Source organism: Streptomyces sp. SS8 (assembly GCF_054072955.1).
Genome location: NZ_JBSVCZ010000006.1, coordinates 113541 through 227755, shown reverse-complemented (window position 1 = coordinate 227755; position 114215 = coordinate 113541). Strand labels below are relative to the sequence as shown.

General features: G+C 73.4%; 98 protein-coding genes, 2 tRNA genes, 5 pseudogenes and 1 riboswitch (2 of these 106 cut by a window edge). Of the genes and pseudogenes, 59 read left to right on the top strand and 46 right to left on the bottom strand.

Annotation, left to right across the window (positions count from 1 at the left end; genetic code table 11):
* Nucleotides 1-628, bottom strand: partial view of a DEAD/DEAH box helicase gene (locus tag ACW69E_RS08770; RefSeq protein ID WP_457497596.1) — the 5' end (the start) only. The gene continues 983 nt to the left of window position 1, outside the view; 628 of the gene's 1611 nt are visible here — the first part of the coding sequence; it begins with the start codon at nucleotides 626-628; its stop codon lies beyond the left edge, outside the window.
* A 581-nt stretch (nucleotides 629-1209) separates the two neighbouring features.
* On the opposite strand from ACW69E_RS08770, the gene ACW69E_RS08765 reads away from it, so the two are divergent.
* Nucleotides 1210-1983, top strand: coding sequence for a ferritin-like fold-containing protein (locus ACW69E_RS08765; RefSeq protein WP_457497595.1), 774 nt, complete (start codon nucleotides 1210-1212; stop codon nucleotides 1981-1983).
* A 48-nt stretch (nucleotides 1984-2031) separates the two neighbouring features.
* On the opposite strand, the gene ACW69E_RS08760 is transcribed toward ACW69E_RS08765, so the two are convergent.
* From ACW69E_RS08760 to ACW69E_RS08745, 4 genes are all read right to left on the bottom strand, one after another.
* Nucleotides 2032-2316 carry a hypothetical protein gene (locus ACW69E_RS08760; RefSeq protein ID WP_457497594.1) on the bottom strand — a complete coding sequence of 95 codons (285 nt, stop codon included), beginning with the start codon at nucleotides 2314-2316 and terminating at the stop codon, nucleotides 2032-2034.
* A gap of 175 nt (nucleotides 2317-2491) precedes the next feature.
* The gene (locus tag ACW69E_RS08755) at nucleotides 2492-2719 is read right to left on the bottom strand and encodes a DUF3107 domain-containing protein (protein ID WP_093661275.1); all 228 of its coding nucleotides are present in this window, start codon (nucleotides 2717-2719) and stop codon (nucleotides 2492-2494) included.
* A gap of 171 nt (nucleotides 2720-2890) precedes the next feature.
* Entirely contained in the window at nucleotides 2891-3517 is a 627-nt protein-coding gene (locus ACW69E_RS08750; protein ID WP_206348671.1) for a TetR/AcrR family transcriptional regulator, read from the bottom strand.
* Between the two features lie 207 nt (nucleotides 3518-3724).
* Entirely contained in the window at nucleotides 3725-3961 is a 237-nt protein-coding gene (locus ACW69E_RS08745) for a hypothetical protein (RefSeq protein WP_457497593.1), read from the bottom strand.
* Between the two features lie 122 nt (nucleotides 3962-4083).
* Between ACW69E_RS08745 and ACW69E_RS08740 the strand changes: the two genes are divergently transcribed.
* The 7 genes from ACW69E_RS08740 (at nucleotide 4084) to moeZ (ending at nucleotide 12730) form a co-directional block, all read left to right on the top strand.
* Nucleotides 4084-5049 (top strand): alpha/beta fold hydrolase, encoded by a 966-nt coding sequence (locus ACW69E_RS08740; RefSeq protein WP_457497592.1) that lies wholly within the window; start codon nucleotides 4084-4086, stop codon nucleotides 5047-5049.
* Nucleotides 5050-5106: 57 nt separating this feature from the next.
* The gene (locus ACW69E_RS08735; protein WP_457497637.1) at nucleotides 5107-6423 is read left to right on the top strand and encodes a DUF3152 domain-containing protein; all 1317 of its coding nucleotides are present in this window, start codon (nucleotides 5107-5109) and stop codon (nucleotides 6421-6423) included.
* Between the two features lie 185 nt (nucleotides 6424-6608).
* Entirely contained in the window at nucleotides 6609-8408 is a 1800-nt protein-coding gene (locus ACW69E_RS08730) for a DUF3492 domain-containing protein (protein ID WP_457497591.1), read from the top strand.
* Complete coding sequence (locus ACW69E_RS08725) at nucleotides 8405-9670, top strand: hypothetical protein (protein WP_457497590.1); 1266 nt, start codon at nucleotides 8405-8407, stop codon at nucleotides 9668-9670. The genes ACW69E_RS08730 and ACW69E_RS08725 overlap by 4 nt, the downstream gene beginning before the upstream one ends.
* 145 nt (nucleotides 9671-9815) lie before the next feature.
* The gene (locus ACW69E_RS08720; RefSeq protein WP_457497589.1) at nucleotides 9816-10736 is read left to right on the top strand and encodes an NAD-dependent epimerase/dehydratase family protein; all 921 of its coding nucleotides are present in this window, start codon (nucleotides 9816-9818) and stop codon (nucleotides 10734-10736) included.
* Entirely contained in the window at nucleotides 10724-11488 is a 765-nt protein-coding gene (locus tag ACW69E_RS08715) for a spherulation-specific family 4 protein (protein ID WP_457497588.1), read from the top strand. Before ACW69E_RS08720 ends, ACW69E_RS08715 begins: the two co-directional genes overlap by 13 nt.
* A 63-nt stretch (nucleotides 11489-11551) precedes the next feature.
* Nucleotides 11552-12730 (top strand): adenylyltransferase/sulfurtransferase MoeZ, encoded by a 1179-nt coding sequence (gene moeZ, locus ACW69E_RS08710; RefSeq protein ID WP_206348683.1) that lies wholly within the window; start codon nucleotides 11552-11554, stop codon nucleotides 12728-12730.
* A 98-nt stretch (nucleotides 12731-12828) separates the two neighbouring features.
* On the opposite strand, the pseudogene ACW69E_RS08705 reads toward moeZ, so the two are convergent.
* The 4 genes and pseudogenes from ACW69E_RS08705 to ACW69E_RS08690 all read right to left on the bottom strand — a co-directional run.
* Nucleotides 12829-13557, bottom strand: a pseudogene (locus ACW69E_RS08705) (ABC transporter permease); the annotation flags it as partial.
* A gap of 113 nt (nucleotides 13558-13670) precedes the next feature.
* Nucleotides 13671-14507: a molybdate ABC transporter substrate-binding protein gene (modA, locus tag ACW69E_RS08700; protein ID WP_457497587.1), complete on the bottom strand. Its 837-nt coding sequence runs from the start codon at nucleotides 14505-14507 to the stop codon at nucleotides 13671-13673.
* Nucleotides 14508-14518: 11 nt separating this feature from the next.
* Entirely contained in the window at nucleotides 14519-14917 is a 399-nt protein-coding gene (locus ACW69E_RS08695) for a TOBE domain-containing protein (protein WP_457497586.1), read from the bottom strand.
* A 105-nt stretch (nucleotides 14918-15022) separates the two neighbouring features.
* Nucleotides 15023-17533, bottom strand: a complete 2511-nt coding sequence (locus ACW69E_RS08690; RefSeq protein ID WP_457497636.1) for a lysylphosphatidylglycerol synthase domain-containing protein — start codon at nucleotides 17531-17533, stop codon at nucleotides 15023-15025.
* A 374-nt stretch (nucleotides 17534-17907) separates the two neighbouring features.
* Between ACW69E_RS08690 and ACW69E_RS08685 the strand changes: the two genes are divergently transcribed.
* From ACW69E_RS08685 to nudC, 5 genes and pseudogenes are all read left to right on the top strand, one after another.
* Entirely contained in the window at nucleotides 17908-18300 is a 393-nt protein-coding gene (locus ACW69E_RS08685) for an MGMT family protein (protein WP_457497585.1), read from the top strand.
* A gap of 254 nt (nucleotides 18301-18554) precedes the next feature.
* The gene (locus ACW69E_RS08680) at nucleotides 18555-21830 is read left to right on the top strand and encodes an ATP-dependent helicase (RefSeq protein WP_457497584.1); all 3276 of its coding nucleotides are present in this window, start codon (nucleotides 18555-18557) and stop codon (nucleotides 21828-21830) included.
* A 112-nt stretch (nucleotides 21831-21942) separates the two neighbouring features.
* Entirely contained in the window at nucleotides 21943-22821 is an 879-nt protein-coding gene (locus ACW69E_RS08675; protein WP_457497583.1) for a hypothetical protein, read from the top strand.
* A gap of 104 nt (nucleotides 22822-22925) precedes the next feature.
* Nucleotides 22926-26390 carry an ATP-dependent DNA helicase gene (locus ACW69E_RS08670; RefSeq protein WP_457497582.1) on the top strand — a complete coding sequence of 1155 codons (3465 nt, stop codon included), beginning with the start codon at nucleotides 22926-22928 and terminating at the stop codon, nucleotides 26388-26390.
* A gap of 260 nt (nucleotides 26391-26650) precedes the next feature.
* Nucleotides 26651-27586 (top strand): annotated as a pseudogene (gene nudC, locus ACW69E_RS08665) (NAD(+) diphosphatase); the annotation flags it as partial.
* Here nudC and ACW69E_RS08660 read toward each other — a convergent pair.
* On the bottom strand, nucleotides 27586-27828 hold the full coding sequence (locus ACW69E_RS08660) for a mycoredoxin (RefSeq protein ID WP_457497581.1): 243 nt from the start codon (nucleotides 27826-27828) through the stop codon (nucleotides 27586-27588). The pseudogene nudC and the gene ACW69E_RS08660 sit on opposite strands and share 1 nt — an antisense overlap.
* 200 nt (nucleotides 27829-28028) lie before the next feature.
* Between ACW69E_RS08660 and ACW69E_RS08655 the strand changes: the two genes are divergently transcribed.
* From ACW69E_RS08655 to ACW69E_RS08640, 4 genes are all read left to right on the top strand, one after another.
* Entirely contained in the window at nucleotides 28029-30245 is a 2217-nt protein-coding gene (locus tag ACW69E_RS08655; protein ID WP_457497580.1) for an ATP-dependent DNA helicase UvrD2, read from the top strand.
* Nucleotides 30246-30442: 197 nt separating this feature from the next.
* Nucleotides 30443-30760, top strand: a complete 318-nt coding sequence (locus tag ACW69E_RS08650; protein ID WP_457497579.1) for a hypothetical protein — start codon at nucleotides 30443-30445, stop codon at nucleotides 30758-30760.
* A gap of 132 nt (nucleotides 30761-30892) precedes the next feature.
* A complete protein-coding gene (locus ACW69E_RS08645) occupies nucleotides 30893-31255 on the top strand; it encodes a WhiB family transcriptional regulator (protein ID WP_093661313.1) in 363 nt (120 codons plus the stop codon).
* The gene (locus tag ACW69E_RS08640; protein ID WP_457497578.1) at nucleotides 31252-31575 is read left to right on the top strand and encodes a hypothetical protein; all 324 of its coding nucleotides are present in this window, start codon (nucleotides 31252-31254) and stop codon (nucleotides 31573-31575) included. Before ACW69E_RS08645 ends, ACW69E_RS08640 begins: the two co-directional genes overlap by 4 nt.
* A 270-nt stretch (nucleotides 31576-31845) precedes the next feature.
* Here ACW69E_RS08640 and ACW69E_RS08635 read toward each other — a convergent pair whose 3' ends face one another.
* The gene (locus tag ACW69E_RS08635; protein WP_457497577.1) at nucleotides 31846-33249 is read right to left on the bottom strand and encodes an ABC1 kinase family protein; all 1404 of its coding nucleotides are present in this window, start codon (nucleotides 33247-33249) and stop codon (nucleotides 31846-31848) included.
* 54 nt (nucleotides 33250-33303) lie between these two features.
* A complete protein-coding gene (locus ACW69E_RS08630) occupies nucleotides 33304-34410 on the bottom strand; it encodes a ThiF family adenylyltransferase (RefSeq protein ID WP_457497635.1) in 1107 nt (368 codons plus the stop codon).
* Between the two features lie 264 nt (nucleotides 34411-34674).
* Between ACW69E_RS08630 and ACW69E_RS08625 the strand changes: the two genes are divergently transcribed.
* From ACW69E_RS08625 to ACW69E_RS08610, 4 genes are all read left to right on the top strand, one after another.
* Nucleotides 34675-35277 (top strand): M48 metallopeptidase family protein, encoded by a 603-nt coding sequence (locus ACW69E_RS08625; RefSeq protein ID WP_457497576.1) that lies wholly within the window; start codon nucleotides 34675-34677, stop codon nucleotides 35275-35277.
* 69 nt (nucleotides 35278-35346) lie between these two features.
* Nucleotides 35347-36981 carry a TerD family protein gene (locus ACW69E_RS08620; RefSeq protein ID WP_457497575.1) on the top strand — a complete coding sequence of 545 codons (1635 nt, stop codon included), beginning with the start codon at nucleotides 35347-35349 and terminating at the stop codon, nucleotides 36979-36981.
* Between the two features lie 11 nt (nucleotides 36982-36992).
* Nucleotides 36993-37685 (top strand): AIM24 family protein, encoded by a 693-nt coding sequence (locus ACW69E_RS08615; RefSeq protein ID WP_457497574.1) that lies wholly within the window; start codon nucleotides 36993-36995, stop codon nucleotides 37683-37685.
* Nucleotides 37686-37701: 16 nt separating this feature from the next.
* Complete coding sequence (locus tag ACW69E_RS08610) at nucleotides 37702-38454, top strand: AIM24 family protein (RefSeq protein WP_457497573.1); 753 nt, start codon at nucleotides 37702-37704, stop codon at nucleotides 38452-38454.
* Nucleotides 38455-38516: 62 nt separating this feature from the next.
* Here ACW69E_RS08610 and ACW69E_RS08605 read toward each other — a convergent pair whose 3' ends face one another.
* Complete coding sequence (locus ACW69E_RS08605; protein WP_457497572.1) at nucleotides 38517-39044, bottom strand: NUDIX hydrolase; 528 nt, start codon at nucleotides 39042-39044, stop codon at nucleotides 38517-38519.
* Nucleotides 39041-40546 carry a zinc-dependent metalloprotease gene (locus ACW69E_RS08600; RefSeq protein WP_457497571.1) on the bottom strand — a complete coding sequence of 502 codons (1506 nt, stop codon included), beginning with the start codon at nucleotides 40544-40546 and terminating at the stop codon, nucleotides 39041-39043. Before ACW69E_RS08600 ends, ACW69E_RS08605 begins: the two co-directional genes overlap by 4 nt.
* Nucleotides 40547-40692: 146 nt before the next feature.
* Between ACW69E_RS08600 and ACW69E_RS08595 the strand changes: the two genes are divergently transcribed.
* The 4 genes and pseudogenes from ACW69E_RS08595 to ACW69E_RS08580 form a co-directional block, all read left to right on the top strand.
* Complete coding sequence (locus ACW69E_RS08595; protein WP_457497570.1) at nucleotides 40693-41802, top strand: SDR family oxidoreductase; 1110 nt, start codon at nucleotides 40693-40695, stop codon at nucleotides 41800-41802.
* A 94-nt stretch (nucleotides 41803-41896) separates the two neighbouring features.
* Nucleotides 41897-42355 carry a molybdenum cofactor biosynthesis protein MoaE gene (locus tag ACW69E_RS08590; protein ID WP_457497569.1) on the top strand — a complete coding sequence of 153 codons (459 nt, stop codon included), beginning with the start codon at nucleotides 41897-41899 and terminating at the stop codon, nucleotides 42353-42355.
* A 304-nt stretch (nucleotides 42356-42659) separates the two neighbouring features.
* A complete protein-coding gene (locus ACW69E_RS08585) occupies nucleotides 42660-42908 on the top strand; it encodes a hypothetical protein (protein ID WP_457497568.1) in 249 nt (82 codons plus the stop codon).
* Between the two features lie 25 nt (nucleotides 42909-42933).
* Nucleotides 42934-44007: pseudogene (locus ACW69E_RS08580) on the top strand (YlbL family protein); the annotation flags it as partial.
* Between the two features lie 18 nt (nucleotides 44008-44025).
* On the opposite strand, the gene ACW69E_RS08575 reads toward ACW69E_RS08580, so the two are convergent.
* Nucleotides 44026-44616, bottom strand: a complete 591-nt coding sequence (locus ACW69E_RS08575) for a PPA1309 family protein (protein WP_457497634.1) — start codon at nucleotides 44614-44616, stop codon at nucleotides 44026-44028.
* Nucleotides 44617-44750: 134 nt separating this feature from the next.
* Here ACW69E_RS08575 and ACW69E_RS08570 point away from each other — a divergent pair, with 134 nt between their 5' ends.
* From ACW69E_RS08570 to ACW69E_RS08555, 4 genes are all read left to right on the top strand, one after another.
* Nucleotides 44751-47705, top strand: coding sequence for a UPF0182 family membrane protein (locus ACW69E_RS08570; RefSeq protein WP_457497633.1), 2955 nt, complete (start codon nucleotides 44751-44753; stop codon nucleotides 47703-47705).
* Nucleotides 47706-47758: 53 nt separating this feature from the next.
* Nucleotides 47759-47832, top strand: a tRNA-Met gene (locus ACW69E_RS08565).
* A 221-nt stretch (nucleotides 47833-48053) separates the two neighbouring features.
* Nucleotides 48054-49727, top strand: coding sequence for a tetratricopeptide repeat protein (locus ACW69E_RS08560; RefSeq protein WP_457497632.1), 1674 nt, complete (start codon nucleotides 48054-48056; stop codon nucleotides 49725-49727).
* A gap of 76 nt (nucleotides 49728-49803) precedes the next feature.
* Nucleotides 49804-49877, top strand: a tRNA-Met gene (locus tag ACW69E_RS08555).
* Between the two features lie 127 nt (nucleotides 49878-50004).
* On the opposite strand, the gene ACW69E_RS08550 is transcribed toward ACW69E_RS08555, so the two are convergent.
* On the bottom strand, nucleotides 50005-50421 hold the full coding sequence (locus ACW69E_RS08550; protein ID WP_206350659.1) for a Fur family transcriptional regulator: 417 nt from the start codon (nucleotides 50419-50421) through the stop codon (nucleotides 50005-50007).
* A 133-nt stretch (nucleotides 50422-50554) separates the two neighbouring features.
* Here ACW69E_RS08550 and ACW69E_RS08545 point away from each other — a divergent pair, with 133 nt between their 5' ends.
* Nucleotides 50555-52021 carry a catalase gene (locus ACW69E_RS08545; RefSeq protein WP_457497567.1) on the top strand — a complete coding sequence of 489 codons (1467 nt, stop codon included), beginning with the start codon at nucleotides 50555-50557 and terminating at the stop codon, nucleotides 52019-52021.
* A gap of 105 nt (nucleotides 52022-52126) precedes the next feature.
* On the opposite strand, the gene ACW69E_RS08540 is transcribed toward ACW69E_RS08545, so the two are convergent.
* Nucleotides 52127-52540, bottom strand: a complete 414-nt coding sequence (locus ACW69E_RS08540) for a CBS domain-containing protein (protein ID WP_457497566.1) — start codon at nucleotides 52538-52540, stop codon at nucleotides 52127-52129.
* 145 nt (nucleotides 52541-52685) lie between these two features.
* Nucleotides 52686-53480: a histidinol-phosphatase gene (gene hisN, locus ACW69E_RS08535; protein ID WP_457497565.1), complete on the bottom strand. Its 795-nt coding sequence runs from the start codon at nucleotides 53478-53480 to the stop codon at nucleotides 52686-52688.
* 160 nt (nucleotides 53481-53640) lie between these two features.
* On the opposite strand from hisN, the gene ACW69E_RS08530 reads away from it, so the two are divergent.
* The gene (locus ACW69E_RS08530; RefSeq protein ID WP_457497564.1) at nucleotides 53641-54354 is read left to right on the top strand and encodes a TetR/AcrR family transcriptional regulator; all 714 of its coding nucleotides are present in this window, start codon (nucleotides 53641-53643) and stop codon (nucleotides 54352-54354) included.
* A gap of 40 nt (nucleotides 54355-54394) precedes the next feature.
* On the opposite strand, the gene rsgA is transcribed toward ACW69E_RS08530, so the two are convergent.
* From rsgA to ACW69E_RS08515, 3 genes are all read right to left on the bottom strand, one after another.
* A complete protein-coding gene (gene rsgA, locus ACW69E_RS08525) occupies nucleotides 54395-55429 on the bottom strand; it encodes a ribosome small subunit-dependent GTPase A (protein ID WP_457497563.1) in 1035 nt (344 codons plus the stop codon).
* A gap of 15 nt (nucleotides 55430-55444) precedes the next feature.
* Nucleotides 55445-56809, bottom strand: coding sequence for a 3-phosphoshikimate 1-carboxyvinyltransferase (gene aroA, locus ACW69E_RS08520; RefSeq protein WP_457497562.1), 1365 nt, complete (start codon nucleotides 56807-56809; stop codon nucleotides 55445-55447).
* 170 nt (nucleotides 56810-56979) lie between these two features.
* Nucleotides 56980-57693 (bottom strand): M50 family metallopeptidase, encoded by a 714-nt coding sequence (locus tag ACW69E_RS08515; protein WP_457497631.1) that lies wholly within the window; start codon nucleotides 57691-57693, stop codon nucleotides 56980-56982.
* 169 nt (nucleotides 57694-57862) lie between these two features.
* On the opposite strand from ACW69E_RS08515, the gene ACW69E_RS08510 reads away from it, so the two are divergent.
* From ACW69E_RS08510 to ACW69E_RS08480, 7 genes are all read left to right on the top strand, one after another.
* Complete coding sequence (locus ACW69E_RS08510; RefSeq protein ID WP_457497561.1) at nucleotides 57863-58678, top strand: SOS response-associated peptidase; 816 nt, start codon at nucleotides 57863-57865, stop codon at nucleotides 58676-58678.
* A 4-nt stretch (nucleotides 58679-58682) separates the two neighbouring features.
* The gene (locus ACW69E_RS08505; protein ID WP_457497560.1) at nucleotides 58683-59357 is read left to right on the top strand and encodes an alpha/beta hydrolase family protein; all 675 of its coding nucleotides are present in this window, start codon (nucleotides 58683-58685) and stop codon (nucleotides 59355-59357) included.
* 266 nt (nucleotides 59358-59623) lie between these two features.
* Entirely contained in the window at nucleotides 59624-60295 is a 672-nt protein-coding gene (locus tag ACW69E_RS08500; protein ID WP_165869470.1) for a sigma-70 family RNA polymerase sigma factor, read from the top strand.
* Nucleotides 60292-60654: a mycothiol system anti-sigma-R factor gene (rsrA, locus tag ACW69E_RS08495; RefSeq protein WP_457497559.1), complete on the top strand. Its 363-nt coding sequence runs from the start codon at nucleotides 60292-60294 to the stop codon at nucleotides 60652-60654. Before ACW69E_RS08500 ends, rsrA begins: the two co-directional genes overlap by 4 nt.
* 423 nt (nucleotides 60655-61077) lie before the next feature.
* Nucleotides 61078-62076 carry a tetratricopeptide repeat protein gene (locus ACW69E_RS08490; RefSeq protein ID WP_457497558.1) on the top strand — a complete coding sequence of 333 codons (999 nt, stop codon included), beginning with the start codon at nucleotides 61078-61080 and terminating at the stop codon, nucleotides 62074-62076.
* 85 nt (nucleotides 62077-62161) lie between these two features.
* Nucleotides 62162-62794 (top strand): peptide deformylase, encoded by a 633-nt coding sequence (def, locus tag ACW69E_RS08485; RefSeq protein ID WP_457497557.1) that lies wholly within the window; start codon nucleotides 62162-62164, stop codon nucleotides 62792-62794.
* A 188-nt stretch (nucleotides 62795-62982) separates the two neighbouring features.
* The gene (locus ACW69E_RS08480; RefSeq protein WP_457497556.1) at nucleotides 62983-63720 is read left to right on the top strand and encodes a D-Ala-D-Ala carboxypeptidase family metallohydrolase; all 738 of its coding nucleotides are present in this window, start codon (nucleotides 62983-62985) and stop codon (nucleotides 63718-63720) included.
* Between the two features lie 105 nt (nucleotides 63721-63825).
* Here ACW69E_RS08480 and ACW69E_RS08475 read toward each other — a convergent pair whose 3' ends face one another.
* The 5 genes from ACW69E_RS08475 to ACW69E_RS08455 all read right to left on the bottom strand — a co-directional run bounded on the left by ACW69E_RS08475 (nucleotide 63826) and on the right by ACW69E_RS08455 (nucleotide 69404).
* A complete protein-coding gene (locus tag ACW69E_RS08475) occupies nucleotides 63826-64878 on the bottom strand; it encodes a ribonucleotide-diphosphate reductase subunit beta (protein ID WP_457497555.1) in 1053 nt (350 codons plus the stop codon).
* Nucleotides 64869-67313 (bottom strand): ribonucleoside-diphosphate reductase subunit alpha, encoded by a 2445-nt coding sequence (locus ACW69E_RS08470; RefSeq protein ID WP_457497554.1) that lies wholly within the window; start codon nucleotides 67311-67313, stop codon nucleotides 64869-64871. Before ACW69E_RS08470 ends, ACW69E_RS08475 begins: the two co-directional genes overlap by 10 nt.
* A 121-nt stretch (nucleotides 67314-67434) precedes the next feature.
* Nucleotides 67435-67581, bottom strand: a riboswitch (cobalamin riboswitch).
* Between the two features lie 89 nt (nucleotides 67582-67670).
* A complete protein-coding gene (locus ACW69E_RS08465) occupies nucleotides 67671-68195 on the bottom strand; it encodes a GNAT family N-acetyltransferase (protein WP_457497630.1) in 525 nt (174 codons plus the stop codon).
* A 103-nt stretch (nucleotides 68196-68298) separates the two neighbouring features.
* Nucleotides 68299-68592, bottom strand: a complete 294-nt coding sequence (locus ACW69E_RS08460; RefSeq protein WP_457497553.1) for a DUF3311 domain-containing protein — start codon at nucleotides 68590-68592, stop codon at nucleotides 68299-68301.
* Nucleotides 68593-68615: 23 nt separating this feature from the next.
* Nucleotides 68616-69404 (bottom strand): GntR family transcriptional regulator, encoded by a 789-nt coding sequence (locus ACW69E_RS08455; protein WP_457497629.1) that lies wholly within the window; start codon nucleotides 69402-69404, stop codon nucleotides 68616-68618.
* A gap of 358 nt (nucleotides 69405-69762) precedes the next feature.
* Between ACW69E_RS08455 and ACW69E_RS08450 the strand changes: the two genes are divergently transcribed.
* The 5 genes from ACW69E_RS08450 (at nucleotide 69763) to ACW69E_RS08430 (ending at nucleotide 76649) form a co-directional block, all read left to right on the top strand.
* The gene (locus ACW69E_RS08450) at nucleotides 69763-71061 is read left to right on the top strand and encodes a sugar ABC transporter substrate-binding protein (protein WP_457497552.1); all 1299 of its coding nucleotides are present in this window, start codon (nucleotides 69763-69765) and stop codon (nucleotides 71059-71061) included.
* A gap of 121 nt (nucleotides 71062-71182) precedes the next feature.
* Entirely contained in the window at nucleotides 71183-72196 is a 1014-nt protein-coding gene (locus ACW69E_RS08445) for a carbohydrate ABC transporter permease (protein WP_457497551.1), read from the top strand.
* Between the two features lie 29 nt (nucleotides 72197-72225).
* Entirely contained in the window at nucleotides 72226-73104 is an 879-nt protein-coding gene (locus tag ACW69E_RS08440) for a carbohydrate ABC transporter permease (RefSeq protein ID WP_457497628.1), read from the top strand.
* A gap of 8 nt (nucleotides 73105-73112) precedes the next feature.
* A complete protein-coding gene (locus ACW69E_RS08435; protein ID WP_457497550.1) occupies nucleotides 73113-74657 on the top strand; it encodes a glycoside hydrolase family 3 protein in 1545 nt (514 codons plus the stop codon).
* A 507-nt stretch (nucleotides 74658-75164) separates the two neighbouring features.
* Nucleotides 75165-76649, top strand: coding sequence for a histidine kinase N-terminal domain-containing protein (locus ACW69E_RS08430; protein ID WP_457497549.1), 1485 nt, complete (start codon nucleotides 75165-75167; stop codon nucleotides 76647-76649).
* A gap of 120 nt (nucleotides 76650-76769) precedes the next feature.
* Here the strand turns inward: ACW69E_RS08430 and ACW69E_RS08425 are convergent, their stop codons facing one another.
* Together ACW69E_RS08425 and ACW69E_RS08420 are read right to left on the bottom strand one after the other, a co-directional pair.
* Nucleotides 76770-77027 (bottom strand): WhiB family transcriptional regulator, encoded by a 258-nt coding sequence (locus ACW69E_RS08425; protein ID WP_028427873.1) that lies wholly within the window; start codon nucleotides 77025-77027, stop codon nucleotides 76770-76772.
* 316 nt (nucleotides 77028-77343) lie between these two features.
* Nucleotides 77344-78312 (bottom strand): diacylglycerol/lipid kinase family protein, encoded by a 969-nt coding sequence (locus ACW69E_RS08420; RefSeq protein WP_457497548.1) that lies wholly within the window; start codon nucleotides 78310-78312, stop codon nucleotides 77344-77346.
* A gap of 134 nt (nucleotides 78313-78446) precedes the next feature.
* On the opposite strand from ACW69E_RS08420, the gene ACW69E_RS08415 reads away from it, so the two are divergent.
* Complete coding sequence (locus ACW69E_RS08415) at nucleotides 78447-78896, top strand: hypothetical protein (protein WP_457497547.1); 450 nt, start codon at nucleotides 78447-78449, stop codon at nucleotides 78894-78896.
* Nucleotides 78897-78953: 57 nt separating this feature from the next.
* Here ACW69E_RS08415 and ACW69E_RS08410 read toward each other — a convergent pair whose 3' ends face one another.
* The 3 genes from ACW69E_RS08410 to ACW69E_RS08400 form a co-directional block, all read right to left on the bottom strand.
* Nucleotides 78954-79919, bottom strand: a complete 966-nt coding sequence (locus tag ACW69E_RS08410; RefSeq protein ID WP_457497627.1) for an RNA polymerase sigma factor SigF — start codon at nucleotides 79917-79919, stop codon at nucleotides 78954-78956.
* Nucleotides 79920-79957: 38 nt separating this feature from the next.
* A complete protein-coding gene (locus tag ACW69E_RS08405) occupies nucleotides 79958-80371 on the bottom strand; it encodes an ATP-binding protein (protein WP_093847771.1) in 414 nt (137 codons plus the stop codon).
* 597 nt (nucleotides 80372-80968) lie between these two features.
* The gene (locus tag ACW69E_RS08400) at nucleotides 80969-81922 is read right to left on the bottom strand and encodes a 1-aminocyclopropane-1-carboxylate deaminase/D-cysteine desulfhydrase (protein ID WP_457497546.1); all 954 of its coding nucleotides are present in this window, start codon (nucleotides 81920-81922) and stop codon (nucleotides 80969-80971) included.
* Between the two features lie 794 nt (nucleotides 81923-82716).
* Between ACW69E_RS08400 and ACW69E_RS08395 the strand changes: the two genes are divergently transcribed.
* Complete coding sequence (locus tag ACW69E_RS08395; RefSeq protein WP_457497545.1) at nucleotides 82717-83127, top strand: DUF2267 domain-containing protein; 411 nt, start codon at nucleotides 82717-82719, stop codon at nucleotides 83125-83127.
* Here ACW69E_RS08395 and ACW69E_RS08390 read toward each other — a convergent pair.
* The 4 genes and pseudogenes from ACW69E_RS08390 to ACW69E_RS08375 form a co-directional block, all read right to left on the bottom strand.
* Nucleotides 83121-83864 (bottom strand): potassium channel family protein, encoded by a 744-nt coding sequence (locus ACW69E_RS08390; protein WP_457497544.1) that lies wholly within the window; start codon nucleotides 83862-83864, stop codon nucleotides 83121-83123. The genes ACW69E_RS08395 and ACW69E_RS08390 overlap by 7 nt on opposite strands.
* The gene (locus ACW69E_RS08385) at nucleotides 83857-84510 is read right to left on the bottom strand and encodes a potassium transporter TrkG (protein WP_457497543.1); all 654 of its coding nucleotides are present in this window, start codon (nucleotides 84508-84510) and stop codon (nucleotides 83857-83859) included. Before ACW69E_RS08385 ends, ACW69E_RS08390 begins: the two co-directional genes overlap by 8 nt.
* A gap of 18 nt (nucleotides 84511-84528) precedes the next feature.
* Nucleotides 84529-85212, bottom strand: coding sequence for a potassium transporter TrkG (locus ACW69E_RS08380; RefSeq protein ID WP_457497542.1), 684 nt, complete (start codon nucleotides 85210-85212; stop codon nucleotides 84529-84531).
* Between the two features lie 41 nt (nucleotides 85213-85253).
* A pseudogene (locus ACW69E_RS08375) lies at nucleotides 85254-85697 on the bottom strand (class I SAM-dependent methyltransferase); the annotation flags it as partial.
* A gap of 141 nt (nucleotides 85698-85838) precedes the next feature.
* Between ACW69E_RS08375 and ACW69E_RS08370 the strand changes: the two are divergent.
* Nucleotides 85839-86927 carry a cation diffusion facilitator family transporter gene (locus ACW69E_RS08370; RefSeq protein WP_457497541.1) on the top strand — a complete coding sequence of 363 codons (1089 nt, stop codon included), beginning with the start codon at nucleotides 85839-85841 and terminating at the stop codon, nucleotides 86925-86927.
* A gap of 92 nt (nucleotides 86928-87019) precedes the next feature.
* Nucleotides 87020-87463, top strand: a pseudogene (locus ACW69E_RS08365) (CYTH domain-containing protein); the annotation flags it as partial.
* Nucleotides 87464-87634: 171 nt separating this feature from the next.
* Here the strand turns inward: ACW69E_RS08365 and sodN are convergent.
* Entirely contained in the window at nucleotides 87635-88030 is a 396-nt protein-coding gene (sodN, locus tag ACW69E_RS08360) for a superoxide dismutase, Ni (protein ID WP_093661405.1), read from the bottom strand.
* 166 nt (nucleotides 88031-88196) lie between these two features.
* Between sodN and sodX the strand changes: the two genes are divergently transcribed.
* Complete coding sequence (gene sodX / locus ACW69E_RS08355; protein ID WP_457497540.1) at nucleotides 88197-88613, top strand: nickel-type superoxide dismutase maturation protease; 417 nt, start codon at nucleotides 88197-88199, stop codon at nucleotides 88611-88613.
* On the opposite strand, the gene ACW69E_RS08350 is transcribed toward sodX, so the two are convergent.
* The gene (locus ACW69E_RS08350; protein WP_457497539.1) at nucleotides 88532-89146 is read right to left on the bottom strand and encodes a CGNR zinc finger domain-containing protein; all 615 of its coding nucleotides are present in this window, start codon (nucleotides 89144-89146) and stop codon (nucleotides 88532-88534) included. The genes sodX and ACW69E_RS08350 overlap by 82 nt on opposite strands.
* A gap of 99 nt (nucleotides 89147-89245) precedes the next feature.
* Between ACW69E_RS08350 and ACW69E_RS08345 the strand changes: the two genes are divergently transcribed.
* A complete protein-coding gene (locus tag ACW69E_RS08345; protein ID WP_457497538.1) occupies nucleotides 89246-90064 on the top strand; it encodes a class I SAM-dependent methyltransferase in 819 nt (272 codons plus the stop codon).
* Between the two features lie 115 nt (nucleotides 90065-90179).
* Here the strand turns inward: ACW69E_RS08345 and ACW69E_RS08340 are convergent, their stop codons facing one another.
* Nucleotides 90180-91385, bottom strand: coding sequence for an NAD(P)-dependent malic enzyme (locus ACW69E_RS08340; protein WP_457497537.1), 1206 nt, complete (start codon nucleotides 91383-91385; stop codon nucleotides 90180-90182).
* Between the two features lie 560 nt (nucleotides 91386-91945).
* Here ACW69E_RS08340 and ACW69E_RS08335 point away from each other — a divergent pair.
* From ACW69E_RS08335 to ACW69E_RS08320, 4 genes are all read left to right on the top strand, one after another.
* Nucleotides 91946-92923 (top strand): ABC transporter substrate-binding protein, encoded by a 978-nt coding sequence (locus tag ACW69E_RS08335; protein ID WP_457497536.1) that lies wholly within the window; start codon nucleotides 91946-91948, stop codon nucleotides 92921-92923.
* A gap of 43 nt (nucleotides 92924-92966) precedes the next feature.
* Nucleotides 92967-93971 (top strand): amino acid ABC transporter permease, encoded by a 1005-nt coding sequence (locus tag ACW69E_RS08330; RefSeq protein ID WP_457497535.1) that lies wholly within the window; start codon nucleotides 92967-92969, stop codon nucleotides 93969-93971.
* The gene (locus ACW69E_RS08325) at nucleotides 93968-94741 is read left to right on the top strand and encodes an amino acid ABC transporter ATP-binding protein (protein ID WP_457497534.1); all 774 of its coding nucleotides are present in this window, start codon (nucleotides 93968-93970) and stop codon (nucleotides 94739-94741) included. The genes ACW69E_RS08330 and ACW69E_RS08325 overlap by 4 nt, the downstream gene beginning before the upstream one ends.
* Nucleotides 94742-94915: 174 nt before the next feature.
* The gene (locus ACW69E_RS08320; protein WP_457497533.1) at nucleotides 94916-95878 is read left to right on the top strand and encodes a zinc-binding dehydrogenase; all 963 of its coding nucleotides are present in this window, start codon (nucleotides 94916-94918) and stop codon (nucleotides 95876-95878) included.
* Between the two features lie 73 nt (nucleotides 95879-95951).
* Here the strand turns inward: ACW69E_RS08320 and ACW69E_RS08315 are convergent, their stop codons facing one another.
* The 7 genes from ACW69E_RS08315 to ACW69E_RS08285 all read right to left on the bottom strand — a co-directional run bounded on the left by ACW69E_RS08315 (nucleotide 95952) and on the right by ACW69E_RS08285 (nucleotide 105142).
* Nucleotides 95952-97076, bottom strand: a complete 1125-nt coding sequence (locus tag ACW69E_RS08315) for a PadR family transcriptional regulator (protein ID WP_457497532.1) — start codon at nucleotides 97074-97076, stop codon at nucleotides 95952-95954.
* 1 nt (nucleotide 97077) lies between these two features.
* The gene (locus ACW69E_RS08310; RefSeq protein WP_457497531.1) at nucleotides 97078-98016 is read right to left on the bottom strand and encodes a DUF4097 family beta strand repeat-containing protein; all 939 of its coding nucleotides are present in this window, start codon (nucleotides 98014-98016) and stop codon (nucleotides 97078-97080) included.
* Between the two features lie 90 nt (nucleotides 98017-98106).
* Nucleotides 98107-98283: a DUF6104 family protein gene (locus tag ACW69E_RS08305; protein ID WP_093847737.1), complete on the bottom strand. Its 177-nt coding sequence runs from the start codon at nucleotides 98281-98283 to the stop codon at nucleotides 98107-98109.
* A gap of 140 nt (nucleotides 98284-98423) precedes the next feature.
* Entirely contained in the window at nucleotides 98424-102218 is a 3795-nt protein-coding gene (locus ACW69E_RS08300) for a multifunctional oxoglutarate decarboxylase/oxoglutarate dehydrogenase thiamine pyrophosphate-binding subunit/dihydrolipoyllysine-residue succinyltransferase subunit (protein ID WP_457497530.1), read from the bottom strand.
* A 233-nt stretch (nucleotides 102219-102451) separates the two neighbouring features.
* Nucleotides 102452-103546 carry a HAMP domain-containing sensor histidine kinase gene (locus ACW69E_RS08295; RefSeq protein ID WP_457497529.1) on the bottom strand — a complete coding sequence of 365 codons (1095 nt, stop codon included), beginning with the start codon at nucleotides 103544-103546 and terminating at the stop codon, nucleotides 102452-102454.
* On the bottom strand, nucleotides 103543-104310 hold the full coding sequence (locus tag ACW69E_RS08290; protein WP_457497528.1) for a response regulator transcription factor: 768 nt from the start codon (nucleotides 104308-104310) through the stop codon (nucleotides 103543-103545). Before ACW69E_RS08290 ends, ACW69E_RS08295 begins: the two co-directional genes overlap by 4 nt.
* A 58-nt stretch (nucleotides 104311-104368) precedes the next feature.
* The gene (locus ACW69E_RS08285) at nucleotides 104369-105142 is read right to left on the bottom strand and encodes a spermidine synthase (RefSeq protein WP_457497527.1); all 774 of its coding nucleotides are present in this window, start codon (nucleotides 105140-105142) and stop codon (nucleotides 104369-104371) included.
* Nucleotides 105143-105291: 149 nt separating this feature from the next.
* On the opposite strand from ACW69E_RS08285, the gene lon reads away from it, so the two are divergent.
* A complete protein-coding gene (gene lon / locus ACW69E_RS08280) occupies nucleotides 105292-107739 on the top strand; it encodes an endopeptidase La (RefSeq protein ID WP_457497526.1) in 2448 nt (815 codons plus the stop codon).
* A gap of 80 nt (nucleotides 107740-107819) precedes the next feature.
* On the opposite strand, the gene ACW69E_RS08275 is transcribed toward lon, so the two are convergent.
* Complete coding sequence (locus ACW69E_RS08275) at nucleotides 107820-108617, bottom strand: hypothetical protein (protein WP_457497525.1); 798 nt, start codon at nucleotides 108615-108617, stop codon at nucleotides 107820-107822.
* Between the two features lie 428 nt (nucleotides 108618-109045).
* On the opposite strand from ACW69E_RS08275, the gene ACW69E_RS08270 reads away from it, so the two are divergent.
* From ACW69E_RS08270 to ACW69E_RS08250, 5 genes are all read left to right on the top strand, one after another.
* Nucleotides 109046-111880, top strand: a complete 2835-nt coding sequence (locus tag ACW69E_RS08270; RefSeq protein WP_457497524.1) for a nitrate- and nitrite sensing domain-containing protein — start codon at nucleotides 109046-109048, stop codon at nucleotides 111878-111880.
* The gene (locus ACW69E_RS08265; protein WP_457497523.1) at nucleotides 111877-112449 is read left to right on the top strand and encodes a roadblock/LC7 domain-containing protein; all 573 of its coding nucleotides are present in this window, start codon (nucleotides 111877-111879) and stop codon (nucleotides 112447-112449) included. The genes ACW69E_RS08270 and ACW69E_RS08265 overlap by 4 nt, the downstream gene beginning before the upstream one ends.
* On the top strand, nucleotides 112446-112835 hold the full coding sequence (locus ACW69E_RS08260; RefSeq protein WP_457497522.1) for a DUF742 domain-containing protein: 390 nt from the start codon (nucleotides 112446-112448) through the stop codon (nucleotides 112833-112835). The genes ACW69E_RS08265 and ACW69E_RS08260 overlap by 4 nt, the downstream gene beginning before the upstream one ends.
* A 104-nt stretch (nucleotides 112836-112939) precedes the next feature.
* Complete coding sequence (locus ACW69E_RS08255; protein WP_237883440.1) at nucleotides 112940-113557, top strand: GTP-binding protein; 618 nt, start codon at nucleotides 112940-112942, stop codon at nucleotides 113555-113557.
* 101 nt (nucleotides 113558-113658) lie between these two features.
* Nucleotides 113659-114215: the beginning of a styrene monooxygenase/indole monooxygenase family protein gene (locus ACW69E_RS08250; RefSeq protein ID WP_457497521.1), read on the top strand. Its footprint extends 682 nt past the window's final position; 557 of the gene's 1239 nt are visible here — the first part of the coding sequence; its start codon is at nucleotides 113659-113661; its stop codon lies off the right edge, out of view.

Below are 114215 nucleotides of genomic sequence, written 5' to 3'. Positions count from 1 at the left end.
AGTGAGCCCGGAAGACGTGCTGCGCGGTGTTGGCCACCGTCGCGCCCTCGTCGTCCGGCGCGGTGGCGCGGATGTGGGTGGGCTGCGACATGTAGCGCCGGGCCAGGGAGATGACCTGCCCCGGCATGGTCGCGGAGAACAGCATCGTCTGCCGCTTGACGGGCAGCTGCTGGATGATCTTCTCGACGTCCGGCAGGAAGCCGAGGTCGAGCATCTCGTCGGCCTCGTCCAGCACCAGCGTGCGGATGTGCGCCAGGCTCAGCTTGCGCTGGCCGGCCAGGTCGAGGAGGCGGCCGGGGGTGCCGACGACCACGTCGACGCCCTTCTTCAGCGCCTCGACCTGGGGCTCGTAGGCGCGGCCGCCGTAGATCGCCAGTACCCGGACGTTGCGGACCTTGCCCGCGGTCAGGAGGTCGTTGGTGACCTGCTGGCACAGCTCGCGGGTGGGGACGACCACGAGCGCCTGCGGGGCGTCGGTCAGCTGGTCCGGTGCGGCCCGGCCGGCGTCGACGTCGGCGGGGACGACGACGGACTCCAGGAGCGGCAGACCGAAGCCGAGGGTCTTGCCGGTGCCGGTCTTGGCCTGGCCGATGACGTCCGAGCCGGACAGTGCGACCGGGAGGGTCATCTCCTGGATGGGGAACGGGGACGTGATGCCGACGGCTTCCAGGGCCTCGGCGGTCTCGGGAAGGATCCCGAGCTCTCGGAATGTGGTGGTCAGGATGCTTGCCTCTTCCGTGAGACGCGGAACGGGGGAGCGAGGGCGCACCCCGGGGGAGCGGGGTGGGTCGTACCGCGCCGGACGCCGGCTGCCTGTCGGGCGGCCTCGCGGCGCGGGACCACGGGCTCTCGCTCAAGCGCTCGTACCGCGCGAGCGGGCCCCTCACCGCGGCCCGTACGGAACGCCCGGCTGCGTGCGTCCACAGCCGGCACTCCGCATACGGCCCACGTGGAGGGCGGTCGTGTCGGAGCCGATCGGGCCACCGACCGGGCATCCGTTACGGGCCCGGAGAACGTCCCCGGGGCCCGGATAACACAGTATGCGCAGAACCCGCCGTCAGGAAGCGGGCCCAATATCACTGTACCCCCTGATCCCGCATCCGCGCCCGGTCGATCTCCGGGAACGGGTCGCCGCCAAGGCGGCGCCGGACCGCGCCGGATGCCTCCCGGGCAGGTCGGACGGCCTGGCGGCGGGCTATTGTGCCCGGCATGGAGACGTCTGACACATCCCCCGCCGGCCCCGAGGGAACCGGAAGCGCCGAGAGGGCCGCAGGAACCGAGGACACCGAGGGGACCACCGTCCAGGACTGGACATCGGCCTCGGCCGACCCCCGGTACCGGGCGGCGGTCGTGGACCTGCTGGGCGCACTGGCCTACGGGGAGCTGGCCGCGTTCGAACGGCTCGCGGAGGACGCCAAGCTGGCCCCGACCCTCGTGGACAAGGCGGAGCTGGCCTCCATGGCGTCGGCGGAGTTCCAGCACTTCGAGCGGCTGCGCGGCCGGCTCGCGGAGATCGGCGAGGACCCCGCGGCGGCGATGGAGCCGTTCGCCGCCGCGCTGGACGAGTTCCATCGCCAGACCGCGCCGTCGGACTGGCTGGAGGGCCTGATCAAGGCGTACGTCGGCGACTCGATCGCCTCCGACTTCTACCGGGAGGTCGCCGCCCACCTCGACTCCGACACCCGGGCCCTGGTGCTGGGCGTGCTGGACGACACCGGGCACTCCGGTTTCGCGGTGGAGAAGGTGCGCGGGGCCATCGAGGCCGACCCCCGTGTCGGCGGCAGGCTCGCCCTGTGGGCCCGCCGTCTGATGGGCGAGGCGCTGTCGCAGGCCCAGCGGGTGGTCGCCGAGCGCGACGCGCTGTCGATGATGCTGGTCGGCGGGGTCACCGCGGGATTCGACCTGGCCGAGGTCGGCCGGATGTTCTCGCGGATCACCGAGGCGCACACCAAGCGCATGGCCGCGCTGGGGCTGGCGGCCTGACGTGTGCGCCCCGCCGGGTGCGGCGGGGCGCACACCGGCCGTGCCGCCTCAGACCGCGCCCACGTGGGGCCGGCCGGCCGTCGGACCGCCGTGGTGGCGGGGGCGGACCAGCAGGGACAGCAGGGCCACCGCGACCAGGGCGGCGACCACGAGGGTGGGAAGCGCGTATCCGGGGCCCAGCACCACGCGTGTGATCACGCCGCCGCAGAAGGCGGCCGCGGGCCCGGTGACCAGAACCAGCGACCTGTCGCGGAACAGGTCCGCGAAACGGCGGCCGGCGACGAGGGCGACGGCGAGACCGACGAGCGCCGAGCCGAGCACTTCCCAGAGCATTGGGTCCTCCTGCGGGCCGGTGGGTTGCGCATCGGGCTACCCGGTCCTACCCAGGACGCGCCGGGGACGAAACGGAAAGCGCGTGGAGGGCCGGGCGGAATCCCGCCCGGCCCTCCACGCGCTGCTCGCTGCGCCGCTCACCGCGCCGCTCGCGCCGGCCTCGCGGCCGGTCTCCTCACAGGGCCCCGAAGCCCACCTTGCGGCCGCTGGGCTCGCCGATGTCCACGTAGGCCAGCCGGTCGGCCGGGACGACCACCCGGCGACCGTGCTCGTCCACCAGGCTGAGCAGCTGCGACTTGCCGGTCAGCGCCTCGGCGACGGTGCGCTCGATCTCCTCGGCCGTCTGCCCGCTCTCCAGAACGATCTCGCGGGGCGCGTGCTGCACGCCGATCTTGACCTCCACGGCTATGTCCCTTCCGAACGGTTGGTGATTCTCCCTGGCTGAGCCGGGGCGGGGTGCGCGGGCGTGCCGCGCCGTCATGCCAGCAACATTAGCCCTCGCGGGGGCGGTGGGCCGCTCGCGACCGCACGCCGACAGCGAACACCGGGCGGCCGCACGCGTGGGCGGCGGGGCTCAGCCGTGCATCGGGAAGCCCGCGATGCCCCGCCAGGAGAGCGAGGAGATGAGTTTGGTGGCGGTGTCGCGCGGGACCTTCTGCCCGGCGCTCAGCCAGTACCGGGCGGTGATCTGCGCCATGCCGCACAGCCCGACGGCCAGCAGCATCGCCTGGTCCGGCGGCAGGTCGGTGTCCTCGGAGATCACCTCGCTGACCGCCTCGGCGCAGTCCAGGCTGACCTTGTCCACCCGGTTGCGAACCTCGGGCTCGTTGGTCAGGTCGGACTCGAAGACGAGGCGGAAGGCCCCGCCCTCGTCCTCCACGTACGCGAAGTAGGCGTCCATCGTCGCCGCGACCCGGTGCTTGTTGTCCGAGGTCGAGGCCAGCGCCGCGCGCACCGACTGGACCAGCGCCTCGCAGTGCTGGTCGAGCAGGGCCAGGTACAGGTCGAGCTTGCCGGGGAAGTGCTGGTACAGCACCGGCTTGCTGACACCCGCGCGCTCGGCGATGTCGTCCATGGCCGCGGCGTGGTAGCCCTGGGCGACGAACACCTCCTGCGCCGCACCGAGCAACTGGTTGCGTCGGGCCCGGCGTGGCAGCCGTGTGCCACGCGGGCGTGCCTCGGTCTGCTCGATGGCTGTCACGCTCGCCTCCTGGGGTCTCCCTGGAACGCCTCCCGGGCAGGGCCCGGACCGAGCCCCGAGGGGGTCCGGGGGCCCGGGAATCCGGAGAGAGGTCGTCGGTACTTCCGCGCGCGGGGGTGCGCTGCGCCCGCCATCGTACTTTTGGGTAAACCTTCTGTGCGTCCGGCGGGCACAGAAATCCGCGTCCCGAACGCGCGATGTCGTGGTTTAGCGGTAATCGTCCTCGTCGAGTTCGACGACACGCGCCTGCTCGGCGGCGTCCGCGGGGTTCACCTCCGGTGAGCCGGCGGCCGGCAGGCGCGTGTCCTCGCGGGGCAGGACCTCCGCGTGCTGTTCGGCCGCGTCCGCCTCGGGAGCCTCGACTCCGAACCGCTCGGCCGCGGGCCTGCCGTCCTCGTCGTCGAACCGGTCGAAGGTGTCGGGATCGGTGGGGTCAACAGACATGACGATCCTCTTTCCAGGCTGAAGGGGTCCCACACGAGCCTAGGAGAGGAGAATTCCGGAGGCCAGGAAGGTGTGACCCCGAACACGCGAGAGCGGCAGTGATCGTCTCGTAACATTGCCCCATGTCATCGACCGAGCAGCCGCGGGCGGCGGCCCCGTTGGAGGTCCCTCCCTCGGGCCGGTCGCGCGCCGGGGAGGGCGAGACGCACGGATCCGTGACACTGCCCGGCCTGACCCTGTCGGTGCGCGGGCGGCCGGGCCGGCGCCCGGGGCTGCCCGCCGCGCTGTACGTTCACGGTCTGGGCGGGTCCTCCCTGAACTGGTCCTCGCTGATGCGGGAACTGGCCGGCGAGGTCGACGGCGAGGCGGTCGACCTGCCGGGCTTCGGCCACTCGCCGCCGCCCGACGACGGCGACTACTCGGTCTCCGGGCACGCGCGCGCCGTCATCCGCTACCTCGACGTCTCCGGGCGCGGGCCGGTGCACCTGTTCGGCAACTCCCTGGGCGGCGCGGTCGCCACCCGGGTCGCGGCGGTCCGGCCCGATCTGGTGCGCACCCTCACCCTCGTCTCGCCCGCCCTGCCCGAACTGCGTCCGCAGCGCACCGCGGTGCCCACCGCCCTGCTGGCGATGCCCGGGGCCACCAGGCTCTTCGGGCGGATGACCCGCCACTGGACGGCCGAACGGCGTACCCGGGAGCTCCTGGCGCTGTGCTACGGCGATCCGGCGGCGGTGTCGCGGGAGGAGTTCGAGGCGGCCGTGGCGGAGTACGAGCGCCGCCTGGCGCTGCCGTACTTCTGGGACTCGCTCTCCCGGTCCGCGCGCGGCCTGGTGAACGCCTACACCCTCGGTGGCCAGCACGCGCTGTGGCGCCAGGCCGAGCGGGTGCTGGCGCCGACGCTGCTGGTCTACGGCGGGCGGGACCTGCTGGTCTCGTTCCGCATGGCGCGCAGGGCCGCCGCCGCGTTCCGCGAATCGCGGCTGCTGGCGCTTCCCGACGCCGGGCACGTCGCGATGATGGAATATCCGGAGGCGGTGGGGGACGCCTTCAGGGATCTGCTGGGAGAAACCGATACGGGCAGGGGTTGACGAGTCGTGGGACGTCACAGTCGCCGGGGCCGGCCGGGCAGCGGCAAGCCGACGGCCATGGTCACCGGGCAGCGGCCCGCGGCCCGGCCGGCGGTCCCGGAGGAGGCTCCGCGTCCCCGTTCGGCGCAGGCCCCGCAGCACCCCCCGTCCGAAGGGCGTACCGCGGACCGGCGCGGGGTGCCACCGGTCCGCGGCGGCCACCCCGAGCAGCGCGAACCGGGCGGCGGCTGGGGCCTGCCGCCGCGGCGGCCACCCGCCCCGGGCGCCGGGCACGGGCCCGCCGGACCGCCGCGGGAGACGGTGTACGGGACGGGGCGGATGCCGCGGCGCGAGTACGTCGAGGCGTTCGACGACGGTGTCTTCGGCTCGCCGGGCGTACCGGGCGCGGACGAGTCCGGGCCGGAGCCCGCGGCGGAGGCCGGCCGGCCGGGCGGTGCCCCCCGTGCGGAGGAGACGGACGGCGAGGACGGCGACGGCCGGGACGGACGCGGCGCGCACGGTGGCCGCGGCGGGCGCGGCCGGGCCTTCACCGGGGTCGCGGCGGCTGCCGTGACCACCGTGCTGGCCGTCGTGGTGGCCGGACAGGTCGCCGACGGCCGGAGCGGTATGGACCGGCAGTTGCGGGCCGGCGGCGAGGCCCAGCGCGAGGGCGCCCCGGACACCTCCCGGTTCGACACCCGCCCCACCCCCTCGGGCGGAGCGGACGAGGGGAGGGCCCCGTCCGGGACGCGTGCCTCCTACGGCGAGCGGATGGGGCGTCTGTACGACCTGGCCCCGGACTTCGAGGGCTCCGGGCGGCTCACCGCCGTCGCGGGACGGGACGAGGCGCCCGGCAAGGGGGAGGTCGTCCGCTACCGGGTCGATGTCGAGGACGGGCTGCCGCTGGACGGTGAGCTGTTCGCCGAGGCCGTCCACCGGACCCTCAACGACGAGCGGAGCTGGGGCCACGGGGGCACCCGTACCTTCGAGCGGGTCTCCGGCGGTCCGGGGGAGTCCGGGGGGCCGGGCAAGTCCGGGGGCGGCGCCCCGCTCTTCGTGATCACGCTCGCCTCTCCCTCCACCACCGCCAAGTGGTGCGCCAGATCGGGCCTGGACACCACGGTCGACAACGTCTCGTGCGACTCGGCCTCGACCGAGCGCGTCATGATCAACGCCTACCGGTGGGCGCGCGGCGCGGAGACCTTCGGGCCGGACCGGATCCGGGAGTACCGGGAGATGCTCATCAACCACGAGGTGGGCCACCGGCTCGGCAAGGGCCATGTGGACTGCCCGAAGGAAGGCGCCCTGGCGCCGGTGATGATGCAGCAGACGAAGTACCTGACGGTGGGCGGGGCGACCTGCCGGCCCAACGCCTGGCCGTTCCCCGACGCCTGACGGCCCTCCGGCTCCGGCCCGCGGTAGCCGACCGAACGTTCAATCGCTGTGAAAGTCACGGTAGTTCACCCCTTCCGGTGGTGTGGCGGACAACCGTCCGCCGTACCGCCCCACCTCGCGCATAACGTCTTCCCGCGACGCCACGGCGACGGCCGGTGGCCCAGAGGAGGAACGGGGGTGGACAGGTGCGCATCGCACTGCTCACGGAGGGTGGTTATCCCCATCCGGGCGGTGACTCGTACGCGTGGTGCGACCGGCTGGTGCGCGGCCTGGACGGCCACGACTTCGAGATCCACGCGCTCGGCCGCGACGAGTGGCACAGGGAGGGCGCCTGGCCCGCGCTGCCGGAGAACGTCCGGAGGGTGCGCACCGCCCCGCTGTGGGGCCCCGCTCCCGGGGGCGGCGGGCGCCGGAGCGGATACGGGCGGCGCCTCGGGCGCCGCTTCGGTGAGCACTTCGCGGATCTGGCCCGCGCGGTCTGCGCCGGTGCGTACGGCGCGGGAGCGGAAGGCACCGAGGGCGGGGGCGGTGGGGCCGCCGCCGAGGCGGACCGTTTCGCCGCCGGCCTCCACGGGCTGGCCGACCTGGCCCGGGAGCACGGCGGACTCGCCGCGGCCCTCCGCTCCGAGCGGGCGGTCCGGCTGCTGGAGGGCGCGTGCCGCGCCCCCGGCGCGCTGCGGGCCGCGCGCGCCGCGACACCGGCCGACCTGCTCACGGTCGCCGAGCAGTTGGAGAGGGCGCTGCGGCCCCTGTCGCTGGACTGGTACGGGGCCGGGGAGACCGGCGGGCTCGCGGCCGCGGACGTCTGCCACGCGGTGGGCGCCGGCCCCGCCGCGCTCCCCGGTCTGCTGGCCCGGCGCCTCTTCGGCACCCCCCTGCTGGTGACCGAGTACGGAGTGCGGCTGCGCGAGCACTACCTCGCCAGCGCCGCGCACGCCGTCGCGCCGGACGCCGTGAGCGCGCCGGTGCGCGCCCTGCTCGCCTCCCTCCACGGGAACCTGGCGCGCGAGGCGTACCGCCGCGCCGAGATCGTCACCTCCGGAAACCTCCACGCCCGGCGCTGGCAGGAGAGGTGCGGCGCGGAGCGCGGGAGGCTGCGCACGGTCTACCCGGGTAGGGACGCGTCGGAACTGGCCGGGATCGAGGAGGACGCGGGGCGCTCCCGGCCGGACCCGGTGCTGGTGTGGGTCGGGCGGACCGGCCCCGCCAGGGATCTGGTCGGCCTGCTGCACGCCTTCGCCGAGGTCCGCAGGGCGGTGCCCGGCGCCCGGCTGCTGATCGCCGAACGGCCCGGCGGCCCGGTTCCGGAGGAGGATCCGGAGTCGGCCCGGTACCCGGCGCACTGCCGGGCGCTGGCCGCACAGCTCTTCCCCGACGAGGCCGCAGGCCCCCTCAGCGTCGGGGAGAACCCGGTCTGCTTCGCGAGGATCGGCGATTCCGCGCTTCCCCGCCTCGCCGACGCCTACGCCGCCGCCGACGTCGTGGTGCTCTCCAGCGTGGTGGAGGGCTTCCCGGTCTCCCTGGTCGAGGCGATGCTCGCCGGCCGCGCCACGGTCTCCACGGACGTCGGCGCGGTGTGCGAGGTCATCGGCGGCACGGGGCTCGTGGTGCCGCCGCGCAACCCCCGCGCCCTGGCGGACGCCTGTACGGCCCTGCTGCGCGACCCGGCCCGCCGCGCCCGGCTGGGCGCGGCGGCACGGGCCCGGGCGCAGGAGCTGTTCACCGCCGAGCAGAACGTCGCGGCGTTCCGCGGCCTCTATCTGGAGCTGCTCTCACAGCGCCCGCTGCCCGCCGGTCCGGCCGTCGCCGCGCTGCCGTTCGCCCGGCCGCCCGAGGCCAGTCTCCCCGGCCGCTGGACCGCCTCCGCCACCCCCGCCGCCCCTGCGGCGGCCGCCCGCTCCGCCGGACGCCCGGCCCGCGCCCCGAGCTGGGCCCGTACGGCCGCGGCGGGCGTGCCCGCCGGGCAGAGCAGGGGGAGCCGGTGAGCGCCCCGCCGTACCCGCACCGGCCCGCCGACCCCGTGCGCTCGCTGCTGCACCGCCACCAGGAGCTGTGCGCGCGGGCCGTGGACCCGCTGGAGATCGCCGCGGCCCTGGAGGCGCACGGGATCACCGACCGAACCGCGGCGCGCTACCGGCACCGGGACGTGTTCTCGCTCTCCGAGGAGCTGTACGCCCGCACCCCCCGCTCGGACGGGTCCGGCGAGTCCCGCGAGGCCGGCGGAGCACGTGAAAGCGGCGGACCCCGCGGCGCGGGCGGAGCGGACACGGCCCTGCAGACGTACGGACCCGGTACCGGGCGGCCCGGGGACGAGGCGCCCGCCGCCCGGTCCTCCCGGCGCGGCCGGGCAACCGGACGGGCATGCCCGGCGGGAACCGCGCTGCTCCCCCTGCTGCCCGGCGGGCTGTGCGCGGCGGCACCGGCCGCACACGCCCTCACCACCGGCCTCCCGGCGCCCGCCCGTGCCGCCGCCGGCGCGGCCGGAGTCCTGCTCGTCCTGCTGTCCGTGCGGCTGTGCCTGCGCGGTACGGGTCTGAACCGGACCGCCGTGCTGGGCGGCTGCCTGCTGGCCGGACACGCGCTGGCCGGCGGTCTTCCCCTGACCTGGGCGCTGGACGGCCGCCCGCCCGCGGCGGACCCCTACCCGGGCGAGTGGTGCGTGCCGCTGGGCCTGGCGCTGGCCGTCGCGCCCGCCGTGTGGTGCGCGCGCTGGTTCGCCGCGCGGGCGAGGCGGCGGCTGGGCACCAGCCGCGGCCTGGAGGAGTTCGCGGCCCGGACGCGTCCGCTGCTCGCCGCCGCCGTCGCGCTGTTCGCGGTCGCCCAGCTCACGGTACTGGCCGTCGCGCACGCGGCCCTGGACGGCGGTCTCACCGGCGGCCCGTCCGGTGGTGCGGCCGGCGCCGTGAGCGCCGCCGTGACCGGGCCGGAAGGTGCGCGGATCGCCGAGGCGGCCGCGCTGGGCACCCTGCTGTTCACCGCCCTGCTGCTGTCCGCCCACGGCTTCCCGGCCGCCGCCGCGGGGGGCGTCGTCGCGGCCTGCGCGCTGGAGGCCGCCGCGCTCGCCGCCGCTGTGGCCTCCGGGCACCTGGGCCCGGCGCTCCCGGGCCGCCCCGTGGAGGCGCTGGCCACAGCCTGGGGGCCGGCGGCCGTACCCGCCGCGGTCTGTGCCTGCGCGGCCCTGACCCTGTCGGCGTTCGCCGCCTCCCGCCTCACCGGGGCGTCCGCCCACCACCGGGAGGAGCCGTGACCCGGCCCCCGGCCCCTCCCGCACCCCTCGACCCTTTCCGCCGGCGCACACACCCTCGCGCGCCGCGCACCACCGAACAAGGAGCACATCTGATGACCGTTCCGCGCACCACCGGCGTCACCGTGGCAGCACGGGAGGACGCCCGATGAGAGTGCTGTTGATCGGCGCGAACGGATACCTCGGCCGCCATGTGGCCGACCGCCTGCTCGCCGACCCCGCCGTCCAGCTCACCGCGCTGGGCCGGGGAGACGACGCGGACGTCCGCTTCGACCTGTCCACCGGCAGTCCCGGAGCGCTCACCCGCTTCCTGGACGCCGTCCACCCCGGAGTCGTCGTCAACTGCGCCGGCGCCACCCGCGGCGGCGCACGCGACCTGATCCGGCACAACACCGTGGCCACCGCCACCGTCTGCGAGTCGCTGCGCCGCAGCGGCTGCGGGGCGCGGCTTGTCCATCTGGGCTGCGCCGCCGAGTACGGGCCCTCCCCGGCCGGCTCCTCCACCGGGGAGGACGCGGTGCCGCGGCCCGGCAGCCCGTACGGCGTCAGCAAGCTCGCCGCCAGCGAGCTGGTGCTGGGCTCCGGGCTGGACGCCATCGTGCTGCGCGTCTTCTCCCCGGTGGGCCCCGGCACCCCCACCGGTTCGCCGCTGGGGCGGCTGGCGGAGGCGATGCGCCGGGTGATGCAGCAGGGCGAGGGTGAACTCAGGCTGGCCGGGCTGGCCGTCCAGCGCGACTTCGTGGACGTGCGGGACGTGGCCAGGGCGGTGCACGCCGCCGCCCTTTCGGCCGCCCAGGGCGTGGTCAACATCGGCTCCGGCCGCGCGGTGCGGCTGCGCGAGGTGGTCTCCGTGCTGGGCCGGGTGGCCGGCCACACCGGCGCGGTGCACGAGCTGGACGAGCAGCACCCGCCCGGTGGCGGCCCGCAGGTGCCCCCGTACCCCGACGGCTGCGGCCCCTGGCAGCAGGCGGACGTGCGCAGTGCGCGCGACCGGCTCGGGTGGCGGCCCCGGATCGGCCTGGAGGAGTCGCTCGCGGACATCTGGATGGAGGCGGCATGCCGTATCTGACCAGTTCCGGCCGGCACAGACCGGCCGCCGGAGTGGCCGGCCGCCTCGGCGTCGGGGTGCCCGGCTACGCGCACCCGATGGTGGCGCCCGTGGAGTGGGCCGAGCTGACCCGGCCCGGCGCACCGGTGCACTGGGCGGTGCTCGACGTGGCGCGTGGGCCGGGGGAGCGCTCCGACCCGTACTGCGCGGCCGCGGCCGCCGGGCTGCGGGAGGCCGGGGTGCGGGTGCTGGGCCGTCTGGACCTGCGGCACGGCACCCGCGACTTCGGCCCGCTGGTCCGCGACGCGCACCGCTTCCTGGACTGGTACGGAGTGGACGGCTTCTACCTCGGCCGCTGCCCGGGCGACCGCGCCGCCCTGCCGGAGGTGAGCCGGGTGACGACCGCGCTGCGTGCCCTGGGCGGGGGCGCCCACATCGTCCTCGGACACGGCACCCACCCCTTCCCCGGCTACGCGGAGGCGGGCGACCAGCTCGTGACGTTCTCCGGGTCGTGGGCGGACTACCGCTGGTCGCAGGTGGCCGAGTGGACGGCGGACCACTCGCCGGAACGCTTCTGCCATCTGGTGCACGGGGTGCCGCGCACCCATCTGGAGGAGGCCGTGCGCATCGCGCGCTGGCAGGGGGCGGGCACCGTCTGGTTCACCGACCGCACCCGCCGCGGGCGCCGGGGCGAGGCCGTGGACCCCTGGGAGGCCATGCCCGGTTACTGGGACGAAATCGTCTCGCGTCTCGGACCGGGTGTCTCGGAATGAGATCGGGCGTGGCAGTGTTACGGAAGGAACAACCGTCCACCGACCAACCCTGTTGAGGTCTCCGTGTCGCTGCCACCCCTGGTCGAACCGGCCTCCGAGCTCACTGTCGACGAGGTCCGCAGATACTCCCGCCACCTGATCATCCCGGATGTCGGGATGGACGGGCAGAAGCGTCTGAAGAACGCCAAGGTGCTCTGCGTGGGCGCGGGCGGCCTCGGCTCGCCGACCCTGATGTACCTGGCCGCCGCGGGCGTGGGCACGCTCGGCATCATCGAGTTCGACGAGGTCGACGAGTCCAACCTCCAGCGCCAGGTCATCCACAGCCAGGCGGACATCGGCCGCCCCAAGGCCGAGTCCGCGCGGGACACGGTGCTCGGGATCAACCCGTACGTGAAGGTCAACCTCCACACCGAGCGGCTGGACTCCTCCAATGTGATGGAGATCTTCGCCGACTACGACCTGATCGTGGACGGCACCGACAACTTCGCCACCCGCTACCTGGTCAACGACGCCTGCGTGCTGCTGAAGAAGCCGTACGTGTGGGGCTCGATCTACCGCTTCGACGGCCAGGCGTCGGTCTTCTGGGCCGAGCACGGCCCGTGCTACCGCTGCCTGTACCCCGAGCCCCCGCCGCCGGGCATGGTCCCCAGCTGCGCCGAGGGCGGCGTGCTGGGCGTGCTGTGCGCGTCCGTCGGCTCGGTCCAGACCACCGAGGCGATCAAGCTCCTGGCGGGCATCGGCGAGCCGCTGCTCGGCCGTCTGATGATCTACGACGCCCTGGAGATGAGCTACCGCCAGGTCAAGGTCCGCAAGGACCCCGAGTGCGCGGTGTGCGGCAAGAACCCGACGGTCACCGAGCTGATCGACTACGAGGCGTTCTGCGGTGTGGTCTCCGACGAGGCCCAGCAGGCCGCGATGGGCTCGACCATCACCCCGCAGCAGCTCAAGGAGTGGATCGACGAGGGCGAGAACATCGACATCATCGATGTCCGCGAACCCAACGAGTACGAGATCGTCTCCATCCCGGGCGCGCGCCTGATCCCGAAGAACGAGTTCCTGATGGGCAACGCGCTGGGCGAGCTGTCCCAGGACAAGCGGATCGTCCTGCACTGCAAGACGGGTGTCCGCAGTGCGGAAGTCCTCGCGGTCCTGAAGAACGCGGGCTTCTCCGACGCCGTCCACGTCGGCGGCGGCGTCGTCGGCTGGGTCACCCAGATCGAGCCGGAGAAGCCGGTCTACTGACGGCCCGCGGGCGGGCGCCGGACGAGCGCGGAACGAGCATGGGGGCGGCCCCGGGGACGACAACGTCCCCGGGGCCGCCTCGCGTGTCAGCGCGAGTGGCCCAGCCAGCGTCCGCGCAGCGCGATCAGGACGGCCGCCGCCACCGCGAGCAGCAGCAGCGAGACCGAGGTCGCGGCCGCGGGATCCTGCTGGAGGAGCAGATAGACCTGGAGCGGCAGGGTCTGGGTGACCCCCGGCAGATTGCCCGCGAAGGTGATCGTCGCGCCGAACTCGCCCAGCGCCCGCGCCCAGCACAGCGCGGCGCCCGCCGCCAGGGAGGGTGCCACCATCGGCAGGGTCACGTGGCGCAGGGTCTGGGGGAGGGTCGCGCCCATGGTGGCGGCGGCCTCCTCGTAGCGCGGGTCGATCCCGGCCAGCGCCCCCTCCAGGCCGATGACCAGGAACGGCATCGCCACGAAGGCCGCGGCGACCACCGCGCCCGCGGTGGAGAACGGCAGCGTCACCCCCACCGCCTCCAGTGGTCCGCCCAGCAGGCCGCCGCGGCCGAAGCCACGAAGCAGGGCGACGCCCGCCACGGTCGGCGGCAGCACCATCGGCAGCAGTACCAGGCTGCGCACCAGGGCCTTGCCGGGGAAGTCGGCGCGGGCCAGCAGCCAGGCCAGCGGCACGCCCAGGACGAGGGAGAGCAGCAGGGCGAGGGCGGAGACCAGCAGGGAGAGCCCCAGCGCCCGGAGCACGTCGGGCGAGGTGAGCTGCCCGGCCAGGTCCCGCCAGGGCGTGTGGGCCACCACCCCGGCCAGGGGCACGGCCAGGAAGGCCACCGCCAGCGCGGCGGGCCCGGCGAGCGCGGCGGGTGTGCGGGTACGCGCGCCGGGCGTGCGGCCGCGTACGTGTGACGGCCGGGCGCGGGACGGCCGGGCGCGGGATCCGGTGCGGTGGTTCACGGCAGCAGGAAACCGGCCTCCCGCAGCAGGCGGCGGGCCGGTTCGGAGCCCAGCCAGTCGATGACCTCCGCGGCCCGCCCGCGATGGGCGGCCTCCTTCAGGGGCGCGGCCGGGTAGCGCACGGCGGTGCCGCCGGGGACGGGCACGGCCTCGACGCGGCCGGCGGAGGCGGCGGCGTCGGTGGCGTACACCAGCCCGGCGTCCGCCTCGCCCAGCTCCACCTTGCTCAGCACGGCCCGCACGCTCGGCTCCCGGGAGACCGGGCGCACGGTGACGCCGTGCCGCTCCAGCAGCCGCTGCCCGTACCGGCCGGCGGGGACCTCGGGGGCGGCGAGCACCACCTTCACCTCCTCGCGGGCGAGGTCGCCCGGTGACTCGACGCCCAGGGGGTTGCCGGGGGCGGTGGCGATGACGAGCCGGTTGCGGGCGATCACGGTGGAGGGGCCGGTGAAGCCCCGCAGGGACTCCATCGTCGAGGTGTCGGCGGTGACGACCAGATCGGCGGGAGCACCCTGGCGGATCTGCGCGGCCAGCTCCTGGGAGCCGGCGAAGGACAGGCGCAGCCGTACGCCGGGGTGCTCCTCCTCGTACGCGGCGCCCGCCTCGGTGAGGACGTCGGTGAGGGAGGAGGCGGCCAGGACCGTCACGGTGGCCGTCCGGCCGCCGTCGCCGGTGCGGCCGAGGGCGCCGCCCCCGCAGGCCGCCGTCAGGGCGGCCAGCACCAGCAGGACGGCCGGCAGCGGGGCGGCCCTCCGGCCGGCCACGCCCGCGCGTGGCCGGCCGGAGGGCCGCCGGGGTGCGCGGGGGGCGCGCGTACCGGTCGCGTCGGGCATGCCGGGCCGCCTCACGCCCGGTCGATGTGCACGTTGGTGGCCTTCACCCGGGCCACGGCCTCCACACCGACCGCCAGCCCCAGCTCCTCCACGGCCTCCCGGGTCAGCAGGGAGACCAGCCGGTGGGGGCCCGCCTGGATCTCGACCTGGGCCGCGACGTCCCCGAGGCGGACGGCGGTGACGATGCCGGGGAAGGAGTTGCGGACGCTGGTGTGCGGCCCGTCGTCCTCGCCGTCGGCGGCGTCCGCGGCGAGCGCCGCGGCGAACGCGGCCAGGTCCTCGCCCGCCACCAGCCGCCTGCCGCCCTCGTCCCGGCTGGTGGGCAGCCGTCCGGCGTCCGCCCAGCGGCGCACCGTGTCGGGGCTGACCCCGAGCAGCCGGGCCGCCCGGCCCATGGAGTAGGAACGCATGTGCACGACGTTATGGTGCAACGGCTCGCACATGCAAGGCGAGCCTGGCTCCATCCCTCGCATTCGCGAGGCCAGGGGGCGATGCGCCCGCGCGGGCTCAGGCGGTCAGAGCGCCTCCCGGCGCGTGAGGTGGGTGAAGGAGAGCCAGCCGGGCAGAACCGGCAGCCAGAAGGTCATCAGACGGAAGAGCAGGACCGCCGGGGTGGCGATCTCCTTCGGCAGCCCGAACGCGATCAGACCCGCGATCAGCGCGGCCTCCACCGCGCCCAGACCTCCCGGGGTGGGCGCCGCGGAGCCCAGCGCGTTGCCCGCCAGGAAGACCACCGCGATGCTCGCGTAGCTCAGCTCCCCGCCGAAGGCGCGCACCGAGGCGTCCAGACACAGTACGAACGACACCGTCAGCAGCAGCATGCCGCCGATGCCGCTGAGCAGCTTCTGCGGGCGCTGGACGACGTCCAGCATCCGCGGGACGACGCCGGCGAACAGGGCCCGCACCCGTTCCACCACGAACTTCCGCAGCGCCGGGATCGCCGTCACGATCAGGGACAGCACCGCCACCGTCAGCAGCCCCGCGATCACCGTGCGGGACGGGGAGAGGGTCGGGGTGTGCTCCGTGCCCGTCAGATAGCCGAAGGTCAGCAGCAGGACGATGTGGCTGCCCAGACCGAACAGCTGGGAGGCGCCGACGCTGGCGACCGCGTGGCCGGGCCGGACCCCGGCGCGCTGAAGGAAGCGGGTGTTGAGCGCGACGCCGCCGACCGCCGCCGGCGCCACCAGCTTGACGAAGGAGCCCGCCACCTGGGCGATCACCGTGCGCAGGAAGGGGACCTTCTCGGGTACGAAACCGAGCAGGCTCATCGCCGCCGCGAAGTACGTCAGGGCGGAGAACAGCAGCGAGGCGGCCACCCAGCCCCAGTCGGCCCCGCCGATGACCTGCCGGAAGTCCACGTGGGTGAGCTGGGAGAGCAGGAAGTACGCGGCGAAGGCCCCGGCGATGAAGCTGACCAGCGTACGCGGCCTGACGCGCTCCAGCCTGGCCGGCTGTATCGGGGCCTGCGGCCGGACCAGAAGCACCTGCCCGCGGATCTGCGCCAGCAGGTCCTCCTCGCGCGCCTCCTCCAGGGCCTCCATGACCGCCTGCTTCTCGGCGTGCTTCTCCGCCCGGAGCGACTTGCGGTCGCCGGCGGGCGCGTGCCCCTGGGCCTGGCGCGCCTCGCGGCTGTGGCGGGACGCCTCGATGGCCGCCTCCCGCTCGCGCTGCGCCCGCTCCTTGGCCAGCCTGCGCAGGGTGGCGCGGGTGCCGCGGCTGAGCGCGATCGGCTGGAGCAGCGGGAGGCTGTCGGCCACCGCGTCCGGACCGAGTACCTCCACCGCCGCCGCGACCGAGCGCTCGGCGCCGGCACGCAGACCGAAGGTGGTCAGCAGCTGCGCCACGTCCATCCGCAGCACCAGATCGCCGGCCGCGATCTCACCGGCACTGAGGTCGGTGAGGAACACCTCGCCGGAGGGGGCCACCAGCAGCGCGTCGTCCTCCAGCCGGCGGTGGGCGATACGCCGCGACTGGAGCGCGCGCACCTGCCGCCAGACCGCGCGCATCAGCTCGTCGGTGACCTCCTCGTCGGGCAGGGAGCCCAGACCGTCCCCCTCCACGTGCTCGTAGACGAGCATGACGGCGTCGGGGCCCAGCTCGGAGGTGGCGATCAGCTTCGGGGCGTTGGCCCCGGCGGCGATGGCCGCGTACGCCAGCAGGGCCTCCTGCTCCAGCGCCTGGCGCAGCGACTGGAGGCTGCGGCGCTGGGTGATGCCGCGCAGCGCGAGGCGGCGCCAGGCCCGGTAGAAGTAGCCGTGCGCCTGCTGCTCGCGGTCCACGACGGTGACGTCGAGCGGCGGGCCCTCCTCCAGGGTGACCAGATAGCGCCTGGCCCGGTCGCTCTGCTCGGTCCGCTCCGGGGCCACGGGGTCGGCGGGGTCCAGCCGCAGCGCCCTCACCGGCCTGAAGCCCACCCGCCGCAGCCCGGCCAGCAGGTTCTGGCCGGTGGGCCGGACGTTGGGGGAGCCGACGGCGTAGAGCGTGCCGTAGGCGACGGTCCAGCCGATCAGCACGGTGACCAGGATCGAGAACGGCGTGGTGTACCCGCCGACGAGCACCGCGAAGGCGTCCAGCAGCAGCACCACCCACAGCAGCACCCGCCAGCGCGGCCGGCGGGCCATGCCGACGGCCGTCATGTAGGCGATGACGGGTGCCAGATAGCCGTGCACCGGATCGGTGAGCCCGCCGTCCGGGGCCGGGCTGGTCAGGGCGTTCCGGATGGATCCGGGGGCCTGCTCGGCGACCCACAGGTCGGTGGCGAGCGACGCGCCGTGCGCCAGGACGGCGGCGAGGACCCCGTCGGCGATCCGCAGTCCGTCGCGTTTGATCAGCCGCTCCAGCGCGAAGGCCACCGGCACGATGAGCACGGCGACGCTGGAGGCGAAGCCGGCGAAGCTGATCAGCAGGGGAGGGGCCTGCCCCGCGCCCTTGCCGATGTCCTGCTCCAGGCCCGCGGTGGTGCCGTGCGCGAAGGCGGCGACGACCAGGACGACGGCGATGCCCAGGGCCCCGAGCAGCAGCCGCATCAGGTCGGAGGGGCGGTGCACCCGGGCGGGGAGGATCGGCTCGTCACCGTCGACGTGTTCCTGGCCCGTCTCCCCGGCGGCCCTGCCGGTGTCCCGCCGCGCGGACTCCCGGCCGGGGTCGGCCGTGTGCGGGGAGGGGTGAGCGGGACGGGGCTCCTCCCGCGGAGGGGGCCCGCCCTGCTCCTCGGACCGCTCCCCGGTCCCTTTTCGCTCTCGTATCACCTGTCACCGCCGGGACGATGGTGGCACGAGGAGGCGGCGGACCGGCGAGGGAGGTCGCTTTTCTCCGCGGAAAGCCGAGTTTGCGCGTGTCGCGCGGGCGCGCGCGCCGCCGCCGGTGCGGGCCGGCGGCCGTATGGGGCACCATGGCCGCCATGACCGGGCCCGCCGGCGAGCTGCCGGACTACGCGGAGAGGGTGCTGGCCGTGGTGGAGCGCATCCCGCCCGGCCGGGTGATGACCTACGGCGACGTGGCCGAGTGGCTGGAGGAGGGAGGCCCGCGGCAGGTGGGCCGGGTGATGTCCCTCTACGGCGGCGTGGTGCCGTGGTGGCGCGTGGTGCGGGCCGACGGGACGCCGCCGCCCTGCCACGAGGGCCGCGCGCTGGCCCACTACCGCCAGGAGGGCACCCCGCTGCGCGGGGGCCCGGAGGGCGGGGCCGGCCGCACCGCCGGGGCGGTGCGCATCGACATGCGCCGGGCCCGGTGGGACGGGGAAGCGGCGGGCGGCGGGGACGGGGCCGGCGAGCGGCCCGCCCGGCGTTCCTGACCGCCCGGATGTGGGACTCCTCACACCTACCAGCTTCCGCCATGGCCCCGCCCTACACGTCGCCGTGTGCGCGGTGAGCCGTCCGGACGGGGTGCGGGCGGGAGCGCGACGCCGTGCGCCACGGCCGCCCCCTGGCGTACCGTCTGCACCATCCAGCACAGCGACCAGGACCGGCGATCCACGTGAGTTCCTCCCTCAAGTCCGATACGTACCGGTTGGTGCGTACCCCGCCCGGTCCGGCGAGCCTCCCTGCCTTGGACGCAGCCCAGCGCTCGGTGGTTGACCACCGCGGCGGACCGCTGCTCGTCCTGGCCGGGCCCGGCACCGGCAAGACCACCACCCTGGTGGAGTCCGTCGCCGAGCGCGTGCGGCGCGGGGGCGATCCGGAGCGGATCCTCGTACTGACCTTCGGCCGCAGGGCGGCGGTGGAGCTGCGGGACCGGATGGCGGCACGCCTGGACGGGCCCGCGCCCCGGACCCCGCAGATCACGACGTTCCACTCCTACTGCTACGCCCTGGTCCGCGCCCACCAGGACGCCGATCTGTTCGCCGAACCGCTGCGGCTGCTGTCCGGACCCGAGCAGGACCTGCGCATCCGCGAACTGCTGGCCGGCCAGGCGGAGCTGGAGGACACCGGCCGGGAGCGGGCCCGCTGGCCCGAGGAGCTGCGAGCCTGTCTGACCACCCGCGGCTTCGCCGACGAACTGCGGGCCGTCCTCGCACGCAGCCGCGAACTGGGCCTGGGACCGGAGGCGCTGGACGCCTTCGCCCGCCGAGCCGGCCGCCCCGACTGGCGGGCCGCCGCGGCCTTCCTGGCCGAGTACCTCGACGTGCTGGACCTCCAGGGCGTGCTCGACTACGCCGAACTGGTCCACCGCGCGGTGCTGCTCGCCGAACGGGACGAGGTGGGGGCGGATCTCGCCGCGCGCTACGACGCGGTGTACGTCGACGAGTACCAGGACACCGACCCGGCGCAGGTGCGGCTGCTGCGCGCGCTGGCCGGCCAGGGCCGCACCCTGGTCGCCTTCGGCGACCCAGACCAGGCGATCTACGCCTTCCGCGGCTCGGACGTCAACGGCATCCTCGACTTCCCCCGCGTCTTCCGGCGGCGCGACGGGGCCCCCGCCCCGGTGGCGGTGCTGCGCACCGGCCGCCGCTCGGCCTCGGTGGTGCTGGAGGCCACCCGGCGGATCACCCACCGCATGCCGCTCACCCGGCTCCCGGCCGAGGCCGTACGCGCCCACCGGGGGCTGACGGCGGCCCGGGAGGGCGGCCGGGTGGAGGTGTACACCTATCCCACCCCCGGGGCCGAGCTGGACAACATCGCCGACCTGCTGCGCCGTGCCCGTCTGGAGGAGGGCGTGCCGTGGCGGGAGATGGCGGTGCTGGTGCGCGCCGGCCACCGCACCATCCCCGCGGTGCGGCGGGCGCTGACGGCCGCCGGCGTCCCGGTGGAGACCGACGGCGACGACGTGCCGCTGAGCCGGGAGCCGGCGGTGGTGCCCCTGCTCACCGCGCTGCGGGTGGCGGCGAGGGCGGCCGTCGCGGACGCCGCCGGAGCGGACCGGCCCGCTTCGGACCGGCCCGAAGCGGAGGACGGCGGCGCGGACGGGCCCTGGATCGGAGTGGAGACCGCGCTCACCCTGCTGACCTCCCCGCTGGGCGGCATGGACGGCGCCGACCTGCGCCGTCTGGGCCGGGCCCTGCGCGAGGAGGAGCGCGCCGCGGGCCGCGCCGTACCCCGCCCCTCGGACGAGCTGCTGGCCGAGGCGCTGTCCGAGCCCGAACGGCTGGTCGCGCACGACCCGTCCTACGCGCGCGGCGCACGTGAGCTGGGGCTGCTGCTGCGCAGGGCGCGCGAGGCGCTGGCCGGCGGCGCCACGGCCGAGGAGGCGCTGTGGCTGCTGTGGAACGACGGCCTGGGCGGCGACCGGGACGGCCGGTGGCCCGCCCGGCTGCGGCGCGCGGCCGGGCGCGGCGGCGCCGCCGGCCGCAACGCCGACCGGGACCTGGACGCCGTCTGCGCGCTGTTCGCCGCGGCCGCCCGAGCCGAGGAACGCGTCGGCGGGCGCGGCGCGCTCAACTTCCTGGAGGAGCTGGACGCCCAGGACATCGCCGGCGACACCATCGCCCCCCGCGCGCTGCGCCCCGACGCGGTACGGCTGATGACCGCGCACCGGGCCAAGGGCCTGCAGTGGCGGCTGGTGGTCGTCGCCGGGGTGCAGGAGGGGCTCTGGCCCGACCTGCGGCGGCGCGGCTCCCTGCTGGAGCCCGACCGGATAGGCCGCGACGGGCTCGCCGAACCGCTCACCCCCGGCGCGATGCTGGCCGAGGAGCGCCGGCTGTTCTACGTGGCGGCCACCCGCGCGGCCGACCGCCTGGTCGTCACCGCGGTGAGGGCCGCGGCCGAGGACGGCGACCAGCCCTCCCGCTTCCTGACCGAACTCGGCGTCGAGCCCAGGGACGTCACCGCCCGCCCGCGCCGCCCGCTGTCGGTGTCCGCCCTGGTCGCCGAGTTGCGTGCCACCACCGTCGACCCCCGGGTCGCCCCCGGGCTGCGCGAGGCGGCCGCCGAACGGCTGGCCGCGCTGGCCGCGCTGCGCGACGACGACGGCGTCCCCCTGGTCCCCGCCGCCCATCCGCACCGCTGGTGGGGGCTGTACGAGCCGACCCGCAGCGAGGTGCCGCTGCGGGACAGGGACAGGCCGGTCGCCCTCTCCGGCAGCGCGCTGCACCAACTGGCCACCGCCTGCTCGCTCCAGTGGTTCCTGGGCCGCGAGGTGAGGGCGGAGCCGCCCGCGACCGCGGCCCAGGGCTTCGGCAACGTGGTGCACGTACTGGCCGACGAGGTCGCCTCCGGCGGCACCCCCGCCGACCTGTCCGTCCTGCTGGAGCGGCTGGACTCGGTGTGGGACTCGCTCGCCTTCGACGCGCCCTGGAAGTCCCGGCAGGAGAGGGAGAACGCCCGCGCGGCCCTGGAGCGCTTCCTGCGCTGGCACGTGATGGAGCGTGACCTCGGGCGCGAGACGGCCGCCACCGAGCACGACTTCGACGTGACGCTGGAGGCGGGCGGCCACCAAGTCCGCGTCCGCGGTTCCATGGACCGGGTCGAGCGCGGGCCCGACGGCCGGGCGTACGTCGTCGACTTCAAGACCGGCAGGAGCAAGCCGACCGCGGCCGAGGTCGAGCGCCACCCCCAGCTGGCCGTCTACCAGCTCGCGGTGCGCGAGGGGGCGCTCGACGGGGTCGAGGGCTTCACCGGGCGCCCGGAGCCGGGCGGCGCGGAACTGGTCCAGCTCAGGATCGGCGCGCCGAAGCGGGAGGGCGGCGACGAACTCCCGGCCGTACAGCGGCAGCCCGCCCTGTCCTCCGGGGACGGGGACGGGGAGTGGGTGGGCGAGCTGCTGGCCGACGCCGCCGGGCGCGTCCTGGACGAGCGGTTCACCCCCTCCCCCGGACGGCACTGCGACACCTGCTCGTTCAAGGGGGCGTGCAGCGCCCGGCCCGAGGGGCGCCACATCGTGGATTGAGCGCGCGGGCGGGCACCGCCCCCGGCGGAGGGCTCCGGTCCGGGAACCGGTTGTCGGCGCTGTGTGGTCCCATGTTCCGGGACGGCATCACGGAGACGGAGGCGGCACAGCGGTGGGGGACAAGCGGGGGGCTCTGGCGGTGGCACTGGTCTGCGCCATGGCCGCGGGACTGGCGGGCTGCTCCGGAGGGCCGGGCGGTACGGGCGGACCGGACTCCGGACCGGGAGGCGGCCTTCCGGCGGGGATCGGCGGGGCGGATCCGGAGGCATCGGGGAAGCCGGGCCAGGAGGCGGACGCCCCCTTCGCCGGGGGATTCGGCGGGACGAGGCTGGAGCGGAGCTCCGCCGGGAAGATCATGGAACGGTCCGCCGAGGCGATGAGGCGGGCCGAGTCGCTGCGCATCACCGGCTGGGTGGCCGGGGAGGACGGCGGCAGGATGACCGTCGACCTGGCGCTCGCCGGGGACGGCGACTGCACCGGCACCATGACGATCGGCGAAGGCACCGCCGAGGTCCTCTCCGCCGACGGGCGGATGTACATGAAGGGCGACGAGGGTTTCTGGGAGAGCCAGAGCGACGGCGGCCCCGGGGAGGACATGGCCGTCGAGATGCTCTCGGAGCGCTGGGTGAGGACGGACGGCGGGAAGTCCGGCGCCGGCCCCGGTGGCTTCTGCGACCTCGACGGGCTGATCGAGGAGATGGAGTCCGGCGGCTCCGGGGAGACCGGGAAGCGCGAGCCCGTCGACCTCGACGGCCGGGAGGTCATCCCGCTGGTCCAGGAGGACGACGGCGAGGGGACCACCACCGCCTACGTCGCCAACGACGACGACCGGCCCTATCTGCTGCGGATGGAGAACGAGGGGAGCGACGAGCCGGGTGTGATGGACTTCACCGGCCACGGGGAGGAGGTCGTGGTCGAGGCGCCGGATCCGGACGAGGTCCTCGACCTGGGCGAGATGCGCGGGGACCCGGGCCGACACGAGTCGGTCTGAGGGCGGTTGACACCCCGTCGGAACGGCGGCGCGGCGGTGGCCGGCGGCCCCCGCCCGCCACCGCCGCGCCGCGGCTGTCGGCGCGGCGCGCTAGCGTCTGGTGGGTGCCCGCACAGCTCAACGACCCCGACGACCTCCGGCGGCTCCTCGGCATCCCCTTCACCGCCGAGCAGATGGAGTGCATCACCGCTCCGCCCGCGCCGCAGGTCATCGTGGCCGGAGCCGGGTCGGGCAAGACGACGGTGATGGCCGCCCGGGTGGTCTGGCTGGTGGGCACCGGGCAGGTGGCGCCCGAGCGCGTACTGGGCCTGACCTTCACCAACAAGGCGGCGGGCGAGCTGGCCGACCGGGTGCGCGGGGCGCTGCGCAGGGCGGGAGTGCTCGATCCCGACCCCGTCGATCCCACCGGCCCCGTCGGCTCCTCCGGCCCCGAACAACCGGCCGGCGAGCCGCGGATCTCCACCTACCACGCCTTCGCCGGGCAGCTGCTGGGCGACCACGGGCTGCGGCTGGGCATCGAGCCGTCCGCCCGGCTGCTGGCCGACGCCACCCGCTACCAGCTCGCCGCCTCGGTGCTGCGCACCGCGCCCGGCCCCTTCACGGCACTGACCAAGTCCGTCAGCGAGCTGGTGCGCGACCTCCTCGCCCTCGACGGCGAGCTGTCCGAGCACCTGGTGGAGCCGGAGCGGCTGCGCGCGTACGACCGCGAGTTGCTGGAGCTGCTGGAGAGCGGCGAGGTGAGGCTCACCAACGCCGCCCTGCGGAAGGTGCCCGAGACCGCACGGGGCCGCCTGGAACTGCTGGGGCTCGTCGAGGAGTACCGCAGGCGCAAGCGGGAGCGCGAACTGCTCGACTTCGGCGACCAGATGGCCCTGTCGGCGTCCCTGGCGCGCGATGTGCCCGAGGTCGGGCGGATCCTGCGCGAGGAGTACGCCGTGGTGCTGCTGGACGAGTACCAGGACACCTCCGTGGCCCAACGCGTCATGCTGGCCGGCCTGTTCGGGGAGGGCACCGGCCATGCCGTCACCGCCGTCGGCGACCCCTGTCAGGCCATCTACGGCTGGCGCGGCGCGTCCGTGGCCAACCTCGACGACTTCCCCGAGCACTTCCCCCTCGCCGGCGGCGCCCCCGCCCGCCGCCAGTCCCTGAGCGAGAACCGGCGCAGCGGCGGGCGGCTGCTGGACCTGGCCAACACCCTGGCCGCGCCGCTGCGCGCCCGCCACGCGGGCGTGGAGGCGCTGCGCCCCGCCCCCGGCGCCGAGCACGACGGCCTGGTGCGCTGCGCGCTGCTGCGCACCCACGCCGAGGAGATCGCGTGGCTGGCCGACTCCGTCGCCCATCTGGTGAACACCGGCACCGAGCCCGGCCAGGTCGCCGTGTTGTGCCGCACCGCCGGCGACTTCGCGCGGATCCAGGGCGCGCTGGTGGAGCGCGGGGTGCCGGTCGAGGTCGTCGGCCTGTCGGGACTGCTGCACCTGCCGGAGATCGCCGATCTGGTCGCCATGTGCGAGGTCCTCCAGGACCCGACCGCCAACGCCTCCCTGGTGCGCCTGCTCACCGGCCCGCGCTGGCGCATCGGCCCGCGCGACCTCGCCCTGCTGGGCCGCCGCGCCCGGCTGCTGGTGTCCGGCGGCCCGCGCACCGGCGGGGAGGCCGGCGTCCAGGAGCGGCTGGCGGCCGCCGTGGAGGGCACCGACCCGGCCGAGGTGGTCTCCCTCGCCGACGCGCTCGACACCTTCCTGGGCACCAGCGGCCACGACGACCCGCTGCCCTTCTCCGCCGAGGCCCGGGTGCGCTTCGCCCGGCTGGCCAAGGAGATCCGCGATCTGCGGGCCTCGCTGGCCGACCCGCTGATGGACGTGCTGCACCGGGTGCTGTCCGTCACCGGCCTGGAGGTCGAGCTCTCCGCCTCCCCGCACGCGCTGGCCGCCCGCCGCCGGGAGACCCTCGGCACCTTCCTGGACATCGCCGCCGGATTCGCCTCGCTGGACGGGCAGTCCACCCTGCTGGCCTTCCTGGGCTTCCTGCGCGCCGCGGCCGAGTACGAGAAGGGACTGGACAGTTCGCTGCCCGGCGCCGAGAACACCGTCAAGGTCCTCACCGCGCACAAGTCCAAGGGCCTGGAGTGGGACGTGGTCGCCGTCCCCGGGCTGGTGGCCGGGAACTTCCCCAGCGGGCAGGCCCGCGAGTCCTGGCTCTCCCAGCCGAAGGTGCTGCCGCCCGCGCTGCGCGGCGACGCGGCGACCCTGCCGGAGCTGTCCGGCTGGACGGCGAAGGACCGAAAGGCCTACGACGAGGCGGTCAGGGACCACCAGCACACCGAGGAACTGCGGCTGGGCTACGTCGCCTTCACCCGCCCCCGCTCCCTGCTGCTGGGCTCGGGCCACTGGTGGGGGCCCAGCCAGAAGAAGCCGCGCGGCCCCTCCTCCTTCCTGGAGGCGCTGCGAGCGCACTGCGAGGCCGACCCGCGGCACGGCGAGGTCGAGCACTGGGCCGGGGAGCCGGCCGAGGGCGAGGAGAACCCGGCGCTGGAGGAGCCGGCCGAGGAGCGCGCCTGGCCCCTGCCGCTGGACGAGGAGGCCTGGGCACGCCGCCGTGCCGCCGCCGCGCGCGTCATGGCCCACCTGGACGGGCGGACGGACGGGCAGGCGGGCGGGCGCAGACTGCCCCGCCCCCGTACGGCCCCGGAGCCCGCACCGGCCCCGGTGGAGGATCCCGCACCGGAGCCGGAGCTGACGCCGGAGGACGCGCGGACCGTCGCCTCCTGGGACCGCGACATGGAGGCGCTCACCGCCGAACTGCGCCGGGCCCGGTCGGGTGTGCGGGAGGTGCCGCTGCCCCCGGCGCTCTCCGCGACCCAGCTCGTACGCCTGGCCGCCGACCCAGAAGGCTTCGCGCGGGACCTGGCCCGGCCCATGCCGCGGCCGCCGCGGCCCGCCGCCGCCCGCCGGGGCGCCCGCTTCCACGCCTGGGTGGAGTCCCGCTTCGAGGAGCTGGAGCTGCCCCTGCACGATCCCGAGGAGCTGCCGGGCGGCGGGGAGGAGGGCGAGGCGTACCCCGGCGGCGACGACGGGATCGCCGACGAGAAGGACCTGGCCGCGCTCAAGGAGGCGTTCGGCCGCACCCCCTACGCGCACCGCACCCCGTACCGCGTCGAGGCGCCCTTCCGGCTGGTGCTCGCGGGCCGGGTGATCCGGGGCCGGATCGACGCGGTGTACCGCGACGCGGACGGCCGCTTCGAGATCATCGACTGGAAGACCGGGCACTCCGGCAGGGCCGACCCGCTCCAGCTCGCCGTCTACCGCCTCGCCTGGGCCGAGCGGCACGGGCTGCCGCCCGAGGCCGTGGGCGCCGCCTTCCTCCACGTCCGCAGCGGGGAGCTGGTCCGCCCCGCCCGGCTGCCGGGCCGCGCCGGCCTGGAGAGGCTGCTGCTGTACGGAGCGGAGGACATCGAAGGCGCGGAGGACGGGGACGGCGTGGATGTTCCGGACATCCCGGGCGGCCGGGAGGCGTCCGGCGGCCGGCGGGACGCGGCGACCGATTCCGGGGCGGGCGGAACGGCCGGATAGGCTCGGGGCATGAGCACCACCCCGGCCGCTCGTGGACACCGCCGTCCGCGCGCGCACCGCAGGCCGGCCCGCCGTCCCCGCGGAGGGCCGGTGCCCCCGTCCCCACTGCGCGGGGGAGCGGGCGGGACGGCTGTGAGCGGGCGCCGCCGCGGACGGAGAGGGACGGGTCCTCCACAGCACCCGGACCGCACGGAACGGTCCGGCGGCCGTCGTACGCACCCGAACCACCGCTCACGCAGCAGGGGAAGTTGGTAGCAGCCGTGATCACCTGGCCCGACCACACCACCGACCGTCCTCCGATCACGCTCACCGCCACCGGCGGCATAGACCGGGCCTCCCACCACCGGCTGGACGAGGCCTGGCTGGGAGCGGCCTGGAGCCACCCGACGACCCGCTGCTTCGTGGTCTCCGGCGGGCAGGTGCTGATCGAGGACACCGGGGGCGGGCGCGCCGAGCTGGTGACCATGCCCTCCTTCGACGCCCCGCTGACCGAGGCGCACCGCTACTTCCTCGGCATCGACGAGGACGGCGTGCGCTACTTCGCGCTGCAGAAGGACGCGCTGCCGGGCCGGATGGACGACGCGGCCCGCCCGGCCGGGCTGCGGGAGGCGGGCACGCTGCTGTCCGAGCGCGACGCCCAGCTGATGGTGCACGCCGTGGCCCTGGAGAACTGGCAGCGCATGCACCGCTTCTGCTCGCGCTGCGGCGAGCGCACGGTCATCGCCGCCGCCGGGCACATCCGCCGCTGCCCGGCCTGCGGCGGCGAGCACTACCCGCGCACCGACCCGGCCGTGATCATGCTGGTGACGGACCCGGCGGGCCGCGCACTGCTGGGCCGCCAGGTGCACTGGCCCAAGGGCCGCTTCTCCACGCTCGCGGGCTTCGTGGAGCCGGGCGAGTCCATCGAGCAGGCGGTCGTCCGCGAGGCGGGCGAGGAGGCGGGCGTCACGATCGGCAGGGTCGAGTACGTCGCCAGCCAGCCGTGGCCCTTCCCGTCCAGCCTGATGCTGGGCTTCGTGGCGCACGCCACCTCCACCGAGATCCGGGTGGACGGCGAGGAGATCGAGGAGGCCCGCTGGTTCTCCCGCGAGGAGTTGCGTGCCGCGTTCGCCTCCGGCGAGGTGCTGCCGCCGTCGGGCATCTCGATCGCGGCCCGGCTGATCGAGCTGTGGTACGGGCCGCCGGCGGTGGTGCGTCAGGCTCCCAGAACGGACTTCACCGTCGCGATCGAGGGGTTGGGCAGGGCCGAGCCGTCGGGGAAGAGCACGGTCGGGACCAGCTGGTTGCCGTTGTTGACCTTCTCGACGAAGGCCGCGGCCTCCGGGTCGTGCTCGATGTTGACCTCGGTGTACGCGATTCCCTCGCGGTCCATCTGGCCCTTGAGCCGACGGCAGTAGCCGCACCAGGTGGTGCTGTACATCGTGACCGTTCCCGCCATGGGTTCTCGTGCTCCTCGTCTCGGCGTGTCGGCGTACTGGCACCGGTGGAACGTTCAACCGGCCGGACCCATTCCCGAACGTCCCGGCCGGGGACGGCGCGAGTCCTGGCCGGGACCGGCGCGGGGCGTTCCTGCTACGAGTCCCGGCCGCCTGTGGACGACGGTTACCGGCCCTCCGGCCGACCTGGCAGCATGGCGGGGTGACAGCAGCAACGCCCTCCTCCCTCTTCCCGAACGTCCCCGATTCGCCCGACGCGGTGCTCGAAGGACTCGATCCCGAGCAGCGCGAGGTGGCGACGGCGCTGCACGGCCCGGTGTGCGTGCTGGCGGGGGCCGGTACGGGCAAGACGCGCGCGATCACGCACCGGATCGCGTACGGGGTGCGGGCGGGGGTGCTCCCGCCCGCGAGCGTGCTGGCCGTCACCTTCACCAACCGCGCGGCGGGCGAGATGCGCGGGCGGCTGCGCCAGCTCGGCGCGGGCGGTGTGCAGGCCCGCACCTTCCACTCCGCCGCCCTGCGCCAGCTGCAGTTCTTCTGGCCGAAGGCGATCGGCGGCGACCTGCCGCGCCTGCTGGAGCGCAAGGTCCAGCTCGTCGCCGAGGCCGCCGCACGCTGCCGCATCCGGCTCGACCGCAACGAACTGCGCGATGTGACGGGCGAGATCGAGTGGGCCAAGGTCACCCAGAGCGTCCCGGAGGACTACCCGGCCGCGGTGGCGAAGTCCTCGCGCGAGGCGCCGCGCGACCCGGCCGAGATCAGCCGGATCTACGGGCTCTACGAGCAGCTCAAGCGCGAGCGCTCGGTCATCGACTTCGAGGACGTGCTGCTGCTCACGGTCGGCATCCTCCAGGAGCGGCCGGACATCGCCGACACCGTACGGCGGCAGTACCAGCACTTCGTGGTGGACGAGTACCAGGACGTCAGCCCCCTCCAGCAGCGGCTGCTGGAGCTGTGGCTGGGGGAGCGGGAGAGCATCTGCGTGGTCGGCGACGCCAGCCAGACGATCTACTCCTTCACCGGGGCCACCCCCGACCACCTGCTCGACTTCCGCACCAGGCACCCCGGCGCCACGGTGGTGAAGCTGGTGCGCGACTACCGCTCCACGCCGCAGGTGGTGCATCTGGCCAACGGGCTGCTGGCCCAGGCCCGGGGCCGGGCCGCCGAGCACCGGCTGGAGCTGGTCTCCCAGCGCGAGGCCGGGCCCGACCCCGTATACACCGAGTACCCGGACGAGCCCGCCGAGGCCGAGGGCGTCGCCCGCCGCATCCGGGAGCTGATGGACGCCGGGGTCCCCGCGAGCGAGGTCGCGGTGCTCTACCGCGTCAACGCCCAGTCCGAGGTCTACGAACAGGCCCTGGCGGACGCGGGAGTGCCCTACCAGCTGCGCGGCGCCGAGAGGTTCTTCGAACGGCCCGAGGTGCGCGAGGCCGGAGTCGCCCTGCGCGGCGCGGCACGCGCCGGGGACAACGACCCGCTGCTGGCCGACGCCGTGGACCTCCCCTCCCAGGTGCGCGCGGTGCTCGGCGGTACCGGCTGGACGCCGCAGCCCCCGGCCGGATCGGGGGCGGTACGCGACCGCTGGGAGTCCCTGGCAGCCCTGGTGCGGCTGGCCGAGGACTTCGCCCGGGCCCGGCCGCAGGCGACGCTGGCCGACCTCGTGGCCGAACTGGACGAGCGGGCGAACGCCCAGCACGCCCCCACCGTCGAGGGCGTCACCCTCGCCTCGCTGCACTCCGCCAAGGGCCTGGAGTGGGACGCGGTCTTCCTGGTCGGGCTGACGGACGGGACGCTGCCGATCAGCTACGCGAAGACCGACGAGCAGGTCGAGGAGGAGCGCCGGCTGCTCTATGTGGGCGTCACCCGGGCCCGGCGCCATCTGTCCCTGTCCTGGGCGCTGTCACGTTCGCCGGGAGGCCGGGGCGGCCGCCGCCCGAGCCGGTTCCTGGCGGGGCTGCGGCCCGGCTCCTCGCCGGACGGCGGCCGCGCCGGCGGCGCCGGCGGGGTGGAGCGCGGCGGCGGGCGGTCGCGCAAGCGGCGCGGCCCGGTGCGGTGCCGGGTGTGCGGGCGCACCCTCACCGACGCGGGCGAGATCAAGCTGATGCGCTGTGAGGGCTGCCCCTCCGACCTCGACGAGGAGCTGTACGAGCGGCTGCGCGAGTGGCGATCGTCCCAGGCGCGGCAGCTCGGCCAGCCCGCCTACTGCGTCTTCACCGACAAGACGCTCATGGCGATCGCCGAGGCCCTGCCCGACAACGAGACGGAGCTGGCGCGGATCCCCGGCGTGGGCGGGCGCAAACTCCAGAGGTTCGGCGCCGATGTACTGGCCCTGTGCGCCGGCGAGGAGATCGGTGCCGCCCCGGGGGAGGACGCAGGCGGACGGGTGGACGAACAGACGGAGGAACAAGTGGACGAATAGGTTCCGGAATCCGTCACAGAGGCTGTTACGAATCCGCCGGGAAAATAGTTTGCGCGGGCCGTCCAAACCCTCATAGCCTTCCGGGCATGGACGAGCGGGGCCTACTGGCTCCGTCGGATCCATGCTGTACTGAACCCTGAACGCCCGGACCGGCACACCCGCCGATCCCCCAAAGCGCCGAGAGGAGGCGAGCTTCGATGACCACCACGATCACCACGATCACGACGGAACCGACCGGTCGCGAGGTCCTCGCCTCCTGCCTGCCCGGCTCCCGTCTGTCCGGCACCCGTGCCTTCGGCTTTACGGCCGCGCGTCCGGCCTCCCTCGCGGTTCCGTCGATTCGCGAGCGGGTCAGCGAGCGACCGACCCAGGCACCCGCGGTAGTGGCGGCGGCACAGGCTGATGCCTATGCCCTCACCGGCGCGGCCAACGGTGCCGGCAACGGACAGAAGCAGGCCAAGCACCACACGATGTGGGCCTTCCGTGGGCTCGAACCCTGGAGAGATCCAGCCTGATCGGCACGATCAGGTCGGCACCTTCCAGGGCCGCGGAACCCACACCGGGATCCGCGGCCCTTCTGTTTTCCCCAAGTGGCCCGGCCACCAGCCGGGTCGAAGAGACGACACACAGACGAGGAATCCACCGCCGTGCACATCCAGACGCACGCCCCGTCCGTACAGCCCGACCCGATCCGAACGTCCGATTCCACGGAGGACTCCTTGACCCCGCTCACCACGCTCACCGAGCTCGACGACGCCATCGAGCGTCTCGGGGTGGCCGTGCCCTGCCGCAGCTACGACCCGGAGGTCTTCTTCGCCGAGTCGCCGGCCGACGTGGAGTACGCCAAATCCCTGTGCCAGACCTGCCCGCTGCGCGAGGCCTGCCTCGCCGGCGCCAAGGACCGCCGCGAGCCCTGGGGTGTCTGGGGCGGCGAGCTGTTCGTCCAGGGGGTGGTCGTCCCCCGCAAGCGGCCGCGTGGCCGCCCCCGCAAGAACCCGGTCACGGCATGAACACCGTCGGCACGATCGATCACCCCGCGACGCACGGTCCCGCGCTGCGTCCCTTCCCGAAGCCGGAATCCGCGATGACCCTCAACACCGACAACCACGCGAGCACACAGCCCGACGCCACCGCCACGCTCCAGAACAGGACCCGCGACATGCAACTCATCCCAGAAGCCATGGCCCGTGCCCATATGCGCGAACGCATGCGGGAGGCCGAGTCGGAACAACTCGGCCACCGGGTGATCACCGCCCGGCGTATGCAGCGCCGTGCCGAGCGGGCCTCCCTGCGGGCCCGTCGCGCTCTGGCCCTGGCCATCATGCAGTGACGGCTCCCCGGCTCCAGCCCTGACCCCGGCCCCGGCCCTGCCCCAGGCCACCGCTGGAGCCGGCGAGCCGCTCCCGCCCGACTGCCCCGGTGGGTGTCTCGGCCGGGACCGGACAGTGGCCGGGCGGACAGCCGGGCGTGGACCGGGCGGGCGGCCGGAGTGGAGGACGACGGCGGAGAACGATGACCGAGGGCGGGGGCCGGGGCGGCGACGCCCCGGCCCCCGCGTCCTTCCGGGCGGGCGCGGCGGGCCCGGCCCGCCCCAGGCCCCTCAGGCGGAGGTCTCCGTCACCTCCGCACCCTCCCCGGCACCGTCGAAGTACTCCTCCTCGTCCTCCTCCGGCAGGAAACCGGGCACCCACGCCTCCATCTCCTCGTGCATGCGCACCTGTGCGCCGAGCTGGCACAGCACACCGATCGTGCTGAGCGTCACCCGGTGGATGAGCAGGTAGGAAGGCGGCAGGTTGAGCTGCTTGCCCAGCTGGTAGGCGGGGGAACGCGGATCGGCGACCCTCGTGGCCTGCTCCCGCATCCAGTCCCGGGAGAAGACGAACTCCTCCACCTGTGCCGGTTCGATGATCGGCAGGAGGTACTCCAGCACCGCGTCCGGATCCAGTTCGACGGACGGTTTGATGAACCCCTCGTCGCACAGCAGCTCGTGGACCGCCTCCGCGTCGCCGTCGAGGGCCATCCGCAGAGCGACGCCGATCGTCGGCGGCAACCCCTCCGGCAGCCGGTCGACCGTGCCGAAGTCCATCACCCCCAGCCGCCACCGCTCGGGCGGACCGCCGGGGGCGTCGCCGGTCAGCAGCCGGAAGTTCCCCGGGTGCGGGTCGGCGTGCAGCAGCCCGGTGCGGGCCGTGCCGGAGAACAGGAAGCGCGCCAGCAGCTGCCCGGCCCGGTCCCGCTCCTCGCGGCTGCCATCCCTGATCACATCGGCCAGCGGCACGCCCTCCAGCCACTCGGTGACCAGCACCTGGTCGCACTGGTACACCACGTCCGGCACCCGCACGTCCGGGTCGTCGGCGAACTCCTCCGCGTACGCCCGCTGGGCCCGCGCCTCCAGTTCGTAGTCCAGCTCCTCGCTGAGCCGGTCGCGCATCTCCGAGACCAGCGGCTTGATGTCCACACCCGGAATGAGGGGGCCCAGCAGCCGGACGAAGCGCCCCAGCTGGTTCAGGTCCGACAGCAGCGCCTCACCGGCGCCGGGGTACTGCACCTTCACGGCCACCGGGCGGCCGTCGTGCCAGACACCGCGGTGCACCTGCCCGATCGATGCCGCCGCCGAGGGCTTGTCCTCGAACTCCTCGAACAGCTCCCGCCAGTCCTCGCCCATGCGCTCGGCCAGCGCGGCGTGCACCGATGCCACCGGCATCGGCGGAGCCGCCTCCTGGAGCCTGGTCAGCGCCGCGCGGTAGGGGCCGGCCACCTCCTCCGGGAGCGCCGACTCGAAGACCGACAGCGCCTGGCCGAACTTCATGGCACCGCCCTTCAGCTCCCCGAGGACCTTGAACAGCTGCTCGGCGGTGCGCTGCTGCAGCTCCTGCCCGACCAGGTCCGCGGAGTACCCGCCGATCCGCTTGCCCAGGCCCCAGGTCGCGCGCCCCGCCATCCCCAGCGGCAGCGCGGCCAGCTTGGCGGTACGGGTGACGGCCTTACGCGGAAGATCCGACATGTGCCCCTCCAACTTCCCGACAGCACGACCAGGTGGCAGCGCCGAGGACAGCGGTCATGTGGCCATTGTGGACCGCCGGACCCCGTCCGCCGAGAGCGGGCGGTCACCGCGCCCGGAAGCCGCACCGCACGGACACTCCGGATGAGGCGGCACCGGCTCGCACTCGGTGAGCAGCCGCGGCAGCACCCAGTGCCGCCGCGAGTCGGTGACACAGCTCTCGTCCCCGTCCAGGAAGCCCAGCGCACAGGAGGCGGTGGCCCCCGCGACCACCGTCGCCAGCGCCACGTCGCAGGCGGGCACCGCCGACCGCCGTGCCGACCTCCACTGTGCCACCACCAGCGGCCAGGTGGGTTCACGCTCGGTGCGCCCGAGCGCCAGGCACTCCGCGCAGGCCGCCGCGCCCGGCAGCACCAGCGGCCCCACGAAGCCGGTGGCCTCGACGACACCGGCGTACAGATGCGGCTGCCCGCTCCCGATCAGTTCCTCGGCCGCGGCGGGATCCGGGGCGTAGGCGGCCAGGCCGTCGCGCGGGGCGATCACCACCAGAGCGAGCGGCGCGGCGCTCTCCCCCCGTCCGGGGCGGGGCGGCCGGGCCCCGGCGGCCGCCCGCCGTACCGCCCGGCGAGCGGCCGAGGACCGCCGCTCGCCGGTCTGCCCGGGGTCGATGCCCCCGGGTGAGGTGTCCCACGGCGCCACGCAGCCTCCGTCCACCACGTCCACCTGTCCCACCCCGGCCGCCGACAGCAGTGCCGCCACCGTCGCTCCGACCCGTCCGGCGCCGCGCACCTGTACCCGGGCCGCCGACCGGGCGGCCAGCCGGCACACCCCACCGCCCGGCTCGGGCCGGAGCACCGAGAGCGACCCCAGGTCCGGGCGGAGCCGGTCGTCCACCCGCGCCGCCGCCCGCCGGTGGGCCGTGGCGTCGTCCAGCAGCCCCGCGGCCGTCAGCCGTGCCACCAGCCGGTCGGCCGCGTCCGCCCCGAGCCCCATCGCCTCGGCGGCCTGTCTGAGCTGGGGAAGGCTGCGGGTGCCGTCGAAGAGCTCCAGGAAACCGCCGGTCGCGGTGTCCACCGGGCCCAGCAGCACCGCGTGCGCGGGCGCCACCCCGTACCGCACGGTGTTCCGGTCCCGCCAGGCGCGCCGGAGCGCGGGTTTGATCATCGGATGCACGACAGCCCCCTGAAAGACCGCTGAACCACTTCTGAGCCCCTCCCGGTGCGCGGGCGCCGGGAGGAGGACCGGACGGACCCAGCCTGCGTCCTTCGCCGCGGCCGCCGCGGAGAGCCGTCCACAGGATGCGGCGTTCGTCATACCGGGTGCGCGGGGGCGCTCGGGAGGCGCGCCACCGGCTCGCACGCAGGCGTGCGTCCCCGTCAGCGCCCCGGAGGCGGGACTTCCGCCGACGCCGGCGGGTAACGTCGTGGCATGCCCGCAGACCCCCTGAACAGCGTCGAGGAGCCGGGCCCCGGTCCGGACGGCGCGGCCGCGGGCGGCCCGGCGCCGCGGCCGGACGCGATCGAGGTCCGCCGCAGCGCACGCCGCCGCCGTACGGTCTCCGCCTACCGGGAGGGCGGCCGCACCGTCGTCCTCATCCCGGCCCGGATGTCCAAGGAGGAGGAGCGGCGCTGGGTGGGCGTCATGCTCGACAAGCTGGCCGCCCAGGAGAGCAGGAGGACACTCGACGACGGGGAGCTGGGCGCCCGCGCGGCGCGGCTTTCCGAGCAGTACCTGCTCGGGCGCGCCCGCCCGGCCACCGTGCGCTGGGTCACCAACCAGAACACCCGATGGGGCTCGTGCACCCCCGCCGAGGGCAGCATCCGCCTCTCCCACCGTCTGCAGGGGATGCCGGAGTACGTCCTGGACTACGTCCTCCTGCACGAGCTGGCCCATCTGCTGGTACCCGGTCACGGCCCGGAATTCTGGCGGCTGTTGGAGACCTATCCGCGTACGGAGAGGGCACGGGGATTCCTCGAGGGAGTGATCGCCGCGGGCCGGCTGCCGAACGTTCCCCGCGACGGGGGCGAGTGAGCCGCGGGGAGTACCGGTTAGCCTGGCGCAACGCAATTCACCGCTTCGGATGGGGGACGGTCGTTACGCATGGCCAGGGAATTCCAACGAGGCCACAAGGCCAAGATCAGCGATCTGACGGCCGGGACGGACCTGTACGTGGGCGTACGGATCTCCGCGCCGGGGCTGTCCTTCGACATCAGCTGCTTCGGTCTCGACGCCGGTGAGAGGCTGTCGGACGACCGCTATTTCGTCTTCTTCAACCAGCCCGGGTCACCGGAGGGGGCGATCCGGCTGCTGGGCGCCCAGGCGGGCGACACCGAATCCTTCAGGGTGACACTGGACCGCATTCCCGCGGACATCCAGAAGCTCTCCTTCACCGCCACGATCGACGGCGACGGGCAGATGTCCCGGGTCGATCCCGGCTATCTGCGGATCGTCGCGGGCGGTGAGGAGGTCGCGCGCTATTCGTTCGACGGTTCGGAGTTCACCACCGAGCGGGCCGTGATGCTCGGCGACTTCTACCTCAAGGACGTCTGGCGCTTCGCGGCGGTCGGGCAGGGCTTCGACGGGGGGCTGGAGGCGCTGCTGAAGCACTTCGGCGGCGAGGTCCTGGAGGAGGAGCCCGCATCCGCTCCCGCGCCGGCCCCGCAGGCGGCACCCGGTTTCGCGCCGCCCGCCGGGCCGGCGCCCGGGTTCGCGCCCCCGGCGGCCCCCGCTCCCGCGCAGCAGGCGCCGCCGCCCGCGCCCGTGCCCCCGCCCGCACCGGCCCCGCCGCAGGCGCCCCCGCCCCCGGTGGCCCCCGCTCCCGCCCAGCCGCCCTTCGGGCAGCCGGCGCAGCCCGCCGGGTCCTCCTACGGGGGCGGACCCGCCCAGCCGGGCTTCCCGGGACAGGCGGCCCCGCCCGTCGCGCCCCCGCCCGCCCCGATGCCCCCGGCCCCCACCGCCCCGGGCCAGGCCCTGCCCAACCCCTTCGGGCAGCCGCCTGCTCCGCAGCAGCCCTTCGGACAGGTTCCCGGCCACCCGGGCGCCCCGCAGATGCCCCAGATGCCCCAGGGACCGGCGGCCGGTATCGGCGCCGCGCTGGAGAAATACCGGGAGGCGCCCACCGGGCAGCGCTGGACCCTGCAGAACCCGGCACTGATACGCGCCGACCTCTCCCACGACGGACAGGGCGTCCTCGCCCGCCAGGGCAGCATGGTGCTCTACCAGGGCAAGGTCGACTTCTCCTACAAGGGCGCCGGATTCGCCGGCCGGATCGTCGGCAACGCCACCGGCCAGGAGATGCAGCTCATGCGCTGCACCGGCCGCGGCCAGGTGTTCTTCGCCGAGAACGCCGCGCACGTCCACCCCATCGAACTCCAGGGCGACGCCGTCTGCGTCTCCGCCGACAACGTGCTCGCCTTCGACGAGACCCTCCAGTACGAGGTACGCCGGATCGACGGCCACGGCATCCCCGGCGGCGCGCTGTTCACCATGCAGTTCCAGGGCACCGGCACCGTCGTGGTCAAGACGCAGGGCGCCCCGGTCGTCCTGCCCGTCACTCCGACCACCTTCGCCGACAGCCAGGCCGTCGTCGCCTGGTCCGCCGGCGCCCAGGTGATCATCTCCAGCCAGGTGCGGCTGCGCCGCAACGCCTACCCGGGCCACAGCGGGGAGACCGTGAACCTCCAGTTCCGCGGCGCGCCCGGCAACTTCATCGTCGTCCAGCCCTACGAGGTCTGAGGGAGCCCGTCATGGACCACACAGCGACTTCGGGGGTCTCGGGCTACGCCCCGACCCCGCCCGCCGCCCGTATGGAGAACCACGGCTCGCACATGGTGAAGATCGCCATGGCCGGCGGCCAGGACGTCTTCGCCCGCTCCGGATCGATGGTCGCCTACGAGGGCTTCGTCCAGTACGAGGCCAATCCGCCGGCCGTCCGGCAGGCCGCCTCCCAGTGGCTCACCGGGGAGGGCGCCCCGCTGATGAAGTGCAGCGGCGACGGACTGCTCTACCTGGCCGACTACGGCGCCGACGTCGTCTGCCTGAACCTCGACAACGAGGCGATGTCCGTCAACGGCACCAACCTCCTCGCCTTCGACGCCCACCTCCAGTGGGGCGTCGAGCGCGTCAAGGGCCTGGCGAAGTTCTCCGGGCAGGGCATGTTCAACGTCGGGATATCCGGCACCGGCTGGGTCGCCCTCACCTCCCGCGGCACTCCCGTGGTCGTGGACTGCGGACGCGGTGAGGACGAGACCTACGTCGACCCCGACGCACTGGTGGCCTGGTCCTCGGGGCTGAAGATGAAGGGCAAGCGGAGCATGAAGGCGGGCGCGCTGATCGGCCGGGGCAGCGGAGAGGCCTACCAGATCGCCTTCTCCGGCCGGGGATTCGTCGTCGTACAGCCCAGCGAGGACAGCACCGACCGCCTGCGCGTACGGGGCTGAGGGGGAAGGAAGAACCATGCAGAGTCCACTCTTCGGCCACACCGAGGTGCAGAGCCGGGACCGCTACGCCCTGCAGAACCCGCAGCTGCTGCGGGTCCTGCTCGGCGGCCAGGACGACGTGCTCGCCCGCAAGGGCGCGATGGTCGCCTACCAGGGCCTGATGGAGTTCGACGGGGAGTACCAGAGCGGCGGGCAGCGCCGCAGGCGGTCGCGGACCGGCGAGGGCCTGGAGCTGATGCGCTGCTCCGGGCAGGGCACGGTCTACCTGGCCAACCTCGCCCAGTACATCCACATCATGGACGTGGGCTCCGAGGGCCTGACGGTCGACAGCGCCTACGTGCTGGCGCTGGACTCCTCCCTGCACTGGGAGGTGATCGCCGTGGACAGCCAGTTCGGGATCTCCGGCTCCGGCGCGTACAACCTCAACATCACCGGGCACGGCAAGGTCGCGCTGATGACCTCCGGCCAGCCGCTGGCGCTCCAGGTCACCCCGGAGCGGTACGTCAGCGCCGACTCCGACGCGGTGGTCGCCTGGTCCAGCTCACTGCGGGTGCAGATGCAGGCCCAGACCAGCTCCCAGAGCGTGTTCCGCCGGCGTGGCAGCACGGGGGAGGGCTGGGAGCTGAACTTCATGGGCGAGGGCTTCGCCCTCGTCCAGCCCAGCGAACTGCTGCCGCCGCAGAACGCGGCGGCCGGCCTGGGCGCGCAGTACGGCATGGGCCAGCACGGCGCACGCGGCCAGAACCAGGGCAACATCTGGACCAACTGACCGGCCGGAGGACGCAGGGGGCGCGCGGGCCCGCTTCGGGGGACCGCCCGCGCGCCCTGGCGTCAGAGCAGTGCGCGAGTGCGCTCGGCCAGCCGTACGACGGAGTCGTCGGCCACGTCCGCGACCTCGTCCCAGCCGAACCAGCGCAGCTCCAGCGACTCCTCGCTCACCGCCTCCACCGCGCCCTCGGGCGCCAGGGCGGCGTACTGCACGTCCAGGTGCCAGGCGCACGGAGTGTGGTGCCGGTCCAGGCGGACGGGACCGCCCGGCAGCAGGGTGAGCCCGTCGACGCCCGACTCCTCGGCGGCCTCCCGCAGGGCGGCCCCGGCGAGGGCGGTGTCGCCGGGCTCGCAGTGCCCGCCCGTCTGGAGCCACATCCGCAGCTTGCGGTGGTGCGTCAGCAGGACGCGTCCGCCGCGCGGATCCACCACCAGCGCGCTCGCCGTGATGTGCCCGTCCGCGCAGGACCGCCACACGCCGTCCGGGCGGGCGGCCAGATGGTCGCAGTACGCCAGGCGCAGAGCCTCCTGAGCGCCGTCCGGCGCGGACCACTCCTTGAGCGTCCGCGCCGCGTCCTCGTGCAGACTCACCGGGCGCCGCCGAGGCCGTCCCCGCGCTCGTCCCCGCCGTCCTCGTGCCGGTCCTCGCCGTCCCCGCGCTCGTTCTTCTCCTCCGGCTCCGGGCCGCGCCCGCCTTCGGCGCCGCCCTCCGCACCGGACTCCCTGCCCAGCAGCCCCTCCAGCTCGGAGAAGTCCAGCTGCTCGCGGTGGACGAAGCCGTCCGGGTCGTCGAGGTCCTCGGCGGTCGGCAGCATGTCCGGGTGCGCCCACAGCCCGTCGCGCCCGTCCACCCCGCGGGCGTCGGTGAGCGAGGCCCACAGCCGGGAGGCGTCGCGCAGCCGCCGGGGCCGCAGCTCCAGCCCGATCAACGTGGCGAAGGTCTGCTCGGCCGGACCGCCGCCGGCGCGGCGGCGGCGCAGCGTCTCGCGCAGGGCGGAGGCGGAGGGCAGGTGGGGCTCGGCAGCGGCGTGCACCACCGCGTCCACCCAGCCCTCGACCAGTGCCAGCGCAGTCTCCAGCCGGGCCAGGGCCGCCTTCTGCTCGGGGGTGTCCTCGGGCTGGAACATGCCCTGCTGCAGCGCCTCCTGCAGCTCCTCGGGGCGTGAGGGGTCGAGCTGCCCGACGACGTCCTCCAGCTTGGCCGTGTCCACCTTGATCCCGCGCGCGTACCCCTCGACCGCGCCGAACAGGTGCGAGCGCAGCCACGGGACGTGGGCGAACAGCCGCTGGTGCGCAGCCTCGCGCAGCGCCAGGTAGAGCCGCACCTCCTCCAGGGGCACGCCCAGGCCCTCGCCGAAGGCCGCGATGTTGGCCGGCAGCAGCGCCGCCCGGCCCTTCGGTCCCAGCGGCAGCCCGATGTCGGTGGAGCCCACCACCTCGCCGGCCAGCACGCCCAGCGCGTGGCCGATCTGGGTGCCGAACATCGCGCCGCCCATGGAGCGCATCATCCCCAGCAGCGGGCCGGCCATGGCCTGCATCTCCTCGGGGAGCACGTCGCCCATGGCCGCCCCGACCCGCTCGGCGACCGGATCCACCAGGTCCTTCCACACCGGGAGGGTGGACTCCACCCACTCGGCGCGGCTCCAGGCCAGGGCCGAACCGGAACCGGAGGGCAGCGAGGTCACGCCGTCCAGCCACAGGTCGGCCAGGCGTACGGCCTCCTCCACCGCCTTGCGCTCCCGCGGGCCGACGCTTGCGTCCTTGGTGCCGTCCGGGGTGCCCGCGGCGACGGTCTGCCGGGCGATGTCCTTGGCCATGTCCCAGTTGACCGGCCCGCCCTCGTAGCTGAGCATCTGGCCGAGCCGCTGGAACGCGGCGCCCAGGTCATTGGGGTCGAAGCCGCCGGGGCCGCCGCCCAGCGATCCGAACATCGCCGCGAGCGGGTTGTCGGCGCCGCCCGCGCCGCCGAACCCGAACGGGTTCTGCGGGCCGCCCCGGTCGCCCTGACCGCCCTTGTCGCCCTTCTTCCGTCCGTCGTCGCCCTCCTCGGGCTCCTCGGGCGGCATGCCGAATCCGAATGGGATGTCACTCACGGGGTTCCTCGGCTCTGGTGGATGGGACGGTGGGACGTCGGTGGAACGGTGCGCTATGTGGCGGGCTCTACGTCCAGCCTAGACACCTCTCGTGCAGGATGGAGCCTGCGCACGTCGTACCCACAGACAACCGCGGGAGACACCGGGTGAGTTCCCAGGAGCCAAACGTTCGCGGTCCGCGTAACGGAGCCGCAGGGCCCGTCATCGCGGTCACCGGAGCCGCATCGGGGGTCGGCGCGCTGCTCACCGAGCGGCTGGTCGCCTCCCCGGACGTGGGGCGGGTCGTCGCGCTCGACGAGCGCCGCGGCGCGGTGGACGGCGCGCAGTGGCACGTCCTGGACGTGCGGGACCCGGCCATCGCCGACCGGCTGCGCGGTGACGGCGAGCCGGTGGACACCGTGGTCCACCTCGCCCTCGACCTGGACCTGGAGACCGATCCCGCCGCACGTACCGCCTACAACGTGCGCGGCACCCAGACCGTGCTGACCGCGGCCGCCGCCGCGGGCGTGCGCCGGGTGGTGCTGTGCACCTCGGCGATGGTCTACGGGGCCCTGCCCGACAACGACGTGCCGCTGGCCGAGGACGCCGAGCTGCGGGCGACCGCCGAGGCCACCGGGGTGGGCGACCTGCTGGAGATCGAACGCCTCGCCCGCCGCGCCCCCCGCGCGCACCCGGGGCTGAACGTCACGGTCGTGCGCCCCACCGTCCTGGTCGGCGGCACCGACACCGCCCTGACCCGCTACTTCGAGTCCCCGCGCCTGCTGGTCGTGGCCGGCTCCCGGCCCTGCTGGCAGTTCTGCCACGTCGAGGACCTGGCCGGCGCCCTGGAGTACGCGGCGCTGGAGAAGGTGGAGGGCGAACTGGCGGTCGGCTGCGACGGCTGGCTGGAGCAGGAGGAGGTCGAGGAGCTGTCCGGCATCCGCCGCATGGAGCTGCCCTCCGCCGTCGCGCTCGGCGCCGCCTCCAGGCTCCACCGCCTGGGACTGACGCCCTCCCCGGCCGGCGACCTGGCGTACACCATGCACCCCTGGGTGGTCAGCGGATCCCGGCTGCACGAGGCGGGCTGGCGGCCGAAGTGGACCAACGAGGAGGTGCTGGCCGCGCTGCTGGAGGAGGCGGCCGGGCGCCACGCGGTCGCGGGCCGCCGCCTGGGCCGCAAGGACGCCACCACGCTCGGCGCCGCGGGCGCGACCGTCGCCCTGGTGGGCACCGCGGCCCTGGTCAGGCGCGCCCGCAAGGCCCGCCGCCGGGTGTGACGACGGGAGCGACGCCGGGCACGGTGACGGAGGGCGGCACCGGGTGTCGGCGGGCCGCCGCCGCGCTCCCGCGCCCGTACGGCACCATGGCCCCATGGCACAGACGTACGACCACCCCGGGGAGCGGGCGACGCCCGACCCGGTCCGCCTCCTGGCGATCCGCGACACCCCGCTCTCCGTGGACGAGGTCCTCACGGCCGTGGGCGACGCCTCGGCGGGCGGTACCGCGCTGTTCGCGGGCACCGTGCGCGACCACGACGGGGGCACGGGGGTGACCGGGCTCGGCTACTCCTGTCACCCCACGGCCGAGGCCGAGCTCCGCCGGGTCGCGGAGGAGATCGCGGCCGACTTCCCCGTACGGGCGCTCGCCGCGGTCCACCGGGTGGGGGACCTGTCGGTCGGCGATCTGGCCGTGGTCGTCGCCGTCTCCTGCGCGCACCGCGCCGAGGCGTTCGAGGCGTGCCGCCGCCTGATCGACGACCTGAAGCACCGGGTGCCGATCTGGAAGCACCAGACCTTCGCCGACGGCACCGAGGAGTGGGTGGGGGCTTAGTGCCCCGCCGGCCGGGGCGGACCCCGGCCGGCGCGGCGCCAAGCCGGCGGGCTTCGAACCGGCCGCCGGCAGGGACCCTCCCAAACCCGCCGGTGCGCCTCCCGGGCAGCTGTGCCATGGCCGCGCGGGGTGTGCCGCGCCGGTGGCCGGGAACAGTCCCCCGCGGAGCCGGAGCCGAGGAGCGGGCGGTTTCCCGAAGGCGCGGAGTTGCGGAAGGGCACCCCTGCCGGAACGGTTGACTCATCCGGGATCTAGTCTGCTCATAGGCCGTATCTCCGGCGCACTCGAGGATCGGGAGGTCACTGTGGCGGCACTCGCCTGGTTGCTGATTCCGTTCGTCGCCGCGGTCGGGGCGGCCGTGTGGTCCGTGTGGGCCTCGCGCAAACCCAGCGGTTTCGGGGACGCCGACGGGGTCGCCGGATACGAGGCCTTCCGCGCCGCCATGGAACGGCCGCACGGTCGCGGTACGGGGCGGGGGGACGAGGGCGGCCGCGAGGGCCCCGCCGCCGTGTCCCGCACGGCCCCGGACGGACGGGCCCCCGCCGCCGACTGACGCGCGGTTCCCGTACTGTCGTGCCATGCCACGCCGGACCGCGACGATGCTCACCTCGACCCTGCTGCTCATAGCCGTGCTCTGCGCCGCGGTCCTCATCAGGGTGCCGTACGCCGAGATGTCACCCGGCCCCACCGTCAACACGCTCGGTGAGCACGACGGCGAACCGGTGCTGAGCATCGAGGGCAGGAAGACCTACGAGCCGGCCGGGCACCTGAACATGACCACCGTCCGCGTCACCGGCGCCGACTACCGGATGAACCTCGTGGAGGCCGTCTACGGCTGGCTGGCCGAGAACAGCGCCGTCGTCCCGCACGACACCCTCTACCCCGACGACAAGTCGGCCGAGGAGGTGCGCGAGGAGAACGCCGAGGAGTTCACCCAGTCGCTGGAGAGCGCCAAGGTCGCCGCCCTGCGCGAGCTGGACATCCCGGTCGGCGAACGGGTGGTCGTGGCCGCCGTGGTCAAGGGAGGGCCGGCCGAGGACAGGCTGCACGCCGGGGACGTGATCACGGCCGTGGACGGCGAGGCCGTCGAGGAGCCGGGCGACGTCGCCGAGCTGGTGACCGGGCACGAACCCGGCGAGGACGTGGTCTTCACCGTCGTCCCGGCCAAGGCCGCCCGGGCGGCCGAGAAGGCGGGCGAGGAGCCCACCGGCTCCCGGGAGGTCACCGTCACCACCGGGGAGGCCGACGACGGACGGGCCGTCGTCGGGATCCGGGCGGGGCTGGACCACACCTTCCCGTTCGAGATAGACATCGAGCTGGCCGACGTCGGAGGTCCCAGCGCCGGGCTGATGTTCGCCCTCGGCATCGTGGACAAGCTCACCCCCGGGGACCTCACCGGCGGCGAGTTCGTGGCCGGTACGGGCACCATCGACGGCGAGGGACGGGTCGGCCCGATCGGCGGCATAGGGATGAAGACCATCGCCGCCCGGGACAAGGGCGCCGAGTACTTCCTCACCCCCGAGGAGAACTGCGCCGCCGCGGCCCGGGACGTCCCCGAGGGCCTGACGCTGGTGAAGGTCGGCACGATCGACGACGCCATGGGCGCCCTGGAGGACATCCGGGAGGGGGAGACGGCCGGCCTGCCGCGGTGCCCGCCGGAGTACCGGACGTCAGTCGCCGAAGGTGGCCGCCAGCGCCTCGGTGAGCCCGGGCACCAGATCCGGGCCGGTCAGCACCTCGGTCGGCGAGTCCTTCTCGCGCAGCCGCAGCGCGGACTCCCGGGCGCCGTCGCGCAGCACCGCCACGGTCATCCGGACCTCCTGGCGCTCGGGATGCTCGGCCACCCAGCGGGCCAGCCGCTCCTCGGCGCCCTCCTCCTGGAGGTTCTCGGGAACGGACGCCTCCGCCGAGGGCGGCAGCATCAGCCGCTCCACCGTCATCGCGCATCCGGAGACCGCGTCGGGCCAGGCGATGGTGCCGAGGAACTCGTCCAGGGGAATCCCGGCGGGCAGTTCGTCCTGCTCGACCGGGGTGAGAGGGGCCGGAGCGGGGGCCTCGTCGTCCTGCCGCCCCTCACCGTCCAGTCCGAGCTGCTCGGCCAGGGCGGGTTCCTCGGTGCGCAGCCGGTCGGTGTCGACCAGGGCGAACAGTCGGGCGGGCTGGTCCCAGCCCAGGCCCGCGACGTACTCGTCGATCTCGAGCACGGCACGGGTCAGCGGGCTGGCGGCCAGAGGTGTGCCGTCGATTGGAAGGTTGTTCATCCTCATATCGTGCCGCCGAACCCCCCGGGAACGGGAACCGGGTAAAGGTTCAGTAAGTTGCATGGGTGGGGCCCTAGCATTCGGGGCCAGTCCCATCCGCTGCGACTCTCGAGGTGCGCACCTTGGCTTTCCAGATGCCGGACCGGGGCCCGGGCGGGCCCTCAGGACCACGGATCAGTGTCGGCAGGCCCTCCAGGCGCGCCAAGACCCTGCTCATGACGGTGGGCGCGCTGGCCGTGCTGGCCATGCTCTTCGTCATGTTCGCGGGGTTCTGGACCGACTGGCTGTGGTATCGCTCGGTCCGATACACCACCGTCTTCACCACCACCCTGTGGACCAAGATCGGCATGTTCGCCGTCTTCGGTCTGCTGATGGCCGCGGCCGTCGGCCTCAACATCTGGCTGGCCCACCGCCTGCGGCCCCCGCTGAGCGCGATGTCGCTGGAGCAGCAGAGCCTGGACCGTTACCGGATGGGCATCGCCCCGTACAAGAAATGGGTGCTCCTGGGGGTCACCGCGCTGGTGGGCCTGATCGCCGGCGCGTCGGCGGCCGGCCAGTGGCGCACCTGGCTGATGTGGGTGAACGCCGTCCCGTTCGGCACCTCCGACCCGCAGTTCGGCAAGGACGTGGCGTTCTACGCGTTCGACCTGCCCTGGTACCGCTTCCTGCTGAGCTTCGGCTTCGCGGCCGCGGTGCTCTCCCTGCTGGCCGCCGCGCTGGTGCACTACCTCTACGGCGGGCTGCGCCTGACCACCCCGGGCGCCCGCGCGACGTCCCAGGCCACCGGCCACCTGTCGGTGCTGCTCGGTGTCTTCGTGGCGCTCAAGGCGGTGGCCTACTGGCTCGACCGCTACGGCCTGGCGGTGAAGTCCGGCGACTTCAAGGCGACGGACAACTGGACGGGCCTGCGGTACGTCGACGCCAACGCCTACCTCCCGGCGAAGACGATCCTGTTCTTCATCGCCGCCATCTGCGCGGTGCTCTTCTTCGCCACCCTGTGGCGGCGCACCTGGCAGCTTCCGGTGATCGGCTTCGGCCTGATGGTCCTCTCGGCGATCCTGATCGGCGGCCTCTACCCGGCGATCGTGCAGAAGTTCCAGGTCCAGCCGAACGAGCAGGCCAAGGAGGCGCCGTACATCAAGAAGAACATCGACGCCACCCGCGACGCCTACGACATCGACGACTCCGAGGTCTCGGACTACTCGGGGCAGAGCGAGGCGAGCAACGAGGAGCTGCGCGAGGCGGCGGACACCACCGCCAGCATCCGCCTGCTCGACCCCAACGTCGTCTCGCCCAGCTTCCAGCAGCTCCAGCAGGTCCGCAGCTACTACCAGTTCCCCGCCACCCTGGACGTGGACCGGTACGCCACCGAGGACGGCGACGAGCAGGACACCGTCGTCGGTCTGCGCGAGATCAACATCAACGGCATCACCGAGCGCAACTGGATCAACGACCACTTCAAGTACACCCACGGCTTCGGCATGGTGGCCGGCAAGGGCACCGAGGTGGCCTCGACCGGGGCGCCTGCCTTCATCGAGAAGGACCTTCCGCCGGAGGGCGAACTCGCCGAGGACGGCTACGAGCCGCGGGTCTACTACGGCGAGAAGACCACGCAGTACTCCATCGTCGGCGGTCCGCAGCAGGAGCTGGACTACATCGCCGGCAGCGAGGAGAAGACCTACAGCTACAAGGGCGACAGCGGGGTCAGCCTGGGCAACATCGCCAACCGCGCGGCGTACGCGGTGACCTTCAACGAGCCGCAGATCCTCTACTCGGGCGCGATCGGCGAGGGCTCGCGGATCCTGTACAACCGCACGCCCAAGGAGCGCGTCGAGGCGGTGGCCCCCTGGCTGACCATCGACGGCGACCCGTACCCGGCGGTGGTGGGGGACCGGATCCAGTGGATCGTGGACGCCTACACCACGACCAACCAGTACCCCTACTCCTCGCGCACCACCCTGGGCGAGACCACGGCCGACGCGCTGACCGACGGCCAGCGGGCGGTCATCGCCCAGCAGAACCGGGTCAACTACATCCGCAACTCGGTCAAGGCCACGGTGGACGCCTACTCGGGCGAGGTGAGGCTCTACGAGTGGGACGAGCGGGACCCGGTCCTGAAGACCTGGATGAAGGCCTTCCCCGGCACGGTCGAGCCCAAGGGCGAGATCGGCGACGAGCTGATGGACCACTTCCGCTACCCGCAGGACCTGTTCAAGGTCCAGCGCGAGCTGCTGACGCGCTACCACGTCACCAGCGCGAGCCAGTTCTACAGCGGCAGTGAGCGCTGGCAGGTGCCGGACGACCCGACCCAGAAGGGCAACGCGGTCCCGCCGTACTACCTGAGCATGAAGATGCCGGACCAGGAGGAGCAGACCTTCTCCCTGACGACGACCTTCAACCCCAGCGGACGCGAGACGCTCGGCGCGTTCATGGCGGTCAACGCCGACGCCCGAAGTGACGACTACGGGACCATCAGGATCCTGAAGCTGCCGTCCAACACCACGGTCTCCGGCCCGCAGCAGGTGCAGAGCCGGTTCAACTCCGACACCGACATCGCCAACGAGATCAACATCCTCAGGCGCGGTGACTCGGAGGTCGAGTACGGCAACCTGCTCACGGTGCCGCTGGAGGGCGGCCTGCTCTACGTCGAGCCGGTCTACGTCCGCGGCGCGGGCACCAACTACCCGCTGCTGCGCAAGGTGCTGGTGACCTACGGCGAGGAGACCGCCTTCGAGGACACCCTCGGGGAGGCGCTGAACGCCGTCTTCGGGGTCGAGGGCACCGATGAGCCGCCGGCGGAGGAGGAGCCGCCCCCGGGCGAGGAGGAGACCACTCCGCCGCCCGCGGAGGGCTCCGAGGACCCGACGGTCCAGGAGGCGCTCCAGGACGCCCAGGAGGCGTTCGAGGCGGGCCAGGAGGCGCTGGGCAACCAGGACTGGGACGCCTACGGCCAGGCCCAGCAGGATCTGGAGGACGCGCTGGAGCGGGCCGCCGAGGCGCAGGAGTCGGCGGGCGGCGACGGCGGATCCGACGGCAAGAACCCCGGCGACGACAAGTCCGGCAACGACGAGGGACGCAAGGAAGAGTGAATCGGTGGTGAGCGGGCTCCCTTCGCGCCGTGGTAAGGTTGTGTACACAACGGCGCGGGGTGGAGCAGCTCGGTAGCTCGCTGGGCTCATAACCCAGAGGTCGCAGGTTCAAATCCTGTCCCCGCTACTGAAGAAGAAGGACCCGGAGTCACTGACTCCGGGTCCTTCTTCTTGTGCTGGGCATGTGAGAAGAGGGGCGCGTGGTAGCGCTTTGCGTTTGGATGGTAGCTGTATCGGGAAGTCGACAAAACGCTGAAGTGACTTCCTTGGCGGCGGTATACCAGATGTAAGCGGGTTGCGGGTGGTGCGACGATGGGCCTCATGGGGGACAAGGCGAGAGATGAGGTCATGGGGGGCGGGGTGAGCCGCGCGGACATCCGCGACCACCGCGACACGGACGCCATCAGCGCGCTCGGCGCCCGGCTGCTGCGCCGCGGCGACCTGGAGGGGGCCGAGCCGTATCTGCGCGCCGCCACCGCCGCCGGCGACCGCGCCGCCGCGAACAACCTGGGAGTCCTGCTCCACCAGCTGGGCCAGGCCGAGGAGGCCGCCGGCTGGTGGCGGGTCGCGGCCGTCGCCGGTTCGGCGGCCGCCGCCCACTCCCTGGGCCGCCACCACCGCGAGCGCGGCGACGAGACGGCCGCCGAGTACTGGCTGCGGCAGTCCGCCGAGTCCGGCCACCCCCTCGGCGCGTACGCCCTCGCCGACCTGCTGGAGCAGCGGGGCGAGGACGGGGCCGAGGAGTGGTTCCGGGCGGCCGCCGAGCGCGGCCACCGCGAGGCGTCCTACCGCATCGCGCGGATCCTGGCACGCCGTCAGGAGGGGGGCGCCGAGGCCGAGCAGTGGTACCGCCAGGCCGCGGCGCGCGGCCACCGGCGTGCCGCCCTGCGGCTGGGCACGCTCCTGGAGGAGCGCGGCGAACTGCAGGAGGCGGCCCGCTGGTATCTGACGGCGGCCAAGGAGGGGGAGGCGCGAGCCGCGCGCGCCCTGGGCTTCCTGCTGCGCGACGCGGGCGACACCGACAGCGCCGCCGAGTGGTGGCGCCGCGCGGCCCAGGACGGCGACGGCAGCGCGGCCAACGCCCTGGGCGCGCTGCACGCCGAGCGGGGCGAGCGGCAGACCGCGGAGCGCTGGTACCGCGCCGCGCTGGAGGCGGGCGACATCAACGGCGCCTTCAACCTCGCGCTGCTGTGCGCCGCCGAGGGCCGCACCGCCCAGGCCGAGCAGTGGTACCGGCGTGCCGCCTACGCCGGGCACCGCGAGGCCGCCAACGCGCTGGCCGTACTGCTGCTCCAGCGCGGCGACGCGGCGGGGGCGGAGCCGTGGTTCTCCAAGGCCGCCGAGGCCGGCAGCGTGGACGCCGCGTTCAACCTCGGCATCCTGCACGCGGGCCGGGGCGAGGAGGAGGCCGCCCGGCGGTGGTACGAGCAGGCGGCCGCGGCCGGTCACACCGAGGCGGCGCTCCAGGTGGGCATCGCGCTGCTGCGCGAGGGCGACGCCCACACCGCCGAGCGGCATCTGCGCCGCGCGGCCGGCGGCGGCAGCGTGGAGGGCGCCTTCCGGCTGGCGGCGCTGCTGGAGCGCCAGGCCCCGACGGCCGACGCCCTGGACGCGCACGGCCCGCCGGCCGAGTACGAGGAGTGGTACGAGCGGGCAGCCGAGCAGGGGCACCGGCGGGCGCAGGTCCGGCTGGGCATGTGCGCGGCGGCGCGCGGCGACGTGGTCCGGGCCGCGCACTGGTACCGGGTCGCGGCGGAGGCCGGCAGCAGCAACGGCGCCTTCAACCTCGGCCTGCTGCTGGCGCGCGAGGGCAGCGAGCCGGAGGCCGCCCTGTGGTGGACGCGTGCGGCCGAGGCGGGCCACGGCCGGGCCGCTCTGCGCCTGGCGCTGCTGAACGCCCGGCGCGGTGAACTGGCCGCCGGGCGCCACTGGTGCGCCCGGGCGGTCGAGCTGGGTCCGCCGGAGGTCGCCGAGCGCGCCGCGCGGCTGAGCGAGGCACTCCACGAGGAGCTGACGGCCTGAGACGGGGTGCCCCGCCCGCGGGGCACCCCGCGTTTGCACTGATCGCCGCGGTGGGTTAAGGTTGTGAACACAACGACGCGGGGTGGAGCAGCTCGGTAGCTCGCTGGGCTCATAACCCAGAGGTCGCAGGTTCAAATCCTGTCCCCGCTACTGATGGGCCGGAGCCCGGATCCGAATGAAGGATCCGGGCTCCGGCCGTTTTCGTGTGTTCGCCGTGCCGGTGCCGTGTGTCCGTACGGGGGCGCGGTCCGCGGTCCCGGAGGAGATCCGGAGGGGATCAGGCGGAGGCGCAGGAGGGGCACAGCCCCCGGTAGGTGACCGTCGCCTCGTCGAGGGTGAACCCGTAGCGCTCGCCCTCGGGGAGCAGGGCCAGCGGGTCGCCGGAGGGGCGGACGTCGCGGATCACGCCGCACCGCGAGCACACCAGATGCTGGTGGGAGTGGTGTGCGTTCGGGTCGTACCGCTTGGCGCGGCCGTCCGTGCTGACCTCGATCACCTCGCCGATCGAGACCAGTTCGCCGAGGGTGTTGTAGACGGTGGCGCGGGAGATCTCCGGCAGCTTCTCGGTCGCGCGCGCGTGCACCTCGTCGGCGGTGTAGTGAACATGCTCACCATCGAGGACCTCGGCGACCACTCGCCGCTGGGCGGTCAGCCGCCAGCCGCGATCCCGGAGACGTTGTAGCAGGTCACTCATGTTTCCACCTTAGCAGCGCGCGTCCATGCCCGGATCGTGTACGGTCTTCATCGTCTTCTTGACTTAGACATTGTCCAATGTAGGATCGCGTTCGGCTCAAGCCAAGGGGACAGGACAGATTCAGGAGGCGCATGTGACTGCCCAGATCGAGAACACCGGGCCGCTGACCACGGAGGCCGGTGCTCCCGTCGCGGACAACCAGAACAGCGAGACCGCCGGTTCGGGCGGCCCGGTCCTGGTCCAGGACCAGCTCCTGCTGGAGAAGCTCGCCCACTTCAACCGCGAGCGCATCCCCGAGCGGGTCGTCCACGCCCGCGGCGCGGGCGCCTACGGCACCTTCACCGTCACCGCCGACGTGACGAAGTACACCCGGGCGAAGTTCCTCTCCGAGATCGGCAAGGAGACCGAGGTCTTCCTGCGCTTCTCGACGGTCGCAGGCAACCTGGGCGCGGCCGACGCGGTGCGCGACCCGCGCGGCTTCGCGCTGAAGTTCTACACCGAGGAGGGCAACTACGACCTCGTCGGCAACAACACCCCGGTGTTCTTCATCAAGGACGCCATCAAGTTCCCCGACTTCATCCACACCCAGAAGCGTGACCCGTACACCGGCTCCCAGGAAGCCGACAACGTCTGGGACTTCTGGAGCCTGAGCCCGGAGTCCACCCATCAGGTGACCTGGCTCTTCGGCGACCGCGGCATCCCGGCCTCGTACCGCCACATGGACGGTTTCGGCTCGCACACCTTCCAGTGGAACAACGAGGCGGGCGAGGTCTTCTGGGTCAAGTACCACTTCAAGACCGACCAGGGCATCAAGTGCCTCACCCAGGACGAGGCCGACCTCCTGGCGGGCAAGGACCCCGACAGCCACCAGCGCGACCTGCGCGAGTCCATCGAGCGCGGCGACTTCCCGAGCTGGACCGTCGGCGTCCAGATCATGCCGGCGGCCGAGGCGGCCAACTACCGCTTCAACCCGTTCGACCTGACCAAGGTCTGGCCGCACGCGGACTACCCGGTCATCGAGATCGGCAAGCTGGAGCTGAACCGCAACCCGCAGAACATCTTCGCCGAGGTCGAGCAGTCGATCTTCTCCCCGCACCACTTCGTGCCGGGTATCGGCCCCTCCCCGGACAAGATGCTCCAGGGCCGGCTGTTCGCCTACGGCGACGCGCACCGCTACCGGGTGGGCATCAACGCCGACCACCTGCCGGTGAACCGCCCGCACGCCACCGAGGCCCGCAGCCACGGCCGCGACGGCTTCATGTACGACGGCCGCCACGGCGGGGCGAAGAACTACGAGCCCAACAGCTTCGGCGGCCCCAACGAGACCGGCCGCGCGCTGTGGCAGCCGGTCCCGGTCGCCGGGACCACCGGTGACATCCCCGCGCCCTCGCACGCCGAGGACAACGACTTCGTCCAGGCGGGCAACCTCTACCGCCTGATGTCGGAGGAGGAGAAGGGGCGCCTGATCGACAACCTGGCCGGCTTCATCTCGAAGGTCTCGCGCGACGACATCGTCAAGCGGGCCATCGAGAACTTCCGCCAGGCCGACGAGGACTACGGCAGGAGGCTGGAGGCCGCGGTCAAGGCCCTGCGCGGCTGACCCACCGGCTCCTCGCCGTACGAACCCGGAGGGACCGGACGCCAGTGGGCTCCGGTCCCTCCGGTGTGCTCCGGGACGTCTTCCCCGGCGCGTCCCCGGGCGCCCTCAGGCGGCCACCGTGTCGGCGGGTGCGTCCCGGCGCGCCGAGGACCAGCAGCGGACGATGTCGCGCACCGACACCACCCCCACCGGCTCCCGGTCGTCGAGCACGATCAGATGGCGGAACCCGCCGCGGGTCATGGCCCGCGCGGCGTCCTCCAGGGTCCAGCCGGGGGCGGCGAAGACCACGTCGGTGGTGGTGTGCAGGTGCGCGGGCTCCCGGTCGGGGTCCTGCCCGGCCCCCACGGAGTTGAGGATGTCGCGCTCGGTGAGGATGCCGACGCCGCCGGCGTCCGGGTCGAGGACGACGGCCGCGCCGACCCGCCGGGCGGACATCAGCCGGGCGGCCTGACGGAGGGTGTGGGCGGGGCCGATGGTGAGAACCACTGTGCTCATGGCATCACGGACGAGGGTGGTCATGACGGTTGTGCCACCTCCTTGGTGAACCCCCGTGCTGGAGAAGGGATTCACAAGCTCACAAGCGGGCGGATTCTCATGTTCACATGCCGCCGGAGCCGCAACAAGAGGCGTGCGAGGGCGAACTGACCGGGATTCAGCGGCGCGCTCAGTCGCCGACGTAGGCGAGCAGGTCCTCGTGGAGCAGTCCGTTGGAAGCCGCCGCGTTCCCGCTGTGCGGACCCTCGCGCCCGTCCAGACCGGTGAAGGTGCCGCCCGCCTCCTGCACGACGATCGCGTTCGCCGCCATGTCCCACAGCGACAGCTCCGGCTCCGCGCACATGTCCACCGACCCCTCGGCGACCATCATGTACGGCCAGAAGTCGCCGTAGCCGCGGGTGCGCCAGCAGTCCCGGGTCAGGTCGAGGAAGCCGCCCAGCTTGCCGCGCTCCTCCCAGCCGCCGAGCGAGGAGAACGCGAACGAGGCGTCCTGCACCCGGGCCACCCGCGAGACCGACAGCCGGGTCGCCGACGTCAGACTGCGGCCGGTGTACGCGCCGGCGCCCAGCGCCGCCCACCAGCGCCGGTTCAGGGCCGGGGCCGACACCACGCCGACCACCGGCCGGTCGCCCTCCTCGGTCCGCTCCATCAGCGCGATCAGGGTGGCCCACACCGGGACGCCGCGCACGTAGTTCTTGGTGCCGTCGATGGGGTCGACGACCCAGCGGCGCGGCCCGCGCCCCTCGCTGCCGAACTCCTCGCCCAGCACCGCGTCGCGCGGCCGCGCCCGCTGCAGGGAGGTGCGGATCAGCTCCTCGGCCGCCTTGTCGGCCTCGCTCACCGGCGTCATGTCGGGTTTGGTCTCGACCTTGAGGTCGAGGGCCTTGAACCGCTCCATCGTCGTGGCGTCGGCGGTGTCGGCCAGCACATGGGCGAGACGCAGGTCATCGTGGTAGTCGGGCATGGACGAACAGTATCCAGCGGCGCGGGAGGCCAGCCACAGGGGAGTGGCCAACCGGGTGTGCGGGCGTACACCCGCGGTGGTGAGGCGGTGCGAGGCGTCTTGACACCCTCCGCAACGGTGCCGATGCTGTGCGCGACCCGCCGTGTCCGGGGAGGCGCTGATGACCTCGGTGATGCCCTGCGCCGGTGACTTCGCCGGAGACCCGACCGGAGATTCCTCCGGGGAGCCCGCCGGGGAGTCCACCGGCCGCGCCCCGGAGTCCGCAGCGCCGCCCACGGCGCGCCAGGCACTGCTGCGCGCCGCCCGCGCGGCCCTGACGGACAGACCGTGGCCCCGGATCCGCATGGTCGAGGTCGCCGCGGCGGCCGGCTTCTCCCGCCAGACCCTCTACAGCGAGTTCGGCTCCAAGGACGGGCTCGGCACGGCCCTGGTGGCCCGTGAGCTGGAGGTCCTCCTCGAGAGCACCGCCCGCGCCGCGCAGCGGGCGGCCCGGCCGGCTTCCCGCACGGCCTCCGGCCCGGCCGCCGATCCCGTCGCGGGCTGTGCCGCGGCCGCCGTCTCGGTGGTGCGCGCCGCCTTCCGCGACCCGCTGGTGCGCGCCGCGCTCACCGGCTGCTGGGAGTCCCGGCTGCCGCCGCCCGGGCCGGAGGCGGGCCGGGCTGCGGCCGGGCTGCGGGACCGCACCGCCGCCGCGCTGGTGTCCGCGGGGGCCGCCGGCGGCACGACCGGACCCGCCGCGCTGCGCCACGCCTGCGAGGTGGGCCTGCGGCTGGCACTGTCCTACGTCGTCGCGCCCTGCGACGGCCCGCCCGAGGCGACCGAGGAGGCCGCGGGGGCCCACGTCACCCAGGTGCTGCGGGCGCTGCTCCACTGATCCCCGGGGGGCAGACCCGGGGGCGGACGGCGTACCGCGGTCAGTCGCCCTCCCGGCGTTCCCGCGTGGCGAGCAGACGGCGCAGGGAGAACAGCCGGGCCGGGTCCGCGTGGCCGTCGGCGACCCAGGAGTCCAGCGCGCAGTCCGGCTCGTCGTGGCCGCAGGCGCGCGGACAGCCCTCCGTGCCCGGCTCCAGGTCCGGGAAGGCGTGGATCACCCGGGACGGATCGATGTGGTTCAGGCCGAAGGACCGCACACCGGGGGTGTCGACCACCCAGCCGCCCTCCGGCACCGGCGGGAAGGAGACCTCGCCGGGCAGCGGCAGGGCCAGGGCCGAGGTCGTGGTGTGGCGGCCGCGCCCGGTGACCGCGTTGACATGGCCCGTCGCCCGCCTGCGGTCGGGCGGGACGAGCGCGTTGACCAAAGTGGTCTTGCCGACCCCGGAATGGCCCACGAAGGCGGTGGTCCGGCCCCACAGGAACTCGCGCACCCGGTCGGCGGCAGCGCCGTCGGCCAGCTCCCCGCGGTCGGTCACCACATGCCGGACTCCCAGCGGGGCGTACGTCTCCAGCAGTGTGTCGGGCGGCGCCAGATCCGACTTGGTGAGGACCAGCAGCGGCTCCAGGCCCGCGTCGTAGGCGGCCACCAGGCAGCGGTCGATCAGCCGGGGGCGGGGCTCGGGGTCGGCCAGGGCGGTGACGATGGCGAGCTGGTCGGCGTTGGCGACGACTACCCGTTCGTAGGGGTCGTTGTCGTCGGCGGTGCGCCGCAGCACCGAGGAACGCTCCTCGACCCGCACGATCCGCGCCAGGGTGTCCCTGGCCCCCGACAGATCGCCGACGACCGCCACCCGGTCGCCGACCACGACGCCCTTGCGGCCCAGCTCGCGGGCCTTCATGGCCGTGATGGTGCGGTCGTCCACCAGGCAGGTGATCCGGCCCCGGTCGACGGTCAGGACGAAACCGGAGGCGGCGTCCTCGTGCTTGGGCCGGATGCTGGTGCGCGGGCGGCTGCCCCGGCGGCCAGGGCGGATCCGGATGTCGTCCTCGTCTGTGTGCTTGCCGTAGCGGCGCATGGCCGGTTCCGCCTCTTACCCTCTGTCCCCGTCCCCGCCCCCTGCGAGCATGGCGCTCCACAGCTCGGGGAAGTCGGGCAGGGTCTTGGCGGTCGTCGCGACGTTCTCCACCTCCACACCCTCGACGACCAGGCCGAGCACCGCGCCCGCCGTGGCCAGCCGGTGGTCCTCGTAGGTGTGGAAGGTCCCGCCGCGCAGCGGGCGCGGGCGGATGACCAGCCCGTCACCGGTCTCGGTGACGTCGCCGCCGAGGCCGTTGATCTCCTTGGTGAGGGCGGCCAGCCGGTCGGTCTCGTGCAGCCGCAGGTGCGCCACGCCGCGCAGCCGCGACTCGGAGTCGGCCAGCGCCGCGACCGCCGCGATGCCGGGGGTCAGCTCGCCCACCTCACTCAGGTCCACGTCGATGCCGTGGATCCGGCCGGTGCCGGTGAGGGTCAGGCCGCGCTCGTCCAGCTCGCAGCGCCCGCCCATCTCGGTGAAGATCTCGCGCAGCGCGTCACCGGGCTGGGTGGTGTGCGCCGGCCAGTCCGGGACGGTCACCCGGCCGCCGGTGACCAGCGCGGCGGCGAGGAAGGGCTGGGCGTTGGACAGATCGGGCTCGACGACCAGATCGCGGCCGAGCAGCGCGCCGGCCGTGACCCGCCAGACGTTCGGCTCGCCCCCGGACTCGGGGGTGTCCACCTGGGCGCCCGCGGCGCGCAGCATCTCCACCGTCATCCGGATGTGCGGCATGGACGGCAGCGGGCCGCCGGTGTGGCGGACCTCCACGCCCTGGTTGAAGCGGGCGCCGGACAGCAGCAGGGCGCTGACGAACTGGGAGGACGAGGAGGCGTCGATCTCCACCGCGCCGCCGGTCAGGGAGCCGCCGCCGTGCACGGTCAGCGGCAGCGCGCCTCGCCCGCCGTCGTCGACCCGGGCGCCCAGCGCGCGCAGCGCGTCGATCACACCGTGGAGGGGGCGCTCGTGGGAGCGCTTGTCGCCGTCGAAGTGGACCGGGCCGTCGGCCAGGGCGGCCACCGGAGGCAGGAAGCGCATCACGGTGCCGGCGTTGCCGACGTCCACGCTCGCGGGACCGTGCAGCCCCGCGGGGATGACCCGCCAGGCCTCGCCGCCGGCCCCGGGGCCGGCGGCGCCGTCCGCGACGGGCGCGGAGTTGGAGGACACCGTCTCCTCGATGCCCACCCCCATGGCGCGCAGCCCCTCGGCCATCAGCAGGGTGTCGCGCGACCGCAGCGGGCGGCGCAGCCAGCCGGGCTCGGAGGCGAGGGCGGCGAGCACCAGACCGCGGTTGGTGACCGACTTCGATCCGGGCACGGTGACGGTCGCATCGACGGCGCCGGACGCGAGCGGCGCGGGCCAGAGGGCGGTGTGGTCGGTCATGGGGCCAACTTTAGTGGCTTCGGCGGGACGGGAGTCCTGGCCGGACACGGGGAGAGCACGGACGCGTGCGGCCGTGCCGCGCACCGTTGCGCGGGGTCGGGCGCCGCCCGGGCGAGCCGGGCCGGGCGGGAAGACTCCGGAACCCGGGGCGGGCGCCCGCGGCGGGCTCGTCAGAGCCCCAGCAGCCACCGTCCGCCGCCGGTCAGCGAGCACAGCGCGACGGCGTGGAAGAGCAGCAGCCACAGCGGCGCGGGCGCGTTCGTCAGCCGCGCGAGCTGGTCGGCGTCCGAGTCGGGCGCCTCGCCCCGGCGCCGCTTGCCCTGGAGCTCGAAGACGGGCCGCACGCCGCCCAGCAGCAGGAACCACACCACCCCGTACGCGAACGCCGCCTGCACCTCGGTTCCGGCGAACCACGACACCAGGAAGAACGCCCCGCCGGTGAGGACGACGCTGAGCACTCCGTAGGCGTTGCGCACCATCACCAGCATCGCCAGCAGCAGTGCGGTGGCCCCCCACAGCAGCGCGGTGACGTGCCCGGCGGCCAGCAGCCACGCTCCCGCCAGGCCGAGCAGCGACGGCGCGGTGTATCCGGCGGCGGCCGTCAGCACCATTCCGATCCCGTTCGGCCGCCCCCGGGAGACGGTCAGCCCGGAGGTGTCCGAGTGCAGGCGTATGCCCTCCAGCCGCCGCCCGGTCAGCAGCGCCACGATCCCGTGCCCGCCCTCGTGGGCGATGGTCACAGCGTTCCGCGCCACCCGCCACGGCCCCCGTGCGGCGACGACGGCCAGGGCCACCAGGCCGGTGACCGCCACGACCGCGAACGACGGGTCGGGCTGCGTCCCGACGACGCGGTCCCAGACCTCGGCGATGCCGTCCGTGTCCATGTTCATGTTCGGCCGCCCCCTCTTCTTCCCCGCGGTCCGTTCCGCCGCCCCGCGTGCCGTGCTCGTCCGGCCGCGAAGCGGTGCTCCGCAGTCTGTCACGGCCCCCGCGCGGCGCCCGTACGGCCGTTCGCCGTGCCGTCGGCCGCACGGGCGTGGCAGGGTGGCGTACATGTGCGGACGGTATGCGGCGAGCCGATCGGCCGGTGAACTGGCCGGGCTCTTCGGAGTGGAGAAGCGGGACCCGGCCGAGGAGCTGGCGCCCGACTGGAACGTGGCCCCGACCAAGCAGGTGTACGCGGTGCTGGACCGGCCGCTGAAGGACAGCGGCGATCCGCGTCCCGTGCGCCAGCTCAGGACGCTGCGCTGGGGGCTGGTGCCCTCCTGGGCGAAGTCCCCGGACGTGGGCGTGAAGATGATCAACGCACGGGCCGAGACGGTGCACGAGAAGCCCTCCTACCGCCGCCCCTTCACCGCCCGGCGCTGTCTGCTGCCCGCCGACGGGTACTACGAGTGGGTCACCGGGGCGGCCGAGCGGCAGGAGGAGGAGAAGGGCAGGCGGAAGCGGCCGCGCAAGCAGCCGTACTTCGTGACCCCCGCCGACGGCTCGGTGATGGCGATGGCCGGGCTCTACGAGTTCTGGCGGGACAGGACGCTGCCGGAGGACCACCCCCAAGCCTGGTGGACCACCTGCACGGTGATCACCACCGAGGCGCAGAGCGAGCCGTTCGCGGGCGCGGGCGGGGACGGGCCGCGCTCCCTGGCCGACATCCACCCCAGGATGCCGCTGGTGCTCCCCCCCGACCGCTGGGACGCCTGGCTGGACCCGGCCCGCACCGACGCCGAGGACGTGCGCGGGCTGCTGGTCCCGCCGCCGGCCGGGGCCATGCGGGCCTATCCGGTGCGCGGCGAGGTCAGCAACGTGCGCAACAACGGGCCCGAGCTGCTGGAGGAGCTTGACGCGCCCGAGGCCGGAACGCTGTTCTGATCCGGTGAGCACCGACAGCACCGACAGCACCGACAGCACCGGTACCGCGGGCACGGACACCACCGAGGAGGTCGCCACCCCGGCCGGTCCGGCCCGGATCACCTGGCGGCGCGCCGCCGGGCCGCGGCTGCTCCTCGCGCTCGGGCACGGCGCCGGCGGCGGCGTCGAGGCACGGGACCTGCGGGCTCTGGCGGACGCGCTGCCCGCGCACGGCGTATCGGTCGCCCTGGTCGAACAGCCCTGGCGGGTGGCGGGAAGGAAACTGGCGCCCGCGCCCGGGAGGCTGGACGAGGGGTGGCGGGCGGTGTGGCCCGTCCTGGAGAGGGAAGGGCTGCCGGTCGTCTCCGGGGGGCGCAGCGCCGGAGCGCGCGTGGCATGCCGGACCGCCGCCGGACTCGGTGCGCGCGCCGTGCTCGCGCTCGCCTTCCCCCTGCATCCCCCGGGGAAGCCGGAGCGGTCCAGGGCCGGGGAGCTGCTGGACGCCGGGGTGCCGACCCTGGTCGTCCAGGGCGGGCGCGATCCCTTCGGACGGCCCGGTGAGTTCCCCGAGGGCACGGAGGTCGTCGAGGTGCCCGGGGGCGACCACGGCTTCGCCGTGCCGAGGAGGGCGGCACTCGGCCAGGAGGAGGCGCTCGCGGTGATCACCGGCGCGGTGCGCCAGTGGCTGGCGCGGGAATGATCCCCCGCCCGCGCGTGTTGTCCTGCTGCAGGACACGTACGGACCGAACACGCGCGAGGAGAGGGAGTCCACCCGACATGGGTTCGATCGCATGCCCGTCCCGCCCTGTGGGTACCCGTGCCACAGCCGCCCAGGTGGACTGGGCGACACTGAGGCTCGCCGGACCCGTCGGGGACATCCCCTTCCAGACGGCGGAGGGGACGGACCGTCGTCTATTCTCCGGTTCGAATGGGTCCGGCAACGGACTCGAAGCCGCATCGGAGGAGGTGGGTCCGGTCGCCGCGACCGACGACGCCGCGCCCAGGGAGCCCGTGGAGACGGACGCCGAACGGAACGCCCGCTTCGAACGGGACGCCCTCGCCTTCCTGGACCAGATGTACTCCGCCGCGCTGCGCATGACGCGCAACCCCGCGGACGCGGAGGATCTGGTGCAGGAGACGTACGCGAAGGCGTATGCGTCCTTCCACCAGTTCCGCGAGGGCACCAACCTCAAGGCGTGGCTGTACCGCATCCTCACCAACACCTTCATCAACTCGTACCGCAAGAAGCAGCGCGAACCGCAGCGCAGCGCGGCCGAGGAGATCGAGGACTGGCAGCTCGCGCGCGCCGAGTCGCACATGTCGACCGGTCTGCGCTCTGCCGAGTCGCAGGCGCTGGACCGGCTGCCCGACTCGGACGTGAAGGAGGCGCTCCAGGCCATCCCCGAGGAGTTCCGGATCGCGGTCTACCTCGCGGACGTCGAGGGGTTTGCGTACAAGGAGATCGCGGACATCATGGGGACGCCCATCGGCACGGTGATGTCCCGCCTGCACCGCGGCCGCAGGCAGTTGCGCGGCATGCTGGAGGACTACGCCCGCGAGCGCGGGCTGGTCCCGGCGGGCGCGAACGGCGCCGCCGCCCCCGAGGAGTCGCACGACCGGAAAGGCTCGGGCTCATGAGTTGCGGAGAGCCGCACGAGACGGACTGCGCCGAGGTCCTGGACCACCTGTACGAGTACCTGGACCGAGAGATGCCCGACGGCGATCTGACGAAGTTCAGGGAGCACTTCGAGGAGTGCTCGCCGTGCCTGGAGAAGTACGGCCTGGAACAGGCCGTGAAGAAGCTGGTCAAGCGGTGTTGCGGCCACGACGAGGTGCCCGGCGACCTGCGCTCCAAGGTGATGGGCCGCATCGAGGTGATCCGCGCCGGGCAGGCCGTGCCCGAGCAGCCCGTGGTGGAGCCCGCGGCGGGCCGGCCGGAGCAGTCCCGCACCGCTCCTCTGGGGAGCCCGGGCGAGGCCGGCTGGGAACGGCCCTGACGGTCGCGGGTGCGCAGCCCGCACCCGCCTCCCGCACCGCGCCGGCTCCCGTGCCGTGTCCCGCAAGCCCGTTGTCCCGGCCGTGAGTTCCGGCGCGGGCATCCCCGCGCACGCTGTGCGCCGCGTCACCCGCACCCGCACCGCATCACCCGAACGTGTTAACCCGCTCGGCTTCCGCCCGGCTGTGACGCGGGCGTTCGACGGTCCCCCCGTGCCGCCGCGCCGGGCGTGCACCCGCGCCCCGGACCGCTCGGTACCCCGACGACCGACGGGTAATGAGCGCGCACCCGGGTGGGCATGGTTGGATGCGAACCGGGAACCGCGGCTGGGAGAAGATCGCGGCACGGACACCGCGGCGGGGACCGCGAGAAGACGGCCGCGAGGACGGTCGGGAGCAGCAGGCGGGAGTCAGGCGGGAACATCGTGAGGATCTTCGGCAAGGCAAGGCACCGGCCCTCCGCCGACTGGCGGATGGCCACCGACCGCGCGTTCACGCTCATCGGCGACGGGCGCTACGAGGACGCCGGCACGCTGCTGACCCGTGCCGCCGATCTGGAGCCGTGGCTGTCGGAGTCCTGGTTCAACCTCGCGCTGCTGCACAAGTTCCGGCACGACTGGGAGCAGGCGCGCGCGGCCGGGCTGCGCGCCGTCGCGCTCCTGGACAGGTCGGCCGGGGCGCCCGACTGGTGGAACGTGGGCATCGCGGCCACCGCGCTGCAGGACTGGGCCCTGGCCCGGCGCGCCTGGCAGGCGTACGGCCTGCGGGTGCCGGAGACGGCGGCCGCCGGTGACGACGCCCGTACCGGCCCGCCGGCCGGCATGGAACTGGGCAGCGCCGCGGTGCGCCTGTCGCCGGAGGGCGAGGCCGAGGTGGTGTGGGGGCGGCGGCTGGACCCGGCCCGCATCGAGGTGCAGAACATCCCGCTGCCGTCGTCCGGGCGCCGCTGGGGCGAGGTGGTGCTGCACGACGGCGTGCCGCACGGCGAGCGGACCACGGCCGCGGGCCACACCTATCCGGTCTTCGACGAGATAGAACTCTGGGCGCCCTCGCCGGTGCCCACCTGGGTGGTGCTGCTGGAGGCGGCGACCGAGGCCGACCGGGACGCGCTGGAGCTGCTGGCGGCGGACGCGGGCTTCGCGGCCGAGGACTGGTCCTCGTCGGTGCGGCTGCTGTGCCGCTCCTGCTCGGAGAGCCGGATGCCCAGCGACGAGGGCGAGGGCGCCCCCCGGCACGATCCGCACGACCACAGCGTGCCCGGGCACCCGGGGCCGCTGGGACACATGACGTCGGGGGAGCTGTGGGTGCCCGAGCGCGAGTGCGGGTTGGCGGCCCCTGCCTCCCTGGTACGGGGGCTGCTGGACGGCTGGGTCGCCGACAGCCCGGACACCCGTGAGTGGCGGGACCTGGAAGAGGTCTGCTGACACCGGACGGCCGCGCACGGAGCCGGGGGTCTGCCCGTACTCTGTACGGGTCGTGGTGGAGCACCGAGGAAGGCGTACGGCGAAGATGGCGGAGCACGAGACCGGGCAGCGGGTGGACGACGAGGGGTTCGTCGTCGACACGGAGGACTGCGAGGAGCGCGAGCGGACCCACCGCGAGCGCGGCACCGCCCGTCCGATCACCGTCGTCGGCAACCCGGTGCTGCACCGGGAGTGCCGGGACGTCACCGAGTTCGACGGGGAACTGGCCAGGCTGGTCGACGACATGTTCGCCAGCCAGCGCGCGGCGGAGGGCGTCGGCCTGGCCGCCAACCAGATCGGCGTCGACCTGAAGGTCTTCGTCTACGACTGCCCGGACGACGAGGGCGTGCGGCACGTCGGCGTCGTCTGCAACCCCGTGCTGGAGGAACTGCCCGCCGAGCGGCGGGTGCTGGACGACTCCAATGAGGGTTGCCTGTCGGTGCCGGGCGCGTACGCCTCGCTCGCGCGCCCGGACTACGCCGTCGTGCGCGGGCAGGACGCCGAGGGCAGGCCGATCACGGTGCGCGGCACCGGGTACTTCGCGCGCTGCCTCCAGCACGAGACGGACCACCTCTACGGCCGCCTCTACATCGACCGCCTCTCCAAGCGCGAACGCAAGGACGTGCTGCGGCAGATGGCCGAGAACACTCCGCGCTACGAGACGGTGCCCAACGACTGAGCGGTGCCGCGGCGTTCACGCGGCGGCCGTGCGGCGCGGGTCCCCGGGCCCGCGGTCCGGTGGTGAACGGTGTATGACGGTGGGCGGGCCTCCAGTGGCCCGCCCATTGGCATTTCCGGAAGCGTGTTGACGCGGGTAGAACTTCTCCGCCACTCTCGGAGTCCCCACTGTTCCAACACGGAGGCACCATGCTCAGAGGCACCGTCCGTCTCATTCTCAGTGTTGTCATGCTCGCGGCAGCAGCCCTGGTCGGCACGGTCACCACAGCGGGCACGGCCCAGGCCGACACCTGCTACACCTGGAACCGCACCCTCTCCCAGGGCATGTCCGGTTCGGACGTCGCCGAACTCCAGGTGCGCGTCTCCGGCTACCCCGGCTACGGCAACGTGCTCGCCATCGACGGCTCCTACGGCCCGGCCACCGCCGCCGCCGTCAAGCGGTTCCAGGCCGCGTACGGCCTGTCGGCCGACGGCGTCGCCGGCCCGCAGACCTTCAGCAAGATCTACGCCCTCCAGGACGCCGACTGCACCCCGGCCCACTTCTCCTACGCCGAGCTGAACCGGTGCAACTCCACCTGGAGCGGCGGCGCGGTGAGCGCGGCCACGGCCAAGCGCAACGCCCTGATCTCCATGTGGAAGCTGGAGGCGATGCGCCACGCCCTGGGTGACGCGCCGATCCGGGTGACCAGCGGCTTCCGCTCCTACTCCTGCAACAGCGCGGTGGGCGGCTCCTCCAACAGCCGCCACCTGTACGGCGACGGCGTCGACCTCGGCGCCGGCTCGCACACCCTGTGCAGGATGGCGCAGCAGGCCCGCTACCACGGCTTCCGGGGCATCCTCGGCCCGGGCTACCCCGGCCACAACGACCACACCCACGTCGACCACCGCTCCAGCCGCTTCTGGTCGGCGCCCACCTGCGGCATCTGACCGCGCCCGTCCCTCCTCAAACGGGGTCCGCCCAAAAGGCGTTCGCCCCCGGAAAGCCCCGCACGGGGCTTTCCGGGGGCACACGTCTGCCGGGGAAGGGGGATCTCAGAAGTCGTCGTCGAAGGAGACCGAGCCCTCGACCGCGACCTGGTAGGCCGAGGCGCGGCGCTCGAAGAAGTTGGTCAGCTCCTGGACGTTCTGCAGCTCCATGAAGGAGAACGGGTTCGACGCGCCGTAGCGGGCGGGGAAGCCCAGCCGGACCAGCCGCTGGTCCGCCACGCACCGCAGGTACTCGCGCATCGACTCGGTGTTCATCCCCGGCAGGCCCTCGCCGCACAGGTCCCGGGCGAACCGCAGCTCGGCCTCGACGGCCTCCTCCAGCATCTCCTCGACCTGCCGCCGCAACTCCTCGTCGAACAGCTCCGGTTCCTCCTGGCGGACGGTGTCCACCACGTCGAAGGCGAACGACATGTGCATCGACTCGTCGCGGAAGACCCAGTTGGTGCCGGTGGCCAGCCCGTGCAGCAGGCCGCGGGAGCGGAACCAGTAGACGTAGGCGAAGGCGCCGTAGAAGAACAGGCCCTCGATGCACGCCGCGAAGCAGATCAGGTTCAGCAGGAAGCGGCGGCGGTCGGACCGGCTCCCAAGGCGCTCGATCGGCTCCACCCCCTCACCTCCTTCGAGGGCGGCCATCCACTTGAAGCAGAACCGCGCCTTCTCCCGGATGGATTCGATGTTCTCCACCGCGGCGAAGGCGGCGGCGCGCTCGTCCGGGTCGGGCAGGTAGGTGTCCAGCAGGGTCAGGTAGAACTGGACGTGCACGGCCTCCTCGAACAGCTGCCGCGACAGGTACAGCCGGGCCTCGGGCGAGTTGATGTGCTTGTACAGCGTCAGCACCAGGTTGTTGGCCACGATCGAGTCGCCGGTGGCGAAGAAGGCGACCAGCCGCCCGATCAGGTGCTGTTCACCCGGGGAGAGCTTCGCCAGGTCGGCCACGTCGGAGTGGAGGTCCACCTCCTCCACCGTCCAGGTGTTCCTGATCGCGTCGCGGTAGCGCTCGTAGAAGGCCGGGTAGCGCATCGGCCGCAGGGTGAGTTCGAAGCCCGGGTCCAGCAGGTTCCGGGAAGCAGGGGTCCGGTCGGTGGTGGTCACTGGCATGCCTCGCAGGACTCGGGGTTCTCCAGGGAGCAGGCGGCGGCACCGGCGGCCGGCGCCCCCCGCTCCACGGAAACGGGTACGGGGGCGCCGGGCGCGGGAGCGGCCGCGGACGCGCCGCCCGCGGCCCGCGCGATACGGGTCGCGGGACGTGAGCGCAGGTAGTACGTGGTCTTCAGACCGCGCTTCCAGGCGTAGGCGTACATCGAGCTGAGCCGGCCGATGGTCGGCGACGCCATGAACAGGTTGAGCGACTGGCCCTGGTCCAGGAACGGGGTGCGGTCCGCGGCCATGTCGATCAGGGCGCGCTGCGGGATCTCCCAGGCCGTGCGGTACAGCTCGCGGACCTCCGCGGGGATCCAGGGCAGACCGGCCACCGAGCCGCTGGACTCGCGCAGCGCCTCGCGGGTGCGCTCGTCCCACAGGCCCAGCCGCTTGAGGTCCGCCACCAGATAGGAGTTCACCTGGAGGAACTCACCGCTGAGCGTCTCGCGTTTGAAGAGGTTGGAGACCTGCGGCTCCACGCATTCGTAGACGCCCGCGATCGAGGCGATCGTCGCGGTCGGCGCGATCGCCAGCAGCAGCGAGTTGCGCAGGCCCGCGGTGGCGAGCCGCTCCCGCAGCGCGGCCCAGCGCTCCGGCCAGGTGATCTCCGCCTGCGGGTAGTGGTCGACGTGGAGCACGCCGCGGGCGGCACGGGTCTCGGACCAGGCCGGGTGCGGGCCGTGGCGCTCGGCGAGACCGGCGGACGCCTCGTAGGCGGCGAGCATGATGCGCTCGGAGATCCGGGTGGACAGCCGCCGGGCCCCGGGGGAGTCGAAGGGCAGGCGCAGCCGGAAGAACACGTCCTGCAGGCCCATCAGCCCCAGACCCACCGGACGCCAGCGGGAGTTGGAGGCCGCGGCCTGCCCGGTCGGGTAGTAGTTGACGTCCACCACCCGGTCGAGGAAGAGCACGGCGGTGCGGACGGTGGCGTCCAGCCGCTCCCAGTCCAGTTCCTCGCCGGGGCGCGGTTCCCCGTCGGCGCCGGCGCGCAGATGGGCCGCGAGGTTGACCGAGCCCAGGTTGCACACGGCCGTCTCACCGTCGTCGGTGACCTCCAGGATCTCGGTGCAGAGGTTGGAGGAGTGGACGACGCGGCCCGGCCCGGCGGTCTGGTTGGCCGTGCGGTTGGCGGTGTCCTTGAACGTCATCCAGCCGTTGCCGGTCTGGGCGAGGGTGCGCATCATCCGGGCGTAGAGCGTACGCGCCGGAACCGTCCGCACCGCCAGTCCGGCCGTCTCCGCCCTGCGGTAGGCGGCGTCGAACTCCTCGCCCCACAGGTCCACCAGTTCGGGGACGTCGGACGGGGAGAACAGCGACCAGTCGGTGTCCGCCCCGACCCGGCGCATGAACTCGTCCGGGATCCAGTTGGCGATGTTGAGGTTGTGGGTGCGGCGGGCCTCCTCGCCGGTGTTGTCGCGCAGTTCGAGGAACTCCTCGATGTCGGCGTGCCAGGTCTCCAGGTAGACGCAGGCCGCGCCCTTGCGCCGGCCGCCCTGGTTGACGGCCGCGACCGAGGCGTCCAGGGTCCGCAGGAACGGCACGATGCCGCCGGAGTGGCCGTTGGTGCCGCGGATCAGCGAACCGCGCGAGCGGATCCGGGAGAAGGACAGCCCGATGCCGCCGGCGTGCTTGGACAGGCGCGCGACCTGATGGTAGCGCTCGTAGAGCGAGTCCAGCTCGTCCCGGGGGGAGTCCAGCAGGTAGCAGGAGGACATCTGGGGGTGCCGGGTGCCGGAGTTGAACAGGGTGGGGGAGGAGGGGAGGTAGGACAGCGTGCTGGTGAGCCGGTACAGCTCGGCGACCTCCTCCAGCGCCCGCTCGGAGGAGTCGGCGGCCAGCCCGCAGGCCACGCGCAGCAGGAAGTACTGCGGGGTCTCGATCACGGCGCGGGTCACCGGGTGGCGCAGCAGATAGCGGGAGTGGAGCGTGCGCAGTCCGAAGTAGCCGAAGCGGTCGTCGGCTCCGCCGGCGAGGGCGTCCTCGGCCAGTGCGTCGAGCCGGCCGGCGTGCTCGGCGACGAAGCCGGCCGTGCGGTCGGCGATCAGCTCCTGTCGGTGGCCGACCGCCACCGACGCGGAGAAGGACACCGCGCCCTGCCCGGCGGCCTCCTGGCGGATCGCCGGAGCGAGCAGCCGCGCCGCCAGCCGCGAGTACTCGGGCTCCTCGGCGATGAGGCCGGCCGCGGCCTCGGTCGCCAGGGAGCGCAGCAGGGCCTCGTCCGCGCCGGGGTGGCGCCCGCGCAGCGCGGCGGCGGCGACCCGCCCGGGGTCGGTGGCGGGCAGATCGGCGGCGAGCTCCGCCAGGGTGCGCAGCAGCGCCGCGCCCGGACGGTCGTCCTCCGGTGCGCGGGCCGGCGCACAGGCCGTGGCGGGCTCCGCTGATGAGATGGTCACTCGGTGCTCTCCCTCGTGGGCCGACGGCCCCGGGGGAGGAGAAGCAGGCGCGTACGGGCACACCCGGCCGGAGGAGGGCGCACCGCTCGCGTCCGCCGGCCCAACCCACGAGGCCCGGACGTGTGAATGAACACCGTCGGCAGGTCCTCGGACTCGCGGCGGACGGCCCTGACCGTGCGAACGACACGGGGGCAGCCCGCCGCACACCGTTGCGGGACAGCTCCGGACTCACACCGGATTCCCCTGCGGCGACAGCGAGATGAGCATACATCTAGTGGTGATCCGGCAAAGCACCCCTAGATGTTGTGTCGGAGGGTTTCCTGGGTGGGTGCGGGACCACGGCCGGGCGGCGTGCGCTCATCTCAGGGCCAGGGCGAAGGTCAGCAGGGGGACGTCCTCGACGGGGCGCCAGTCGCGGTCGGGGGTGCGGACGAACCCCAGCCGCCCGTGGAGGCGGTGGGCAGTGTGCATCATGGGATGGCCGGAGAGCGCCAGCCGCTCCAGGCCCAGTGCGCGGGCCCGGTCCACGCACCCGCGCACCAGGGTCTCGCCCACGCCCCGGACGCGCGCCGAGGGGCGTACCGCCAGCATCCGGAACTCCCCCTCGCCGGGGCGTGCGGTCTCCGCGTACTCGCCGCCGCGCACCGCGAAGGTGACGGTGCCCAGGACCTCGTCGGTGCCGCCGCCCGTAACCCCGTCCAAGGGGCCCGCGGCCACCAGCGGTTCGGCGTGCTCGGCCCGGCGCCGGGCGTCCCGCAGCACGGCCGGGTACGGGTCCTGGGCGCCGAAGTCCAGCAGGCCGTCCCCGAGGTACACCCCGGCCGCCAACTCCCCGGCGGCCTCGAACTCGTGCGGGCGCGCGACCCTGATGGTGATGTCCATGGCGGTCATCACGAGGTATCCCGGCCGTGGTGGTGCAACGGCTTTCCACCGGCGGGGCGCGGGGCGCGGAGGAGGGGCGGCGGGCCGGTGCCGGGCGCGCGCCTCACCGCTCGTCGTCCACCGCGCTCTCTTTTGGCCCCCCGCGTTCCGCGGCCCGCCGCGCAGCCCGGTCGCGCCGCACCAGTACGTACGCGACGCCCGTCAGCGCGGCGGTGAGGGGCACCCAGAGCAGCTGGTACCAGTAGAAGAAGGGGATCCCGGCCAGGGCCGGCTCGGTCCTGGCGTACGAGCCGACCCACAGCATCGCGGCGAAGGGCGCGAGCAGGCAGGCGGCGGTCGCCACCCGCGCCGGTGTGACGACCGGGAGGGGGCCGGGGTTCTTCGGCGGTACGGGCATGGCTTGCGGCTCCGGCCCCGCGCTCACCGCCCCCGGCCGGGGCGCTGGAGGCGGGCGACGAACTTGTAGCGGTCGCCGCGGTAGACCGAGCGCACCCACTCCACCGGCTCGCCCTCGGTGTCGCGCGAGTGCCGGGAGAGCATCAGCATCGGCAGGCCGACGTCCGTGCCCAGCAGGCCCGCCTCGCGCGGGGTGGCCAGGGAGGTCTCGATGGTCTCCTCCGCCTCGGCGAGGTGCACGTCGTACACCTCGGCCAGGGCCGTGTAGAGGGAGGAGTACTTCACCAGGCTGCGGCGCAGGGCCGGGAAGCGCTTCTGCGACAGGTGCGTGGTCTCGATGGCCATCGGCTCGCCGCTGGCCAGCCGCAGCCGCTCGATGCGCAGGACGCGGTCCCCGGAGGGGATGTCGAGCAGCCCGGCGAGCCGGTCGTCGGCGGTGACGTAGCCGATGTCCAGGAGCTGGGAGGTGGGCTCCAGCCCCTGGGCGCGCATGTCCTCGGTGTAGGAGGTGAGCTGGAGCGCCTGGGCGACCTTGGGCTTGGCCACGAAGGTGCCCTTGCCCTGGATGCGCTCCAGCCGCCCCTCGACGACCAGTTCCTGGAGCGCCTGGCGCACGGTGGTGCGGGAGGTGTCGAACTCGCCGGCGAGCGTGCGCTCCGGAGGGACCGGGGTGCCCGGGGGCATCGTCTCGGTCATCTCCAGCAGATGCCGCTTGAGCCGGTAGTACTTGGGCACGCGCGCGGTGCGTCCGGCGGCGGCGCCTCCGGCGGAGCGGGCGCCGGCAGCGGTGTTCGTGGCCCCGTCGCTGTCCATCGCGCGCCTTCCCGACTCGTGTCGTGACTTCTCCAGTGCCGTCACCGGCTTCCTCCGTACGTAGCGGATCACATCGTGGCACGGCCGCCGTCCCCGGGGGCGTCCCGGCTCAGATGTCGGTCCGGTAACGGATGCGACCGCGAGCTTTATACACCGTTGACAGCGATATAGGTCTAGGCCAAGCTGCGGGCACTGGTCTAAACCACTACAGGCCAGCCCAGCCCCACGGGCCGTACTCGTCGCATGTCGACGCACCCCGGCGCCCGCCACGCACGGTACGGCAGAAGCGGCCATCCGGCGGGAGCGGAGATCTCGGACGGCGGGCGGGGGGACTTCTGGCATCCCGAAGGAGAAGCACGTGAAGCACAAGCTCGTAGCGGCGATCGGTGCCGCGGCGATGATGACCGGCCTCGTCGCCTGCGGCGGGGAGGGTGGGGACAACTCCTCCAAGGCCCCCCGGGAGCGCGACGAGACGCTCACCGTCTGGCTGATGAACGACGCCCAGAGCACCTGGCCCGAGCTGGTCAAGGACGTCAACGCCCAGTTCAAGAAGAAGTACCCGAAGGTCAAGGTCAAGGTCCAGTACCAGCAGTGGGGCGACAAGGCCAAGAAGCTGGACGCGGCGCTGGGCGGCGACAAGTTCCCCGACGTGGTCGAACTCGGCAACACCGAGACCATGACCTACATCCTCAACGGGGCCCTCGCCGAGATCGACCCGGAGGACTACGAGAACTCCGACACCTGGATCCAGGGTCTGAAGGACACCTGCTCCTTCGAGGGCAAGCTCTACTGCGTCCCCTACTACGCCGGGGCGCGCGTGGCGATCTTCAACCAGGAGATGTTCGACGAGGGCGCGGGCACCAGTGAACTCCCGCAGACCGAGGACGAGCTGAAGAAGGCGCTGGAGAAGGTCGCCAAGGAGTACGGCGACGACAAGGCCTTCTCCCCCCTCTACCTGCCCGGCCGCTACTGGTACGCAGCCATGTCCTACGTCGCGGCCTACGGCGGGCAGATAGCCGAGTACGACGAGGGCAAGGGCGAGTGGAAGGCCACCCTGAGCACCCCCGAGGCGCGCAAGGGCATCCAGCACTTCATCGACCTGGTCAAGGAGTACAACAACGGCGACCGGACCAAGGACGAGCAGGACCACGTCAATGTGATGGCCAACGAGAAGGCCGCGCTGATCTACGGCAACGGGTGGGAGTCCGGCAGCGTCGTCGAGGGCGAGAACGGCAACCCGGAGCTGGAGGGCAAGATCGCCATCGCCGGTATGCCCGGCCCGAACGGCAAGGCGCTGCCGTCCTTCATCGGCGGCTCCGACCTCGCGGTGATCCAGAAGTCCGGCGTCCAGGACCTCGCCAAGGACTGGATCTCGATGTACACCAGCGAGAAGTCGATGGAGGTCCTGGCCTCCAAGAACATCCTGCCGAACAACACCGAGCAGCTCGAGCCGCTGAAGGACAAGCCCGAGACCGCCCCGATCGCCAACGCGGTCCCGGACGCCTGGTTCACCCCGATCGCCCCCGGCTGGACCGCGATCGAGAGCCAGAACGTGCTGGAGAACATGCTGCTGGAGGTCCTCAAGGGCACCTCGGTGGCCGACGCCACCGAGAAGGCCGACAAGAAGATCGACGAACTGATCAACAACGAGGCCTGAGGACGTGCCGGAAGGCCCCTCGACCCCGGGGCCTTCCGGCGCACTCCGCGGGGGCCGAGGACGCTCTCGCATCCTTGGCCCCCGCCCCTTCGGTGAAGAGAACGAACGGAAGGCCAGCGCCGTGACCGCCGCCGACACCAAAGCCGCCGACCCGCCGGCGGCCGTACCGCACCGTCCCGGGCCGGAACCGTCCCGGCCGTCCCGCTCCTCCCGCCCGTCCCCGGGCCGTCCGCGAGGCGGCCGGCGCGGGAGCGCGAGGCTGCCGTACCTGCTGATCGCCCCGGCGATCGTCGCGGTCGGCGCCGTGTTCGCCTATCCGCTGGTGAAGACGGTGATCATGTCCTTCCAGGACATGCGCCGCGCGCACCTGTGGGGCGGCACCACCCCGCCGTGGGTGGGCTTCGAGCAGTTCACCAACATCCTGGGCGACTCCCACTTCTGGGCGGTCACCTTCCGCACCGTGCTGTTCATGGTGGTCTGCGTGACGGCGACCATGGGACTGGGGCTGGGACTGGCCCTGCTGATGCAGCGCCTGTCCACCTGGGTGCGGCTGCTGCTGACCGGGGCCCTGGTGGCCGCCTGGTCGATGCCGCTGCTGGTGGCCACCTCGATCTTCCGCTGGCTGTCGGACTCCGACTACGGCGTGGTCAACAACCTGCTGAGCAGACTTCCCGGAGTGGACTTCCGGGGCCACAACTGGTTCCTGGACCCCTGGCAGGGCTTCACCGTCATCGGCGCGGTGGTCGTGTGGGGGGCGATCCCGTTCGTGGTGATCACCCTGTACGCCGCGCTCACCCAGGTGCCCGCGGAACTGGAGGAGGCGGCCAGGCTCGACGGCGCCAACGCCCTCGGGGTCTTCCGCCATGTGGTCTTCCCCGTGATCAAGCCGGTCTTCCAGATGGTGACCACCCTCTCGGTGATCTGGGACTTCAACGTCTTCGGCCAGATCTTCCTGATGCGCTCCAACAAGCCGGAGCCCGAGTACGAGCTGCTGGGCCTGTACTCGTTCAGCAAGGCGTTCGAGAGCGCCTCGTTCAGCCAGGGCACCGCCATCGCGCTCATCACCGTACTGCTGCTGTCCGGCGTGGCCGTGTACTACCTGCGTCAGCTGATGAAGACAGGAGAGGTCGAGTGAGCACCTCCACCCCGCCCGCCACCACGCCCGTGGCGGCTCCCGAGGCGGCCACCGGCCAGGACTCGGCGTACGAGCTGCGCCCGGACCGGGGACGCAGCCGCCTGCTGTACAACGTGCTGGGCCTGGGCGCCTTCGTGGTGATGGCCTTCCCGGTCTACTGGCTGCTCCTGAGCGCCTTCCGCCCCAACCGCGAGATCCGCAGCTACGACCAGACGCTGTGGCCCTCCTCCTTCACCCTGGACAACTTCGTCCGCGCCACCGATTCCCCGAACTTCTGGACCGCCATCCAGAGCAGCCTGATCATCTGCGGCACCTCGGTCGCCGGCGCCATCTTCATCGGGACCATCGCCGCGTTCGCCATCGGCCGCTTCGACTTCTACGGCCGCAAGCCGTTCATGACGGTCCTCATCCTCGTCCAGCTGCTGCCGCCGACGGCGATGCTCATCCCCATCTACATCCAGCTCAACGACCTGGGCGCGCTCAACGAGTACTGGGGCGTGATCATCGTCTACATGGTCTCGGTGCTGCCCTTCGCCACCTGGATGATCCGCGGCTTCGTGATCAACGTGCCCAAGGAGCTGGAGGAGGCCGCGATGGTGGACGGCTGCACCCGGATGGGCGCCTTCTGGCGGGTCATCTTCCCGCTGGTCGCCCCCGGCCTCGCGGCGGCCTCCATCTTCGCCCTGGTCACCGCGTGGAACGAGTACCTGTTCGCGTACATCCTGCTGCAGGACAACGACAAGTACACGCTCAACGTGTGGCTGATGAACTTCACCACCGACCGCGGCACGGACTACGGCGCCCTGATGGCCGGCTCCGTCCTCATCGCCATCCCCGTGGTGGTCTTCTTCATGATCCTCCAGAAGAAGATGGCCACGGGCCTCACCTCCGGCGCAGTGAAGGGATGACGTCGCCCATGACGACTCTCACCGGCACCACCGGCAGCACCCTGGTCCGCGACGCACTGGCCGTACTCCAGCCGGGCTTCACCGGCACCACCGCGCCCGGCTGGCTGCTGCGCCGCCTGGACGAGGGGCTCGCGGCGGTGGGCCTGTTCGGCCGCAACATCACATCCCCCGCGCAGCTGGCCGCGCTCACCGCCCAGCTGCGCGGTGTCCGCCCCGACGTACTGGTGGCCATCGACGAGGAGGGCGGCGACGTCACCCGGCTGGAGGCGCGCACGGGCTCGTCCTTCCCCGGCAACCACGCCCTGGGCACGGTCGACGACACCGCGCTGACCCGCGCCGTCGCCCGCGAACTGGGGCGCAGGCTCGCCGAGTGCGGGGTCAACCTCAACTGGGCCCCCTCGGCCGACGTCAACTCCAACCCCGACAACCCGGTCATCGGAGTCCGCTCCTTCGGCTCCACACCGGATCTGGTGGCCCGGCACACCGCCGCCTGGGTCGAGGGGCTGCAGTCCGCCGGGGTCGCCGCCTGCACCAAGCACTTCCCCGGGCACGGTGACACCTCCGTCGACTCCCACCACGCCCTGCCGCGCATCGACGCGGACCGGGCCACGCTCACGGAGCGCGAGCTGGTCCCGTTCCGGGCGGCGGTCGCCGCGGGCAGCAAGTGCGTGATGAGCGCGCACATCCTGCTGCCCGCCCTGGACCCGGCGCTTCCGGCGACGCTCAGCCCGGCCGCCCTGACCGGCCTGCTGCGCGCGCCCCTCGGCGAGGGCGGGCTCGGCTTCGAGGGCCTGATCGTCACCGACGGCATGGAGATGCGGGCCATCGCGGCGACCTACGGCATCGAGCGCGGCAGCGTACTGGCCGTCGCCGCGGGCGCGGACGCCCTCTGCGTCGGCGGCGGGCTGGCCGACGAGGAGACCGTGCTGCGCCTGCGCGACGCCCTGGTGCGGGCCGTGGCCGAGGGCGAACTGCCCGAGGAGCGGCTCGCCGACGCCGCCGACCGGGTCCGCGCCCTGGCCCGTTGGGCGGGCCGGGCGTCCGCCCGCGCCGGGGCAGCGGCGCCCTTCGAGCCCGAGGTCGGACTGGAGGCCGCCCGCCGCGCGCTGAAGGTCACCGCCCGGCAGGACCACACCCCCCTGACCGGGCCGCCGTACGTCGCAGCCTTCACCCCCGTGGCCAACATCGCCGTCGGCGACGAGACCCCCTGGGGGATCGCCGCCGAACTGGCGGAGCTGCTCCCGGGCACCACGACCGGTTCCTGGGGCCGCGAGCGGGCCGAACGGGCGGGGCGGGGCGGACCGGCCGCCCAGGTGCTGGAGGAGGCGGCCGGCCGCAGGATCGTCGCGGTGGTGCGTGACGTCCACCGGCACCCCTGGATGGCGGACGCCCTGGACGCCCTGCTCGCCGCCCGGCCGGACACGGTGGTGGTGGAGATGGGTCTGCCCCAGGCACCGCCCCGCGGAGCGCTCCACATCGCGACCCACGGCGCCGCCCGCGTCTGCGGACGGGCCGCCGCCGAGGTCATCGCCGGCCGGGAGACCGACGGCTGAGTCAGCTCCCCCCCCCCACGACGGCCGGGCCCGCGCCTCCCCTGACCCGCGGGCCCGGCCACCGCCGTGTTCGCCTTCCGTACGCACGCCGTGGGGCCGGTGCGGGAGGCGGCGGGGGGCAGGGGAGAACGGTGGGAGGCGGTGAAGGGCAGTGGGAGGCAGAGTGGCGGGGGTGGCCCCTAGCGGCCCCGGAAAGCCCCGGGAGGCCCTTGGGACACCCGCGGGCCGCGGCGCCGGGACGGGACCCTCAACCCGTCCGGCACCGCAGCCCGGAGCGATCGGAGACCCGGCGCAGTCAGGGCAGAGAGCGCCCGGTCTCGCTCCGCCCTCCTGTGCGGGGAGGGCGGAAGTCCGCCGCCATTGTGGACTGGACCACAGGTCCGTGTCCACGCCTTGAACACACCACCGGTTCACCGGGGCGGCTGCCGTCAATTCTTGCGCACGACGGCGCGTATGCACAGACGTACGACCGGATCGGTCGCCGGTTAGGCTCACACCGTGCCCTCCATGAACGACCTCGTACACCAGCACACCGCTCTGGGCGACTCCGACCTGGAGTGGCTGCACCTGCTGGTCTCCGAGTGGCAGCTGCTGTCCGACCTCTCCTTCGCCGATCTGGTGCTGTGGGTCCCGACCCGGGACGGCACGCGCTACGTCTCCGTGGCGCAGATGCGCCCCAACACCGGGCCCACCTCCTACCAGGACGACATGGTCGGCCATCTCGTGCCCAGAGGGCGCCGGCCGCTGCTGGACGCCGCCCTGGACGAGGGCCGGATCGTCCGCGAGGGCGACCCCGAGTGGCGCGAGGAGGTGCCGGTGCGGGTGGAGTCCATCCCCGTGCGCCGCGAGGGCCGCGTCCTCGGCGTCATCGCCCGCAACACCAACCTGCTGACGGTGCGCACGCCCAGCCGGCTGGAGCTGACCTATCTGCAGAGCGCCTCGGACCTGGCGCAGATGATCGCCGCGGGATCGTTCCCCTTCCCCGACCAGCAGGTCGACATGGACGCCTCCCCGCGGGTCGGCGACGGACTGATCCGGCTCGGTGCCGACGGCGTCGTCCAGTACGCCAGCCCCAACGCGCTCTCCGCCTACCACCGGCTGGGGTTGGCCGCCGATCTGGTCGGACTGCACCTGGGGCAGGCCACCGCCGAACTGGCGCCCTCCCGCGGCCCGGTGGACGAGTCACTGGTCAAGCTCGCCAGCGGCTGGGCGCCGCGCGAGACCGAGATCGAGGGCAACGGCTGCGTCGTCCAGCTGCGGGCCATCCCGCTCAAACCGAAGGGGGTGCGCATCGGTTCGCTCATCCTGCTGCGCGACGTCACCGAACTGCGGCGCAGGGAGCGGGAACTGATCACCAAGGACGCCACCATCCGGGAGATCCACCACCGGGTGAAGAACAACCTCCAGACCGTCGCCGCCCTGCTGCGGCTCCAGGCCCGGCGTATCGGCGCGGGCACCGGCGGCACCGCGCGGGAGGCGCTGGAGGAGGCCGTCCGCCGGGTCGGCTCGATCGCGATCGTCCACGAGACGCTCTCCCAGACCCTGGACGAGCGGGTGGAGTTCGACGAGATAGCCGACCGGGTGCTGGCGATGGTCGCCGAGATCTCCCCGGGGATGGTCACCGGGCGGCGTACGGGCCGCTTCGGCGTGCTGGCGGCCGAGGTGGCCACTCCGCTGTCCATGGTGCTCACGGAGGTGCTGCAGAACGCCCTGGAGCACGGGTTCAGGCCGGGGGAGCGGGGCACGGTCGAGGTCGCGGCCGTCCGCGGCCCGGGATCCGGCGGCGGGGAGGGGCGGCTGCTGGTCACCGTGCAGGACGACGGGCGCGGTCTGCCCGGCGACTTCGACGTGCGCACCGCCGGGAACCTGGGGCTGCAGATCGTGAGGACGCTGGTGGAGGGGGAGTTGGAGGGAGGCTTCGACATGCTCCCCGCCCCCGGGGGCGGTACCCGGGTGGTCCTGGACATCCCCGTGGAGCCGGAGAGGCGGTGACACCCGCACGACGCCGAGCCCCGGACCGTGGGCACGGTCCGGGGCTCGGCGTCGTCGTTGCGGTGCGCACTGTGGGCACTGCGCGCTGCGGCTCGGGGGCAGCAGGTGGCGGGGTGGGCGTCAGGCAGTGGCCTTGCGCGCCCGGTTGCGGGCGGCGCGGCGCTTCATAGCGCGGCGCTCGTCCTCACTGAGGCCACCCCAGACACCGGAGTCCTGGCCGGACTCCAGGGCCCACTGCAGGCACTGCTCCATCACGGGGCAGCGGCGGCAGACGGCCTTGGCTTCCTCGATCTGCAGCAGCGCAGGACCGGTGTTGCCGATGGGGAAGAAGAGCTCGGGGTCTTCCTCGCGGCAAACGGCGTTGTGACGCCAGTCCATGGCTGCTCCATCTCCTACGCGTTGCGGTAATTGCTTGTGAATGTGAACGCTTTCACGAATCCCTCCGCAAGGGAAGGGGCATCGCCCGGATTCACCGGGAGTGTCCCGAGGGATGAGGAGGTGGATTCGGGGCTCTCAAGGGGGTCGGCGTCGACCGTCCCGATCGCCATGAAGAGACTCGCAAACCTCGGCGGCGGATACAACCCCTTCCGGAAAGTTTTTTTTGATTCCTTGGTGTCGACTAGGTCACAGCCGTACTTCCAGGGGGTGGAACCTGGCCTAAACGTTCGAGTGAAAGGACTTTCACCACATCCGCTTACACAATCACACGCAGTGCACGGCGTACGCCTGTGAACGTCACACTCGTACGCAGCCCCAGGTGGTCACCGTCCATCTGAAACGGCAGTGGCACCTGTGATTCCAAGGTGAAGTCGGTCAGGTCGTGGAGCGAGACCGCGTGCTTGCCCTGCGGGCCGCGCTCGGGCGAGGAGGTCAGCAGCTGGGTGCCGTAGCGGGTCACCGCGGAAGGGGTGAGCCGGGTCAGTCCGAGCACGTCGAGGGCGGTGTCGAAGGACGCGCGGGGGGCCGCGTACACCGGGCGGTTGCCCAGGTAGGTCCAGGGCGCGGTGTTGCAGACTATGGACAGCGCCAGCTCCTCGACCGGCTCCTCGCCGGGCCGCCGCAGGGTGATCGTCCCGTGGCGGCGGTAGGGGTCGCCCAGGAACTGCCGCACCACCTGGCGCACGTAGAGGGCGTGCGTCGAACGCCTGCCGCCCTCGCGCTTCTGCTCCACCCGGCCCACCACACCCGCGTCGAAGCCGAGGCCCGCGCAGAAGGTGAACCACCGGGGCGGCACCTCCGCGTCCTCCGTCCCCGGCGTACCGGCCGCCAGGCCCAGGCCCACCGTGCGCTCGCCGCCGGAGTGCAGCGCGTCCAGCAGCGCGCCCGTGGCCTCCACCGCGTCGTTGGGCAGTCCCAGGGCGCGGGCGAAGACGTTGGTCGAGCCGCCGGGGACGACGGCGAGGCGGGGCAGGGCGTCGGGGGCGGGGCCGGCGTGCAGCAGCCCGTTGACGACCTCGTTGACCGTACCGTCGCCGCCGAGCACGATGACCAGCTCGATCTCCCCGCGCTGGACCGCCTGCCGCCCCAGGTCGCGCGCGTGCCCGCGGTACTCGGTGGTGGCGACCTCCAGCTTGAGGTCGCTCGCCAGGGCGTGGATGAGTACGTCGCGGGTGCGGGCACTGGTGGTGGTGGCTGCCGGGTTGACCACGAGGAGCGCGCGCATGGTGTGCAGCGTACCCAGCCGTTCGCGGCCGAGACGGGCAGCCCCGGGGCGGGCAGCCCCGGGGCGGGGGCGGAGGCGGCCGGGCGCGGTCGGGGGCGGCCGGTGGTCCGGCGGGCCCCCGCTACCCTGGCGGTGTGACCACGGACGCATCCCCCGCAGACGCCCCCCGCACCCCCCAGGCCCCCCGGCCCGGGCGGCTCACCGCCGCGGCCACCGTGGTGGCGGCACAGGGAGTGGTGGTCGCGGGCCTGGGGGTGACCATGCTGGTCATGCTGCTGACCGGCAGCCGGGTCGACGACACGGTGCAGGCCCTCACCGGGGCCGCGACCGTGCTGGCCCTGGCCGTCCTGCCGCTGGCCGCCGCACGGGGGCTGTGGCTGCGGCGCCGGTGGAGCCGGGGGCCGGCGGTGATCGTCCAGCTGATGGCGCTTCCGGTGGGCTGGCAGATGGCGCAGAACGGCGGTGTGTGGCTCGCGGCCGGAGCGGTCATCGCGCTCACCGCGCTGGCCGTGCTCGGCTTCCTGATCACCCCGGCGGCGGCCGGGGCACTGGGCGCCGGCCCGCGCGAGCCCCGGGACACCTGACCGGACCGTCGGGCGCCCCGCCCCGGGACTTCCTGCCTGCCGCTCCCCGGCGCCCCGCTACTCCTCGATCAGCAGCCGGTCGCGCAGCTGGGCCAGGGTGCGGGCCAGCAGCCGCGAGACGTGCATCTGCGAGATGCCGACCTCCTGGGCGATCTGCGACTGGGTCATGTTGCCGAAGAAGCGCAGCAGCAGGATCTTCTTCTCGCGCGGCGGCAGCTCCTCCAGCAGCGGCTTGAGCGACTCCCGGTACTCCACGCCCTCCAGGGCGTCGTCCTCCGCGCCCAGGGTGTCCGCGACGGCCGGGGACTCGTCGTCGGTGTCGGGGACGTCCAGGGAGAGCGTGCTGTAGGCGTTCGCCGACTCCAGCCCCTCCAGGACCTCCTCCTCGGAGATCGACAGCCGCTCGGCCAGCTCGTGGACGGTCGGGGCGCGGCCGTGCTGCTGGGACAGCTCGGCGGTGGCCGTGGTCAGCGACAGCCGCAGCTCCTGGAGCCTGCGGGGCACCCGCACCGCCCAGCCCTTGTCGCGGAAGTGCCGCTTGATCTCGCCGACGACCGTGGGGGTGGCGTAGGTGGAGAACTCCACGCCGCGCTCCGGGTCGAAGCGGTCCACCGACTTGATCAGGCCGATCGTGGCGACCTGCGTCAGGTCGTCCAGCGGCTCCCCGCGGTTGCGGAAGCGCCGCGCCAGATGCTCCACCAGCGGCAGGTGCATCCGCACCAGGGTGTCGCGCAGCTCGGCGCGCTCCGGGGAACCCGCCGGGAGGTCGCGCAGTCTGACGAACAGGTCCCGTGCACCGCTGCGGTCCCGGGGATCCGGCTGTCGGTGCACATAGACGGCCTTCCCGCCGGCCCCTTCGTCCTCGCCCTCGCGCATGTCGTGCTGCTGGTCCTCCATGGCAACCACCCGCTCCGCCAGCCGATCAGGATCGACCGGATGGGGCCGGGCGTGCTGCTCGGGAATGACCGGGCCCGCCACCTTCTCGTGGCGGCCCGTCCGCGTTTCGCTCTCCAGGTCGTTCACACCGACCCCCTTGTCCCGTACCGGCCCGTGTGTGCCGGTCACGGCGCCCCTGGGCCGGCGCCGCGCTTCTTGTGCAGGCTGATGCTGACAGTGCGGTCCTCGGCCACGGCCGAGTCGACCTCGCCGGCCAGTGCGGAGAGCACCGTCCAGGCGAAGGTGTCGCGCTCGGGGGCGCGACCGTCCGTGGTGGGTGCCGAGACCGTCACCCACAGGGAGTCCCCGACGAGGTTGAAGACGCAGCTCAGCACGCTGCCGGGGACCGCTTGCTGGAGCAGGATGGCGCACGCCTCGTCGACGGCGATGCGCAGATCCTCGATCTCGTCGAGGGTGAAGTCCAAACGGGCCGCGAGACCGGCGGTGGCGGTACGCAGAACCGAAAGGTAGGCGCCCGCGGCGGGCAGCCGGACCTCGACGAAGTCCTGCGTCCCGGGCTCGCCTGCGATCTGGGACACCCTCACCTCCAAGGTGGCACAAGCTGGTGGCTGCCGTGTACGCCCGCCCGGCGACCCCGTCGCGACGGGGTAACAGGTCAACGGACGAGCGCGGCAGATAGTTCGACTGCGACGCTATCGCGATCCGGGGCATGCTGTCGCCCGGGCCGAGGAGGCACCCTTCCTGCGGTCGTCACCCATAGTAAACACATGGGTACTTTCCGTGGCTAGAGGTCTGCGGTGCCCAATTCGTATCCGGTCACGCCGGGTTCACAGCGCCGCGGGGCCGCCTTTTGTTCCCGGCCTTCCGGGGCCCGGCGCCCGGCTGCCGGTTCGGTGCCGGGCGGCTCACCGGAGAACCGCCGGACCGTCCACTCGTCCACCGGATCGGAGCCGGGCGGCATGTGGAAGCCGGTGGCGGGCCCGTCCCAGTTCATTACCCACCACCGGAAGCGTTCGTAACCCGCCCGGCGTGGACGCGCGGGTTCGGCCGGCGGCCCTCTGCCGCTGCCCACGTCGCGCGCGGCGCGAACCCTCGCGGAAGAGGGATCCACGTGACCGCTCCCCGGCGGCCCCGGTGCGCCCCCGGTGACCGCTCCCGCTCCGCCGGCCCGCGGATCACGGCGTGGACCGCCGAGGCGGCGGCGGGCCGGACGGAGCCTGGAAGGGCTGACCGGTGACCACGGCGGCCACCGCCGTCCCCCGGGGGAAGGCGCCCTCGCCGGCCAGGGCCGCCAGGCCGTACAGCATCTTGGCGACGTACACGCGGTCCAGGCCCGGCAGCCCGTGCCGGGCCTCGAAGCCCCGGGCGAAGGACTCCAGCGCGCCGGTGGTGCGGGCGAAGCCGCCGCAGTGGAAGCGGTCCTCCACCGTCCACGCGCCGCGGCGTCCGCCGAAGGCGGCGTGCTGGAGCCGTTCCACCTCGCCGGCGAGGAAGCCGCCGCGCAGGGCGGCGAAGCCGATCGCGCGCTGCCCGCCGGCGAGCCCCGCGGCGAGGCCGGCGAGGGTGCCGCCCGTACCGCAGGCGACGGCCACCACGTCCGCCGCGCCGCGCAGTTCACGGCCCAGCTCCGCGGCGCCCCGCACGGCCTCGGCGTTGCTGCCGCCCTCCGGTATGAGGCGGAACGGGCCGAAGCGGTCGCGCAGCGCGGCCGTCCACTCCGGGTCGTTCCTGCGGCGGTAGTCCGCCCGCGTCACGAAGTGCAGCCGCATGCCGTCGGCGGCGCAGCGGGCCAGGGAGTCGTTGAGGGGCCGGCCGGCGAGCTCCTCGCCGCGTACGACCCCGATCGTCGACAGGCCCAGCAGGCGCCCGGCGGCGGCGGTGGCGCGCAGATGGTTGGAGTAGGCCCCGCCGAAGGTCAGCAGTGTGCGCTCGCCGGCCCGCGCGGCGGCGCGCAGATTGGGCACGAGCTTGCGCCACTTGTTGCCCACGAGGTCCGGGTGGACCAGGTCGTCGCGTTTGAGCAGCAGCCGGACTCCGTGACGCGAGAAGTGCTCGTCGCAGGCCTCGGCCAGGGGAGAGGGGAGCCGCGGGGCGAGGGACTCCAGGGCTTCCAGGGGTGTCCGGGACACAGGAGGCCCCTGGGGGAGGGGGCCGGGGCCGGGCGGAGGAGACGGTGCGCTGCTCACCCCGCCATTGTCGCGCCGTTGTGGCACCCCGTGTCACCGCTCGGCCGGGCAGGGTGGGACGCCCTGCGGACGCCGCCGGGACACGGCCGTCGCCGGGGCCGCCGCGCACCGGCGGCGGGTTGCGTTCGTGACGGCATGTACCCGCCGGAGGAAGGAGGGCCGGGCTCTTCCGAAAGCAGGCGGAAGAGCGGCCCGCACCTCAAAGGAGCGCGCCCGGCGCGGAGGGGTGAGAGATGAGTAATCCACCGCTTCTGCGGGGGTGGATGTGAAATCCGTCATAAGACGCATCGGACTTTTCCTTCCTCAGTGCACCCCGGGGTGCAGGGCGGAGTCCTGCGGAGTGAAGGGAAGCCGAGGTCAGCGCCGCGTGGGGTGGAAGGGGAGGGGGTGCCGGGCGGGCGCACTCCCGTGCGCCCTTGCCGCAGGTTGTGCGTATGCCTTCGCGAACGCCGTGACCGGTGCCGTATGAAAGCGCTTTTCCCGGGCACATGGGTCTACGCCCCGGTCGACGGAAGCCCGCTGTAGCGCCTCCCCTGGACCAGGGCTGATACGAGGTGGCTGCGTACCTCTGAGCCGATTGTTGTCAAGTTTTCTTGACCTGAGCTATACAGATGGGCGGAGGGCATTGCACTCAGTGCCGCACCGCCGACTGCCCCCGCGCTCCTGGCGGAGGCAGCGGGCGACGGCCGTGCCGACCACCTCACCGGTACCAGTCAGTACGGAAGGGGAGATGGATCATGCGGTGGAGCGAGTTCGTGGCGCAGGTACGCGAGCGGGGGCAGTACCCGACGGCCAAGGAGGCGGAGCGCGTCTCCCGGATCGTGCTCTCGGCGCTCGGCGGCCATCTCACCGGCGCCGAGCGCACGGAACTGGCCGTCCGCCTCCCGCAGGAGGGCATGCGCGTGCTGACCGACCAGCTCAAGGTGGTCAAGCCGCTCAGCGGCGCGCAGTTCGTCGACAGCGTCGCGGCCCGCATCGAGGGCGCGACCCCGGCGACGGCGCGCTGGGACGTCAGCTCGGTGCTGAGCGTGGTCGCCGAACTCGCCGACGAGGACCTGCTCGACCGGATCATCGACCGTCTGCCGCCCGGTTATGCCCTGCTGTTCGGGCGCGCCCAGCTCGCCCGCCGGACGGTGACGGGCTACTGAAGTTCGCTGAAGCGCTCGGTCTGGCGGGTGTGACCGGCGACGATGATGGTGTCGCCCTCCTCCACCACGGTGTCGGCGGTGGCGTAGGTGAACCCCTCGCCGGGGCGCTTGACGGCGACGACGCTGACGCCGTGGCGGGTGCGCACCCCGCTGTTGCCCAGCGTCAGGCCGATGATGTCCTCCGGCGGGCTGGTCTTGACCATGGCGAAGTCGTCCTCGAACTCGATGTAGTCCAGCATCCGGCCGCGTACCAGATGCGCGACGCGCTGGCCCATGTCGTGCTCGGGGTAGACGACGTGGTGGACGCCGAGCTGGGTGAGGATGCGGCCGTGGGGGTCGCTGATGGCCTTGGCCCACACGTTGGGAATGCCGAAGGAGACCAGCAGGGAGGCGGTCAGGATGCTGGCCTCCAGATCGGTGCCGATACCGACCACGGCCCGCTCGAACTCGTGGACGCCGAGCTGTCGCAGGACCTCCTCCTTGGTGGAGTCGGCGCGTACCACGTGAGTGAGGGAGCCGGACAGGCTCTGCACCACTTCGGCCCGGTGGTCGATGCCCAGGACCTCGGTGTCCTCGTCGGCCAGTTCCAGGGCCAGGGCGCTGCCGAAACGGCCCAGGCCGATGACGACCACGGAGTCACGGCGGGCCTCGCGGCGACGCGCCTCACGGTGGCGGGGCCTGCCGCCGCGGCCCTGGTCCGGTGCCGCCTTCTTGCTCGATGCGGGGTGCTTAGCCAATGACGGGTCGCTCCTCGGGCAGGTCGTACATGCGGACACGGGGGCGCAGGGCGAGTGCGGAGGCCACCGTGATCGGGCCCAGGCGGCCGATGAACATCAGCGCCACCAGCAGGACCTGCTCGGTCGCGGGCAGGTCCGCGGTGATACCGGTGGACAGCCCCACGGTGGCGAAGGCGGAGGTGACCTCGAACAGGGACCGGTCGAGGTTGATGTCGGTGAAGACCATGAACACGATCGTGGAGGCGGCCACGGCGGCCACCGACAGCAGCACCACCGTGAGCGCCTGCCGCTGGACGTCGCCGTGCAGACGGCGGTTGAAGATGTTGACCGCGCCCTCACCGCGGACTTCGGCGTATATGACGAAGAACAGCACGGCGAAGGTCGTGATCTTGATACCGCCGGCCGTTCCCGCGCTGGATCCGCCGACGAACATCAGCACGTCCGTGACCAGCCAGCTGGCGGGGTTCATCTGGCCGATGTCGAGGCTGTTGAAGCCGGCGGTGCGCGGCATCGCGCCGCCCTGGAAGAAGCCGGCCAGCAGCTTCCCCGGCACGTCCAGCGGCCCCAGCGTGGCGGGGTTGGACCACTCCAGGGCGGTGATGAACACGGTGCCGCCGGCCAGGAAGATCCCGGTGCCCCACAGCACGATCTTGGTGTGCAGGGACTAGGCGCGCGGCCGGTGCAGGCGGCGGCGCAGCTCGAACAGCACGGGGAAACCCAGTCCGCCGGCGATGACGGCGAAGGCGACGGGCAGGCAGATCCACGGATCGGTGACGAAGCCCATCAGGTTGTCGGTGTAGAGGGCGAAGCCGGCGTTGTTGAACGCGGAGACCGCGTGGAAGACACCCAGCCACACCGCCCGCGGCCAGGGCTCGTCGTAGCCCAGGCCGAACCGCAGCGTCAGCGCCGCGGCGGTGACCGCCTCCAGCGCCAGGCTGGCCTTGACCACCCCGGCTACGACGGAGCGCACCTCGCCCAGCCCCAGGGTCTTGGTCTCCGCCGCGGCCGTGAGCCGGGCACGCAGCCCGAGACGGCGGGAGACCAGCACCACCAGCAGGGACGCGAAGGTCATGATCCCGAAGCCGCCGACCTGGATCAGCGCGAGGATCACCCCCTCGCCGAAACCGGTCCAGTAGACCGGGGTGTCCACCACCACCAGCCCGGTCACGCAGACGGCGGAGGTGGCGGTGAACAGGGCTTCCAGCACGCTCGCGCCGCCGGGCCCCTCCTTGGCGATCGGCAGTGTCAGCAGCACCGTCCCGACCGCGACGGCCGCGGCGAAGCCGGCCACGACGACCTGGGCCGGGTGCCGGAACCGCAGCCGGCGCAGACCTGGGCGGGTCACCACAGCGCCCCCGTTCCGTCACAGGAACGGCTCTCGCTCGTATGCACCAGAAGACGATAGCCACTGCGGCGCAGGGACTCGTGCCAGGGGCGCAGCGCGGTGTGCGGACCGGGCAGGGTCCACAACAGGTGACGGGCAAGGACCATGTCGAAGGTCCGGTCGCCGGTGGCCGGCGCCGCGGCGTCGCCGACCGTGAACGTCGCGGTGTGTCCGGCGGCCAACAGTTTGGCGCGGGCCTGCTCGACCATGGCCGGTGCGAGGTCCACGCCGGTGACCCGGTGCCCGGCCTCGGCCAGCAGCAGGGACAGCGATCCGGTGCCGCAGCCCACGTCCAGCACCTCGGCCGGGGCGGGCGGCGCCCACTCCCGGAGCCGATGGGACCAGGCCCCGCGGGCGCGCTCGGCGCGCAGCCCGTGGTCGGGTTCGTCGTCGAAGGAGGGCGCGGCCGCGTCCCAGTAGCCGGCGATCGCCGAGGAGATGTCGGTCATGACCGCGATCCTGCCGGTCGCCTGTGACGGCGCCCCTGGTCCGCAGGGGCTCATCGAGCGCAGCTGCGAGCGTGTCGCACCTGGTCACAGGGTGTATATCGGCAGTAGCCGCAATGGGGTTCCTGTGCCACGGTAGGCCGCATGGAGGGGAGTGAGCACACCCACGGACCCGCCCACCGGCACGGGCAGGAGCACGGGCAGGGCGGGCACCGTCACGACCACGGGCCGGGCGGCCGGTGGTCCCGGACACGCCACCGGGCGGCGCACCTGTTCACCCCGCACTCGCACGGGTCGGCCGACAGGACCGACCGTGCGCTGGAATCCTCGGCCCGCGGCCTGCGCGCGCTGTGGGTCTCCCTGGCCGTACTGGGCGCCACCGCCCTGGCCCAGCTGGTCGTGGTGGCGATGTCCGGGTCGGTGGCCCTGCTCGGCGACACCGTGCACAACTTCGCCGACGCGCTGACCGCGGTGCCGCTGGGGATCGCCTTCCTGCTCGGGCGCCGGGCGGCCACCCGCCGCTTCACCTACGGCTACGGCCGGGCCGAGGACCTGGCCGGCGTCGTCATCGTGGCCACCATCGCCGCCTCCGCGGCACTGGCCGCGTGGACCGCGATCGACCGGCTGACCGACCCCCGGGACATGGAGCACATCCCGGCCGTGGCCGCCGCCGCGGTCACCGGCTTCGCCGGCAACGAGTGGGTGGCCCGCTACCGCATCCGGGTCGGCCGCCAGATCGGTTCGGCCGCCCTGGTCGCCGACGGCCTGCACGCCCGCACCGACGGCTTCACCTCGCTGGCGGTCCTGCTCAGTGCCGGCGGCGCCGCACTGGGCTGGCGGCCGGCCGACCCGATCGTGGGTCTGGCGATCACCGCGGCGATCCTGCTGGTGCTGCGCGACGCCTGCCGGGAGGTGTTCCACCGGGTCATGGACGCCGTCGACCCCGGCCTGGTCGACGCCGCGGAGGAGGCCCTGCTGGGCGTCGAGGGCGTGCGCGGAGTGGGCGAGTTGAGGATGCGCTGGATCGGCCACCGGCTGCGCGCCGAGGTCGCCGTCGTCGTCGACGGAGACCTCAGCGTGCGCCGGGCACACCGGATCGCGGTGGAGGCCGAGCACGCGCTGCTGCACGCGGTCCCGAAACTGACCGCGGCCCTGGTGCACGCCGACCCGGCACCCGCCCCGGGCCATGCGGACCCGCACCTGGCCCTGGCCCACCACCACCCGGCCGCCTGAGCCCGCCCCGCCCGGTGGTCGCTACGGCGGGTGAGGCCCTCAGGCGAGTGATCTCGGTGGCCGAGTACGACCTGAAGAAGGCCGGGGGCGTACAACAGGACGGTGGCCAGGGCGAGCAGTGGCTGCGGCTGCGGGACGAGGGCGGCAGGACCACGCTCACTCTGAAGCAGGTCACCGACGCCACCCACATCAACGGCATCACCGAGATCGAGGTCGAGGCCGGCGACCTGGAGAAGACCGCCGAACTCCTCACCGCCCTCGGCCTGCGCCAGGTGCGCCACCGGCAGAACTAGCAGAACTACCGCGAGGAGTGGCGGCTCGGCGACGTCGTCTACGACCTCGCCACCTGGCCGGACCTGACCACCTTCCTGGAGGTCGAGAGCACCTGCGAGGACGCCGTCCGCAAGGCGGTCGCCGAACTCGGCCCGGACTACGGCCAGGCCCGCTTCGGCAGCATCGACCTGACCTACAAGAGCGAACCGGGCCGCGACATCCTCGCCGAACCCACCCCGCTGTTCACGCGGCAGGCTCCCTGAGCGACCGAGGCCTGCCCGCCCCGCTGCCGAAGGCGCCTGCCGTGCGACCTGTGGCCGACCGGAAAGGGCCGCGCCCGGCCCGCGGGTTCCGGGTGGGGAACCCGCGGGCCGGGCGCGGAAGGAAGGACCGGTGGGTCCTGGACGGGCCGGGGCCGGGCCCCGGAGCCCGGGTCAGGCCTTCTTGGTCTCCCAGAAGATCTTGTCGATCTCGGCGATGAGGTCCAGCAGCTTCTGGCCCGTGGCCGGGTCGGTGGAGCCCTTGGCGGCCGAGGCGGCCTTGAGGGCGTCGTTCACCAGCTGGTGGAGCTGCGGGTACTTCTCGAAGTGCGGGGCCTTGAAGTAGTCGCTCCACAGCACCGAGATGTGGTGCTTGGCGAGCTCGGCCCGGTTCTCCTTGATGTACGTCGCACGAGCCCGGTAGTGCGGGTCGTCGTTCGCCTGGTACTTCTCCTGGATGGCCTTGACCGACTCGGCCTCGATGCGGGCCTGGGCCGGGTCGTAGACGCCGCAGGGAAGGTCGCAGTGGGCGCTGACCTTCACCTTCGGGGCGAACAGGCGGGAGAGCATAGAGCTGTCCTTCCTCGTGATCGTCTTCTCACGTGCGAGATTACTCCGTGAGGAGCGCCTTTTCGCGTGTGCCCCCGCATCCCTGGGACAAAAGTCCGAGGGACACGGGGACCAGGAGGGTACACAGGAGGGCGCAGGGGCGAGGACGGGACCGGAGGTGCGGCGGATGCCGGAGCGGGCGGAAGAGCAGGAGGGCCGTGGGCTGCTGCGGATCGGGCTGGCCGAGGTCTACAACCCGTCGATGGAGCCGACGCTGCGCCCCGGCGATCTGCTGGTGGTGCGCTACGGGGGAGCGGTGCGGCCCGGGCACGTGGTCGTGGTGCGGCACCCCTTCCAGCACGACCTGCTGATCGTCAAGCGGGCCGTGGGGCGGCGGGACGGCGGCTGGTGGGTGCAGGGCGACAATCCGTCGGTGCTCAACGACAGCCGCGAGTTCGGGGTGGTGCCCGACGAGCTGGTGGTGGCGCGTGCGTGGGTGCGGCTGCGGCCTCTGCGGCGGGTTCAGCGCACCCCGGGCGCGTTGCTGGGCTGGGTCTTCTCGGCGCTGCGGCCGCTGCTCTCCAGGCGTTTGCGGGCCCGGTAGGCGGCGACGTTGGCGCGGGTGGCGCAGCGGTCGGAGCAGTAGCGCCGGGAGCGGTTGGTCGAGGTGTCCAGATAGGCGTTGCGGCAGGGGTCGGCCTGGCAGACGCCCAGCCGGTCCACGCCCAGGTCGGTGAGGTGGAAGGCCAGGCCCATGCAGGCGACGGCCGCGTACCCGGCGGTGGCGCTGGCGGGGTGGTCGGCCAGGTGCATGTGCCAGCGGGGGCGGCCGGCGTCGTCGAGGTGGTCGTGGCCGGAGATCTGCGGGCTGGCCGGGAACTCCATCAGCAGGGCGTTGAGCAGGTCCACGGCCCTGGCCTCGTCCCCTTCCGAGGCGGCCGTGAAGACCGCCCGCAGCCTGGTGCGAACCCCCCGCAGCCGGGTCACGTCGGCCTCCGTGGCGCGTCGTGCGGCGCTCTGGCCCGGGCCGAAGAGGGCGCGTACGGCCTCCACGGAGGTGAGCGTGTCCTCGCCGCGCTGCGGCTGCTCGGTGTTGACCAGCCGCACGGCGAAGTCCGAGTAATAGTTCAGTTCCACTTGTGGTCCTTACGGGCTCGCTCTATGGTCGTGGAGAGGGGCGGGTAAGGGTCGCCTATCAGTACAGGCTATTACGTATCCGGGGTGCGGGAGGTTGTCGTGACGCAGGCGGACACGGAGACCGGGCCGGGGACGGGCGCTTCGGCGGGTACGGCCGGGGCTGAGCGGTGGAGGCGCTGGCAGGAGAGCTGGGACCGGCAGCAGGAGTGGTACCTGCCCGACCGGGAGGAGCGCTTCGCGGCGATGCTCGACGCCGTCGAGGCGCTGGTGGGGACCGAGCCCAGGGTGCTGGACCTGGCCTGCGGCACGGGGAGCATCACCGGCCGGCTGCTGCGCCGGTTCCCCGGTGCCGCCGGCACCGGGGTCGATCTGGACCCGGCCCTGCTGGCCATCGCGCGCGGCTACTTCGCCGACGAGCCCCGCGCCGCGTTCGTCACCGCGGACCTGCGCGACGAGCGGTGGACGGACGCCCTGCCGCACCGGTCGTACGACGCCGTGCTCACCTCCACCGCGCTGCACTGGCTGCGCACCGACGAGCTGCGAGCGCTGTACGGGCGGCTCGCGGGCGTCCTGCGGGACGGCGGGATCCTGATCAACGCCGACCACATGCCCGACCCCGCCACACCCCGGATCAACGAGGCCGTGAACGCCTTCCACCGGGCGCGGCGCGAGCGGGAGAAGGCCGCGGGCACCCAGGACTGGGCGGACTGGTGGGCGGCGGCGGCCGCCGACCCGGTGCTGGCGGAGCCGGCCGCCGAGCGCTTCCGGATCTTCGGCGACCCGGTGGCGGGGGACCACGCCGACGGCGAGACGCAGCCCGCGGCCTGGCATGTGGAGGCGCTGCGCGCGGCGGGCTTCGCCGAGGCGCGGACGGTGTGGGCGTCACCGGCCGACGCGATGGTGCTCGGCCTGAAGTGACCGGGCCCCGCGGCCCGGGACGGCCCGCAGGCGGAAAGGCCGCGGGGGCGGTACGGGACCAGGCCCGTACCGCCCCCGCGCGGCCGTGTCGCGTAAGTGGCCGCTCAGCCGGTGCTCAGCGTCGCGCCACGCCCTCCGCGCGGGCGGCGGCGGCGACGGCGGAGGTCACCGCCGGAGCGACCCGCTCGTCGAAGGGGGAGGGGATCACGCGGTCGGCGCTCAGCTCGTCGGCGACCACCGCGGCCAGCGCCTCGGCGGCGGCCAGCTTCATGCCCTCGGTGATCTTCGAGGCCCGCACCTGGAGGGCGCCGGCGAAGATGCCGGGGAAGGCCAGGACGTTGTTGATCTGGTTCGGGTAGTCGCTGCGGCCGGTGGCGACGACCGAGGCGTACTTGCGGGCGACGTCCGGGTGGATCTCCGGAGTGGGGTTGGCCATGGCGAAGACGAAGGCGTCCTTCGCCATCCTCGCGACGGCCTCCTCGGGCACCGTGCCGCCGGACACGCCGATGAAGACGTCCGCGCCGTCCATCGCGGATTCCAGCGACCCGCTCAGCCCGGCCTTGTTGGTGAAGCCGGCCAGCTCCCGCTTGACGTCGGTGAGGTCGGTGCGGTCGGCCGAGACGATGCCCTTGCGGTCGCAGACCGCCACGTCGCCGATGCCGGCCTCCACCAGGATCCTGGCGATGGCCACCCCGGCCGCGCCGGCCCCGGAGATGACCGCGCGCAGCTCGCCGAGCGCGACGCCGCGCAGCCGGGCGGCGTTGCGCAGCGCGGCGAGGGTGACGACCGCCGTGCCGTGCTGGTCGTCGTGGAAGACCGGGATGTCCAGGCGCTCCTGGAGCCTGCGCTCGACCTCGAAGCAGCGCGGAGCGGAGATGTCCTCCAGGTTGACGCCCCCGAAGGAGGGCGCGAGCCGGACGACGGTCTCCACGATCTCGTCCACGTCGGTGCAGTCCAGCGCGATCGGGACCGCGTCCACGCCGCCGAACTGCTTGAAGAGGATCGCCTTGCCCTCCATCACCGGCAGCGACGCCTGCGGGCCGATGTCGCCCAGGCCCAGCACCGCGGTGCCGTCCGTGACGACCGCGACGACCTGGGACTTCCAGGTGTAGTCGTGGACCAGTTCCGGCTGCTCGGCGATGGCGCTGCACACCTTGGCCACACCCGGTGTGTATGCCAGGGAAAGGTCGTCCGCGTCCCGCACCGGCACGGTCGCCCGGACCGCCATCTTGCCGCCGCGGTGCAGGGCGAACGCCGGGTCGATGGCCGACTCGACGCCACCGTCCAGCTCGCCCTGGGAATTGACGATCTCCGCTGCCACTGTTTGACCCCTTTGCTGAAATTCCTGATCGAGGGTGGCCGCTGCCTGGTCGAGGCGCGGGCGGGCACCACGTCCGCGGCCTCTCCGGCGGATGGGGCCGCCGTCGAGGTGGTAACGAACGCCGGGCGCGTCGCACTCACGCCCTGGTCCCCGGGTGAGGGGTGTAACTGCTCTTTCTACCGGATGAGCACCACCACGCACGAATGTCTTCCGTCTCACCGGCTGCCCGCGAAGTACGCCGGACATGGGGCATCCTGGGCAAAGGGCCTGTAGAGAGGGTGGAAGGCCGATCGACACCGCGGGAGGGGAGTGACGAAGCTCTCTCCCTGTGTGCGCGCCTCCGCTCATTCGAGCGGGAGGGGCGATCGGGCGGGCTGTGGCATACGTCTCGTCAGGCGCCGATCGTTCCCGGTCGCCCGTTATCCGATTTTGACATGCTGGGCATCCTGGCCTCGGGTGTCCGGATGGCAAGATGCCCACATCACGCAGTGTCGCCGCGCGCCCCGGGCGTGCCCGGACGACCCCGGACACTCCACATCACCCCGCAGGAGGACCCCCTCATGACCGCACGCACCAACCGCCCCCTGCCCTCGGTGGAAGGCTCCCGCAGGCCGTCCGCGCGCCGGCGCCTGGCCGCCGCCGCGGCCGTCGCGATCACCGGCTCCCTGCTGCTGACCGCGTGCGGGGACCAGACCGACAAGGGCGGCGAGGGGGGCGGCGGCGAGGCCAAGAGCTCCGAGGCCCCGCTGTTCGACAAGCTTCCCAAGAAGATCCAGTCCGCCGGCGTCATCAAGGTCGGCTCGGACATCGCCTACGCGCCGGTCGAGTTCTACGACGAGAACGACGAGATCGCCGGTATCGACCCCGACCTGGGCGAGGCCCTGAGCAAGCAGCTCGGCGTCGAGTTCGAGTTCGGCAACGGCACCTTCGACGGGCTGATCACCGGTCTGAACTCCGGCCGCCACGACATCATCATGTCGGCGATGACCGACACCAAGCAGCGCCAGGAGGGCCTGGACGACAAGGGCAAGAAGGTCGGAGAGGGCGTCGACTTCGTCGACTACTTCCGGGCCGGCTCCTCGATCCTGGTCAAGAAGGGCAACCCCGAGGGCATCAAGTCCCTGGAGGACCTCTGCGGCGAGACCGTCGCACTCCAGCGCGGCACGGCGAACGAGGAGCTCGCCGAGGCGCAGAGCGAGAAGTGCGACAAGCCGATCAAGATCCTCGCCTTCGACAAGGACACCGAGGCCCTCCTCCAGGTCAAGCAGGGCCGCGCGGTCGCCGACATCAACGACTACCCGGTCGCCGCGTACAACGCCAAGACCTCCGGTGGCGGCGAGGACTTCGAGGTCGTCGGCGACCAGATCGACGCCGCCCCCTACGGCATCGCCGTCAGCAAGGAGAACACCGAGCTGCGCGACGCCGTCAAGGCGGCCCTCGACGCCATCATCGACAACGGCGAGTACCAGAAGGTCCTGGAGAAGTGGGAGGTCACCGACGCCGGAGTCGAGGAGGCCACCGTCAACGGCGGCAAGTGAGCCACAGCGAACCTCCGTAGTTCCACAGCAAAGGTAACTCTCCGTGTCCGAACCTGAAGACAAGGCACCATCCGCGCCGGTGCCGGCCTCCAACACCGAGGGCGGTGGAGCCGGGGCGGGCGGTGCGGTGCCGGTGACCAAGAACTCCCCGGTGCCGCCCGAGGCCGTCAAGGCCATCCCGGTGCGCCACTACGGCCGCTGGATAAGCGCCGCGATCGTGCTCGTCCTGTTCGGCCTGGTGGTGGCGGCCTTCGTGGGCGCCGACATCACCTGGCCGACGGTGGGGCGCTACCTCAACCACGAGACGATCCTCACCGGTGCGGTCAACACCCTGTGGATCACCCTGCTCGCCATGCTCATGGGTGTGGTGCTCGGCACCGTCCTGGCGGTGATGCGGCTGTCGAAGAACCCGGTGATGTCGTCCGTCGCCTGGGGCTACATCTGGGTCTTCCGCGGCACCCCCGTCCTGGTGCAGCTGCTGATCTGGTACAATCTGGCGCTGATCTTCCCCATCCTGGACCTGGGCTTCTACCGCGACGAGATGAACGACGTGATGACGCCGTTCCTCGCCGCACTGCTGGGCCTGGGCCTGAACGAGGCCGCCTACATGGCCGAGATCAGCCGCGCGGGCATCCAGTCGGTGGACGAGGGCCAGACCGAGGCGGCCCACGCGCTCGGCATGACCGGCTCGCGCACCATGCGACGCATCGTGCTGCCGCAGGCCATGCGGGTCATCATCCCGCCGACGGGCAACGAGTTCATCAACATGCTCAAGACCTCGTCGCTGGCCTATGCCATCCAGTACAGCGAGCTGCTGTTCTCCGCCACCAGGATCTCCTCGCGCAACCTGGAGGTGATGGAGCTGCTGCTGGTGGCGACCATCTGGTACCTGATCCTCACCACGATCTTCAGCGTCGGCCAGTTCTACCTGGAGCGCCACTTCCAGCGCGGATCGTCCCGCAACCTGCCGCCCACGCCGTGGCAGCGGATCAGCAAGAGCCTCACCTCGTTCCGCACGCCGAGCCGGGTGGGAGGGAAGACGGTATGACCACCCCAGCTGTCCCGATGGTGAAGGCGGAGGGCGTCCACAAGTCCTTCGGCCACGCACACATCCTCAAGGGCATCGACCTGGAGGTCGCCGCGGGCGAGGTGTTCTGCCTGGTCGGCCCGTCCGGCTCCGGCAAGTCCACCTTCCTGCGCTGCATCAACCACCTGGAGAAGATCAGCGCCGGGCGGCTGTCGGTCGACGGCCACCTGGTCGGCTACCGGCAGAAGGGCGACAAGCTCTACGAGCTCAAGGAGCGCGAGGTCGCGGCCCAGCGCCGCGACATCGGCATGGTCTTCCAGCGCTTCAACCTCTTCCCGCACATGACCGCGGTGGAGAACGTCATGGAGGCGCCCGTCCAGGTCAAGGGCGAGTCCAGGGCGGCGGCCCGGGAGCGGGCCCTGAAGCTGCTGGAGAGGGTCGGCCTGGGCAACCGGACGGACAACTACCCCTCCCAGCTCTCCGGCGGCCAGCAGCAGCGCGTGGCCATCGCCCGCGCACTGGCGATGGAGCCCAAGCTGATGCTCTTCGACGAGCCCACCTCGGCGCTCGACCCGGAGCTGGTCGGCGAGGTGCTGGACGTCATGCGGGGGCTGGCCGAGGACGGCATGACGATGGTCGTCGTCACCCACGAGATGGGCTTCGCCCGGGAGGTCGGCGACTCGCTGGTCTTCATGGACGACGGCGTGGTCGTGGAGTCGGGCCATCCGCGCGATGTGCTGACCGATCCGCAGCACGAGCGGACCAAGGCGTTCCTGTCGAAGGTTCTCTGAGAGGCGGACACCGTCGCGAGGGCGGTGCGGAGCCCGGACCGGGGCCCGCACCGCCCTCCCGCCTTTTCCGGCGCCGGCCGGCCGTCCCCGCCGCCGGCCTCCGCGCGAGCCCGCGGCGAGTCTCACACGGCTGTCCTGTTCCGCGGCGGCCCGGCTCGGCCTAGGGTTTGGATCATGTTTGCTGCCTATGCCGCGCGCATCGACCGAGACAAGCCGCTGACCGGACTGGAGCTGGGCGAGCGTCCGGAGCCGGACGTTCCGCTCGGCTGGACGACCGTCGACGTCAAGGCGGCCTCCCTCAACCACCACGACCTGTGGTCCCTGCGCGGCGTCGGCCTCGGCGAGGAGTCGCTGCCGATGATCCTCGGCTGCGACGCGGCCGGGGTGGACGCCGACGGCAACGAGGTCGTGCTCTACTCCGTCATCGGCGCGACCGGGCACGGGGTCGGGCCGCGCGAGCGGCCCTCGATCCTGACCGAGAAGTACCAGGGCACCTTCGCCGAACGGGTCGCCGTACCGCAGTGGAACGTCCTGCCCAAGCCGAAGGAGCTCTCCTTCGAGGAGGCCGCCTGCCTGCCGACGGCGTGGCTGACCGCCTACCGGATGCTCTTCACCAACGCCGAGGTGCGCCCCGGGGACTCCGTCCTGGTGCAGGGCGCGGGCGGCGGCGTCGCCACGGCCGCCATCGTGCTGGGCGCGGCGGCGGGCCTGCGGGTCTTCGCCACCAGCCGGGACGAGGCCAAGCGCAGGCGGGCCGAGGAGTTGGGCGCCGAGGCGGCGTTCGAGAGCGGTGCGCGGCTGCCGCACCGGATGGACGCGGTGATCGAGACGGTCGGGGCCGCCACCTGGTCCCACTCGGTGAAGTCCCTCAAGCCCGGCGGCAGGCTGGTCATCTCGGGCGCCACCAGCGGCCCGAACCCGCCGGCCACCGAGCTGAACCGGATCTTCTTCCTGGAGCTGAAGGTCGTCGGCTCCACGATGGGGTCCAAGGAGGAGCTGGCCGGGCTGCTGAACTTCTGCGCGGCCAAGGGCGTGCGCCCGGTGATCGACTCCACGCTGCCGCTGGACCGGGCCCGTGAGGGCTTCGAGAAGATGGCGGCGGGCGACCTCTTCGGCAAGATCGTCCTGACGGTTTGACGGTCTGACGGTCTGACGGCCCGGCGGCGTGGCGACCCGCCACCGCCTCCGGGGAGGCGGGCCGCCGTGCTTCTCAGGCCCCGGGACCGCCCGTGCCGCCGGGGCTGTCCGTGCCGTTCGGGCCGGGCGAGCGCAGCAGGGAGACGATGTGGGCCGCCGCCGTCGACAGATGGCGGCGGGCCTCGCGCAGCCGCTCCTCGTCCACGCCGTGGTCGCGGGCCGCGTCCCGCACGTCGTCGCGGAACCGGTCCAGCAGCCGCTCCAGATCGCGCCGGGGGTCGCCGGACGGCGTGGCGGGCTCCTCGGCCCACTCCGGGGCCGCCGCCCGCGCCGCGCCCGCCCGTTCGTCCGGTTCCGCCCGCTTCGGCCGGGGCGCGGCCCGGCCGCCCGTGCCGGCCGCGCCGCCCAGGTCCCCCAGACCGCTCAGGCCGCCCAGCCCGCCCAGATGCCTGCCCAGTTCCGACATGCCCGCGCGCACCGCGCCCTGCCAGTCGCCCTGCTGGACGTGCGACTGGACCTGCTCCTGGACCTGGCGGGCGATCCGCTCGGCCTCCTGGCGGGCGGCGTCCCGCGCCTGCCGGGCCCTGCGCGCCTGGAGCCGGGCCTGCTGGGCCTCCTGGCGGGCGCGGCGGGCCTGCTCCTTCCACTGCTCACCGGCCCGGCGCATCTCCTCGCGCGCGGCCCGCAGCGCGTCCTCGTCGCCCCAGGAGCCCTCCCGGATGCTCTCCCAGGCCTTCTCCCAGCCGGGCGCGGACGTGCCGCCGCCCCCGGAGCCCTCGCCTCCCTCGGCGCCCGGGACCCGCCCGGCGCCGCGGGTCCGCTCGGCCGCCTCGCGCATCTCGCGGCGCAGGTCGCCGGCCGCGCCGCTGACGTCCTCGCGGATGTCGGCGGCCAGCGCCGCCAGCGACCGGTGGATCTCCAGCTCCAGCTCGGTCAGCTCGCCCTGCCTGCCGGAGAGTTCGGCGCGGCCGGCGTCGGTGAGGGAGTAGACCTTGCGGCCGCCCTCGGTGGTGTGGCTGACCAGCCCCTCGGCCTCCAGCTTGGCCAGCCGCGGATAGACGGTGCCGGCCGAGGGCGCGTACAGCCCCTGGAAGCGCTCCTCCAGCAGCCGGATCACCTCGTAGCCGTGGCGGGGTGCCTCGTCGAGCAGCTTCAGCAGGTACAGGCGCAGTCGGCCATGGGCGAAGACGGGGGGCATGTCACACGTCCTTACGGGGGGAGGACTCGGCCGGCGAGGGTGTGCCGCCGGTCGCGAAGGGGGCGCCGGCCTCCTCGCCGGCTTCCGGCTCCGGGCGGCGCAGCAGGGCGATCGAGCCGGAGACGGTGGTGGCCCGCAGCAGTCCGTCGCCCGTACCGAGGGTGCCGGTGACACGCCTGGCACCCCACTGCCCCGAGATCCGCAGCTCCTCGAAGGCGCAGGAGACGGCGCCCGCGGCGGTGCCCGCCTCCACGGCGGCGTCGGCCGGCTCCGGCAGCCGCAGGGCTATCCCGCCCGACACGGAACTCAGCCGGACGTCGGTGCGCCGCCGCTCCCGCGCCGGGGCCAGGTCGACCGCCATGTCGCCGCTGACGGAGTCGGCCCGCACCGGCGAGCCGCCGCCGTCGATGACCGTCAGATCACCGGAGACGGAGTTGAAGCGCAGGCCCCCCGTCACGCCCTGTGCCTGCACATCGCCGGAGACGGTGTCGGCGCGTACGTCGCCGCGCAGGCCCACCAGGGTGATGCCGCCGGTGACCCCGCGCACCTCGGTGCGCCCCTCGATACCGGTGACCACCGCGTCGGCCCCGACCACGCCGACCTCGACCCGGACACCGGCGGGCACGGCGAGCGAGACGTCGGCGCTGTGCGGCCATGTCTCGCGGTCGAGGAGGGTGAGGAAGCCCTTCCAGGGCAGGTCGTCATAGGCGACCGTGAGCGTGCCGTCCTCCAGCCGGACGGTCGGCGGGGGCCCGGTGACGGCCCCGACCTCCAGCCTGGCGGGCGGGGCGTCGGTGCCGACGACGTTCACCGCGCCGCCCACCACGCGCACCCGCAGGGTGTGAACGTCCTCCTCGAAGACGAGCGCGCACGGCGCGTCCACGGACCACTCGGACCGGCCTGGCACGGCGGCCTCCCCTGCATCGGCGTACGACGACATATCGCGTCCCTGTGGAGACACGATATATCGCGGTCGCGGGAAGTCAAGGGAAGCGCACGGCCGCACGGCGGGGGCGCGGGCCGCCCGCCGTCACTCGTCCTCGTCGTCCAGACGCGCCAGCCAGGTCGCCAGCCGCTCCACGGGCACCTCGAAGTCCGGGTTGAGGTCGACGAAGGTCCGCAGCTGCTCGGAGAGCCACTCGAAGGTGACCTCCTCCTCGCCGCGCCGCTGCGCCAGCTCCTCGATACCGCGGTCGGTGAAGTACATGGCCGTCTCCTGTCGGGGCCTGATGGGGTGCGTGGGTATCACGGGCGTGGGGCCCGTACCGTCGAGGTGACGGTACGGGCCCCACGGGGCCTGCGGGCGGCGGCGGGCCGCCCGCAGGCCCTTTCGCCGGCCTCGCCGGCTCAGAGGTCGAAGACCTCGTTGACCAGCTGCTGCTGCTCGGCCTGGTGGCGCTTGGCGGAACCCACCGCCGGGGACGAGGACGACGGACGCGAGACCCGGCGCAGCCGGTCCGCGTTCGGGGCCTTCCCCGAGCCGATGAACAGGTCGAGGTGGTCCACCAGGTTGAGCGCGATGAACGGCCACGCGCCCTGGTTCGCCGGCTCCTCCTGCGCCCACACGATCGTCGAGGCTCCGGAGTAGCGGGCCATCTCGGCCTGGATCTCCTTGCTGGGCAGCGGGTACAGCCGCTCCAGCCGGATGATCGCGGTGTCGGTCACGCCCCGCTTGCTCCGCTCGGCGGCGAGGTCGTAGTAGACCTTGCCGGAGCAGAAGACGACCTTGCGCACCTGGGCCGGGTCCACCGAGGCGTCGCCGATCACCGGGCGGAAGCCGCCGGAGGTGAACTCCGCCGCCTTCGAGGTCGCCGCCTTGAGCCGGAGCATCGACTTCGGGGTGAAGACGATCAGCGGCTTGTGGTGCGGGTTGTGCACCTGCCAGCGCAGCAGGTGGAAGTAGTTCGACGGCAGGGTCGGCGCCGCGACCGTCATGCTGTTCTGCGCGCACAGCTGGAGGAAGCGCTCGATCCGGGCCGAGGAGTGGTCCGGGCCCTGGCCCTCGTAGCCGTGCGGCAGCAGCAGCGTGACGCCGGAGGTCTGGCCCCACTTCTGCTCGGCCGAGGAGATGAACTCGTCCACGACCGTCTGCGCGCCGTTGACGAAGTCGCCGAACTGCGCCTCCCACATCACCAGCGCCTCGGGGCGGGCCAGGGAGTAGCCGTACTCGAAGCCCATCGCCGCGTACTCGCTCAGCAGCGAGTCGTAGACGTTGAAGCGGGCCTGGTCCTCGGACAGATACAGCAGCGGGGTGTAGTCCTCGCCGGTCTCCCGGTCCACCAGCACCGCGTGGCGCTGGCCGAAGGTGCCGCGGCGGGAGTCCTGGCCGGCCAGCCGGACGGGGGTGCCCTCCATCAGCAGCGAGCCGACGGCGAGCGTCTCGCCCATCGCCCAGTCGATCCTGTCCTCCTCCACCATCGCCGCGCGGCGCTGGAGCTGCGGCAGCAGCCTGGGGTGGACGGTGATCCGCTCGGGGATGTTGACCTGGGACTCGGCGATCCGCTTGAGGACCTCCGAGCTGACGCCGGTGTCCACCGAGACCGGGAACTCCGCCTGCGGGACCGGAACCTCCGCCGGGGCCGGCTGGCTGGTGGCGTCGCGGACCTCGGTGAAGACCTTCTCCAGCTGCCCCTGGAAGTCCTGGAGCGCCTGCTCGGCCTCCTCCAGCGTGATGTCGCCCCGGCCGATCAGCGACTCGGTGTAGAGCTTGCGCACCGAGCGCTTCTTGTCGATCAGGTTGTACATCAGCGGCTGGGTGAAGTGCGGGTTGTCGGCCTCGTTGTGACCGCGGCGGCGGTAGCAGATGAGGTCGATCACCACGTCCTTGTTGAACGCCTGGCGGAACTCGAAGGCCAGCCGCGCCACGCGCACGCAGGCCTCCGGGTCGTCGCCGTTGACGTGGAAGACCGGCGCCTCGATCATCCGCGCCACGTCCGTGGCGTACATCGAGGAGCGCGCCGACTCCGGCGGGGCGGTGAAGCCGACCTGGTTGTTGATGACCACGTGCACGGTGCCGCCGGTGCGGTAGCCGCGCAGCTGCGACATGTTCAGCGTCTCGGCCACCACGCCCTGGCCCGCGAAGGCCGCGTCGCCGTGCAGCTGTACGGGCAGGACGGTGAAGTCCGTGCCGCCCTTGCCGATGATGTCCTGCTTGGCGCGGGCCACGCCCTCCACGACCGGGTCCACGGCCTCCAGGTGGGAGGGGTTGGCGGTGAGGGAGACCTTGATCTCCTCGCCGTCCAGGCCGGTGAAGGTGCCCTCGGCGCCCAGGTGGTACTTCACGTCGCCGGAGCCGTGCATCGACTTCGGGTCGAGGTTGCCCTCGAACTCGCGGAAGATCTGGGCGTAGGACTTGCCCACGATGTTGGCCAGCACGTTGAGGCGGCCGCGGTGGGCCATGCCGACGACGACCTCGTCCAGACGCGCCTCGGCGGCGGCGTCGAGCACGGCGTCCAGCATCGGGATGACGGACTCGCCGCCCTCCAGCGAGAAGCGCTTCTGGCCCACGTACTTGGTCTGCAGGAAGACCTCGAACGCCTCGGCGGCGTTCAGCCTGCGCAGGATGCGCAGCTGCTCGTCGCGCTCCAGGGAGGAGTGCGGGCGCTCGACGCGGTCCTGGATCCACTTGCGCTGCTTGGGGTCCTGGATGTGCATGTACTCGATGCCGGTGGTGCGGCAGTACGAGTCGCGCAGCACGCCCAGGATGTCGCGCAGCTTCATCAGGGACTTGCCGGCGAAGCCGCCGACCGCGAACTCCCGCTCCAGGTCCCACAGGGTGAGCCCGTGCTCGGTGATGTCCAGGTCGGGGTGCTTGCGCTGCTCGTACTCCAGCGGGTCGGTGTCGGCCATGACGTGGCCGCGGACCCGGTAGGAGTGGATCAGGTCGAAGACGCGGGCGGCCTTGGTGACGTCGTCGTCGTGGGAGACGTCGATGTCGCGCAGCCAGCGCACCGGCTCGTAGGGGATGCGCAGCGCCTTGAAGATCTCGTCGTAGAAGTCGTTCTCGCCGAGCAGCAGCTGGTGCATGATCCGCAGGAACTCGCCGGAGGCGGCACCCTGGATCACACGATGGTCGTAGGTGCTGGTCAGCGTCATGACCTTGGAGACGCCCAGCTTGTTCAGGGTGTCCTGCGAGGTGCCCTGGAACTCCGCCGGGTACTCCATCGCGCCGACGCCGATGATCAGGCCCTGGCCGGGCATCAGGCGCGGCACCGAGTGGACGGTGCCGATGCCGCCGGGGTTGGTCAGCGACGCGGTGACGCCGGAGAAGTCCTCCATCGTCAGCTTGTTGTTCCGGGCGCGGCGCACGATGTCCTCGTAGGCCTGCCAGAACTCGAAGAAGGTCAGCGTCTCGGCCTTCTTGATGGCGGCCACCACGAGCTGGCGGTCGCCGTTGGGCTTGACCAGGTCGATGGCCAGGCCGAGGTTGACGTGGTCGGGCTTGACCAGCGTCGGCTTGCCGTCCTTCTCGGTGTAGGAGTGGTTCATCGACGGCATCGCCTTGAGCGCCTGCACCATGGCGTAGCCGATGAGGTGCGTGAAGGACACCTTGCCGCCGCGGGCGCGCTTGAGGTGGTTGTTGATGACGATGCGGTTGTCGATGAGCAGCTTCACCGGGATCGCGCGCACCGACGTGGCGGTGGGCAGCTCCAGCGAGGCGTTCATGTTCCGGGCTACCGCGGCGGACGGGCCGCGCAGCGGCACGTACTCCGGTCCGGCCGCCCGGCCGTCCCCGCCCTCGGCGGTCTCGGCCTCGGCGGGCTCGCTCCTGGGAGGCGCGGCCTTGGCGGCGGGCTTCGCCGCCGGCTCGCTCCCGGCGGGAGCGGGCTTCGCGGCGGGCTCGGACGCGGGGGCCTTCGCGGCGGGCGCCGTCTGCTGGGGCCGGGGGGCCTGGGACGCCTGGGGCTCACCCGCGGGCTTCGACGCGCTGGGGGCCGCGGCACCTCCGGCGGCCTGTCCCGGCTTGTAGTCGGCGAAGAAGTCCCACCAGGCCCGGTCCACTGAGTTCGGGTCCTGGAGGTACTGCTGGTAGATCTCGTCGACGAGCCACTCGTTGGCACCGAAACCGGCGGCAGGACTCTTGCCCTGCCCGTCCTGGTCGGTCCTGGGAGAACTCGAAGTCTTGGGGGCCTGTGGCGACACGGCGGCAACCGCCCTCTTCCGCTTACCTGTGTGGGTGGACAGCAGAAATAAAGGCTACGCTCCCTGCGCCGTTCGGTGCAGTCGGCATGGTGTTTGCGTCGCCTAAGTCACATCCACAGGCGCGTTTCGGCGCTTTCTTTGGCGGGAAACGAACATGGTTCGACTGCTTCAGGGAAGGCGCGCCCCAGGGAGTGGCCCCTGCCTCGCTCCCTCACCTCGCGGCTGCTTCGAGCCTACGTCAACTCCAGTTTGGACGTATCGCCGGGAAGGGTGACGAGGATCCGGCAGCCGCGCGGGGATTCGGCCACCCCGATCCGTCCTCCGTGCAGATCCACCGCCCAGCGCGCGATGGCCAGCCCCAGCCCCGTGCCGCCGTCCTTGCCCTCGGCCGGCGCGGAGCGGCCGAAGCGCTCGAAGACCCTGGCGCGGTCCGCCTCCGGGATGCCCGGGCCCTCGTCCAGCACCTCCAGCTCCAGGCTCAGCGGCGCCCGGCCCGGACGTGCCCGCACCGTCACCCGGCCGTGGGGCGGACTGTGCTTGACGGCGTTGTCGATCAGGTTGGCGACCACCTGGTGCAGCCGCTCGGTGTCGGCGTACGCGACCATGTCCGAGGGGGTCACCTCCAGATGGAGGTGGACATCGGTGCGGGAGTGCCCCTGACCCTTGGTCATGTTGGCCTCCTTGAGCACGCCCGCCAGATAGGGCCACACCTCGAAGCGGCGCGAGTGCAGCGGCACCACGCCGTTGTCGAGCCTGGACAGATCCAGCAGGTGCTCCACCAGGCGGCCCAGGCGCTCGGTCTGCCGCAGCGCGATGTCCATCGTCGCCGGATCGGCCTCGGATACCCCGTCCACCACGTTCTCCAGCACCGCGCGCAGCGCCGCGATCGGGGTGCGCAGCTCGTGCGAGACGTTGGCCACCAGCTCCTTGCGGTGCCGGTCGGCGGCCTCCAGGTCGGCGGCCATGCTGTTGAAGGTGCCGGCCAGCTCGCCCAGCTCGTCGCGGCGGTCGACACGGACCCGCCGGCTGTAGTCGCCGCGCGCCATCCAGCGGGCGGCGTCCGTCATCTCGTCCAGCGGCGCGGCCAGCCCGTGCGCCACGAACTGGGTGACCACCAGCGAGGCGATCACCGCGAGCAGGGCGATCACCCGCAGCTCGATGGCCGAGTGGACCGCGACGATGGTCAGCAAGGTGGTGATGGCCACCGTGACGATCACCAGCGCGCCCAGCGCGGCCTTCACGGAGCGGAACGGGTCCACGGGGCGCACGCCCTCCCAGAACCGGTTCCACAGGGAGCGCCGGCGGCGGCCCGCGCCCGCCGCGCTCATGTCCAGTCGGGGGCCGGGGCGGGAGCCTCCAGCGCGTAGCCGACGCCGTGGACGGTGCGTATCCGCTCCGCGCCGATCTTCCGGCGCAGCGCCTTGATGTGGCTGTCGACCGTGCGCGTGCCCGAGGCGTCCGCCCAGTCCCACACCTCGGCCAGGAGCTGTTCGCGCGAGAGCACCGCGCGGGGGGAGTTGGCCAGGCAGACCAGCAGGTCGAACTCGGTCGGGGTGAGGTGGACGTCCCGGCCGGACACCCGCACCCGGCGCTGGGCGTTGTCGATCTCCAGCTCGCCCAGCCGCAGCGTGCCCGAGCGGGGGGAGGACGCGGCGATCGTGGCCCGTTCCACGCGGCGCAGCAGGACGTGGGCGCGCGCGACCAGCTCCCGCATGGAGAAGGGCTTGGTCATGTAGTCGTCCGCACCGACGCCCAGGCCGACCAGCATGTCGGTCTCGTCGTCCCGGGCGGTGAGCATCAGCACCGGGACCGGCCGCTGCGCCTGCACCCGGCGGCAGACCTCCAGGCCGTCGAAGCCCGGCAGCATCACGTCCAGCACCAGCAGGTCGGGCTGCCACGCCTCGGCCGCCTCCACCGCCGCCGGGCCGTCCCCGGCGGTGCGGACCTGGAAGCCCTCGGCGCGCAGCCGGGCGGCGACCGCCTCGGTGATGGTCGGGTCGTCCTCCACGACCAGGATCCGGCGCTGGGCGCCCGGGGTGGCCGCCGCGGCGGCGGTGCCGCCGTGGGACTGCGTGGTGTTCCTGTGGTCCATACGTCTCGCCCTACCGCTCGGTTTCTCGCTAGAGCGTAAAGGGCGCGTGTGCGCTGCGCTACGCCGGTCGGGTGGCGAGGTGCACCACGTCCGGGACGCCTCGGGCGACGGGCACCTCTTCGGTGCGCACCCGCGTGAACCCGGCATTCCGGAGCGCTTCGCCGAACGCCCGGGACGGCTGCGCGGACCACACGGCCAGCACCCCGCCCGGGGCGAGCCGCCGCGCGCAGGCGGCGAGCCCGGCGGGCGTGTAGAGCGAGCCGTTGTCCTCGGTGACCGTCCAGTCGGGACCGTTGTCGACGTCCAGGCACAGCGCGTCGTACGGTTCACCGCCGTCGGGGCCGCTCCCGGGGCCGCCGCCGGTCAGGTGCGCCAGGAGGTCGTCGCGGACGATCCGCACCCGGGGATCGGCCAGCGCGCCGCGGGAGATCTCGCCGAGCGGGCCGTCGCGGTGCCAGTCGATCACCGCCTCCTCCCGCTCGACCACCGTGATCCGCCCCCAGCGCGGCTCGGCCGCCGCCTCGGCCAGCGAGAAGCCGACGCCCAGCCCGCCGATCAGCACGGCCGGGGAGGGCCGGCCGCCGCCGGCGTCCAGCTCCTCGAGCGCGGTCCGCACCAGCAGGCGCTCGGAGCGGCCGTCGGAGGTGTCCATCAGGAAGCAGCCGTTGGCGATGATCTGCAGCAGCTCGCCGTGCCGCCGCAGCACCACCTCGCCGTGGGGGCCGTCGCGGCGGTCCAGGACGAGGGGGGCGCCGGCCCCGCGGCCGGCCGCCGCCTCGTACGGGAGGTACGGGGGGTGCGGGTTCTGCGTGTCGGCCGTCATGCCGACCATCCTGCCGGTGGCGGGCGGAGCGCGGCGGAGGGGCCGGTGGGCGCGGTGATCGCTCGCAGCGAACACGTGACGGGGAACACGGCGCGCCTCCCGGGCATTGAACAGGTGTTGAGTCACCTCAGCTCAACTTGTCTGCCGAGGGAGAGATCATGGCTCTGTCGCCCGCAACGCTCACCCTGCCCGTGCTGCCGCTCGACGACGAGGTGGTGCTGCCCGGGATGGTGGTGCCGCTGGACCTGTCCGACGCCGAGGTGCGGGCCGCGGTGGAGGCCGCCCAGTCCGCCGCCGAGGACGGCGCGCCCGGTTCCGGCGGCCCCGGCGGCCCCGGCGGCAAGGACGGCAAGGGGGAGAAGCCCCGGGTGCTGCTCGTGCCGCGCATCGACGGCTCCTACGCGGGCATCGGGGTGCTCGGCCGCGTGGAGCAGGTCGGCCGGCTGGCCGACGGCGACCCCGGTGCCCTGCTCCGGGGTGTGAGCCGGGTGCGGATCGGCGCGGGCACCACCGGGCCGGGCGCCGCCCTGTGGGTGGAGGGCACCGAGATCGAGGAGAGCGTCCCCGATCCGCTGCCCGGCGCCGTCGCCGAACTCGTCAGGGAGTACAAGGCGCTGGCCACCAGCTGGCTGCGCAGGCGCGGCGCCTGGCAGGTCGTGGACCGCGTCCAGCAGATCGACGACCCCGGGCAGCTCGCCGACAACTCCGGCTACAGCCCCTTCCTCGGCTCCGGGCAGCGGGTCAGGCTGCTGGAGACCACCGACCCGGTGGAGCGGCTGAGGCTGGCCGTCACCTGGCTGCGCGACCACCTAGCCGAGCAGGACGTCGCCGAGGCCATCGCCAAGGACGTCCAGGAGGGCGTGGACAGACAGCAGCGCGAGTTCCTGCTCCGCCGCCAGCTGGAGGCCGTCCGCAAGGAGCTGGCCGGGCTGAGCGGACAGGCGGAGGGCGAGGGTGACGACCACCGCGCCCGGGTGGAGGCCGCCGACCTGCCGCCGAAGGTCCGCGAGGCCGCCCTGAAGGAGGCCGACCGCCTGGAGCGCGTCCCCGAGCAGAGTCCCGAGAGCGGCTGGATCCGCACCTGGCTGGACACCGTCCTGGAGATGCCGTGGAACGAGCGGACCGAGGACGCCTACGACATCGCCGGCGCCCGCGCCGTCCTGGACGCCGACCACGCCGGCCTGGAGGACGTCAAGGAGCGCATCACCGAGTACCTGGCCGTCCGCAAGCGCCGGGCCGAACGGGGCATGGGCGTGGTGGGGGGACGCCGGGGCGGCGCGGTGCTGGCCCTGGTCGGGCCGCCCGGAGTCGGCAAGACCTCCCTGGGAGAGTCCGTGGCCCGGGCGATGGGGCGGAAGTTCGTCCGCGTCGCGCTCGGCGGGGTGCGCGACGAGGCCGAGATCCGCGGCCACCGCCGCACCTACGTCGGCGCGATGCCGGGCCGGATCGTGCGGGCCGTCAAGGAGGCCGGCTCGATGAACCCGGTCGTGCTGCTCGACGAGATCGACAAGGTCGGCAGCGACTTCCGCGGCGACCCGGCCGCCGCCCTGCTGGAGGTGCTGGACCCCGCGCAGAACCACACCTTCCGCGACCACTACCTGGAGGTCGAACTCGACCTGTCCGACGTGGTGTTCCTGGCCACCGCAAACGTCCTGGAGTCCATCCCCCAGCCCCTGCTGGACCGCATGGAGCTGGTGCGGCTGGACGGCTACACCGAGGACGAGAAGGTCGTCATCGCCCGCGACCACCTGGTGCCCCGCCAGCGCGAGCGCGCCGGGCTGGAGGACGGCGAGGTGGCGCTGGAGGAGGACGCGCTGCGCAGGCTGGCCGGCGAGTACACCCGCGAGGCGGGGGTGCGCGACCTGGAGCGGTCCGTGGCGCGGCTGCTGCGCAAGATCGCGGCCCAGCACGAACTGGGGGAGCGCGAACTGCCGTTCACCGTCGGCGCGGACGACCTGCGCGCCCTGATCGGCCGCCCCCACCACATCCCGGAGTCCGCCCAGGACCCGGCCGGGCGGCGCACCGCCGTCCCCGGAGTGGCCACCGGACTGGCCGTCACCGGCGCGGGCGGGGACGTCCTCTACGTCGAGGCGTCGCTGGCCGACCCGGAGACGGGCGGCTCCGGTCTGACGCTGACCGGGCAGCTGGGCGAGGTGATGAAGGAGTCCGCGCACATCGCCCTGTCCTACCTGCGCTCGCGAGGCGCGGAACTGGAGTTGCCAGTGGGCGGTCTGAAGGACCGCGGCGTCCACCTCCACGTCCCGGCGGGCGCGGTGCCCAAGGACGGGCCGAGCGCGGGCGTCACCATGACGACCGCGCTGGCCTCGCTGCTGTCGGGCCGCCGGGTCCGCCCGGAGGTGGCGATGACCGGTGAGGTGTCGCTGACCGGCCGCGTCCTGCCGGTCGGCGGGGTGAAGCAGAAGCTGCTGGCCGCCCACCGCGCCGGGATCACCACGGTGGTCATCCCCGAGCGGAACGAGCCGGACCTGGACGACGTGCCCGAGGAGGTGCTGCGCAAGCTGGAGGTCCACCCGGTCTCGGACATCCGCCGGGTGCTGGAACTGGCCCTGGCCCCCGCCGGGGCGGACCTGCCGGTCGCGGTCTGAGCGGGCGGGTTCGTCCGCCCGCCGGTGAAACGGCTTCCGGGCGTCACCGGCCGGTGGGGACGGTGACGCCGGGGAGCCGGCTAGAACTCCACCAGCACGGCCGTGGCGTCGTCGTGCGTCTTGCCGCGCGGGAAGGCCGTGCCGGCGCGGTCGGCCGACTCGGCGGTGCGCACCCGCCCGATCAGCGACCGGGGCCCCTCCTTGCGGAGCACCGCCATCAGCTCGGTCCAGTCGCCCAGGCGGAAGGTGTCCGTCCAGCGCGTGACGCCGTCGCTCAACGCGGCCAGCGCGCGAACCCGTTCGCGGGGTGCCGAACCCACCACCGCGCGTCCGGCCACCGACGGATCGGCCGCCGCGGTGAAGAAACCGCCCTCGGCGTTGCGCAGGGACTCCAGATACGCGGCCCGCTCGGCCGGGGGCAGCGCCCGCGCGGCGGGCCGCAGCCCGTCCAGCCGGGGGTCGAGAACGGGCGTCACCGCCCCGTCCGCGCCCTCCACCAGCAGCGCCGAGTCGGAGAGCACCAGATGCTCGACGGCCGAGTCGTCCCAGCGGGCCAGCACCACCGTTGCCTGCGGAGTTCGGGAGTGAGAAAGGTCACACCCCGACCCGTGGGCGGAGGCGGTCCGGCCGATGGCGGAGGCCAGGCACTCCCTGAGCGTCATATCCCGTCGCGAACCGGACAGTTCGAGCAGTGTCCCGCCCAGCCGGGCCACGTACCACGGCACGTCGTGCGCGCACCCGGTGTCCTCCGGGGGCGGGGTCACGCCGTCCAGCACCACCAGCGCCCCGCCCCTTCCCGCCGCAGGTAGGGCTACCGACGCGTAGTCCTCGTTGGGGACCTGGGGGCTGCCGGGCTCGCTCGCCATCTCGATCCGCATGCGCGCCAGTGTGCCGGAGGGGGCCGGAAGGGGGCGCGGGCCGGGTGCCGCCGACAGGGATGGACGATGGGCCGAAAACAGGTCTGAACCACTGTCACGACCTGCGGGTTCTTCGCCGGAGTTCTGCCGGAATCGGAGTTTCCGCGAAACGGCGGGCGCGAATATTGCCAAAAGGCCGGGCGGATTTCCAACCCCTGACCGGTGTGTGGCCGAACCGTTCGCGGCATCGGAGTTGTTCGGCAACTCCCCCGTGATGTTCACTCCTTCGAGTGGCCCGGCAGGGGGACCGCCTCCGTGTCCGCCGCGGCGATGGAAACGTCGGCCGCCGCGGGCAGCCGTGATCGGACGGGATACGGTCCCCTGCCGCACACATTGGACTGTCGCGTCCCGGACTGGTCCGGGACGGCGGAACGAGATTGCGAGCACGGGTGGGGAAGAAGCGACACCGGAGCAGCCGGCAGGACCGCCAGGACGGCACAGCCTCCGCACCGCCCCCCACCGGGCGCAGGGCGCGGGTGCGCAACAGACTCCTCGCCTCCGTCGTGCTGTGCGCCGCCGCCGTACTCGCCGCGGGCGCGCCCTCGGTGGCCACGGCCTCGCGCGATCTGACCGACGCCCAGCGGCTGGTCGACCGCGCCGACCTGGGCCGCCGCGCGGTCTCGCTCTCCCACGCCCTGGCCGACGAGCGCGACGCCGTCGTCCGCCACATCGCCGCGGGCCGCACCACCAAGGACGGCGAGGGGCTCTCCGAGCGGGAGCGCGCCCGGGTGGACCGCGCCATCCGGGAGCTGAGCGCCGACGCCCCCGCCGACATACGCAGGCTGCTCGACGCCTTCCCCGACACCCGTCAGCGGGCCGTGGCCGGTGCGGGCGGCGCCGTCGAGACGTACGAGGCGTACACCCAGCTCATCCAGTCCCTCGGCGGCATCACCGCGGCCACCACCCGCGCCCTGCCCGCACGCGCCGAGAACGCGACGGCCGACGCGCTCCCCGACCTCGGGCGCGCCGTCGAACAGGCCTCCGCCGCCCGGGGTCTGCTGATGGCCGCGCTCGCGGGCGAGGGCGAGCAGCCGCGTCTGACCGCCGCCGCCCAGCAGGCGCACCTGCGCGAGCAGGCCGCTCTCGCCGACTTCGACCAGACCGCGCTGGCCGGCGACCGCGACGCGTATGCCAGGACCGTCACCGGCACCGACGTGACGCTGGCCGAGCGCTACCTGGCCCGCCTCACCGACCAGCCGCGGCTGGACCACCAGGACCGCTCCCTGGACCCCGACCGCGTGGTGTCCGCGCTGACCGCCCGGGTGGACCGCATGCGCAGCATGGAGTCCTCGCTGGCGGCCACCGAGGTGAAGAGGCTGGAGGGGCTGCGCGACGACGACGTCACGGCACTGGAGCTGCGCGCCGCCCTGCTGGGGATCTGTCTGCTGCTCGCCGTCGGCATCAGCGTGCAGACCGCCCGTTCGATGGCCCGGCCGCTGGCCGTCCTGCGGCGCGGCGGCGAGCGGGTGGCCGCCGACCCGGTGGGCGAGGAGCCGGTGGTGTACACCGGCCGCAACGACGAGTTCGCCGACGTCGTACGCGCCGTCAACCGCCTGCGGGCCACCGCCGCCGAGCTGCACGAGCGCGCCGTCCGGGCCGAGGCCGCGGCCGGCTCCGGGGAGGCCGGCTCCACACGGCCCGCCGATCCCGCGCGCGAGACCGGCACCGCCCCGCTCGCCGCCGAACTCGAGGCCGCGCGCGAGCGGTTGACCGCCCTGACCGCCGAGCACGAGAAGCTGCTGCGCGAGCACGGGTCCGCCAGGGCCGCCGGCGGGGCCGCCGAGTCCGCCGGGGGCGAGGAGCCCGAGCGCCGCCAGGGCGCCTCCAACGGCACGTTCGTCCACCTCGGACTGCGGACCCTGGGACTGGTGGAGCGGCAGCTGGCCCTGATCGAGTCCATGGAGCACGAGGAGAAGGAACCGGAGCGGCTCGCCGCCCTGTTCAAGCTCGACCACCTCGCCACCCGGATGCGCCGCCACAGCGAGAACCTGCTCCTCCTGGCGGGCTCCGAGCACACCACCGGCCATCTGGAGCCGGTGCCGCTGCTGGACGTGCTGCGCGCCGCGATCAGCGAGATCGAGCGCTACGAGCGGGTGGAGATCGCCACGCTGCCGCCGCACGCCCAGGTCTCCGGATCCGCCGCCGACGACATCAGCCACCTGATCGCCGAACTGGTGGACAACGCCACCGCCTTCTCGCCGCCGGAGGCCGAGGTACGGCTGTCGGGCTGGATGCTGGAGAACGGCGAGATCATGCTCTCCGTCCAGGACGAGGGCATCGGCTCCTCCCCCGAGCGGCTCGCCGAGCTGAACGCCAAGCTCGCCGACGGAGCCTTCGCCGCCCCCGAGGACGGTGACGTGCTGGGCATGGGTCTGTACGTGGTGGCCCGGCTCGCCGCGCGGCACGGCGTACGGGTGCAGCTGCGCGAGCAGCAGCAGGGCGGCATCGCCGCGGTCGCCGTCCTGCCGCGCGCCCTGCTGCCCGACCGCCCGGTGCCAGGGGCCCTCGCGGGGGCCAGGACCGCCACCGCGGGCACGGCGCAGCCCCTGCCGGGCACGGTGGCCGAGGCCAACGGCAACGCACTGCCGTCCAGCCCGGACCGGGCACGCCCGGCGGTGGCGGCGGACACGGACGCGCCGGACACCGGAGCGGGTGGCGAGGGCGCCGCCGCCGATGTCACCGAGACCGCGCCGATCCCCCGGATCACCGAGGACACCGTGCCTCCCCCGGCCGCCCGCGCCGCCGCCCCCGCGGAGGCCGGCGAGGCCGCGGCCGACCCCGCGCGCGACGCCCTGGTCCGGGCCGCGGGCCCGCACCACGCCGAGCCCGAGGACTCCCGCGAGCACAGCCGGACCCGGGACGAGGCGCCGGCGGCGGCTCCGGAAACGGTTCCGGAAACGGCCCCCGAACCCGCCCCCGCCTCCGCCGTGGAGGACGGGACCTCGCCCGCCCCGCGGACCGTCACCGCCAAGGGGCTCCCCAAGCGCACACCGCGGACCGTGGAGACCGGAGTCGACGTACCCCGGCCCCGTACGGGCGGACTGAAGGCCGAGGAGCTGCGCAGACGGCTCGGCGGCTTCCAGCAGGGCGCCAGGGACGGCCAGCGCGACGCGGAGGCGCAGATCGCAGCCGAGCAGGTCGCAGCCGGCCGCAGCGAGGGCCCGGCGGACGACCGCGCGGAGGCGACGGACACGGGTGGCACTGTCGAGGAGGCACGCAAGTGAACGCGCCCACCACCGCACACACGCCCAGCAGGCAGGCACGCAACCTGCGCTGGCTGCTGTCCAACCTGGTCGACGAGGTCCCCGGCGTACGCTCCGTCGCCGTGGTGTCCTCCGACGGCCTGCTCCTGCTCTCCTCCGAACCGGGCAGAACCGCCGGGACCACCGGGGCCGCCGGTCCCGGCGGCGGACCGGACCGCGAGGAGGACGGCGCCGGGGAGCGTACGGACGGCGCCGCCCCGCGCCGGGAGCCGGGAGGACGGCCGGAGCGCGGTCCCAGGGGCTCCGGCGCGGACCTGGCCACCATCGTCTCCGGCCTCGGCTCCCTCACCCGGGGCGCCTCCAAGCTGATGGACGCCGGGACCGTCAAGCAGACCATGGTCGCGATGGACGAGGGCAGCCTGTTCGTGATGTCGATCAGCGACGGTTCGCTGCTCGGCGTCCACGCCGCCCCCGACTGCGACATGAGCGTCGTCGCCTACCACATGGCCCTCTTCGTCGGCCGGGCCGGACACGTCCTCACCCCCGAACTCCGCACCGAACTGCGCACGTCGATGGAGCTGGACCAGTGACCTCCCACAGCCCGCTGCCCCTACGCAAACCCGCGCGCGTGCGCCCCTACTCCCTGACCGGCGGCCGTACCCGCTTCGGGCACGTCCTGCTGGTGGAGACCCTCGTCGCCGCCATCGAGGCCCCCGAGGCACGCCTGGAGCTGACCTCGGGGGGCCTGCGCGACCGCGTGATGCCCGAGATGCGGGCCATCGTCGAGCTGTGCCGCCGGATGCGCTCGGTCGCCGAGATCGCCGCCCGCCTGCGGATGCCGCTGGGCGTGGTGCGCGTGCTGCTCAGCGACCTCGCCGACCAGGGGCGCATCCGGGTCTACGGCACCGGCTACGACAACGACCGGCCCGACCGCGCACTGCTGGAGAGGGTGCTGGTCGGACTCCGCAGGCTCTGACGGGCCCTCCCGTACCCCGTCCGGCGCGTGAGGCCGGGCACAGACACCGACGCAGACCCGAAGCAGACCCGACGCAGATCCGAAGCAGACCCCGAGAAAGACCCGTGGTGGACGCCGTGAACGACCCGGCACAGAGCGCCGAGAAGCTCCAGCCCTGGCAGGAGGAGCGCGGACGCGCCCCGATCTCCGTCAAGATCGTGGTGGCGGGAGGCTTCGGCGTGGGCAAGACGACCTTCGTCGGCTCGGTCTCCGAGATCGAACCGCTGACCACCGAGGCGGTGATGACCCAGGCCAGCGAGGACACCGACGACCTCACCGCCACTCCCGAGAAGACCACGACCACGGTCGCCATGGACTTCGGCCGCGTCACCCTCGACGCCGACCTGGTGCTGTACCTGTTCGGCACCCCCGGGCAGCGGCGCTTCTGGTTCATGTGGGACGACCTGGCGCGCGGCGCGATCGGCGCGGTGGTGATGGCCGACACCCGGCGGCTGGAGGACTGCTTCCCGGCGCTCGACTACTTCGAGAGCTGCGCCCTGCCCTACGTCGTCGCCGTCAACCACTTCGAGGGCACGGAGTACTACGAGGCCGAGGACGTGCGCGAGGCGCTGTCCGTCCCCGACCGCGTGCCCGTCGTCATCATGGACGCGCGCAAGCGGGACACGGTCGTCGACTCGCTGACGGCGCTCGTCGGCCACGCGCTCAACCTCACCCCCGCCTGACCGGCGGCCCCCGGTCCCGCGCCGGCGCTCCACGCGCCGGCGCTCCACGAACCCCCACACCCAGGCACCCCATCACCCAGGCACCCCAGGGGAGAACCGCCATGCGGAAGATACTCATCGTCGGAGCCGGCCAGTCCGGTCTTCAGCTCGCGCTCGGCCTCCAGTCGCACGGCTACGAGGTCACCGTGATGTCGAACCGCACGGCGGACGAGATCCGCGGCGGCCGGGTCATGTCCACCCAGTGCATGTTCGACCAGGCCCTCCAGCACGAGCGCGACCTGGAGATCAACTTCTGGGAGGACCAGAGCCCGCGCACCGAGGGCCTGGGCGTCTCGGTCGTCGGCCCCGAGGGATCCCGTGTCATCGACTGGGTGGGCCACCTGGACGGCCACGCCCAGTCGATCGACCAGCGCGTGAAGATGGCCGGCTGGCTGGAGACCTTCGCCCAGCGCGGCGGCCAGCTCGTCATCCACGGCGCGGCCGTCTCCGACCTGGACTTCTTCGCCCGCACCTACGACCTGGTGCTCGTCGCGGCCGGCAAGGGCGAGCTGGTGACGATGTTCGAGCGGGACGCCTCGCGCTCGCCGTACGACAAACCGCAGCGCGCGCTGGCGGTGTCCTACGTGCACGGACTGGAGCGGCGCCCGGAGCACCCCGA

Excerpts from the sequence above, each read along its gene's own strand:
- ACW69E_RS08650 (WP_457497579.1), top strand. The coding sequence starts at position 30,443 with ATGACCACCACGATCACCACGATCACGACGGAACCGACCGGTCGCGAG.
- ACW69E_RS08695 (WP_457497586.1), bottom strand. The coding sequence starts at position 14,917 with ATGCGTTCCTACTCCATGGGCCGGGCGGCCCGGCTGCTCGGGGTCAGC.
- ACW69E_RS08435 (WP_457497550.1), top strand. The coding sequence starts at position 73,113 with ATGACGACTCTCACCGGCACCACCGGCAGCACCCTGGTCCGCGACGCA.
- ACW69E_RS08285 (WP_457497527.1), bottom strand. The coding sequence starts at position 105,142 with ATGGTCGGCATGACGGCCGACACGCAGAACCCGCACCCCCCGTACCTC.
- ACW69E_RS08430 (WP_457497549.1), top strand. The coding sequence starts at position 75,165 with ATGAACGACCTCGTACACCAGCACACCGCTCTGGGCGACTCCGACCTG.
- ACW69E_RS08275 (WP_457497525.1), bottom strand. The coding sequence starts at position 108,617 with ATGCGGATCGAGATGGCGAGCGAGCCCGGCAGCCCCCAGGTCCCCAAC.
- ACW69E_RS08550 (WP_206350659.1), bottom strand. The coding sequence starts at position 50,421 with ATGAGTGACCTGCTACAACGTCTCCGGGATCGCGGCTGGCGGCTGACC.
- ACW69E_RS08290 (WP_457497528.1), bottom strand. The coding sequence starts at position 104,310 with ATGGACCACAGGAACACCACGCAGTCCCACGGCGGCACCGCCGCCGCG.
- ACW69E_RS08320 (WP_457497533.1), top strand. The coding sequence starts at position 94,916 with ATGTTTGCTGCCTATGCCGCGCGCATCGACCGAGACAAGCCGCTGACC.
- ACW69E_RS08590 (WP_457497569.1), top strand. The coding sequence starts at position 41,897 with ATGGCACAGACGTACGACCACCCCGGGGAGCGGGCGACGCCCGACCCG.
- ACW69E_RS08660 (WP_457497581.1), bottom strand. The coding sequence starts at position 27,828 with ATGGCGGGAACGGTCACGATGTACAGCACCACCTGGTGCGGCTACTGC.
- ACW69E_RS08635 (WP_457497577.1), bottom strand. The coding sequence starts at position 33,249 with ATGTCGGATCTTCCGCGTAAGGCCGTCACCCGTACCGCCAAGCTGGCC.
- ACW69E_RS08420 (WP_457497548.1), bottom strand. The coding sequence starts at position 78,312 with ATGCGCGCGCTCCTCGTGGTCAACCCGGCAGCCACCACCACCAGTGCC.
- ACW69E_RS08690 (WP_457497636.1), bottom strand. The coding sequence starts at position 17,533 with ATGCGGCTGCTGCTCGGGGCCCTGGGCATCGCCGTCGTCCTGGTCGTC.
- ACW69E_RS08510 (WP_457497561.1), top strand. The coding sequence starts at position 57,863 with ATGTGCGGACGGTATGCGGCGAGCCGATCGGCCGGTGAACTGGCCGGG.
- sodN (WP_093661405.1), bottom strand. The coding sequence starts at position 88,030 with ATGCTCTCCCGCCTGTTCGCCCCGAAGGTGAAGGTCAGCGCCCACTGC.
- ACW69E_RS08295 (WP_457497529.1), bottom strand. The coding sequence starts at position 103,546 with ATGAGCGCGGCGGGCGCGGGCCGCCGCCGGCGCTCCCTGTGGAACCGG.
- ACW69E_RS08530 (WP_457497564.1), top strand. The coding sequence starts at position 53,641 with ATGACCTCGGTGATGCCCTGCGCCGGTGACTTCGCCGGAGACCCGACC.
- ACW69E_RS08475 (WP_457497555.1), bottom strand. The coding sequence starts at position 64,878 with ATGCCAGTGACCACCACCGACCGGACCCCTGCTTCCCGGAACCTGCTG.
- ACW69E_RS08625 (WP_457497576.1), top strand. The coding sequence starts at position 34,675 with ATGCCCGCAGACCCCCTGAACAGCGTCGAGGAGCCGGGCCCCGGTCCG.
- sodX (WP_457497540.1), top strand. The coding sequence starts at position 88,197 with ATGCCGGAGCGGGCGGAAGAGCAGGAGGGCCGTGGGCTGCTGCGGATC.
- ACW69E_RS08480 (WP_457497556.1), top strand. The coding sequence starts at position 62,983 with ATGCTCAGAGGCACCGTCCGTCTCATTCTCAGTGTTGTCATGCTCGCG.
- rsgA (WP_457497563.1), bottom strand. The coding sequence starts at position 55,429 with ATGCGCCGCTACGGCAAGCACACAGACGAGGACGACATCCGGATCCGC.
- ACW69E_RS08735 (WP_457497637.1), top strand. The coding sequence starts at position 5,107 with ATGGTCACCGGGCAGCGGCCCGCGGCCCGGCCGGCGGTCCCGGAGGAG.
- ACW69E_RS08515 (WP_457497631.1), bottom strand. The coding sequence starts at position 57,693 with ATGGACACGGACGGCATCGCCGAGGTCTGGGACCGCGTCGTCGGGACG.
- ACW69E_RS08610 (WP_457497573.1), top strand. The coding sequence starts at position 37,702 with ATGCAGAGTCCACTCTTCGGCCACACCGAGGTGCAGAGCCGGGACCGC.
- ACW69E_RS08570 (WP_457497633.1), top strand. The coding sequence starts at position 44,751 with ATGCCGGACCGGGGCCCGGGCGGGCCCTCAGGACCACGGATCAGTGTC.
- ACW69E_RS08325 (WP_457497534.1), top strand. The coding sequence starts at position 93,968 with ATGACCACCCCAGCTGTCCCGATGGTGAAGGCGGAGGGCGTCCACAAG.
- ACW69E_RS08685 (WP_457497585.1), top strand. The coding sequence starts at position 17,908 with ATGACCGGGCCCGCCGGCGAGCTGCCGGACTACGCGGAGAGGGTGCTG.
- ACW69E_RS08540 (WP_457497566.1), bottom strand. The coding sequence starts at position 52,540 with ATGACCACCCTCGTCCGTGATGCCATGAGCACAGTGGTTCTCACCATC.
- ACW69E_RS08455 (WP_457497629.1), bottom strand. The coding sequence starts at position 69,404 with ATGGACAGCGACGGGGCCACGAACACCGCTGCCGGCGCCCGCTCCGCC.
- ACW69E_RS08425 (WP_028427873.1), bottom strand. The coding sequence starts at position 77,027 with ATGGACTGGCGTCACAACGCCGTTTGCCGCGAGGAAGACCCCGAGCTC.
- ACW69E_RS08370 (WP_457497541.1), top strand. The coding sequence starts at position 85,839 with ATGGAGGGGAGTGAGCACACCCACGGACCCGCCCACCGGCACGGGCAG.
- ACW69E_RS08765 (WP_457497595.1), top strand. The coding sequence starts at position 1,210 with ATGGAGACGTCTGACACATCCCCCGCCGGCCCCGAGGGAACCGGAAGC.
- rsrA (WP_457497559.1), top strand. The coding sequence starts at position 60,292 with ATGAGTTGCGGAGAGCCGCACGAGACGGACTGCGCCGAGGTCCTGGAC.
- ACW69E_RS08460 (WP_457497553.1), bottom strand. The coding sequence starts at position 68,592 with ATGCCCGTACCGCCGAAGAACCCCGGCCCCCTCCCGGTCGTCACACCG.
- ACW69E_RS08615 (WP_457497574.1), top strand. The coding sequence starts at position 36,993 with ATGGACCACACAGCGACTTCGGGGGTCTCGGGCTACGCCCCGACCCCG.
- ACW69E_RS08715 (WP_457497588.1), top strand. The coding sequence starts at position 10,724 with ATGCCGTATCTGACCAGTTCCGGCCGGCACAGACCGGCCGCCGGAGTG.
- ACW69E_RS08720 (WP_457497589.1), top strand. The coding sequence starts at position 9,816 with ATGAGAGTGCTGTTGATCGGCGCGAACGGATACCTCGGCCGCCATGTG.
- hisN (WP_457497565.1), bottom strand. The coding sequence starts at position 53,480 with ATGCCCGACTACCACGATGACCTGCGTCTCGCCCATGTGCTGGCCGAC.
- ACW69E_RS08560 (WP_457497632.1), top strand. The coding sequence starts at position 48,054 with ATGGGGGGCGGGGTGAGCCGCGCGGACATCCGCGACCACCGCGACACG.
- ACW69E_RS08745 (WP_457497593.1), bottom strand. The coding sequence starts at position 3,961 with ATGTCTGTTGACCCCACCGATCCCGACACCTTCGACCGGTTCGACGAC.
- ACW69E_RS08760 (WP_457497594.1), bottom strand. The coding sequence starts at position 2,316 with ATGCTCTGGGAAGTGCTCGGCTCGGCGCTCGTCGGTCTCGCCGTCGCC.
- ACW69E_RS08335 (WP_457497536.1), top strand. The coding sequence starts at position 91,946 with ATGACCGCACGCACCAACCGCCCCCTGCCCTCGGTGGAAGGCTCCCGC.
- ACW69E_RS08575 (WP_457497634.1), bottom strand. The coding sequence starts at position 44,616 with ATGAACAACCTTCCAATCGACGGCACACCTCTGGCCGCCAGCCCGCTG.
- ACW69E_RS08620 (WP_457497575.1), top strand. The coding sequence starts at position 35,347 with ATGGCCAGGGAATTCCAACGAGGCCACAAGGCCAAGATCAGCGATCTG.
- ACW69E_RS08395 (WP_457497545.1), top strand. The coding sequence starts at position 82,717 with ATGCGGTGGAGCGAGTTCGTGGCGCAGGTACGCGAGCGGGGGCAGTAC.
- ACW69E_RS08315 (WP_457497532.1), bottom strand. The coding sequence starts at position 97,076 with ATGCCCCCCGTCTTCGCCCATGGCCGACTGCGCCTGTACCTGCTGAAG.
- ACW69E_RS08640 (WP_457497578.1), top strand. The coding sequence starts at position 31,252 with ATGAACACCGTCGGCACGATCGATCACCCCGCGACGCACGGTCCCGCG.
- aroA (WP_457497562.1), bottom strand. The coding sequence starts at position 56,809 with ATGACCGACCACACCGCCCTCTGGCCCGCGCCGCTCGCGTCCGGCGCC.
- def (WP_457497557.1), top strand. The coding sequence starts at position 62,162 with ATGGCGGAGCACGAGACCGGGCAGCGGGTGGACGACGAGGGGTTCGTC.
- lon (WP_457497526.1), top strand. The coding sequence starts at position 105,292 with ATGGCTCTGTCGCCCGCAACGCTCACCCTGCCCGTGCTGCCGCTCGAC.
- modA (WP_457497587.1), bottom strand. The coding sequence starts at position 14,507 with ATGCCCGACGCGACCGGTACGCGCGCCCCCCGCGCACCCCGGCGGCCC.
- ACW69E_RS08630 (WP_457497635.1), bottom strand. The coding sequence starts at position 34,410 with ATGATCAAACCCGCGCTCCGGCGCGCCTGGCGGGACCGGAACACCGTG.
- ACW69E_RS08310 (WP_457497531.1), bottom strand. The coding sequence starts at position 98,016 with ATGTCGTCGTACGCCGATGCAGGGGAGGCCGCCGTGCCAGGCCGGTCC.
- ACW69E_RS08465 (WP_457497630.1), bottom strand. The coding sequence starts at position 68,195 with ATGGACATCACCATCAGGGTCGCGCGCCCGCACGAGTTCGAGGCCGCC.
- ACW69E_RS08305 (WP_093847737.1), bottom strand. The coding sequence starts at position 98,283 with ATGTACTTCACCGACCGCGGTATCGAGGAGCTGGCGCAGCGGCGCGGC.
- ACW69E_RS08740 (WP_457497592.1), top strand. The coding sequence starts at position 4,084 with ATGTCATCGACCGAGCAGCCGCGGGCGGCGGCCCCGTTGGAGGTCCCT.